Below are 115343 nucleotides of genomic sequence, written 5' to 3'. Positions count from 1 at the left end.
AGTGGCTGGAGACCAGCAGCACCCCGTCGACGTGGCCGGCGGTGATGTACCGCGTGATGCGCCGCCGTTCGTCCTCGGTGCCGGCCAGCATCAGCAGCAGCGGGATGTCGTGCTGGGCCAGCGCCTGGGTGCAGCCGCGCAGGAGCACGTTGAAGTTGGGGTCCTCGAAGAACCGTTCCTGGGGCTCCGTCAGCAGGAAACCGACCGAGTCCGACCGCCCGGTGATCAGCGAGCGGGCGTGCCGGTTGACCACGTAACCCGTCTTGCGGATGGCGGCGTTGACCGCCTCCTGCGCCGAAGGGCTCACGTAGTGGCCGCCGTTGAGGACGCGCGAGACGGTGCCGCGCGAGACACCCGCCTCGCGCGCCACGTCGTGGATCGTCGGCGGCTTGCGCCGACCCCCCGTGTTGCTCATGGTCATGACTTTACGGCTCCGGAGAGCAGGTCGAGGCTCCAGAACCGCTGGATCACCAGGAACAGCGCGACCAGGGGGAACACCGCGAGGAACGCCCCCGTGATCACCAGCGTGTACAGGGCCGGCGTGTTGGCGCCCTGCTCCAGCAGCGTGTACAGGCCGAGCGTGATCGGGAACTTCTCGTCGTCGCTGAGCATGATGAACGGCAGCAGGAAGTTGTTCCAGATGGCCACGAACTGGAAGAGGAAGACCGTCACCAGGCCGGGCAGCATCATCGGCAGCGCGATCCGGGTGTAGATCCGCCACTCGCTCGCGCCGTCCATTCGCCCGGCCTCCACCACGTCGGAGGGGACCGCTGCGGCGGCGTAGATCCGCGAGAGGTAGACGCCGTACGGCGACAGGATCTGCGGGAGCAGCACCGACAGATAGGAGTCGGTGAGGTCGGCCTGCGCCAGCAGCAGGTACTGCGGGACGGCGAGGATGACCGGTGGCATCAGCACGCCCGCGAGCAGCACGTTGAACAGGGTCTCGCGCCCGCGGAAGCGGTAGACCGCCAGCGCGTAGCCGCTGAACGACGACACGATCGTCGACAGCAGGGCGCCGACGACGGCGTAGAGGGCGGAGTTGCCCATCCATTGCCAGTACACGCCGTCGCGGTACGCGCTGAGGTCCGACAGGTTCTCCGTGAACCCGGTGCCCGGCAGGAAGGTGAACGTGGAGAACAGCTCGCTGCCGGACTTGGTGGACGCGATGACCACCCAGGCCACCGGCAGCAGGCAGTACAGGGCGCCGATCAGCAGCGTCACCGTCGGGATCAGCGCGATCCGGCGGCGCAGCGGGGGGCTCTGGGCGGTGCCGGGGGTGGTCCCGGCGGCCGGGGCGGACTTGCGGACGGCAAGAGAACTCATCGGGCTGCCTCCTGCTTGTTGCGGCGGTTCGCGGCCCGCAGGAAGCCGAAGGACAGCACCAGGGTGGCGAGCGCGATGATCGTGGCCTGCGCCGCGGCGGCGTGGATGTCGCCCCTGCCGAAGGCGTCCTGGTACACCTTCATCAGCGGACTCCAGGTCGTCGAGACGGAGTTGGTGAGCGGTTTGAGGGTGGTCGGCTCGTTGAACACCTGGAGCGTCGCGATGATCGAGAAGAAGAAGGTCAGCACCAGCGAGGGCGCCACCATCGGGATCTTGATCTTCAGCGCGATCTGCAGCGGGGTGGCACCGTCCAGCTCGGCCGCCTCGTACACCTCGGTCGGGATGGCCTGGAGCGAGGTGTAGATGACGATCATGTTGAAGCCGGTGCCGCCCCACACCGCGATGTTCGACAGGGCGAGATAGAGAGGACCGCCGTCCAGCAGGTCCGGCTGCGGCAGACCCAGCCGGTCGAGCACGAAGTAGAACGGGCTGACGTCCGGCAGGTACAGGAAGCCCCACAGCAGCGCCGCGACGACGCCGGGGATGGCGTACGGCAGGAAGATCGCGAGCCGGGTGAAGGGGGCGAGCCTGACCTTGTCGGAGTCGAGCATCAGCGCGAAGACCAGGGCGAGGCCGAGCATCACCGGGACGACGATGCAGCCGTAGCCGAGGACGCGCAGCGCACCGTCGAGCAGCTCACTGTCGGTGAGGGCGTCGGTGTAGTTCTCCAGGCCGGCCCAGACCTCCGTGCGGGCGCCGGAGCCCAGGCCGAGGCCGGACACCTGCACCTTGCGGAAGCTGAGCCACACCGCGTAGCCGATGGGCAGCGCGAAGAACAGCGCGAAGAGGATCGTGGCGGGGAGGAGGAAGGCATACGGGGCCCCCTTGACCCCGTACGACTTCCGGCGTGCCGTGCTGGTCACTCCGCGACCTCGAAGCCCTGCTTCTTCATGTCGGCGACCGTGTCGTCCTGCATCGTCTTCAGGGCGGCGGTGAAGTCCGACTTGTTCTTCGCGGCGGCGCCGAAGGCGTCCTTGAAGGTGGTGTAGGCGACGTTGACGTTCGGGCCCCACGCGGAGGGCGCGGTGGTGCCGGCGATCTCGGCGGCCTTGGTGTAGAAGTCGGGCTGGTTGGAGAAGTACTCCGGCGGGTTGGTGAAGGCGCCGCTGAGCTGGGCGGACGTGGAGGCCGGGTAGATGCCGCTCTCCTTGGCCAGTGCGTTGAGCGCCTCGCCGTCGGTGTTCAGCCAGGCGGCGAACTTGGCGGCGGCGGCCTTGTTCCTGGAGTCCGTCGTCACGGCCGTGGACGAGCCGCCCCAGCTGCCGGTGACGTTCTCGCTCTCGGACCACTGGGGGAGCGGGGCCATGGCCCACTTGCCCTTGGTGTCGGGCGCGGCCGTGCTCAGCGTGCCCGGCGCCCACACGGCGCTGACCCAGGCGATCTGCTTGCCGGTGTTGAGCGCCTTGTTCCAGGCCGGCGTGTACATCGGCTGGTTGTCGATGGCGCCCTCCTCGACGAGGCCGCCCCAGAACTCGGCGACCTTGCGCGTCGCCTCGTCGTCGATGCCGACCTTCCACTGGTCGCCCTCGGTCGTCCACCACTTGGCGCCGGCCTGCTGGGCGAGGCCCGCGAAGAGGCCGGAGTCGTTGGCGGAGAAGGTGGTGAGGTCGGTGCCGGGCGACGCCTTCTTCAGCTTGCGCGCGGTCTCGGCGAAGTCCTCCCAGGTCGCGGGGACCTCGAGGTCGTACTTCTCGAAGAGGTCCTCGCGGTAGTAGAACATCATCGGCCCGATGTCCTGCGGCACCGCGTAGACCGCGTCCGTGCCGAGCGTGGTCTGCTGCCAGACGCCCTCGGCGAACTTGCTCTTCGCGTCGCCGACCTCGCCCGAGATGTCGGCGAGCGCGTCGTTGCTGACCAGGGTCGGCAGCGCCTGGTACTCGGCCTGCACCAGGTCGGGGGCCTTGCCGGCCTTGTGCGCGGTGAGGATCTTGGTGACCAGCGTGTCGCCGGACGCCTGCTTCTTCACCGTGACGGTGATCTGCTCCTTCTTGCCCGGCCCCTTGTTCCACAGGTCGACGACCTTGTCCATGCCGGGCGCCCAGCTCCAGTAGGTGAGCGAGACCGGCCCGGACTGGGACTCGTCGCCCTCGTCGGACGAGCCGCAGGCGGCGAGGGCGGTCGCGCCGAGGGTGACGGCGACCGAGACGGCCACGAGGCTACGGCGCTTCGTGTGTGGCATGGAACTCTCCCCTGACCAGGGTCCCCGCCTGCTGCGAGGACCTGCCATGCTTCTGTGAGCGTTCACAGTAGAGAAACATCCCGGACACTTGTCAATGGTTGTTGCTGTGCGGTTATGTTGGGCTCGCACCGCCGAAGACGTGTGTGCACGTTCCCAAATGATCGATACCCGGGAGACACCCATGCCGGACACCACCCCCAGGGGCCTCACCAGGCTCGCCTTCGGTGGGGACTACAACCCCGAGCAATGGCCGGAAAACGTCTGGCACGAGGACGTCCGGCTGATGCGCGAGGCCGGCGTCTCGATGGTGAGTGTCGGGATCTTCTCCTGGGCCCTGCTGGAACCGGCGGCGGGGGAGTACGACTTCGGCTGGCTCGACCGCGTCCTGGACCTGCTGCACGAGGGCGGCATCCGTGTCGACCTGGGCACCCCCACGGTCGTGCCGCCCGTGTGGTTCTACCGGGCGCACCCCGAGGCGCTGCCCGTGCGCGAGGACGGCACCCGCTACGAGTTCGGCTCGCGCGGCGCCATCTGCCACAGCAACGCCGACTACCGCGCCGCCGCCGCGAACATCACCACGCGGCTCGCCGAGCGCTACGGCGACCACCCGGCGCTGGCGATGTGGCACGTCCACAACGAATACGGCGTGCCCGTCTCCGCCTGCTACTGCGACTCCTGCGCGGCCCACTTCCGCCGCTGGCTGGAGACGACGTACGGCACGGTCGACGCCGTCAACGAGGCCTGGGGCACCGCCTTCTGGGGCCAGCGCTACACGGACCTGGAGCAGATCAACCCGCCCCGCGCGACCCCGACGGTCGGCAACCCCGGGCAGGCACTGGACTACAAGCGCTTCGCCGACGCCACCATCCGCGAGAACTTCCGCATGGAGCGGGACATCCTGCACCGGCTGTCACCGGGCGTGCCGGTCACCACCAACTTCATGACCGCGCTCAGCCAGTGCGACTCCCTGGACTACTGGGCCTGGGGCCGCGAGGTCGACCTGGTCACCAACGACCACTACCTGATCACCGACGGCCGCCGCACCCACGTCAACCTGGCGATGGCCGCCGACCTCACCCGCTCCGTCGCGGGCGGCGCTCCCTGGCTGCTGCTGGAGCACTCCACCTCCGGCGTCAACTGGCAGCCCCGCAACCCCGCCAAGGCCCCCGGCCAGATGGCCCGCAACTCGCTGGCGCACGTCGCCCGCGGTTCCGAGGGCGCGATGTTCTTCCAGTGGCGCCAGTCCCGGCGCGGCGCCGAGAAGTTCCACTCGGCGATGGTCCCGCACGGCGGCACCGGGACCCGGGTGTGGCGCGAGGTGGTCGAACTCGGCAAAGCCCTCGACGCGCTCGGCGAGATCCGCGGCACCCGCACGGTCGCCGACGCGGCCGTCCTGTGGGACTGGCAGTCCTGGTGGGCGCAGAACCTCGACTGGCGCCCCAGCGAGGACCACGACGCCCGCGAACGCGCCGACGCCTTCTACGAGGCCCTCTACGACCGCCACCTCACGGTCGACTTCGCCCACCCGGAGGCCGACCTGTCGGCCTACCCCCTCGTCGTCGTGCCCGCCCTCTACCTGATGACGGAAGCGGCCGGCCGCAATCTCACCCGGTACGCGGAGGGCGGCGGCACCCTGGTGGTGTCGTACTTCTCCGGCATCGTCGACGAACACGACGCCGTGCACGACGGCGCCTACCCGGGGCCGCTGCGGGAGGCGCTGGGACTGACCGTGGAGGAGTTCTCGCCGCTGCTGCGGGACGAGACGGTCCTGGTCACCGGCCCCGACGGGGTGGCGCTGGAGGCCGACGTGTGGACGGAGTTCGTCGTGCCGCGCGGCGCCGAGACCGTGTGGACGTACGCCGACGGGCTGACCGCCGGCCGCCCCGCCGTCACCCGGCACCGCCTCGGCGAGGGCACGGCCTGGTACGTCTCCACCCGCCTCGGGCGCACCGGCCTCGACGCGCTCCTCGGCCGGGCCGCCGAGGACGCCGGCCTCGCGCCGCGCCAGGACCTGCCCCGCGACGTCGAAGTGGTGCGCCGCACGGGCGATTCGGGCACCTTCCTGTTCGCCCTCAACCACACCGCCTCCGACGTCAAGGTGCCGCTGGACACGCCCGGCACCGAGCTGCTGACCGGAGAGCGGGCCGCGGGCCGCCTCGCGCTGCCCGCCGGAGCCGTACGGGTCGTCCGACTCGACGGCTGAGCCGACTCCCCTCCGCCCGCGCGTGCCACGAGAGCCGCGGGCGGAGGGGCCCGCCCCTCGCCGCCATGGACGGGGCGACTCTCATCCCCATCACGTCGAAGGGACGACGGACGATGAAGTTCCATCCCAGACGCACCCTCATGGCCCTGCTGCCGCCGCTGGCCGCCGGGCTCGCCCTCGCCACCCTGCCCGCCCAGAGCGCTCAGGCCGCGAGCACGCTCACCAACGGCGGGTTCGAGGCCGACGGCGCGGGCGCCGCCGCGCCGAGCGGCTGGTCGGAGTACGGCTCGACCGCCGCGTCCTTCGCGGAGTCCGGCGGCCGCAGCGGGGGCTACCGGCTGAGCCACTGGGCGTCCACCGCCTACAAGGTGGAGACGTACCAGTATCTGTCGGGGCTCACCAACGGCAACTACAGGCTGACCGCGTGGGTCCGCTCCGGCGGCGGCCAGAAGTCGGCCTACATAGCCCTGAAGAACTGCGGTGGCGCCGAGCAGCGCACCGACATCCCGGTCTCGTCCAGTGGGTGGATCAGGATCGTCGTGCCGGTCAATGTGACCACCAACCAGTGCACCATCAGCGTCAACAGTGACGCGAACGCCGGCAACTGGATCAATGTGGACGACCTGACCTTCGCATCGGGCACGTCCGGCACCACGATCAAGGGCGCCGACGTCTCCTCCCTGCCCAAGAGCGAGGCCAAGGGCGGCGTCTACAAGACCGCCTCGGGCACCACCGGCGACGCCCTGGCCATCCTGAAGTCGTCCGGCATGAACTACGCGCGCCTGAAGGTCTGGGTGAACCCCGCCGACGGCTACAACAACAAGGCGCGCGTGCTCGCCATGGCCAAGCGGGTCAAGGCGCAGGGCATGAAGCTGCTGGTGGACTTCCACTACTCGGACACCTGGGCCGACCCCGGCGCCCAGTCGAAGCCGGCCGCCTGGGCGGGCCACACCTACACCCAGCTCAAGGCGGACGTCTACAACCACACCTACGACGTCCTGAACGCCCTCAAGGCGCAGGGCACCACCGCCGACATGGTCCAGGTCGGCAACGAGATCAACGGCGGCATGCTGTGGAACGAGGGCTCCACCAGCAACTGGGCACAGCTCGCCGGACTGCTCAACAGCGGCTATGACGCGGTCAAGGCGGTCAACACGTCGACGCCGGTCGCGCTGCACCTCGCCAAGGGCGGCGACCTGACCGGCACCCGCTGGTGGTTCGACAGCGCGGTGGCCAACGGCGTGAAGTTCGACGCGATCGGACTGTCGTACTACGGCTACTGGCACGGCACCCTGTACGACTTCCAGACCACGCTGGACGACGCCGCGGCCCGCTACGGCAAGCCGGTCTTCGTCGCCGAGACGGCCTACCCCTTCCGGCTCGACAGCGAGGACGCCCACGAGAACATCATCGACCTGGCCGAGGAACTGGTCCCCGGCTACGCGGCCTCCACGGCCGGGCAGACGCAGTGGATGAAGGACATCGCGAGCATCGTGGAGGCCGTCCCGAACGGCCGCGGTCTCGGCGTCTTCTACTGGGAGGCCACCTGGACCGCCCGCACCGGCAACGGCTGGGACCCCACCGATCCCGCCTCCGGCAACGGCTGGGAGAACCAGGCGCTGTTCGGCTACGACGACCGGGTCCTGCCCGCGACGGCGTGGTTCAGCCACCGCTGACCCACTGAGCCGCACCGGCGGACACCGGCCCGGCCGCGGGAGCACGCACCCCGCGGCCGGGCCGGCGCCGCGTTCCCGGGCCCTCGCCCGCCGCGCCCCGCGCCGGGAGGCCGTACTAGCCTGGGCACGGCCGCGATCATCCCCCGGCGGCAGGGGCCCAGTAGGAGACGTACGACCATGACAGCCCGGCCCGTTCCCACGAACAGGCCCGCGCGGCACCCCGCACGGCGTCCGGCGTGGCGCGACCGGGCGCCGGTCCTCGCGGTGGTCTCCGCCGGCGGCGGAATCGGGGCCGCCGCCCGGTACGCCGCCGGCCTGTGCTGGCCCACGCCCGAGGGCGGGTTCCCCTGGGCGACCTTCTGCGTCAACGCCGCCGGATGCGCGGCGATCGGCGTGCTGCTGGTCGCCGTCACCGAACGGGGCACGGCCCACCCGCTGGTCCGGCCGTTCCTCGGCACCGGAGTGCTCGGCGGGTTCACCACCTTCTCCACCTACGCCGTCGACGTCCAGCAGCTGTTCGACACGGGCCGCACGGGCACCGCCCTCCTCTGCCTCGCCGGGACCCCGCTCGCGGCGCTGGCGGCGGTGTGGCTCGCGGCGACGGCGGCCCGCCGCGCACCGACCCGGAGGAAGACATGACCCGACCGGCCGGCCCCGCCCTGCGCCTGACCGTCCTCGTGGCCGAGAGCGACACCTGGCACCACCGCCCCGTCCACACCGAGATCGTGCACCGCGCCCACGCGGCCGGTCTCGCGGGCGCCTCCGTCTTCCGGGGCGTCGAGGGCTTCGGGGCGTCCTCCCGCATCCACACCTCCCGGCTGCTCTCGCTCAGCGAGGACCTGCCGGCGGCCGTCGTCATCGTCGACGCCGAAGAACGCGTCCGCGCCTTCCTGCCCCAGCTCGACGGGCTGATCGGCGGCGGGCTGGTCACCCTTGAACCCTGCGAGGTCGTCCAGTACCGGGCCCGGGGCGAGGGGAGGGGCGGCGGACGATGAACTGGTTGCTGGTCGTCGCCGGCGCCATGGTCGGCGCCCCGCTGCGCTATCTCACCGACCGCGCGGTGCAGTCCCGGCACGACTCCGTCTTCCCCTGGGGCACCTTCGCCGTCAACGTCGCCGGCAGCCTGATCCTCGGCCTCCTGACCGGCGCCGCGGCGGCCGGCGCGGCCGACTCCCGCCTCATACTGCTGCTCGGCACCGGACTGTGCGGGGCGCTCACCACGTACTCGACCTTCTCCTACGAGACCTTGCGGCTGGCCGAAACCGGGGCCGGGGGGTACGCCGCGCTCAATGTCGCCGGCAGCGTGGCGGCGGCGCTCGCGGCCGCTTTCGCCGGGATGGCGGTGGCGCGGGCGGTGTGGGGCTGAAGGCGGGGCAGGGCCCGGGGGAAAGCGGTCCGGGTCTGGGCGGCAGCTGACCGGCAGCGCCCGATGTCGCCACCACTCAGTCACGCAGCACCGCTCCGGGGTGGGAGCACCGCTCCGGGGTGGGAGCACCGGTCACGGGGGTGAGAGCACCGTTCCGCCGCTCTTGGGCGGGAGCACTGCTCCGTAGAGGGAACGCTGCTCCAGGCGAGAGCGCCGCTCCGGGGCGAGAGTGCCGCTCCGGGGCGAGAGTGCCGCTCCGGCCGAGAGCGCCGCTTCGGGGCGAGAGTGCCGCTCCGGGCCGAGAGTGCCGCTCCGGGACGAGACCGCCGCTCCGGGCCGAGAGCGCCGCTCCCGGACAGAGCCGGGCCCGACCCCGGGGGAAGACGGTCCGGGGGCAGGGCCGTTCCCGTGCGGGCGGCTCCTGCCGCGCCGTGTCCCGGCTGAAGCGTCCGCGGGGGACGTTCACGCGAGTGGCGGCAGCGTGCGAACGGCCCGGAGCCGATGCACGACCCGCCCGAGACGCACGACCGCCGCTTGACACGCGCACGGCCCGCGCCCGACCATCGCTCCCGTGAACCTGTCAGACAGCCAGACAGGTGGACTGCCCGCACCACGCCGCGTCGGCGCGATGGAAGCGGTGCTCACCCACCTCCGCAGCGCCATCGAGCGCGGCGAGTACGCCATCGGCGACAAACTGCCCTCCGAGGCGGAGCTGTGCCGCACCCTCGAGGTGTCCCGGCCCGTGCTGCGCGAGGCGCTGCGCGCGCTCGGCGCCCTGGGGCTGACGGTCGCCAGGACCGGCAAGGGCACCTTCGTCGTCGCCGACCGCGTCGACGACCCCACGTTCGGCGACTACGCCGCCAGCCACCTGCTGGAGGTGCGCCGCCACGTCGAGATCCCCGTCGCCGGATACGCCGCCGTGCGCCGCACGCCGGAGAACCTCGACCACCTCGCCCGTCTGCTGGAGCGGATGGAACGGGAGACCGACACCATCGCGTGGGTCGCGATGGACACCCTCTTCCACCTCGCCGTCGCCGAGGCCGCGCAGAACCCGGTCTTCCGCCGCGTCATCGAGGAGATCCGCGACGCCCTCGCCCGCCAGTCCGCGTTCCTCAACGAACTCGGCGGGCGCCGCGAGCAGTCCAACCGCGAGCACCGTGCCATCGTCGAGGCGCTCGCCGACGGCAGCGAGCAGGACGCCGTCGCGGCCATGGCCCACCACCTCGACCGGGTCGAGACGACCCTCACCGACATCGTGCGCTCCGCATCCCCCGCGCCCGCCACCCGTCCCGAACCCGCCACCCGTCCCGAACCCGCCACCCGTCCCGAACCCGCCACCCGTCCCGCCCCCACCCCTCCCGAATGAACCAGGCAGCCATGCACAGCAACTCCGTCGCCGCGGCGCCCCCCGTCCGCGAGCCCCGGCACGTCCCCGTCGCCCACGTGATACGCGGCGGCATGGTCGAGGGCGTGCACCACGGGTCCGTCGTCGTCCTCGGACCCGGCGGCGGCACCGCCTTCCGGCTGGGGGACGCCGACGCCGCCTTCTACCCGCGCTCGGCGGTCAAGCCGCTCCAGGCCGTCGCCATGGTCCGCGCCGGACTCCCGCTCGACGGCGCCCTGCTGTCGCTCGCCGCCGCCAGCCACTCCGGCGAGGACCGCCACCTCGATGCCGCCCGCCGCATCCTCCGCCTCGCCGGACTCACCGAGGACGCCCTCGGCAACGTCGCGGACCTGCCCCTCGGCCCGGCCGTCCGCGACGCCTGGCTGCGCGCGGGCCGAGCCCCTTCCCGCCTCGCCCAGAACTGCTCCGGCAAGCACGCCGCCATGCTGCACACCTGCGTGGTCAACGGCTGGCCCCTCAACGGCTACCTCGACCCCGCCCATCCCCTCCAGCAGGCGATCGCCGCGGCCGTCGAGGACCTCACCGGGCAGCACGTCGCCCGGGTGAGCATCGACGGCTGCGGCGCGCCCCTGTTCGCGATCTCCCTCACCGGCCTCGCCCGCGCCGCCGCCCGGATCGTCACCGCCGCGCCCGGCACCCCCGAGGCCCGGGTCGCCGACGCCGTGCGCGAGCACCCGGAGATGGCCTCCGGCGCCGGCCGGGACGTGGCCGAACTGATGCGGGCCGTCCCCGGGCTGCTCGCCAAGGACGGCTACGAGGGCGTCCAGGTCGCCGCCCTGCCCGACGGCCGCGCCGTCGCCGTGAAGATCGCCGACGGCGCCACCCGCGCCCGGATCCCGGTCGTCGCCGCCGCACTGGCCCGGGCCGGCGTCGACCCGGAGCGGCTCGCCCCGTTCACGGGCGAGCCGCTGCTCGGCGGCGGCCGGCCCGTCGGCGCCGTCCGCGCGGCGCCCGCGCTGGGGACGCCGCCCGTCTCCGCGTGCGCCTGAACACGGCGCGGCGCCGGGCAGGCCGCGGGGACCGGCGGCCCACCTGCGCAGGAGGAGCGCCGCTCACGCGCCGGTAACACGTCGGCCCCCGGCCGGAAGGGCACCCGTCGTTTTCCGGCCACCCGGCGTTGCCACGCTGACCGAGTGTTGGCCATGGCTTCTTCCGTCGATCTCCGCCGCTGCCAGATCCTGGGACTGGCCGGCACCGCATGCCTCGCGCTGGGCGGCGAGACGGCCGGAGCCCTCCCGGTGCGGGAACTGCTCTCCCCGTCCTCGGCAGGCGCGGCCCTCGGCCTGGTCGGCGTCTACTTCGGCGTCGTCCTGCTGATCGCCGCCTGGGCGCTGCTCGGCCCGCTGCTCCGCGGCCCCCAACCGCCCACCCCGCGCGCCCTGCTGCTGGTCCTGGCCACCTGGGCCGCCCCGCTGCTGCTCGCCCCGCCGCTGTTCAGCCGGGACGTCTACAGCTATCTCGCGCAGGGCGCCATGGTCGAGGCCCGGATGGACGTCTACGCCCACGGGCCGTCCACCCTCGGCGGCCCGCTCGCCGACGAGGTCGCCCCCGTCTGGCAGCACACCGCCGCCCCGTACGGCCCCGTGTTCCTGGCCGCCGCCTCCGCCCTGTCCGGGCTGACCAGCGGCGAACTCCCGGCCGGCCTGATGGGGATGCGGCTGCTGGCGCTGGCGGGCGTCGCCCTGATGGCGGCGGCCCTGCCGCGGCTGGCCCGGCACTGCGGCGCCGACCCGGCCGCCGCGCTGTGGCTCGGCGCGCTGAACCCGCTGGTCCTGCTGCACCTGGTGGCCGGCGCCCACAACGACGCCATGATGCTGGGCCTGCTCGGCGTCGGCCTGGTCGCGGCGCTCGGCGGCAGGCCGGTCCTGGGCGCCGTACTGATCACGCTCGCCGCCCTGGTCAAGGCGCCCGCCGTGCTCGGGCTCGCCGCGATCGTCGTCCTGCGCATGCGCGGCGGCCACCGCCCCGCCCGGGCGATCGCGGTGACCGCCCTCGCCTCGGCCGCCACCACCGTCGCCGCGACGGCCGCCGCCGGCACCGGCTATGGCTGGATCGCCGCCCTCAACACCCCCGTCTCGCCGCACAACTGGGCGCTCACCAGCCTCCTCGGCCGCGCCACCGGCGCCCTCCTGGAACGCCTCGGCAGCGACCTCGCGCCGCTGGCCGTGCCGGTGTGGCATCTGATCGGCCTGGCGGTCACCGCAGGCCTGCTGCTGCTCATCTGGCTGCGGCTGCGTCCCCGCCCGGTCTACGCCCTCGGCCTGAGCCTCGCGGCGGTGGCGGCGTTCGGTCCCGCGATACGGCCCTGGTACGCGCTGTGGGGGCTGTTCCTGATCGCCGCGGCGGCTCCGGACACCTCGGTGCGGCACCGGGTGGCGGCCGTCACGGGCGTGCTCGCGCTCGCCGTACTGCCGCACGGCGGCCCGGCCGACCTCGGGCAGCTGCTCCTCGCGGTCTGCGGCGGCGCGCTCGGCGTGGTCGTCCTGTGGCAGGCCCACCAGGCGACGCAGGCCCCGGCCCTCGGGCGGGCGGCATGAGAGCGCCCGCCACCGACCGGGGACGGCTGCTGGTCGTCGTGTGCGCGGTGGTCGCCGTGACGGTGTTCACCGCGACCGTGCCGCTCCTGCGCGACTGGTTCGACCTGCGTGTCTACCACGGCACCGTGCACACCTGGATCCACGACGGCGGACGCATCTACGACTACCGGGTGCCCGGCACCGTGTACGGCTTCACCTATCCGCCGTTCGCCGCCGTCGCCATGCTGCCCATGGCGCTCGTCGGGATGACCGCGGCCGTCGTGATGTCGCTGCTGCTGAACCTGACGGCGCTCGCCGTCTCGCTGCGGGTCCTCACCGGGCGGGCCTGGAAGCGCCACGGATGGTACGGCTGCGCCCTGGCCGCCTGCGCGCTCGCGCTGTACGAACCGCTGCGCGACACCTTCAGCTTCGGGCAGGTCAACGTCCTGCTGCTGGCCCTGGTCCTGGTCGACGCCTGGCTGCTGAGCACCGGACGCGGCCGGTGGGCGGGGATCGGCATCGGCCTGGCCGCCGCGATCAAGCTCACGCCCGCGCTCTTCATCGGCCTGCTGCTGCTCGCCGGCCGGCGGCGGGCCGCCGCGCTCGCCACCGGCGTCGCCGCCGGGGCGACGGGCCTGGCCGCGCTGATCGCGCCGGACGCCTCGCGCTTCTACTGGACGCACGCCATGTGGGACACCACCCGGGTGGGCCGGCTGGACTACGTCTCCAACCAGTCGCTGCAGGGCGTGCTGGCCCGGCTGGACGTGGAGGGCCACGCGGCGTGGGCGTCGGTCGCCCTGACGGTGCTGCTCGTGTGGGCGTGGCGGGCCCGCCGGGCCGTCGCGGCCGGGGACTGGTACGCCGCCTTCGCGCTGACCGGGCTGACGGCCTGCCTGGTCAGCCCGATCACGTGGGTGCACCACCTGGTGTGGCTGCTGCCCTCGTTCGTGCTGCTAATGCGGGCCGGGCAGCCGCGGGTGGCGGCGGCGCTGTACGCGGTGCTGTGCACCAGCGTGGTCTGGCTGTGGTTCGACGACGCCTCGGGCGTCGACGGGTTCCTCGGCGCGAACACCTACGCCTGGATCACGCTCGGCCTGCTGCTGTGGCTGCCGGCCGGTCAGACCGCCGCCCTGTCCCTCCGGAACCGGCGCACCAGCACGGCCGCGGCGACCGCGCCGAGGCAGGCGGCCGCGGCGATCGCGGCCGTCGCGACCACCGGCTCGTCCTCCGGGGCGGCCGCCGCGACGGCGGGCACCGGCTCGGGCGGCGGCTCGGGCCCGGGACGGGGGGCGCTGCGCAGACCGTCCAGCGAGCCCACCGGATCGACGAACCCGGTCGCGCCGAAGCCCCAGTCGAGCAGCGACCGCGCCTCCTCGTAGACGGCGAGACCGCCGGCCCGGCGCGGGTCGAGCACGGTGACGAGGAGGGTCCGCCCGCCCCGGCGGGCCGCGGCGACGAGGGTGTGGCCGGCGCGGCTCGTGTAACCGTTCTTGACGCCGATCAGGCCGGGGTAGCGGGGCAGGCCGGCGCTGCCGGTCAGCAGCCGGTTGGTGTTGCGGATGCCGAAGGTCGTCCCGCCCGGGCCGGGGAAGCCGGCCTCGACGGTGGCGCAGTAGTGCGCGAAGTCGGGGTTGCGCAGCCCCGCGCGGCCGAAGACGGCCAGGTCGTACGCCGAGGAGACCTGTCCCGGCGCGTCGTAGCCGTCGGGGGAGACGACCCGGGTGTCGTGGGCGCCCAGGGCGCGGGCCTTGGCCTGCATCCGGGCGGCCGTGGCGCGCCAGCCGCCGTTCAGCCCGGCCAGGACGCGCACGGCGTCGTTGCCGGAGCTGAGGAACACCCCGCGCCACAGATCGGAGACCCGGTAGGTGCCGCCCTCGGCGACGCCGACGAGGCTGCTGCCCGGGCCGATGCCGGCCAGGTCGCTGCCGGTGACGCGGTGCTGGACGCCGGCGGGCAGGGTCGGCAGCAGCGTGAGGGCGAACAGCGTCTTGAGGGTGCTCGCGGGCGGCAGTCTGCGGTGCGCGTCGCGCGCGGCGAGCACCTCGCCGCTGTCGGCGTCGGCGACCAGCCAGGCTCGCGCGGTGACGTTCGGCACCACGGGGGCCCCGGGCCGGGGCCGCACCTGTGTGCCGGCGCGGTACAGCAGCGCGGGGCGCGGCGCCATCATCCGGGAGCCGCCCGGCGCGCCGGGGTCCGCACCGGCGTGGGTGGCCGCCGCGGCGGGCGCGAGGGCGAGGGCGCCCGTCAGGCAGAGGCCGCATCCCGCCATGGCCACCCGGGAAGAGAATCCGATCGTCATACGGATCACGCTAGGAAGGGGTGGCATCCGCGCCCCGCTGCCCGGGCCGAGGACCGGGCGCGTGCACCCGGATGCCGTACCGGGATCGGCGTGTCGCCGTCAGGCCGTGGGCAGCGTCGGCTGGACGCGGCGCAGGAAGGCCGCGTTGTCGGGGGTCTCGCGCAGGCGCTGGAGCAGCGTCTCCAGGGTCGACTCGCCGTCGCGGCCGTGCAGCGCGCGGCGCAGACCGCGCACGGCGGCCGACTCGGCCGGGGTGAGCAGCAGCTCCTCGCGGCGGGTGCCGGAGCCGGTCAGGTCGACGGCGGGGAAGACCCGGCGGGAGGCGAGTTCGCGGCTGAGCCGCAGCTCCATGTTGCCGGTGCCCTTGAGCTCCTCGAAGAAGAACTCGTCGGCGCGGGAGCCGGTCTCGACCAGGGCGGTGGCGAGGATGGTCAGCGAGCCGCCCTCCTCGGCCAGGCGCGCGGCGCCGAAGAACCGCTTCGGACCGGTCAGCGCCGCAGCGTCGACGCCGCCGCTGAGGGTACGGCCGCCGGACGCGGCGGCGTTGTTGTGCGCGCGGCACAGCCGGGTGAGGGAGTCGAAGAGGATCACGACGTCCTCCCCGGCCTCCACCAGCCGCTTGGCGCGCTCGATCACGAGGTCGGCGAGGGCGATGTGCTGCTTGGGCGTGCGGTCGAAGGTCGAGGCGTACACCTCGCCGCGCACCGAGCGCCGCATGTCGGTGACCTCCTCGGGCCGTTCGTCGAGGAGCACCACCATCAGCCGGCACTCGGGGTGGTTGCCGGCGACGGCCGCGGCGATCTGCTGGAGCAGGACGGTCTTGCCGGTCTTGGGCGGGGCCACGACGAGTCCTCGCTGCCCCTTGCCCACGGGGGCGAAGAGGTCGGTGACGCGGCCGGCGAGGCCCGCGGCGGGGTGTTCGAGGCGCAGCCGCTCACGCGGGTGCAGCGGGGTGAGGTCGCGGAAGTGGCGACGGCCGCGCAGCTCGTGGTGCGGGCGGCCGTTGACGTGCCCGACCTCGGTCAGGGCGTCGTCGCGCCCGGTGCGCAGGCCTTCGACGAGGTCGCCGGCGCGCAGGCCGTGGCGGCGGATCAGCGCCGCCGGGAGCTGGGGGTCCTCGGCCGTGGGGATCAGGTCCGCCGCCCGCAGCCGGCCCTTGCCGGCGGCGTCGATCTCGAGGAGGCCGCCGACGGCCCGGGCGGCGGGCGTCTGCTGGACGGGAGGGCGTTCGAGTGTGGTGGTCACGAGGGTCGGTCCTTTCGAGGACGGAGGGCGCGAGAGACGCGAAGTGCGGGATGCGATGGGGGAGCGGCCGCGAGAGCGGGAGGCTGCGCACCGCGCGTACGGTGCGGTGCACGTCCGTACGGCTTGCCTCCGGGGCGGCGTGGAGAGGCACCGGGCGCGCGGAGCGCCTGTGCGGGGAAGCCACTGCACCGGCCGGAAACGCGGACGGTGGGGCTGGGGGGAGAGAATGGCACCGGCGCCTTTGACGTGGCGTACACAAGTGCTGCCTGCACGCTAGCACACGTCCGCCGACCGCCGCTGTGATGTGCGCCTCTCGCCTGCCGGGCCCCGCGTCCGCGGCCTGATCCGAGCGGGAGGCCCTAAGCTGACGCCGGTGTTCAGCCCCGAGGGTCCCAGTGTCCGTGAACTCGCCGTGCAGGCGCTGTCGTCCGTGCAGCGCGGCTACGACCTGCTCGCGCCGAAGTTCGACCACACGCCCTTCCGTACGCCCGACACGGTGCTCGACGCCGTCGCCGCGGCGCTCGGCCGGACCGGCCCGTTCGACTCCGGCCTCGACCTGTGCTGCGGCACGGGGGCGGGGCTGGACGTGCTGGCGCGGGTGTGCCGGCGCCGGGTCACGGGCGTCGACTTCAGCGAGGGCATGCTGGCCGTCGCCCGGGAGCGTGCGCCGTCGGCCGGGGGACCGGAGGTCTCCTGGGTGCGGGCGGACGCCCGTGCGCTGCCCTTCTCCGCCTCGTTCGATCTGGTCGTCAGTTTCGGGGCGTTCGGGCACTTCCTGCCGCGCGAGCTGCCGGGACTGTTCGCCGGCGTGCGCGCCGTGCTCCGTCCGGGCGGCTGCTTCGCCTTCCCGGTGGCCGCACCGCCCCGCACGTTCTCGCGCGGGTACTGGACGCTGTTGGGCTTCGACGCGGTGATGCGGGTGCGCAACGCCGTGTGGCGCCCCCCGTTCGTCATGTACTACCGGGCCCTCCGGTTCGACGTCATGGTGCGGGAGTTGGAGCGCGCCGGGTTCGACGTGCGGCTGCACGCGCTGCCCGAGTCCGGACGGCGGCCCGACGGCAGCCCGCGGGCGCGGATGGTGGAGGCGCGCCGCCGGCCGGAGCCGGGCGGCGCGGTCAGTGCGGGGCGGGCATTGTGAACTCGTAGACCAGCGCGTCCCGCTGGGCGTCCACCACCAGGTCGGTGATCTCCAGCGGGCGGTCGTACTGGTCGTGCACCAGGCGGGTGACCCGCACGGCCCCGGCGCAGGGCAGCGGAGTGATGGCGTCGCGGTGGCGCAGGGTCAGGCCCGCCGCGCGCATCCAGTCGTAGGCGCGGTGCAGTTGGGCCGAGGCGGTGCCGCCGGCGCGGTCGCGGTAGCGGCCCAGCTCCTCCACCTCGGCGAGGGCCACCGCCGAGAACGAGGTCACCGCCCTGCGGCGCCCGCGGCCGTCGGCGGCGGACGACTCGTAACGGTGCATCAGCGTCGCTCTGCGCGGGGCCAGTCGCAGGGCCTGGGCGTGCTCCGGCGGAGGCGTCTCCCAGGTGACGGTGGCCCGGTCGACGGCCCGCTGCTCTTCGCCGGTCCGCGCGCCGACCGGGAAGGCGAGCGACGCCGGGCGTTCGAGCGGCGGCCCGGACAGCACGGCGTGGGTGCCGCGCCGGTCGGTGGTCAGCAGGCCGTCGCGGCGCAGCACCTGGAGCGCCTGCCGGACTGTCGTCCGGCTGACCCCGAAGTGCTCCGCCAACTGCCGTTCGCCAGGGAGGCGTTCACCGGGCGGGATGGTGCCGTCCCGCAGGTCGCCCAGCAGTTGCCGGGCGATCCGCCAGTAGACGGGTGAGCGGGGGGACGGGGTGGTGCGGGCCATGCCGGGCCCTCCTGTGGTGACGTGCCGTAGCCGTGCGGGCTCATTGCGCCACTAGACCTATCATTGGTCTAAACCACTGCGGAAGCCGGGTCCGGCGGTTCGGCCGAAACAGCGCGGTCCCGCCGGTCGTCACAGGGCGCTGTAGACGGCCTCCACCAGCGCCATTTTGCGGGGGTCGTCGGCGATGTGCGGGCCCATGCGGTTCATCGTGTACCCCAGCGACACCCCCGCCTCCGGGTCGGCGAGCCCGCAGGAGCCGCCGAACCCGTCGTGGCCGAAAGCTCGCGGATTGGGCCCGTAGGAGCCGTGCGGCCCGCTCAGCCACAGGCCGAGCCCGATCTCGGTCTCGTGCGCGAGTCCGGCGCCCAGCACCAGGTCGCGGCAGCTGCCCTGCCCCTCGCGCACCCGCTCGGCCGCCTCCGGGGACAGGATCCGGCGCCCGTCGTGCGTGCCGCGACCCGCGAAGACGCCGTACAGCGCGGCCACGGCCCGTGCCGTGCCGTGGCCGTTGGCGGCCGGTATCTCGGCGGCCCGCCACCGCGCCGTGTTGGCCTCCGCGGCGCCCACCGGGGGGTTGGCCAGTGCGGCGAGCGCGACGGGCGGCAACTGCCCGTAGGCCGCCGCCCGTTCGTCGCTTGCCGGTGAGCGCCGGTGCTCCAGCTCCGCGGCCCGGCCCGCATCCTTCTCCGGCAGGCCGATGGTGAAGTCGACGCCGAGCGGCCCGGTCACCTCCCGCGCCAGGAACGCGCCCGGCAGCAGCCCGGAGATCCGCCGCACCACCTCGCCGACCAGGTGACCGTAGGTGAGCGCGTGGTACCCCGACCGCGTCCCCGGCTCCCACCAGGGCTCCGTCGCCGCCAGCCGGGCCGTCGTGGTCTCCCAGTCGCACAGGTCGGCGAACGAGTGCGGTTCCCGCAGCCCGGCCAGCCCGGCGCGGTGCGACAGCAGATGCCGTACGAGCACCCTCTCCTTGCCGGCCGCCGCGAACTCGGGCCAGTACGCCGCCACCGGCGCGTCGAGGTCGAGCAGCCCCCGGTCGGCCAGGATGTGCGCGCACAGCGCCGTCGGCCCCTTCGACGTCGACCACACGTTGACCGGCGTGTCGCGTTCCCAGGCACGGGTGCGCCCCCGGTCGGCCCAGCCGCCCCACAGGTCGGCCACCGTCACCCCGTCGACCGTGACGGCGACCGCCGCGCCCAGCTCGTCCCGCTCGCGGAAGTTCTGCTCGAACGCCTCGCGCACCGCAGCGAAACGGCTGTCGCAGTGGCCCTCGATGACCGGTTCGCGCTCGGACACGGCCCCTCCCTCGTCTCTCGTCCGCCGTCCGTCGGCCGCACCGGTCCGCCGTGGCGCGCACCGGGCGCACCGAACGTACCGACTGGTCGGACTGGAGGGAAGTGGGCGGACGCCCCGGGACCGGCCGGCCGGGGGCGCCCCGCGGGATCCGCGGCGGTCAGATGTACGACCGCAGCCAGCGCATCCGCGCGGCCTCCTGGAAGGGGCCACCGCCCTCGTGGTCGTTGAACTCGTACACCTCGATCGCCTTCTCCTCGTGCGCCCAGGCGTTGAAGGCGGCGAAGACCGTGGACGGCGGGCAGGTCTGGTCCTCCAGCGCCGCCGAGAACAGGGCGGGCGCCCGGCCGCGCGCGGCGAAGTGCACGCCATCGAAGTACGACAGGGTGCGCTGCACCTCCGCGGTGCGGCCCCGGTGCGTCTTGAGGTAGAGGCCGACCTCCCGGTACGGGTGGCGGTCGGTCGTCGTCGTCGCGCGCGGGAAGTCGCACAGGAACGGCACGTCCGGCAGGACGGCGGTCAGGTCGGGGACGAGCCCGCCGACCGCGATCGAGATGCCGCCGCCCTGGCTCGCGCCGAGCGCCACCGTGCGAGACGCGTCGGCCAGGGGGTGCGAGCGGGCCGCCTCCACCGCGCGCACCGCGTCCGTGAACACCCGCCGGTAGTAGTAGTTCTCGGGCGCGTCGATGCCGCGCGTCATGAAACCGGGGTAGGAGGGGGCGCCGCCGACCGGGTCGGGGGTGCCGCCACCGCCGCCCCAGGCGCTGCCCTGGCCGCGGGTGTCCATCATGAAGTGAGCCCGGCCCGTCGACGCCCACAGCAGGTGTTCGTGCGGCAGCCCGCGCCCGCCGCCATAGCCGACGAACTCCACGACGAGCGGCAGCGGTTCCTCGGCCCCGGCGGGCAGCCGCAGCCAGCCCTTCACCGGGTGGCCGCCGTAACCGGCGAACGTCACGTCGAAGACCCGCACCGTGGACAGGCCCGTGTCGACGGGTTCGAACCGGGCGTCCAGGTCGAACGAGCGGGCCTCCTGGAGCGTCTTGGACCAGAAGGCGTCGAAGTCCTCGGGCTCCGTGGAGTCGCTGCGGTACTCGCGCAGTTCGTCGAGCGGGAGATCGAACAGGGCCATGGGTGACCGCCTTGTTGCGCAGGAGAGCTGGTAATGATCACACCGTACGTGTCCGCCGTGATCGATCGCCAGAGCCGACCACCTGGTGAGCGGACCGGCGGCTCAGACCCTGCGCGACCAGCCCGGCTCGACGCGGGCCCAGTCCCGATCCCACCCCCGCAGGCGACGCCGGTCCGCCGCCCGGCGCACGGCGGCGTGGACGAGCAGGACGACGAGGACCGTTCCCCCCGTCGTGGCGAGGGCCAGGCACAGGGTGTGCCGCCAGACCGCCGCCGCGTCCGCGGGCGGCGGCACCGCGCGGCCCGCGCGTCGAACCACACGTCGGCCCGGTCGCCCGCGCGGGTGCCCGCCGGGACCCGCGCCTCGCCCGTCCGGGCGCCACCGCCGGGCTCCGTCCAGCGCACGGTCGCCCGGTAGGCGTACCCCGGGCCGCCGTGCGACAGCGGCAGCGTCTCGGGTGCGCAGCCGGTCACCTCGGCGGTGACCCGCTGCCGCTCCGCCCGCTGGGCCGCCGCATGTGCCCGGGCGTCGCCGTACGCCCACCGGCCGACCGCCGCCCCGGCCCACGGGGCGCAGAGGAACAGCACAACGGCCACGGCCAGGACCGTCCACGCCTCGACGACGTCCGACCGGCGGCGCAGGGGGTTGGGCCGCCGACGCCGGCCGGGCGCCAGGGTCCGCATCCGCCGCCTCCTCGCCGCGCGTACGAGTGCCACACGACCTCGTACCCCGTCGAGGAGGCTTCCTGCACGGGCGCGGAAGGCGCTTCGGGGGTGTTCAGCCGAAGCGTTCGACGCGGATGCGGTCCACCGGCTGGCCGGCCGCGACCAGCAGCCGGGAGGCGTGCTCGGCGAACGCGTCGGACCCGCACACGTACGCCTCCCACCCGCCGGCCGGCGGCTCGGCCAGCAGCGGCGCGAGGTGCGAGGCCGCCAGCCTCCCCACCGGCACGCCCGGCGGGGCCGAGCGCGTGAACACGGGTGTGGTCTCCGCGCCGTACTCGCGCGCGAAGATCAGGTCCTGTGGGCTGCGCGCGGACACCAGCAGCCGCAGCGGCACGGACAGGGCGCGCGCCCGGTGGTGCCGGACCATCGACATCAGCGGTACGACGCCGGAGCCGCCGCCGATCAGCAGTGCGGGCCGGTCGCCGGGCCAGGCGAAGAAGCCGCTCACCGGGCCGCGCACCTCCAGGCGGTCGCCGGGCCGGGCCAGGGTGTGGAACCAGCCGGAGACCTCGCCGCCCTCGACGTGGTCCAGGGTCAGCTCGACGTGCCCGGAGTCGTCGGGCGCGGACGCGAGGGAGTAGTGGCGCTGGGCGGTGTAGCCGTCCTCGGCGGTCAGCCGCAGCAGCAGGTGCTGACCGGGCACATGCCCCGCCCAGCCGGGCACGGCGAGCCGGAACGTGGCCACGCGCGGGGTCTCGCGGCGGATCTCCGTGAGGGTGGCGGGCTGCCAGACGTTCGCCGTGGCGTTGCTCACCGCGATGCGGCCGGGCACCGCGAACCGGGTCGGCGGCGTGAAGGCCGCTGTCGTGTCAGTCACCGGAGTACCGCTCCTCCTCCCAGGGGTTGCCGCGCGCGTGGTAGCCGTTCTGCTCCCAGAAGCCCGGCTCGTCGTGGTCGAGGACGCGCAGGCCCGCGATCCACTTGGCGCTCTTCCAGAAGTACAGGTGCGGCACCAGCAGCCGCGCCGGGCCGCCGTGCTCCGGGGCGAGCGGCCGGCCGTCGTACTCCCAGACGATCCAGGCCCGGCCGCCGGTGAGGTCGGCCAGCGGCAGGTTGGTGGTGTAGCCAGTGTGGGAGTAGGCGACGGCGTGGGTCGCCTCCGGGAGCGGGCGGACCCGGTCCAGGAAGGCGTCCAGGGACACGCCGCCGAAGCGGACGCCGAACTTCGACCAGCTCGTCACGCAGTGGATGGCCCCCTCGTACGCCGACGCGGGCAGCTCGTGCGCCTGCGCCCAGTCCCAGGTGCGCTCCTGTTCGACCAGGCCGTCGACGCGGAACGTCCAGTCGGCGGGCGCCAGCTCGGGAGTGACCTCGGCGGACAGGACGGGCCAGTCGTCGCCCGCGTCGTACTGCCCGGGCGGCAGCCCCGGGTCGTGGACGCGCGGGCGCCCGGTGAAGCCTCGGGTGACGTTCATGCGGGCGGTGCCTCCAGCGGTGGTTACTCCTTCAACCGTAACGGGCGGTGGGGCGACCGCCCGCGGCGGCGTCCCGCTGGGATAGGGTGGCCGCCGGCCGTGGTCGGTCCCGGCCGCAGGAACCGAGGAGGTGAGTCCCGTTACCGCTGTGTCAGGTCGGGTGCTCTCCCCTCGCGACGGCGCGGGTCGCCGGCAGTAGGCGACCGCGGGAGCGCCCTTCGGATTCCGGAAGGCCTTCGGCTGCATGTCCCTCACTTCGCCACCCTCTCCCCCCTCCACCTCGCCCTCCTGCCGTGCCTCGGTGGCCGCCGCACTGCGCGCCGCCGGCTGCGTCTTCGCCGACGACGAGGCCGAGCTGATCCTCTCCGCCGCCCGCACCCCGGACGAGGCCGCCGCCATGACGGCCCGCCGCGGCGCCGGGCTGCCGCTCGAACTCGTCATCGGCTGGGCCGAGTTCCGGGGGCTGAGGATCACCGTGGAGCCCGGCGTCTTCGTGCCCCGCCGCCGCACCGAGTTCCTCGTCGAGCAGGCCCTGGCCCTCGCCCCGGACGCCTCCGTCGTCGTCGACCTGTGCTGCGGCTCCGGAGCGGTGGGCGCCGCCCTGGCCGCCGCGCTCGGCCCCGTCGAACTCCACGCCGCCGACATCGACCCCGTCGCGGTCGAGTGCGCCCGCCGCAACATCGCCGGGCACGGAGGACGGGTGCACCGGGGCGACCTGTACGAGGCGCTCCCCGGCGAGCTGCGCGGGCGCGTCGGCATCCTCGCGGCGAACGTGCCCTACGTCCCCACGGCCGAGGTCGGCCTGCTGCCCGCCGAGGCCCGCGAGCACGAGCCGCTCACCGCCCTCGACGGCGGCGCCGACGGCCTCGACGTGCTCCGCCGCGTGGCCTCGGACGCCGCGGCCTGGCTCGCCCCCGGTGGCTGCCTCCTGACGGAGACCGGCGAACGGCAGGCCCCGGCGGTGCTGGACGCCTTCGCCCGGGCGGGGCTGACCCCGCGCCTGGCGGTCTCGGAGGAGCTGTACGCGCATGTGGTGAGCGGGCGGAAGGGGGCGGGCGGCTGAGCGGGAGGACAGCGAGGGATCACGGGCCGCTCGCAGTCCGCCGGAGGCGCGGGCGGACGCTGGACGGCCGGCGACCGACCGTGGGCCGGGCCGGGGCTGCCGGGCCCTCGGGGGGCGACACGGACGTGCTGCGCCCGGCCCCGGCCCTGCGAGCAGCGGGCGCGGGGCGTGGCGGCCCGGCCGGGCTGCCCGGGCCGTGCGCGGCCCGGGCAGGTGGAGCGCCGGCGCTCCACCTGCCGCATCCGTCCGGCTCCGGCCCGGGCCGCGCACCCGCGTGAGGAACCCACGGGACAACCGCCGCCGTCCGCTGCCGTCCGCCGATCGAGCCGCCGGACGCCCGCCCGGTGCACCGAGGGGGCCAGTGGGTCGAGTCCGTGGGCTAGGCCCCGCCGGACGGGCGGAACCCGGCTGCGGAGGAACCGGCGGGCGGCCCGGCTCCCCGGGTCGCCCGCCACCGTGCCTACCCCTCGGCCGTCCCGCCGCACGCGTACCGCGCGCGGGCGATCAGCAGGGCCACGTCGTCGTGGTTGTCCGGGTGGTGGAGCGTGCGCACCAGCAGGTCGCAGGTCTCGTCCAGGGGGCGGGCCGGGTCGTCGAGGAGAGCCAGCAGGGCCGCCAGGCGTTCGTCCAGGGAGTGGCGCCGGGTCTCCACCAGCCCGTCGGTGTACAGGACCAGCTCGTCGCCCGGCGCCAGGTCGAACACGGCGGTCGAGAAGGCCACGCCGCCCACGCCCAGCGGCGCCCCGCTCGGCAGGTCCAGCAGCTCGGAGCCCCGCCCCGGGCGCACGAGGACGGGCGGCAGATGGCCCGCGTTGGCGATCCGGATCTGCCGCAGCGCGGGGTCGTGGACGGCGTACAGACAGGTCGCGATGAAGTGGTCCAGGCCCTCGGTGATCCGGTCCAGATGGGTGAGGAGCAACGCCGGATCGAGGTCGAGCGAGGCGAGGGTGTTGGTCGCGGTGCGCAGCCGGCCCATCGTCGCCGCGGCGGTGATGCCGCTGCCCATGACGTCGCCGACGACCAGCGCGGTCTTGCCGCCGCCCAGCGGGATCACGTCGAACCAGTCGCCGCCGACCTCGGTGGCGGCGCCGGCGGGCTGGTAGCGGGAGGCGACCTCGAGGCCGCCGGTGACGGGCGGGTGGCTGGGCAGCAGGCTGCGCTGCAGGGTGAGGGCGGTGTCGCGGGCGTGCCGGTACCAGCGGGCGTTGTCGATCTGCACGGCCGCGCGGGACGCCAGTTCCCGGGCGAGCAGGACGTCGTCCTCGTCGAAGGGCAGCGGGTTGCCGGTGCGGGCCAGGTCCAGCGCGCCCAGCACCTCGCCGCGGGCGATGAGCGGGACGGCGAGATAGGAGTGGACGCCCGCGCGGGCGAGTTGCTCGGCGGCCTCGGGGGAGCGGGCGATGCGGGCCAGGTCCGCCGGCTCCACCCGCGCCACCAGGACCGGCCGGCCGGTGCGCACGCACTCGGTGACGAGCCGGTCGGGACCGTAGCGGGCCACCTGCCCCGGCGGGTCGGCCGCCTGCGCGGCGTTCGGCGCCCCGGGCGCCCGGACCGCCAGGGCGCGGATCACCGCGGGCTCCGTGGGGCCCAGGCTGCTGCGCCGGCCCGCCAGCACGGCGTCCAGCACGTCCACGGCGGCCATGTCGGCCAGTTCGGGCACGGCGACGTCGGCGAGTTCGCTCGCGGTGCGCTCCAGGTCCAGGGTGGTGCCGATGCGGGCCGAGGCGTCCGCGATCAGCGACAGCCGTCTGCGCGCGGTCTCCGCCTCGATGGCGGCCCGGTAGGGCCCGGTGACGTCCAGGATCGAGGCGGCCACCCCGAGCACCCTCCCGTGGGCGTCCTCCAGCCGGTACAGGGAGACCGACCAGGCGTGGTCGGTGCGCGGGTCGGCGGCGGTGCGTCCGACGACGGACAGGTCGAGCACCGGCTCCCCGGTCTCCAGCACCTCGCGGGCCCGTGCCTCCAGCGCCCCGGCCTCCACCATCGGCACCACCTCGCGCACCGAGCGCCCGATGTGCTCCTCGGCCGGGCGGCCGTTGATCCGCTCCAGCGCCGGGTTGACCGACACGTACCGCAGTTGCGTGTCCAGCACGGCCAGCCCCATCGGCGACTGCGCGATCATCCGGGTCGACAGCGCGACGTCCTGCTCCAGCCGGCGCACGGTCGACAGGTCGGCGGCGAGGCCCAGCGCGTAGACGTTGCCGCGGTCGTCCAGCAGCCGCATGTTGCGGAACTCCACCAGCCGCGTACTGCCGTCCTTGCGACGCACCGGGAACGCCCCGGCCCACTGCCGACCGGTGGCCATGACGTCGGCGAACAGCTCCCTGACGAGGCCGAGGTGCTCCTCGTGCACCATCACCCGGGCGGCGTAACGGCCCAGCGCCTCGTCCGCCGGGTAGCCGAACAGGTCCTCCGCCTGGGGGCTCCACAGCACGATGCGGCCCTTGGCGTCGAGCATCACCGAGGCCACGCCGAGCACGTCGAGCAGGCTGCTCGGCCGCACCGGCGCACGGCCCGGCCGGTCCTCGCCGGCCGGGGAAGGCCCCGCCTCGCCCATCGCACGCACCGCCTTCGCGCCCTCGCCGGTCCTCACGGCACGCCCGTCCCGTGCCCGCTCCCCGGCCGTACGGCGCTCCGCCTGCCGGCCGGCGCGCCGCAGCCGTCCACCTCCACCATCCCTCACCACGGCCGGACCCGTCGGCCGGAGCGGTCCCGGAAGCCCTCCGCGGGACGACGAGGGCGACGACGAGGGCGACGGAGGGGCGGCGGCAGAGCGAGTGCGGGGGTCCGTGCCTGCCGCGGCGACCGTGACGGCGCGGCGGCGACGCCGGGTCACCAGGCCGACAGCCCCCGTTCCTCTATTGGTCTGTACATGACTACGGGCTCGGGCCAGACTGTTCCGCCGAGCGCGTCACCTCACCCCCCACCGAGGAGCAGACACCCATGCCTCTGCGCACCCGGCCGCGTCCCCACACCCTGCTGACCGGCCTCGCCGCCTTCGCCCTCGCCGTCGCCGGCGTCCTGTCCGCCGCGCCCTCCGCCGCCGCGGCCGACGTCTGGACCGAGGTCGGCTCCGACCGCGCCGACCCGCTGACCGAGAGCCAGGGCCTGACGTCCGTGGAGGTCCCGGCCGGCAGCCCCAACCGCTACACCGGCATCGGCACCATCCCCTTCGGGGTGAGCACCCGCGGCTGGAACCACGTCGGCGACCCGGACGCCGCCCATTCGGGCCACTACATCGAGCCGTACCAGCGCGACTCGGGCACCACCAAGATGTTCCGGGTGCAGGCGCCGGGCGGCGCCTGGTCGGAGTACGTCCACTCGCTCGGCCCCGGCGAGGCGCTGAACAACTCCTGGGTCGCCATCACGCCCGGCGGCCAGTGGATGCTCGCCGGCGAGTACGGCACCATGAACCGGCTCCTGGTCTTCCCGACCCCCGGCGTCAACCCGGCGACCTCGCCCTCGGCGAACCTGCCGCAGGTCTCCACGGTCCGCCTCGACCACGACGTCCGCGACGTGCAGGGCTGCGACTTCACCTCGCCCACCCGGCTGCTGTGCTCCTCCGACGACCCGGCGGGCACGCTGTTCGGGATGACCAAGCCGCTGCTCCAGATCGACCTGTCCGCCGAGCCGAGCGGCGCCGGCGACGTCACCGGCCACGTCACCGCCCTGCGCCGGCTCCCGCTGCGCAGTGGCTGCTCCGGCGCCTTCGAGTCGGAGGGCGTCGACTACGACCGCCGTACCGGCACCCTGCGCGTGATCGTCCTGTCGCCGGGCTTCTGTCTCCTCACGGACAGCAAGACCTACCGGTTCACCCGCGGCTGACCCGCTGGGCGGCGTACCGCTCCTCTCGGGTCCGCTCGGTGCTGTACATCCCGGAATGTGGTGGTTTTCTGGGAGGTGCGGCGCGGTGTCCCGGGGGAACCCGCCGGGGTACCGCAAGCGCGGCATGAGAGGAGCAGCCAACGATGGACAGCGAGCGCACGCACGAGGGATCCGTCTCCGTGGAGCTGAGCGGATGCAGCAAGGAGGACGCCCGGATCGTCTTCGACGCCCTGTGCCGGCACTTCGACTCCGACCGGTGCTCCGACGACGTACCGCAGGAGTGGCACGACACCCGGCCGACGGTCTGGCTCGGCACCTTCGACGTCTCCGACGTCTCCGACGCCGGCGGGAGCGGCGGCTCACCCGCCCGGCTGAACGCCTCGGTCGAGGCCGAGGTGCAGGGCGGCTACTGGGCGATCGACCGGTTCCGCACCACGCTGGACTCCCTGTTCAGGGTGGAGGACCTCAGCACGGCCTCCGGCGACCAGGAGCGCGAACTGCACGTACGGCTGGAGAGCCGCTGACGCCGGCGCCGGGCGGCCCCTTGTGCAACTAGTTGCATAAACCGTGCGCGGTCCTCTACAACTACGGGGACGACACCGCGCACGGAGGGGCCATGAGCCGTTACCCGCATTTGCTGAGCCCGCTCGACCTGGGCTTCACCACCCTGCCCAACCGCGTCCTGATGGGCTCCATGCACGTCGGCCTGGAGGAGGCCGACGGCGGCTTCGCGCGCATGGCCGCGTTCTACGCCGCCCGCGCGCGCGGGGGAGTGGGCCTGATCGTCACCGGCGGCATCGCCCCCAACGACGAGGGACGCCCCTACGAGGGCGGCGCCAGGCTCACCACCGAGGCGGAGGCCGAGCGGCACCGCGGCGTCACCGAGGCCGTGCACCGCGAGGGCGGCCGGATCGCGATGCAGATTCTGCACTTCGGGCGTTACGCCTACCACCGCGACCTGGTCGCCCCCAGCCCCCTCCAGGCGCCGATCAGCCCCCATGTGCCGCGCGAGCTGACCGACGCCGAGGTCGAGCGGACCGTCGACGACTACGTCCGCGCCGCCCGCCTGGCCCGCTCCGCCGGCTACGACGGCGTCGAGATCATGGGCTCCGAGGGCTACCTGATCAACGAGTTCGTCGCCGCGCGGACCAACCACCGCACCGACCGCTGGGGCGGCTCCTACGAGAACCGCACGCGCTTCCCGGTCGAGATCGTCCGGCGGGTGCGCGAGGCGGTCGGCGAGGACTTCATCCTCATCTACCGGCTGTCCATGCTGGACCTCGTCCCGGGCGGCTCGACCCTGCCCGAGGTGATCGCCCTCGCCAAGGCCGTCGAGGCCGCCGGGGCGACCATCATCAACACCGGCATCGGCTGGCACGAGGCCCGTATCCCGACCATCGCCACCTCCGTCCCGCGCGGCGCCTACACCTGGGTCACCAAGCGGCTGATGGGCGAGGTCTCGGTGCCGCTGGTGGCCACCAACCGCATCAACACCCCCGACCTCGCGGAGGAACTGCTCGCCGCCGGGCACGCGGACATGGTCTCCATGGCCCGCCCGATGCTCGCCGATCCCGACTTCGTCGCCAAGGCCGCGGCCGGGCGCCCCGAGGCCATCAACACCTGCATCGGCTGCAACCAGGCCTGCCTCGACCACACCTTCAGCGGGCAGATCACCTCCTGCCTGGTCAACCCGCGCGCCTGCCACGAGACCGAGCTGGTGCTGTCCCCGACCCGGCGGCGCAGGCACGTCGCGGTCGTCGGCGCGGGCCCCGCCGGCCTCGCGTGCGCCGTCTCCGCCGCCGAGCGCGGCCACGCGGTGACCCTGTTCGACGCGGCCGACGAGATCGGCGGCCAGCTCAACGTCGCCCGCAAGGTTCCCGGCAAGCAGGAGTTCGACGAGACCCTGCGCTACTTCCGCCACCGGCTCGACGCGCACGGCGTCGACGTACGCCTCGGCACGCGCGTCACCGCGGCGGACGTGACCGGCTTCGACGAGGTCGTCGTCGCCACCGGCGTCACCCCCCGCACTCCCGACATCCCCGGCGTCGACCATCCGAGCGTGCTGGGCTACCTCGACGTCCTGCGCGACGGCGCGCCCGTCGGCGACCGCGTCGCGATCCTCGGCGCCGGCGGCATCGGATTCGACGTCGCCGAGTACCTCACCGACGGCGGCGACCGGGCGCACCTCGACCCGGCGACGTACTTCCGCCAGTGGGGCGTCGACATGGACTACCGTGCGCCCGGCGGCCTCACCGACCCCGAGCGGCCCGCGCCGCCGCGCACCGTCCACCTGCTCCAGCGCAAGGCCACCAAGGTCGGCGCGGGCCTCGGCAGGACCACCGGCTGGATCCACCGCGCCGAGCTGAAGCACCGCGGCGTCGCCATGGTCCCGGGCGTGCGCTACGACCGCATCGACGACGCCGGGCTCCATGTCACCGTCGACGGCGAGAGCACGGTCCTGGAGGTCGACACCGTCGTGCTGTGCACCGGCCAGGAGCCGCGCCGGGACCTGTACGACGAGCTGCTCGCCGCCGGGCGCAGCGTGCACCTGATCGGCGGCGCCGACGTGGCCGCCGAGCTGGACGCCAAGCGGGCGATCAAGCAGGGCACGGAACTGGCGGCGGCCCTGTAGGGGGCCGCGGCGCGTCCCTAGGATGGCCGCATGTCACTCCCGCACGCGATCCTCACCGCCCTGCTCGAGAAGCCGTCGTCGGGGCTGGAGCTGACCCGCCGCTTCGACAAGTCGATCGGCTACTTCTGGTCGGCGACGCATCAGCAGATCTATCGCGAGCTGGGAAGACTGGAGGCCGACGGCCTGATCCGCGCCCTGCCCGCGGCGCAGCCGGCCCGCGGGCAGAAGAAGAGCTACGAGGTCCTGCCCGCGGGCCGCGCCGAACTGGCCCGCTGGACCGCCGAGTCCCAGGACCCCAGGCCTCAGCGCGACCCCTTGCTGCTGCGGCTGCGGGCCGCGGCGGTCGTCGGCACCGACGGCCTGGAGGCCGACCTGCGCCGCCATCTCGACCTGCACCGCCGTCAGCTGACGACCTACCAGGAGATCGAGCGGCGCGACTTCCCGCCCGGCAAGGACGGCCCCGAGGACCGGCTGCGTCACCTCGTCCTGCGGGCGGGCATCGACCTGGAAACCTTCTGGACGCGGTGGCTCACCCACGCGGTGCAGGAATTCGCCGACCTGCCCGGGCCGAAACCGGCCGACGGGGCCGGACCGAAGCCGGGCGACCACGCCGGCGAAGCCGCGGGGCCCGCCGCACGGTCGTAGGGCTCACAGGCGGTACGGCTTCGAGCGGCGGCGCAGGAACCAGGCCGCCGCGAGGATGCCGGAGCCGGCCAGCACGCCGCCCGCCACCAGCGTGACGGTGCCGTAGTCCTCGGTGGCGCCGCCGACGCCGCCCATCACCCCGCGGGAGGGCGAGGCCGTGGCGGTCGGGGTCCGGGTGGCGGGCGCGGAGGAGACGATGACGGACTGGGTGCCCGCCGTGGTGTTGTTGGAGCACTGGACGATGACCGTGTAGGTGCCGGGGCCGACGCTCGACCAGGCGGCCGACTGGAGGCCGCTCGTGCCCGACAGCGCCACCTGACGGCCCTGTGCGAAGCTCGACTGGCCGCTGCTCAGCAGCGAGGCGGTGCCCCAGCTGCCCCCGATCTGCGTGCAGGCGCTGGTCGTCACCGACACCGTGGAGCCGCTGGTGCTCACCGAGATCCCGGAGACCGCGGAGGCCGGCGGGGAGGCCAGGACGAACGGCAGCGCGGCGGCGGCTGCGACGGGCAGCCCGGCGCGGCGGAATGACTGAAAATCAGGCATGGGACTGTCCTCCGGCGGCACGGTTGGCGGTACATCCCTTGCGCCGCCGAGGGTCGGGGAACGCCCGTGCTGCCTTCAGGGGCAGCCAATGTCCCCCCGTCCCGTCCCGCACCCGGACCGCAGCCGTGCGGGTGACGGATTGCCCCCTTCGGGGGAAGCGCCCGCCCGGCTACGGTCGTTCGCCGGCACCCGTCGTCACGGTGCGCTCCGGAGTGAAGCCGCCCCAGGTCCCGTCCGGCAGCTTGGCCCGGACACGCACCCGGTGGCGCACCCCGTCCTCGCGTCCCACGTAGAAGCTGTGCTCCGCCCGCCCGCGCGGCGGCGTCCCGCCCCATACCAGCGAGGTGGCCGCAGCCCCGTCGAGCTGGATCTGGTACTCGGTGATCACCCCGTCCGTGCGGGGCGGCGTCCAGGACAGTTCGAGGTAGTACGCCCCGTCGGCGCGGCGGACCCCCGCGCGGAACCCCGTCGGAGCGGTGTCCCGCCCGTCCCCCGCGCCCGGCGGGGTGGTCAGCCGGACGGCCGTGCTGGCCGGTGACACGTTGTCCGCGGCGTCCCGCGCGCGGACGGTGAACGCGTAGCGCGTGCCCGGCCGCAGCCCTGTGACGACCGCCGCGGTCTGCCCGCCGCCCACGCTGTGCACCTTCGTCGCGCCCTGGTAGACGTCGTACGACGCCACGCCCCGGTCGTCCGTCGAGGCGGTCCAGGACAGCTGTGCGGCACGGCTGCCGGCCGCCCGCCCCCGCGCTCCGCCCGGCCGGGAGGGCGGCGAGACGTCCGCCGCGACCGCCGCCGGCGTCGTGGCGCGCACCGCGCGGCTGCTCGGCCCGAGCCGGCCGTCGGCGTCGCGGGCGCGGACCGTGAAGACGTACGCGGTGGCGGGCTTCAGCCGGGTCACGTCGACCATGTGCTCGTCGCCGGGCACCTCCTTCACCTTCTCGCGGCCCCGGTACACCTCGTAGCGGTCGACCTCCGGGCCGAGCGCGTTCCACATGACGTGGACCGTGGTGGCGCTGCCCGCCTGGGCGGTGACCCCCGTGGGCGCACCCGGCGGCGCGGGCTCGGCGCCGTCGGCCCGCCCGCCCCAGCCGCAGGACGTGAGCAGCACGAGCGCACCGCAGACGAGGGCGGCGGTGGCGGGCGGCGGGAGAGGGACGGGGGCGCGTCGCACGGCTCGGCCTCCACGGGGACGGGCGGACACGGACGGGGGGCGGAAGGAGCGGAATGGGCGGCCTCCGCATTGGTCCGGACCAATATGGCCACACTGTCACGCTCACATCAAGAGGGCGGATGTGCGGAACCTGCCGCACCGTTACGTATGCTGAAGACCTCACGGCCGAACTCACCGTCGGATACGGGGAGTTCGTGCCGATGGCGCGGACCGCTGTCGTCGCTGATCCCGCGCCGGCCCGGGTGGCCGGGAGGACGGAGCCGCCGCAGGCCCGTCTCCCGGTCACTGGCGGACGCCCGCGAACATGCACCATCCGGCCCTGCCCCGCCGCCGCGATGATCGGCACATCATCGGTTTGACTGGGTTCCCGTCCGTGACGCCCAGGAGAGAGTGCCTCATCGTGCGTGTCCCCTCCCTCACGCTGGCCGCGGCGAGCGCCGCCTTGCTCGCCCCGGCGACGCCGCCTCCCGCCCCCGTCCCGGCCGCCCCGCCCGAGGCGGCCGCCCGTGCCGCCGGGCACGAACGGCCGCATCTCCCCCGTGAACACCTCGTCCGCGCCGCCGACGTCGGGCGCGGTGATCGCTCGGGGCGGGACGGCGAACCTCCGAAGAAACGTTCCGTCACCGCTGCGGACCTCCTCGCCCGGGTCCGTGACTGCGACCCCGTCTCGAACGGCCTCTATCGCACCGACGCCGGCCGGCCCGCCACCGTTCCCGTCTGCGGGACCCCGGAGGCCGTCCACTGGAAGGCCGACATGGACATCGACTGCGACGGCAGGCCCGGTCCCCGCTGCAACAGCCGCACGGACCCGTACTTCTCCGCCGGCACGTCCTCCGCGCAGTCCGACGGCCGCCCGCTCGACGCCGAGACCCTGCCCTTCGTCGTCGTGCCCGCGCCGAGCGGCGTCTGGAACCACCGCGACGACGCCGTGCGCGGCGGCTCGGTCGCCGCGCTCGTCTACCGCGACCGGGTGCGCTACGCCGTCGTCGGCGACACCGGCCCGGCCGACGTCATCGGCGAGGCCTCCTACGCCGCCGCCGAGGCACTCGGCATCCCCGCCGACCCGCACGCCGGCGGCACGGATTCCGGCGTCACCTACATCGTTTTCAAGGACTCCGAGGCCGATCCGATCGAGAGCCGGGAGGCCGCGGAGACGCAGGGGGAGCGGCTGGCGCGCGCGTTCGTCGACGGCGGCCGTCCCGCTCCCCCCGAGACTCAGACCTTCCGGTAGGCGTACGCCTCCCCGGCTGCCGCCGCCACCGCGTCCAGGTCGGCGCCCGCCGCGGCCGTGACCACCGCGGCGACGGCGCCCTCCACGAAGGGGGCGTCCACCAGCCGGGTCCCCGCCGGGAGTTCGTCGCCCTCCGCGAGCAGCGCCTTCACCGTCAGGACGGCGCTGCCGAGGTCGGTGAGGACGGCGACGCCCGCGCCGCGGTCGACGGACGCGGCCGCCGCGGAGATCAGCTCCGCGCTCGTGCCGAGCCCTCCGTCCCCGGTGCCGCCCGCCGCCGCCACGGGCACCGCCGCGCCGCCGCCCGCGAGCGCCTTCGCCAGGTCGGCGACCGACGCGGCGACCTGCGCGCTGTGCGACACCAGCACGATCCCGACCATCGTCCCGTCACTCATCGTCCGCCTCCTCGTCACCGGCGCTCCCGCCCGCAGCCTCGGCGCCCGTGCTCCCGCCCGCAGCCTCGGCGAGCCCCGCGATCAGCAGGGCCGCCGACGTCGCGCCGGGGTCCTGGTGGCCCATGCTGCGTTCCCCGAGATAGCTCGCCCGTCCCTTGCGGGCCTGCAACGGCGTCGTCGCCAGCGCGCCCCGCTCGGCCGCCGCCCGCGCCGCGTCGAACGACTCACCGAGCGCGTCCACCGCCGGCGCCAGCGCGTCGATCATCGTCTTGTCGCCCGGCGCCGCCCCGCCGAGCTGCATCACCGCGTCCACGCCCGCCCGCAGCGCCTCGGCGAACTGCTCCGCCCCGACCTCGGGGGCGTCCCCGAGGGCCTTGCCGGTCCGGCGAAGCAGCGTCCCGTACAGCGGGCCCGACGCGCCGCCCACGGTCGAGATCAGCAGCCGCCCGGCCAGCGTCAGCACCGCACCGGGCGTGCCGGGCGGCTCCTTCTCCAGGGCGGCGCGCACCGCGGCGAACCCGCGCCGCAGATTGCTGCCGTGGTCGGCGTCGCCGATGGGCGAGTCGAGGGCGGTGAGCCGCTCCGCCTCACGCTCCACGGACGCGGCGGTCGCCGTCATCCAGCGGCGGAAGAAGTCGGCGTCGAGCACAGGAACTCCTCGCGTGGTAGGTACTCGTGAACCCATGACCGGGGCGACCTCACATGCCCCGGCGCAGGGCCGGCGTGCGCACCGGCGCGTCCCACAGCCGCAGCAGCTCCTCGTCGACCTGGCACAGGGTGACCGAGGCGCCCGACATGTCGAGGGAGGTGACGTAGTTGCCGACGAGGGTGCGGGCGACGGCGACCCGGCGCTCGGCCAGCACCCGCTGCACCTCGGCGTTGAAGCCGTACAGCTCCAGCAGGGGCGTCGCACCCATGCCGTTGACCAGGACCAGGACGGGGCTGCGGGGATTGAGGTCCTCCAGGACCGCGTCCACCGCGAAGTCGGCGATCTCCCGCGAGGTCATCATCGCCCGCCGCTCCCGGCCCGGCTCGCCGTGGATGCCGACGCCCAACTCCAGCTCGCCCGGCGGCAGATCGAAGGTCGGGCTGCCCTTGGCGGGCGTGGAGCAGGCGTCCAGCGCCACGCCGAAGCTGCGCGCATTGGCGTTCACCTGGCGGGCGACGGCCTCCACCCTTTCCAGCGGCTGCCCCTCCTCGGCCGCCGCCCCCGCGATCTTCTCCACGAACAGGGTCGCCCCCGTGCCGCGCCGGCCCGCCGTGTAGAGACTGTCGTCCACCGCGACGTCGTCGTCCACCAGGACCTTGGCGACCCGGATGCCCTCGTCCTCGGCGAGTTCGGCCGCCATGTCGAAGTTGAGGACGTCGCCGGTGTAGTTCTTCACCACGAAGAGCACCCCGGCCCCGCTGTCCACGGCCGCCGCGGCACGCACCATCTGGTCGGGCACGGGCGAGGTGAACACCTCACCCGGACAGGCCGCCGACAGCATCCCGGGGCCCACGAACCCGCCGTGCAACGGCTCGTGTCCCGAGCCCCCACCGGAAACCAGCGCCACCTTCCCGGCGACGGGCGCGTCCCGCCGTACGATCACCCGGTTCTCCACGTCCACGGTCAGCTCGGGATGGGCGGCCGCCATCCCCCGCAGCGCGTCGGCGACCACGGTCTCCGGGACGTTGATCAGCATCTTCACTGGTTTCTCCTAGAGGACTCGGCAGGCAAGCGGTCCACCTGCGCGTCATAACGGCTCAGAGTGACTGTGGGCAGTTTTTCATCTCGGGAGCCCGCAACTGCGGCTGACGACGATGCGCAGCCGAACGCGGACTCGAGGTCGCCGTGATCTTCGCGTCCATGCTCGCCCACTGCGGGGAACCGCGCGCCGTGCCCGTCGTCGACGCCGAGGTGCCCGCGCCGCCGGCGCCGATCCCCGCGCCGGCCGAGAACCCGGCGCCGCGGGGGGTGCCGGCCCACTGCGGGCGGCCCTTCGGTCAAGTGCGGTCCGACGGCGGGGCGGTGCCGACGAGCGCGGTGGCCGCCGGGCAGCCGTACCCCGCGGTCTGATGTCCGGGCTTGACCTCAACCGCGGTCGAGGTCCGACGGTGGTGTCTGAACCGAACGATCACGATCGACGGAGGACGCATGACCCGACGTACCGACACCCATCCCGACCTCGGCCGGCCGGACGTCCGGGCGCCCTTCTTCAGTACCTGGCGTGTCGCCGGTCCCTCGCGGCAGCGGCAGGCCGTCGAGGCCATCGCCCGGGCCTGGGAGCGCCGCCCCTGGCCCGCCCGCGACCTGCGGGGCTACCACGTCTACACCGGCCACGACGGCAGCACCCTGCTGCACCACTCGCAGTGGGCGAGCGAGGAGGCGTACGAGGCGTTCGCGAAGACCCAACGGCAGGAGCGCGTCGACGAGATCGACACGGCCGTGCCCGGCATCGAACGGCTGCGCCTGGGGCGGTACCGCCACTACCGCAGCACCCCCCGTCGGGACACCGCCCCGCCGGTCCCGGGGTGCGTCGTCGTCGTGGACGTCGAGTTCGACGGACCCGACCCCGAGCGGCAGCGCGCCTGGGTGGACGCGGTCTTCGAAGCCCTGGCGAGCGAGCCCGAGCCCGCCCCCGGGGGCATCTCCGCCCACTTCCACCTCGGCACCGACGGCACGCGCGTCCTCAACTACGCCGAGTGGGAGAGCGCCCAGACCCACATCGACGCCCTCGCCGCACCGGGGGACGGCATCGGCTCGGCCACGGCGCAGTGGGCGCGGGTGCGAAACTGGCCCGGTCTGATGAGCAGTTCGGTGGCCCGCTACGACCACGCGCTCGGCCTCGTGCCCGACTGATCCCCGGGCCGGCGCGGACGCGTGCGCGGCGCGGACACGCCCGCCCGCCTCAACGCGGCCCCGCCGACCGGCGTACGCGCGGCGGGGCCGCCGCCAAGTCGCCGAACCGTCCCGGTCGCATCCTCATGGCGATATCCGGACACGCGGCGGAGCACGAGGATGTGCCCGGCGGGACAGGGGCGGTTGCCGCCGGGGCCGGATGCCGGCCGGGCCGGGGTGCGTACGCCGCCGCCTACCGCGCGGCGCCGGCCGGCCCGGCGGACGTCACTTCTGAGCCATCAGCAGGTACTCGTGCGACCGGTTGGTGCGCATCGGGTCGTCGTCGTCCTTGACGGGCCAGTCGTAGAGGTGGACCCGCTCGTCGCCCAGGGTCAGATGACGGCCCAGCACCCGTGCCGCGTCCCAGGCCAGCGGCACGAACCGGTCCGCGATCCGCCGGTTCTGCACGGCGACGACCGCGTAGGCTCCCGGCCGAATCACCCCGGCGATGGCCGCGAAGCACTCGTCGAGCGCCTCCAGATAGACGTCGTAGTCGCGCAGCGCGTACATCTGGCCCGGGTCGGGCGACGCGAGGTCCAGGTTCGTGCCGAAGTACGGCAGATCGCACAGGACCAGGTCCACCGTGCCCGGGTCGAGCGGCGGCCTGCGGGCGTCGCCGCAGAGCATGCGCTGCTCCGGATACCGGGCGACGCGCTGCCGCGCCTCCTCCGCCCGGGCGGGGTTGATCTCGATGCCGACGCCGCGCCGGCCCTCGGCCGCGCAGGCCACCAGCGTGGTGCCCCAGCCCGCGAACGGGTCGAAGACCAGGTCGCCGGGCTTCGTCAGCTCCGTGATCAGCGGCCGCAACTGGCTGACGAGACCGCTCTGTCCCGCGGCCCCCTCCTGGGCGAACTCCGGGTCCTCGTCGCCGAGCACCCGCCAACTGGACATCCCCATCAGGGTCACGCAACCTTTCTGGTGGAACTGGTGGTGGAGCCGGCCGGCCCGGCGTCGGGCAGCACGGTGTGCACGGCGGCCGGCGGCAGGCTCTTCTCCAGCCGCAGCACACCCAGCGCGGAGCCCGCCGTGGCCGCCGCGAGCAGCAGCCACATCCCGGTCGCCGACAACGACAGCAGGGCCGTGAGCACGGTGGGCGCGAGCGCGATCGGCACCGCCCACGACAGCTGGTAGACCGCCAGGTGACGGCCGCGGGTCTCCTCCGGCGCGGCCTGCGCGACCAGCGCGGAGGCCGTCGCGCCGTGCAGCAGCTCGCCCGCGGTGAAGGCGGCGGTCGCCGCGAACACGCCCGCGATCAGCGCCGCCCCGGTCGACAGCCCGCTCAGCACGGCGAAGACGACGAACGACAGCGCGAAGACGACCGCCCCGAGCGCCACCGCGCGCGTCCTGCGGTACCCGACCAGCATCCGGGTCACCGGGATCTGCAGCAGCGCGATGCCGACCGTGTTCACCGCGTACAGGACGCCCACCAGCGAGACGGGCGCGTCCAGTTCGCGGGTCAGGTACACCGGCAGGGCCACGGACAGCACCATGTAGGCGAACGCCGTCGGAATGTTCAGCAGCGTCAGGCCGAGGAACGGGCGGTTGCGCGCCACCATCCGGTAGCCGCCCCTGCGGGAGACCCGGGGGCCGGCCGTCCCCGCCGACGCCCCGGCGGGAATGGTGCCCAGCAGCGCGGCCGACAGCAGATAGCCGGCGGCGGCCCCGAGCACCACGAAGTAGAAGCCGGACTCGTCCAGCGCCAGTGCGGCGCCCGCGAGGAGACCGCCCACGCCCATGCCGGCGTTGCGCAGACTGCGCTGCAGGGCGAGCAGCTTGTCCCGGTCGGTCCCCTGGACGATGTCCGCCACGAACGACTGGATCGCCGGCGGATACGAGGTGTCGCCGAGGGCGACCGGCAGCATCACCGCGAACATGACCGCGCCGTTGTCGACCAGGGGATAGGCGCAGAACGCCGCGGCGCGCAGCAGGTAGCCGCCGACCAGCACCGCGCGGGCGCCGAAGCGGTCGATGAGCACGCCGGCGACCGGGTTGCTCACCAGACCGATCACCGAGGCGGCCGTCACGATGGCGCCGACCTGGGTCAGCGGCAGCCCGGTGACGTGGTGGAAGTACAGCAGCGACAGCGGCAGGTACATGCCGCTGCCGGTCGCGTCGACGACCATGCCGAGCATGTACTTGGCACGGACGGACGACAGCTTGCCCTTCACGGCGTCTCCCTGGTGCTCTCGGCCCCGGCACGGTCCTGCGGCAGCGGCACGATCTTCGTCTCGGCGATGATCCGGTCGCCGAGGGCGCGCAGTCGGCGCTCGCACTCGACACGGGTCGGGGCCGAGCCCACCGCCGCGGTGAGGAAGTCGGCGGAGCCCGCGGCCGGGGCGATCACCTGCCCCTCCTCGGCGAACAGCCAGAAGCCCTTCACCCACTCCTCGTCCGGGACGGCGGGCAGCGAGCGCACCAGTCCGGGCCGCTTCATCGTGAGCACCTGACCGGACATGCAGCGAGGCCGCAGCGGCGCCCCGTCGCCCGGCACGCCCTCGATCGCGGGCAGCGGGAGACCGGCCTCGGCCCGGGTCACGTGCACGGCGAGCCGGATGCCGAAGAGGGTCTCGAACACCTCCCGGATCTTTGCGCCGCCCGACCGGCCCGCGATCTCGCACAGCACGAGCCGGTCGTCGGGCGTGTGGAAGACCTCGGCGTGGAAGGCGTGGGTGCGCAGCCGGGAGCCCTCGGGTTTGAGTGCGGCCAGGGTCCGCTCGATCAGCGCCAGCAGCCGCGGGGTGAGCGGGTCGTCCACGTCCAGGGTCAGATCGACCCGCGGACCGGGGTCGGCCCCGAACGAGGCCAGGTCGTACTGGTACTGCGACGGCCAGGCGGCGACCGTACGGCCGTCCACCACCAGGCCGTCGACATGGCACATCCGCCCGGGCACGTACGCCTCGACCAGCAGGTCGTCGCGCGAGCCGTCGCCGTAGGCCTCGGCGAGGCACGCCTGAAGCTCGTCGCGGTCGGCGAGGATGCGCAGTCCGACGGAGTTGTAGCCCGACCGGTGCTTGAGCACGACCGGGAACCCGTGCCGTTCGGCGAAGTCGCGGGCCTGCGCGGCGGTGCCCGCCACGGTGTGCGGGGCGACCTCGATGCCTGCCTGCCCGGCCAGCCGCTTCATCAGCGCCTTGTCGCGGAACGGGGCGACGTCGGCGCTCCACGCCCCGTCGAGGCCGAGCCGCTCGCGCAGTTCGGCCGCCAGGGCGACGTCCGCCTCGTGGTGGGCGACGACATGGGTGACGCCGTGCTCCTCGGCGAGGGCGAGCGCGCGCTCCGGCACCGCCTCGTCGTCGAGGGTGTCGAAGAGTTCGAGGCGGGTGAAGCCGTGCCCGGCGCCGTCCGGCGGTTCCTCGCCGGCCAGCCGGATCTTGTCGCGGGCGGCGAGGACGACGACGTCGCCGCGGTAGGGCTCGCCCCCGTCGAGGCCGGGCACGTCGCCGTCCAGCCACGCCCGGTACGGGAACGGGCCGAAGGGGTTGCGGTGCAGGATCAGAACGCTCATGCCTCGATCACCGTCCGGTCGCTCACCGGGGCGGCCTCGGCCAGGCCCGGCCGGCCGTCCGCGTCCTTCACCCGCACCTTCACCACGCCGCCGATGAGTTCGGCGCCGCGCCGGACGGCCGCGGCGGTGTCCTCGCCGGTCACGGCGACCAGGCCCAGCCGGTCCCAGTTGTCCCGCAGCGGACGCACCGTCTCGCCGGGCCTGGCGCCGACGCGCACCGCGAGCACGTCGGGCAGCGCCTCCGCCTCGGCCACGCCCTCCACCGACTCCACGATGTCGCCGGGCCGGCCCACCAGCGACCGCACGGCCGCCGCGCCGCGCGGCTCGGGCCGCTCCGGCAGCTCCTCGGCCAGCCCGAACGGCGCGGCGAGGGCGAGCGTGACGGTGTCGATGCCGTAGACGCTGTGCACCAGGTCGGTGATGCCGTCGCCGGCGATCCGGTTGTGGCTCTCGATGACGCGGGGGCCGCGCGAGCCGATCCGTATCTCGGTGTGGCAGACGCCGTCGCGGATGCCGAGCCGCTCCAGGAACCCGACGACGGCCTCGCGGACCTGGGCGTCGACCGCCGGGGAGATCCGGGCGGGCACCGCGTGCCCCAGTTCGGCGAAGTGCGCGGGGTCGGTGAACTTCTCGGTGATCGCGACGACGACGTGGCGCCCCGCCGAGCTGAACGACTCCACGCTGTACTCGGGGCCGTCGAGGTACTCCTCCATCAGGAAGTCCTGCAGCAGCATCAGCGTGGAGACCCGGTCCGTCCTGGTCCCCGACAGCCGCTGGACCGCCTCCCACACCCGGTCGGCGTCGCCGGGCCCCTCCAGGCGGTGCACGCCGATGCTGGCGGTGGCGTCGGTCGGCTTCACGATGAAGGGGTAGCCGCACTCCTGCCCGAAGGCGTCCAGGTCCCGGCGCTCGCGCAGCGGCCGGGCGCGTACCGCGTCGGGGTCCAGGGCGGCCAGGTGCTCGCGCATCACCACCTTGTCGCGGAAGCGCCGGGTCACCTCGTAACCGGTGCCGCCGAGTCGGAACAGGTCGTTGACGCGGGCCGCGTTCTCCAGGCCCGGCTCGGTGATCGAGGTCGCGGCGGCGAACCCGGGGGAGTCCCACAGGCGCCGGACGATCGGCTCCACGAGGTCCCAGCGCGTGTAGTCCACGACCTCCACGAGGTCGGCGAGGCGCTCCTGCTCGGCGCTGACCTTGGTGGGATGCTGCAGCAGCAGGACGTGCAGCCCCAACCGCTTCGCCTTGGCGACGGTTTCGTCGGTGGCGCCGACGAGCAGCAGCGAACGCTCAGGATTCATGGGTCCGTTCCGATCCGTTTCCGGCCTCCGGGGACTCCGGGGCCTCGGGAGTTTCCCGGACCTCCGGCCACCAGCTGAGGTAGCGCTCGCCGGAGTCGGGGAAGACGGTGACCACCGTGGCGCCGGCCAGGTCGTGCCGGCGGGCCAGCTCCACACAGCCGTACGCGGCGGCGCCCGCGGAGATGCCGACCAGCAGCCCGGTGGAGGCGGCGATGGCGCGGGTGGTGGCCGCGGCGTCCTCGTCGTCCACGACGATCACCTCGTCGACGGCCGCCACGTCGGTGACCGGGCTGGTGAACCCGCCGTTGAGGCCGGGGATGCGGTGCGGTCCCGGCTCACCGCCCGACAGCAGGGGCGAGCCCGCGGGCTCCACCGCCACGACCCGCAGCCGCGGGTTCCGCTCCCGGAGACAGTGCGCGATGCCGGTCAGGGTGCCGCCGGTGCCGACGCCGCACACCAGGTAATCGACGCGGCCCCCGGTGTCCCGCCAGATCTCCGGGCCCGTCGTCTCGTAGTGGGCGCGCGGGTTGGCCGCGTTCAGGTGCTGGCCCGCGTACCAGGAACCGGGGGTGTCGGCGTGCAGCTTCTCGGCGCGCTCCACGCAGCCGGCGAAACCGAGGGTGTGGTCGGTGAACTCGACCTCGGCGCCCAGCATCCGCAGCGTCAGCACACGCTCCATGGAGGCGTTGTCCGGCAGCACGATCCGGCACGCGTAGCCCCGCGCGGCGGCCAGGCCGGCCAGTGCGATGCCGGTGTTGCCCGAGGTGGACTCGATCACCGTGCCGCCGGGCCGCAGCTCGCCCGACTCCTCGGCGGCGCGCAGCATGTAGAGGGCGGCCCGGTCCTTGATGCTGGACAGCGGGTTGGCCGCCTCCAGCTTGGCCAGCACCCGCGCGTCGGCGGGCAGCCCGGCCAGGCTCAGCCGCAGCATCGGGGTGTTGCCCACGAGTTCGTCGAGCGAGCCGACGACACGGCCGGCGGATGATGGGGTCACGGGGCCCTCCGGATCGGGTTCTGCACAGCCGTGAATCTGGCACCCTCCGGAGGCGAAGGCCACGCCGCCCATGGTTCGGGTCACCGCACTGCATCGATTGCGGGGGTCTGCAACACCGCCGGAAACCGACCGCGTCCGTACCGTCGGACGGACGCCCCGGAAGGCGGACCCGACCGGGTGCGGGCCGGTCACGCGAGGGGCCCGGCGCACCCGCGGTCCCCGCCCGATCATAAGGAAGCTCTCATGCCGCACGTCACCATTCAGCACTTCCCGAAGAACCTCACCCCCGAGCAGCGGTCCCGCCTGGTGGAGCGGGTGACCGCCGCCGTCGAGGAGGCGTTCGAGGTCGAGGAGCGGGTGATCTCCATCGCTCTGGCGCCCGTTGCGCCCGAGGACTGGGACGAGCAGGTGTACCAGCCGGAAATCGCCGCCCGCCGAGAGGAGTTGGCGAAGGCGCCGGGCTACTGACCGAGCGTCCCCGGGCACGGCCGGGATATCCGGCCCCGCCCCCACGGGCGAGCGCCGCGGGCACGGCCGGGGTGCGTCACGGTGAACGCCGGGCGGCGCGGCCGGCCGCGAGCGCGGCGGCGGTCCCGCCGGCACGGCGGGCGCCGGGCCGGCTCCCCGGGGTCCGGCCCGCCCGGCCCGGTGGTCAGCGCCGCGTGAGGTGGGTGCGGATCAGGGAGACGACCGTGGCGGCGTGGGCGTTGAGATAGAAGTGGCCGCCGGGGAACTCGTGCAGGGAGAACCGGTCCGTGGTGTGATCCGACCAGGCCGCGGCCTCGTCCCGGGTGACCTCCGGGTCGTGGTCGCCGGTGAGGACGGTGATCGGGCAGGACAGCGGAGGCCCGGGGCGGTGCCGGTACGTCTCCGCCGCCTTGTAGTCGCTGCGGATCGCGGGCAGCACCATGCGCAGCAGCTCCTCGTCCTCCAGCGCCCTCGGGTCCGTGCCGCTGAGCTGCCTGATGGTGTCGATCAGGCTGTCGTCGTCGCCGAGGTGCACCCGCCCGTCACGGTGCCGTGACGGGGCCCGGCGCCCGGAGGCGAACAGCTCCACCGGGCCCGTGCCGGCCGCCTCCAGCCGCAGCGCCACCTCGTACGCCAGCGTGGCGCCCAGGCTGTGGCCGAACAGCGCCAGCGGGCGGTCGGTCCAGGGGCCGAGCGCGGTGGTCGCCCGCTCGGCGAGCTCCCCGACGTCGTCGAGGCACGGCTCGGTGCGCCGGTCCTGGCGGCCCGGGTACTGGATCGCCAGCACGTCGACCGCGGGCGACAGCGCCCGGGACACCGGGAAGTAGTAACTGGCCGAACCGCCGGCGTGCGGAAAACAGACCAGGCGCGTCCCGGCCGTGTCGGCGGGATGGAACCGCCGTACCCAACTGTCCGTCGCCGTCGACACGTTCGTCATGGCACTCATGAAAGCCGCTACAGGCGCGCGGCGACCCCGGGAGCGGCCCCAGAAGCGCGTCCCCGCACCCCTACAGGGCCCGTCCGGGGGCGTGCGGGCCGCAGCGCACACAGGGCCCGGGGGCCGTGCGAGCCCGTCCGTCCCAGGGCGTCCGGGACGTCGGGGGACGATTCCCCACCCCTATGGACGCCGTGATCCCAGGGGTGGGCCCCGGACGGGAGAACAGCCGGGTCCGTAGGGGTGCCGCCGGGTTTTTCGCCGCCCGTAGCGTGCGATTCCAGCCGTGGGCGGCTTCCCCGCAGCAGCGACGCCGAACTTGGAGTGTGCAGATGGCCCGGTCCGGAGGCTTCGACCCCGACGTCCCTGACACGCAGCGGGCACACGGAGCGGGCGCGGAGCCGGGGCCGGCGCCCTTCGTCCCGCGGCTCGCGGGACTGCCGGCCCCCGAACAGGAGCGGCTGCTGCTGGAGTTGGTGTGCGAGCACACCGTCCAGGTGGTCCGCAAGGTCCGGCCGTCGGAGCCGGCCGCGCTCACCGACCCCCGGCGCCCCTTCCGCGAGTGCGGCCTGGACTCCCTCGGCCTCGTCGAACTCCACGCCCGCCTCGGCGCCGTCACCGGGCTGGCCCTGCCCGTCACCGTCGCCTTCGACCACCCCAGCCCCGAACGGCTGGCCGCGTTCCTGCGCGCCGAACTCCTCGGGTCGGGCGCGGAGCACACGGCGGACGACGACGCGCGGCCGGACCGGGCGGCGGACGACGACGATCCCGTGGCCGTCGTCGGATTCGGCGGGCGCTACCCGGGAGGGGTCTCCTCCGCCCGGGAGCTGTGGGACGTCGTGTCCCAAGGGCGCAGCACCGTCGGCCCGTTCCCCACCGACCGCGACTGGGACCTCGACGCCCTCCTCGGGGCGGACCCGGACGCGGCCGGCGCCGTCACCACCCGCATCGGCGGCTTCCTCGACGACGTCGGCGGGTTCGACGCCGACTTTTTCGGCATCGGCCCGCGCGAGGCCCTGGCGATGGACCCCCAGCAGCGGCTCCTGCTGGAGACCGCCTGGGAGGCGCTGGAGGACTCCGGCATCGACCCCCGCTCGCTGCGCGGCAGCCGCACCGGCGTGTTCGTGGCGGCCGGCGCCACCGAGTACGGCGTACGGATGCACGAGGCGCCGCAGAACCTGGCCGGCTACCTCGTCACCGGCGGCGCGCTGAGCGTCGCCTCCGGCCGCGTCGCCTACACCCTGGGCCTGGAGGGCCCCGCGCTCACCATCGACACCGCCTGCTCCGGCTCGCTCGTGTCCCTGCACCTCGCCGCCCAGTCGCTGCGCCGCGGCGAGTGCGCGCTGGCCCTCGCCGGCGGCGTCACCGTGCTGGGCAGCCCCGGCCTGTTCATGGAGTTCGGCCGGCAGCAGGGACTGGCCCCCGACGGCGTCGTCAAGGCGTTCGCCGCGGCGGCCGACGGCACCGGCTTCGCGGAGGGCGCCGGCCTGCTGGTCCTGGAGCGGCTCTCCGACGCCCGGCGCAACGGCCACCCGGTGCTGGCGCTGCTGCGCGGCTCCGCGATCAACCAGGATGGCGCCAGCAACGGCCTCACCGCTCCCAGCGGCACCGCACAGCAGCGGGTCATCCGCCAGGCGCTGGCCGCCGCCGGGCTGACCCCCGACCAGGTCGACGCCGTCGAGGCGCACGGCACCGGCACCACCCTCGGCGACCCCGTCGAGGCCCAGGCCCTCATCGCCGCCTACGGACGCGGCCGCTCGCCCGAACGGCCGCTGTGGCTGGGCTCGGTCAAGACCAACATCGGCCACACCCAGGCCGCGGCCGGTGTGGCCGGCGTCATCAAGATGATCGGCGCCATGCGGCACGGCGTCCTGCCCAGGACGCTGCACGTGGACGCGCCCTCGCCCAACGTCGACTGGTCGTCCGGCGCCGTCCGGCTGCTGACCGAGGAAGTCCCCTGGGAGACGGACGGCCGTCCCCGCCGCGCGGGCGTCTCCGGCTTCGGCATCAGCGGCACCAACGCCCACCTCATCCTGGAGGAGCCCCCGAGCGAGGACGTCACCGCGCAGGCCGCGGCGCCCGCGGGAGCGGCGCAGTCCCCGGCCCTGCTGATGGTCTCCGGCCGCGGCGAGGCCGGTTTGCGCGCCCAGGCCGAACGGCTCGCGTCCCACCTGGAGTCAGCCGCCGGCACACCCGACCTCGCCGACCTCGCCCACGCCCTCGGCACCACCCGCGCCGCCCTCGAACACCGCGCCCTCGTCCTCGCCGACGACCACGCCGGCCTCCTCACCGCCCTGCGCGCCGTCGCCGAGGGCCGCACCGCCCCCGGCGTCCACACCGGGGAGGCCACCGCGGGCCGGCTCGCGTTCCTGTTCACCGGCCAGGGCAGCCAGCGACCGGCCATGGGACGCGAACTCCACGACCGCTTCCCGGTGTTCGCCGCCGCACTGGAGGAGGCCATCGGCCATCTCGACCTCCAGCTGGACGTGTCCCTGTGGGACGTCCTGTTCGCCGAGGAGGGCTCCGCCGACGCCTGCCTGCTCGACACGACGATGTACGCGCAGGCCGCGCTGTTCGCCGTGGAGACGGCCCTGTTCCGGCTGCTGGAGTCCTGGGGCGTGCGCCCCGACTTCCTCGCCGGCCACTCCGTCGGCGAACTGGCCGCCGCGCACGCCGCCGGGGTGCTGGGCCTCGCCGACGCGGCGACGCTGGTGGGCGCCCGCGGCCGGCTGATGCAGGAGCTGCCGGCCGACGGCGCCATGGTCGCCGTCCGGGCCACCGAGGCGGAGGTACGGCCACTGCTCGGCGACCTGGTCGACATCGCCGCCGTCAACGGCCCCGCGTCCCTGGTCGTCTCCGGCGCGACGGAGCCCGCCCTCGCACTCGCCGCGCACTTCGCCGACCGGGGCCGCAGGACCCGCAGGCTGCGCGTGAGCCACGCCTTCCACTCGCCGCTCATGGAGCCGATGCTCGCCGCCTTCCACCGCGTCGCCCGCATCCTCGACTACTCCCCGCCCCGGATCCCCGTCGTCTCGAACGTGACCGGACGCCTCGCCACCACCGAGGAACTGTGCTCCCCGGAGTACTGGGTGCGGCACGTCCGCCACGCGGTGCGGTTCGCCGACGGCGTCGACCGGCTGGCCGGGCACGGCGTGCGCACCTTCCTCGAACTGGGCCCCGACCCGGTCCTCAGCGCCATGGGCCGCGACTGCCTCGAAGACCGCGCCCCCGACGCGGTGTTCGCGCCGCTGCTGCGGACCGGCCGCCCGGAGGCGCACGAGGCGCTGTCCGCGCTCGCCACCGCCGCCGCACGCGGCGCCACCCCCGACTGGGCGGCGCTCCACCCCGGCCGCGCGGGACGCCGCGTCCCGCTGCCCACGTACGCCTTCCGGCGCCGCCGCTACTGGATCAACGCGCCGCGCCCCTCCGGCGACCCGTCCGGCCTCGGCCAGCTCGCCGCCGGCCACCCCCTGCTCGGCGCGGTGGTGGGCCTCGCCGGCTCCGACACGACCCTGCTCACCGGCAGGGTGTCCCTGGCCACGCATCCCTGGCTGGCCGACCACGTGATCTTGGGCGCCGCCCTGCTGCCCGGCACCGCGTTCGTCGAACTGGCGGTCCGCGCGGGCGACCAGACCGGCTGCCCCCGGCTGGAGGAACTGACCCTGGAGACGCCGCTGGCGCTGCCGCCGACGGGCGGCGTCGCCCTCCAGGTGGCGGTCGGCCCCGCGGACGGCTCGGGCCGCCGCACCGTCGAGTTCCACGCCCGCCCCGAGGACGACGCCCCGGCCGAGGACGCCTGGGTACGGCACGCTGCGGGCGTCCTCGCCCCCGGCGACACGCCGTCACCGGACGCGCGGGAGGCCCTCGCCGCGCTGGCCGCGCAATGGCCGCCCGCGGGCGCCGAACCCGTCGACACGAGCGGCCTGTACGACGACCTGGCGGACGAGGGCTACGGCTACGGGCCCGCCTTCCGCGGCGTGCGGGCGGTGTGGCGGCGCGGCGGGGAGGTCTTCGCCGAGGTCGCGCTCCCCGAAGGGGCGGCCGGTGCCGACGCGCCCGGCTTCGGCCTGCACCCGGCGCTGCTGGACGCGGCCCTGCACGCCTCCGACCTCGCCGGGCAGCGGTCCGGGGAGCGCGAGCCCAGGGTGCCGTTCTCCTGGAACGGGTTCACGCTGCACTCCGCGGGCGCCGCCTCCGTCCGGGTGCGCCTGGTCACCCCGGACCGCGACGTGATCTCGCTCGCCGTCGCCGACGCCACCGGCGCGCCGGTGGCGTCGGTGGACTCGCTCACGGTACGGCCCGTGCCGCGGGCGGGGACGGGGAGCGGTGCGTTGTTCCGGGTGCGGTGGCAGCCGCTCGCCGCCGCCGGGGCGGAGGGGCCGGTGGCCGCAGCGGCCGAGCCGCCCGGCCCGGGGCCGGCGGTGGCCTCGGCAGGGCCGGCGGGCCCGGCGGAACCGGAGGCCCCGGTGAGCGGGGGCCCGGACCTGGACTTCCACCGCGTCACGGAGGGGGCGGGCGCCGACGTGCCCGCCGCCGTCCGCGCGGTCGCCGGCGAGGCGCTCGCCGTGGTGCAGGCCCGGCTCGCCGACGAGCAGCAGGCCGCCTCGCGCCTCGTCGTGGTCACCCGGGGCGCGGTGGCCGTCCGGGAGGGCGAGCGGGCCGATCCGGTCCAGGCGCCGGTGTGGGGCCTCGTACGGTCGGCGCAGGCCGAGCACCCGGGCCGCCTCCTGCTGCTGGACCTCGACGGGACCGCAGCGTCGGACGCCGCGCTCGCCTCCGCGACCGCCACGGCCCTCGCCGCGGGCGAGACCGAACTCGCCCTGCGCGACGGGGAGATCCACGTGCCCCGGCTGGCGCCGGCCCCGCGTGCCCGGCAGGAGCCGGCCTCGCCGTGGAACCCCGACGGAACCGTGCTGATCACCGGCGGCACCGGAGGCCTCGGCGCCGGCCTGGCCCGCCACCTGGTCGCCGAACACGGCGTACGGCACCTCCTGCTGGCCGGCCGACGGGGCGCCAACGCCCCCGGCGCACCCGAACTCGTCGCGGAACTCGCCGACCTGGGCGCGCGGGCGACGGTGACGGCCTGCGACGTCGCCGACCGCGCCCAGCTCGCGGCCCTGCTCGCCGCGGTCCCCGCCGCGCACCCGCTCACCGCCGTGGTGCACGCCGCCGGGGTGATCGACGACGGCCTGGTGGGCTCGCTGACCCCGGACCGCCTGGACCGGGTCATGCGGCCCAAGGTGGACGCGGCATGGGCCCTGCACGAACTCACCCTGGACCAGGACCTGTCCGCGTTCGTCCTGTACTCCTCGGCCGCGACCCTCCTCGACGGCGCGGGCCAGGCCAACTACGCGGCGGCCAACGCGTTCCTGGACGCGCTCGCCACCCAGCGCGCCGCCGACGGCCGGCCGGTGACCTCGCTGGCCTGGGGCCTGTGGGCCGGGGGCGGCGGCATGGGGGAGCGGCTGGACGACACCGCCCTGCAGCGCATCCGACGCCTGGGCCTGGTGCCGCTGACCTTCAAGGAGAACCTGCGGCTGCTCGACGAGGCGCTGGCCGGCGACGAGCCGGCGGTGCTGCCCCTGCGGGTCGACCGCCGGGCTCTGCTCGGCCGTCCCGACGGAGTGCCCGCCCTCCTGCGGGACCTGGCGGGCGGGCCCGCGCGGCGCACGGCGGCGACCGGCCGCGCGCGGGCCGGCGCGGGACCGGACGCGGCGCCGATGACGCGGCGGCTGGCCGCGCTCGACGAGGCACAGCGGTCCGAGGTCCTGCTGAACCTGGTCCGCGCCGAGGCCGCCGCGGTCCTCGGCCACGACGGCGCCGAACGGGTCGGCCCCGCCCGGGCGTTCAGCGACATCGGCTTCGACTCACTGGCCGCCGTCGAACTGCGCAACCGGCTCTCCGCCGCCACCGGGCTGCGCCTGAGCGCCACCCTCACCTTCGACTACCCGACCTCGACCGCGCTCGCGGGCCACCTGGCGGACAAGCTGTTCGCCGGAGCCGCCCCCGCCCCGGCCGACGAGACCGCCGCTTCCGCGACGGCCCTGCGGCCGGCCGACGACGACCCCATCGCCATCGTCGGCATGGCCTGCCGCTACCCCGGGGACGTCGCCTCACCGGAGGACCTGTGGCGGCTGGTGACCGAGGGCGCCGACGTCATCTCCGGGTTCCCCACCGACCGCGGCTGGGCCGACGACCTGTACGACCCGGAACCCGGCAAACCCGGACGCACCTACTCCACCGACGGCGGATTCCTCCACGACGCCGCACAGTTCGACCCCGGCTTCTTCGGCATCAGCCCCCGCGAGGCCCACGCCATGGACCCGCAGCAGCGCCTGCTGCTGGAGGTCGCCTGGGAGACGCTGGAGCGGGCCGGGATCGACCCGGCCTCGCTGCGGGGCAGCCGTACCGGAGTCTTCGCCGGGGTCATGTACCACGACTGGGGGCTGCGGCTGGGCCCCCTGCCCGAGGACCTCGCCGCTTACCACGGCAGCGGCAGCCTGGCCGGCATGGCCTCCGGCCGCATTGCCTACACGCTCGGCCTGGAGGGCCCCGCGATCACCGTCGACACCGCCTGCTCGTCGTCCCTGGTGGCGATGCACTGGGCGAGCCAGGCCCTGCGCCGCGGCGAGTGCACGCTCGCACTGGCGGGCGGCGCGACGGTGATGTCCACGCCGGACACCTTCCTCGACATGAGCAGGCAGCGGGGTCTGGCCGCCGACGGCCGCTGCAAGTCCTTCGGGGCGGGCGCGGACGGCACCGGCTGGAGCGAGGGCGTCGGTCTCGTGCTGCTGGAGCGGCTGTCCGACGCCCGGCGCAACGGGCACCGGGTACTGGCGGTACTGCGCGGCTCCGCCGTCAACTCCGACGGCGCGTCCAACGGGCTGACCGCCCCCAACGGCCCCGCACAGCAGCGCGTCATCCGCCGGGCGCTGGCCGACGCGGGGCTCACCCCGGCGGACGTCGACGCGGTCGAGGGCCACGGCACCGGCACCCGGCTCGGCGACCCCATCGAGGCGCAGGCCCTGCTGGAGACCTACGGCCAGGAACGCCCCGCCGACGGCGAACCGCTGCTGCTGGGCTCGGTCAAGTCCAACATGGGCCACACCCAGGCGGCCTCGGGCACGGCCGGCGTGATCAAGATGGTGCAGGCCATGCGGCACGGCCTGCTGCCCGCCACCCTGCACGCCGAGCAGCCCTCCGACCAGGTGGACTGGTCCGCCGGCGCGGTACGGCTGCTCACCGGGGCGACGCCCTGGCCGGACCGCGGGCGTCCGCGCCGCGCCGGCGTCTCCTCCTTCGGCATCAGCGGCACCAACGCCCACGTGATCATCGAACAGGCGCCGGCCGAGACCCCGCACCGTCCTCGCCCGCAGGAGCCCGCCGACAGGGCCCTGCCCTGGGTGCTGTCCGCCCGGACCCCGCAGGCGCTGCGGGCCCAGGCCGCCCGGCTCGCCGCCTTCGCCCGCACCCTGCGCGACGACCAGGTCGCCGACGCCGCCCGCGCGCTGGCCACCACCCGGACCGCCATGGAGCACCGCGCGGTCGTCGTCGCCGCCGACCGAGACGAGTTCGCCCGCGCCCTCGACGGCCCGCTCCCCGCGGGGCAGGTCCGCGACGGCAGGACCGCCTTCCTGTTCACCGGGCAGGGCGCCCAGCGCCTCGGCATGGGCCGCGCCCTGCACGCCGCCTTCCCGCACTTCGCGGACGCCTTCGACGCCGTGGCCGCGGAAGTGGACGCGCACCTGGACCGGCCGCTGCGCGAGGTGATGTGGGGCACGGACCCGGCCGCCCTCGACCGCACCGAGTACGCCCAGCCCGCCCTGTTCGCGCTGGAGGTCGCCCTGTTCCGGCTGGCGGAGTCCTGGGGCCTGCGCCCCGACGTGCTCGTCGGCCACTCCGTCGGGGAGATCGCCGCCGCCCACGTCGCCGGGGTGCTGTCCCTGCCCGACGCCGCCCGGCTGGTCGCCGCGCGCGGCCTGCTGATGCGGGAACTGCCCGCCGGCGGCGCCATGGTCGCCGTACGCGCGAGCGAGGACGAGGTGCTGCCGCTGCTGTCCGGCCGGGTCGGCCTCGCCGCCGTCAACGGGCCCCGGTCCGTCGTCCTGTCCGGCGCCGAGGACGCCGTCGCCGAGGCGGCGGACCGGCTGGCGGCGCGGGGACGCACGACCACCCGGCTCACCGTCTCGCACGCCTTCCACTCCCCGCTGATGGAACCGATGCTCGCCGCGTTCCGCGCCGTCGCCGAGCAACTGACCTACGCACCCCCGCGCCTGCCGATCGTCTCCACGGTGACCGGCGCCCCGGCCGAGGACGGCGACCTCGTCACCCCGGAGTACTGGGTGCGGCATGTCCGCGCGACGGTCCGCTTCGCCGACGCGCTGCGGGCCGCCGAGCGCGCCGGGGCCGTCGCCTTCGCCGAGATCGGCCCCGACGCCGTGCTCACCGCGCTCGCCCGGGAGTGCCTCGACACCGGCCGGGCCGGCGTGTGCGTGCCGCTGCTGCGCCGCGACCGCGACGAGGAGCGCGAGGTCCTCGCCGGCGCCGGCGCCCTGTGGGCCAAAGGCGCGTCCGTGGCCTGGGACGCGGTCCTCGGCGACCGCGGGCACGGCCACGTCGACCTGCCGACGTACGCCTTCCAGCGGCAGCGCTACTGGCTGCGCGCGGCGGCCGGAGCGGGCGACGTCGGCTCCGCGGGACTGGACCCCGTCGACCACCCGATCCTCGGCGCCGCCGCCCTTTCCCCGGAGAACGGCAGCGTCGTGCTGACCGGCCGCCTCTCCCCGACCGGCCAGCCCTGGACCGCCGACCACGCCGTCCTCGGCTCCGTCCTGCTGCCCGGCACCGCCTTCGTCGAGCTGGCCGTGCGCGCCGGCGACGAGACCGGCTGCGACCGGCTCGAGGAACTCACCCTGGAAGCGCCGCTGGTCCTGCCCGAACGGGGCGGCGTCGCGCTGCGCGTCGTGGCCGGCCCCCCGGACGGGACCGGCCGCCGCACTCTGCACATCCACTCCCGCCGCGACGGCGCCCCGGCCGACGCCTGGACCCGCCACGCAGCCGGTTTCCTCACCCCCCGAACCGCCGCCGCACCCGAAACCCCCGCCCCGACCGCGGACCTCACCCGGTGGCCCCCCGCCGGGGCAACCCCCGTCGACCTGACCGACGCCTACGACCGGCTGCGCGAACGCGGCTACCACTACGGTCCCGCCTTCCGGGGCATGCGGGCCGCCTGGCGACGCGGCGACGAACTCTTCGCCGAGGTCGCCCTCCCCGACGACCCGGCGGCCGGCGCCGTACGCGGCGAGGCCGCCCGCTACGGCCTGCACCCGGCGCTGCTCGACACCGCCATGCACGCCGACGTCCTGGTCGACCGGGACGAGGGCGGCTCGGGGGCGCTGCTGCCGTTCGCCTGGAGCGGCGTCACACTGCACTCCACCGGCGCCGCCGCCCTGCGGGTGTGGGTGCGCAGGATCCGGGGCGCCGAGGAGTCGGCGATGATCGTCGCCGACGAGACCGGACAGCCGGTCATGACCGTGGAGTCGCTGATCTCCCGACCGGTCTCCGCACGCCGGCTCGACGCGGCCCGCGGCACGGTCGCCGACGCGCTGCTCCACGTCGAGTGGACCCCGCTCGCCCCCGCACCCGCCGCACGCGGACGCCACGCCTTCCTGGACGCCGACCACGCCGGTACGGCGGCCCCGGCGGACGCCCTCGCGGCGCTCGCCGACGGCACGGACCCGCTGCCCGATGTCGTCCTCGCACTGTGCCCCCGGCCCGCCGCGCCCGACACTCCCGGCGCGGTGCGGCAGACGACCGCCCACGTCCTGGCGCTCGTGCAGGCGTGGCTCGCGGACGAGCGGCTCGCCACCACCGTGCTGGCCGTCGTCACCCAGGGCGCGGTCGCGGCCGTCGGCGACGCCGACCTCACCGACCTCGCCCAGGCGCCCGTATGGGGACTGGTCCGCGCTGCCCAGGCCGAGAACCCCGGTCGGCTCCTCCTGATCGACACCGACGGCACGGAGGAGTCCCGGCGCCGGCTGCCCGCCGCCGCACTGCTCGGCGAACCCGAACTCGCCGTCCGTGCGGGCCGGTTCCTGGTCCCCGGGCTCGCCCGGACCGCCGTACCCGACGCCGGCGCCCCCTGGGACGCCGACGGCACCGTCCTGATCACCGGCGGCACCAGCGGTCTCGGCGCGCTCACCGCCCGCCACCTCGTCACCGAGCACGGCGTGCGCAGCCTGCTGCTGACCAGCAGACGCGGCATGGACGCCCCCGCCGCCCGGGAGCTGACCGCCGAACTGCGCGACCTCGGCGCCCACGTCACGGTGGCCGCCTGCGACGCCGCCGACCGCGACGCACTGGCCGCCGCCCTGGGCGCCGTCCCCGCCGACCGGCCGCTGACCGGTGTCGTGCACGCCGCCGGCGTCGTGGACCCCGGCCTGATCGGCGACCTGACGCCCGAGCGGCTGGACACCGTCCTGCGCCCCAAACTCGATGCCGCCTGGCACCTGCACGAGCTGACGAAGGAACAGAGCCTCACCGCGTTCGTCCTGTTCTCCTCCGCCGGCGGCCTCGTCATGCCGGCCGGACAGGCCAACTACGCCGCCGCCAACGTCTTCCTCGACGCCCTCGCCCACCATCGCAGGGCCGCCGGACTGCCCGCCACCGCCCTCGCCTTCGGCCTGTGGGCCGTCGCCACCGGCCTCGGCGGCGACCTCACCGACGCCGACCTCGACCGCACCGCCCGCCTCGGCCTGCCCGCCCTGCCCGCCACCGAGGGCCTCGCCCTCCTCGACGCCGCCCTGCGCACCCCCCACGCCCAGCTCGCCCCGCTCAAGACCGACCCCGCCGCCCTCCGCGCACGCGGCGACGACACCCCGCCCCTGCTGCGGGCCCTCGCCGCCCGCACCACCGCCCGCCGCACCGCGCGTACCACTGCCGCCCCCGCGACCGGCGACCTCGCCCGCGGCCTCGCCGCACTGACCCCGGCCGCGCGGGAACGCGCCCTCCTCGACCTGGTCGCGACCCACGTCGCCACCGTCCTCGGCCACACCGGCGCCGCGGCCGTCGGCCCCGACCGCGCCTTCAAGGAACTCGGCTTCGACTCCCTCGCCGCCGTCGAACTGCGCAACGCCCTCACCACCGCCACCGGCCTGCGACTCCCGGCGACCCTGGTCTTCGACCACCCCACCACCCGCTCCGTCGCCGCCCTCCTCGCCGACCGGCTCCGCACGGACCCGGAACCGGAAGCCGCGCCGGGGCCGGAACCGGCCGCCGTCGCCGTCCCGGACGACGAACCCGTGGCGATCATCGGCATCGCCTGCCGCTTCCCCGGCGGCGTCCGCGGCCCCGAGGACCTGTGGGACCTCGTCGCCGACGGCCGCGACGCCGTGGCCGGCTTCCCCGCCGACCGCGGCTGGGACACCGAGGGCGTCTACGACCCCGAGCCCGGACTGCCCGGCCGCACCTACACCCGCGCGGGCGGATTCCTCTACGACGCCGCCGACTTCGACCCCGACTTCTTCGGCATCTCACCGCGCGAGGCGGTGGCCATGGACCCGCAGCAGCGCCTGCTGCTGGAGGCGTCCTGGGAGGCCTTCGAACGCGCCGGCATCGACCCGGCGAGCATGCGCGGCACCCAGACCGGCGTCTACGCCGGCGTCATGTACCACGACTACGGCACCCGTCTGCAGGAGATCCCCGACGACGTCGCCGGCTACCTCGGCAACGGCACCGCGGCCAGCGTCCTCACCGGCCGCGTCGCCTACACCCTCGGCCTCGAAGGCCCCGCCGTGAGCGTCGACACCGCCTGCTCCTCCTCCCTGGTCGCCCTCCACATGGCCTGCCAGGCCATCCGGCGCGGCGAGGTCGGCATGGCCCTGGCCGGCGGCGTGACCGTGATGTCCACTCCGGAGATCTTCATCGAGTTCAGCCAGCAGCGCGGCCTGTCCGCCGACGGCCGCTGCAAGGCCTTCTCCGCCGCGGCCGACGGCACCGGATGGTCCGAGGGCCTCGGCGTCCTCCTCCTCGAACGGCTGTCCGACGCCCGGCGCAACGGGCACGAGGTGCTCGCCGTCGTCCGCGGCTCCGCCGTCAACCAGGACGGCGCCAGCAACGGGCTCACCGCGCCCAACGGCCCCTCGCAGCAGCGGGTCATCCAACGCGCCCTCGCCGCCGCCGGGCTCGCCGCCGCCGACGTCGACCTGATCGAGGGCCACGGCACCGGCACCCGGCTCGGCGACCCCATCGAGGCACAGGCCCTGCTCGCCACCTACGGCCAGGACCGCCCGCAGGACGACCCGGTGTGGCTGGGCTCCATCAAGTCGAACATCGGCCACGCCCAGGCCGCCGCCGGCGTCAGCGGCGTCATCAAGACGGTCATGGCCATCCGCAACGGGATCATGCCGCGCACCCTGCACGTCGACGCCCCCTCGCCCGAGGTCGACTGGACGGCCGGCGACGTACGACTGCTCACCGAGGCCCGCCCCTGGCCCGCCCGCACCCGCCCCCGCCGCGCCGCCGTCTCCTCCTTCGGCCTCAGCGGCACCAACGCCCACGTCATCGTGGAACAGGCCCCCGAAACGCCTGACGCACCCAACACGCGTGACGCACCCAACACACCTGACGGAGCTGACGGAGCCGTCGCACCTGTCGCACCTGTCGCGCCCGACACGCCCGACACGCCCGTCGCGCCCGTCGCGCCCGACACGCCCCTCGCGACCGTCGTGAGGGGAACGCCGGCCGCCGGCCCCGCACCGTCCGTGTCCGTACGGACGACGCCGCCGCGTGCCGTACCCCTGCTGCTGTCCGCCGCGGCCGAGGCCGCCCTGCCCGCCCAGGCGGAGCGCCTGCGCGCCCACCTCGCCGACCGCCCCGACCTGGACCTGCCCGACGTCGCCCGCTCCCTGGCGACCACTCGCACGGCACTGGACCACCGGGCCGCCGTCCTCGCCGCCGACCGCGACACCGCCCTGCACGCCCTCACCGCGCTGGCCGCCGGCGCACCGCACCCGGCCGTCCTGCGCGGCGCCCTCCACCCGGGCGGACGGACCGCGTACCTCTTCTCCGGCCAGGGCGCCCAGCGACCCGGCATGGCCCGCCGGCTCCACGAGACGTACCCCGTGTTCGCCGACGCCCTCGACGAGGTCTGCGCCCACCTCGACCCCAGGCTGGACCGCCCGCTGCGCGAGCTGATGTCCGCCCGGCCGGACTCGCCAGAGGCAGCCCTGCTGAACGAGACGCAGTACACCCAAAGCGCCCTGTTCGCCTTCGAAGTGGCCCTGTTCCGGCTCCTCGAGTCCTTCGGCGCGCGACCGGACGCCGTCATGGGCCACTCCGTCGGCGAACTGGCCGCCGCTCACGTCGCCGGCGTCCTGTCCCTGCCCGACGCCGCCGAACTCGTCGCCGTACGCGGCCGGTTGATGCAGGCCCTTCCCGCCGGCGGCGCCATGACCGCCGTCGAGGCCACCGAGGACGAGGTGCAGCCGCTGCTCACCGCGCGGACGGGCATCGCCGCCGTCAACGGACCGCGCGCGGTCGTCGTCTCCGGTCCTGCCGAGGAGGTGCGGGACATCGCCGGCACCCTGCGCGACCGGGGCCGCAGGACCAGCGAACTGCGCGTGTCGCACGCCTTCCACTCTCCCCTGATGGAGCCGATGCTCGCCGACTTCCGCAAGGTCGCCGAGAGCCTCGCCTACGTCGAACCGCGGCTCACGGTGGTCACCAACCTCACCGGCACGGTCGCCGCCCCGGGCCAACTGACGTCCCCGGACCACTGGGTCCGCCACGTCCGCGAGGCGGTGCGCTTCGCCGACGGCGTGCGCCGGCTGCGCGACGAGGGCGTCACGCGGTTCGTGGAGGTCGGCCCCGACAGCGTCCTCGCCGCGCTGACCGAGGCGACCCTGGACGCGTACGGCGGCGCGGACGGCGGTCGTCACAACGCGGGGGACGGGGGCGGGGACGGCCCTGTCGTGGTCGCCGTCCAGCGCCGGGACCGGGACGAGACCGAGACGCTCGCGACCGCGCTGGCCCGGCTGCACCTGTCGGGCGCGCGCCCGGACTGGGACGCGTACTTCGCCCCGCACGGCGCACGCCGCGTCCCCCTCCCCACGTACGCCTTCCAGCGCCGCAGGTACTGGCTCGACGCGCCCGCCGCCGCCCGCGACGCCGCCGGCCTCGGCCAGGTCGCCGCCGGGCACCCGCTGCTGAGCGCGGTGGTGGAGTCGCCCGAGACCGGCGCGCCCGTCCTGACCGGCCGTCTCGCCCTGGACACCCACCCCTGGCTGGCCGACCACGCAGTCCTCGGCGCCACCCTGCTGCCCGGCACGGCCTTCGTCGAGATGGCGCTGCGCGCCGGCCGCGAGACGGGCTGCACGCTGCTCGAGGAGCTGACCCAGGAAGCCCCGCTGGTGCTGCCCGACCGCGGCGGAGTCGCCGTACAGGTCGTCGTCGGCCCCGAGGGCGGAATCCCGGACGGCGGCGGCGACGGCGCGCGCACGCCCGGCAGGCGCGGCGTCGCCGTCTACTCCCGCCCCGACCACGCGCCCGGCGACCGGCCGTGGACCCGCCACGTCCGCGGCGTCCTCGCCCCCGCCGCCCCGGGCGGCGACGCGGACGCCTCGGCATGGCCCCCGGCCAACGCCCGCCCCGTGGACGTCGCCGACCTGTACGCCGACCTCGCCCGCCTGGGTTACGGCTACGGCCCCGTCTTCCAGGGACTCAGGGCCGCCTGGCGGCGCGACGGCGAACTGTTCGCCGAGATCGCCCTGCCCGAGAGCAACCACGCCGAGGCAGCCTCCTTCGGCCTCCACCCCGCCCTCCTGGACGCGGCCCTGCACGTGGAGCGCGTCCTCGACGAGGGCCGGGCCGAGGCCGACCGCACCGCACTGCCGTTCGCCTGGACCGGAGTGCGCCTGCACACCACCGGCGCGGCGACCCTGCGCGTACGGCTCACCAAGCCGGGCCCGGACGCGGTGGCGCTGCGCATCACCGACCCGACCGGCGCCCCCGTCGCCACGGTCGACGCGCTGGTCGTGCGGGAGGTCACGGCCGACCAGCTGGCGGCGGCCGGTGCGCCGTCGCACGAGGCGCTGTTCCGCGTCCACTGGGAGGAGCGGGCCGAGGGGGGCGAGCGGGCCGAGGGGGGCGCGACCTCGGAGCCGACACCGCCGCGGGAGGGCCTCGCCGTCGTCGGTCCGGTGCCGGCCGGCCTGGCCGAGAGCGGTTCCTGCCCGTCGTACGCCTCGCTCGCCGCCCTGCGAACGGCCCTGGACGCGGGCGCGTCGCTGCCGCACATCGTGCTGTTCAACGGCGTCGAGGACGCCCTGGGTGCGGAAGGCGGCGCCTCCGTACCGGACCGGGTGCGTGCGGCGACGCAGGAACTGCTCGCCGTGCTCGGCGACTGGCTGGCCGACGCACGCCTCACGGCGGTCCGGCTGGTGGTCCTCACCCGGAACGCGGTGGTCGTGGAGCGCCCGGGCGACTCCGTCGACCTCGCGCAGGCGCCCTTGTGGGGGGTGGTGCGGGCCGCGCAGGCGGAGCATCCGGGGCGGTTCGCGGTGATCGACCTCGACGCCGCCCCCGCGTCGGCCCGGGCACTGCGGGGCGCGCTTGCCTCGTCGGAACCCGAACTCGCCGTCCGGCGTGGAGTCGTACGGGTGCCACGGCTGCGGCCGGTGCCCGGCACGGGCGCACAGGCAGAGGCCGGGGCGCGGCCGGCGGTCGGGGCGGGCTCCGCGGCCGGCGCACGGTCTGTGGCCGGGACACAGTCGGCGGCCGGGCCGCAGCCCGCCGCCGGGACCGACGCCCGGTTCGGTGACGGCACGGTGCTGATCACGGGAGGAACCGGGCTGCTCGGCGCGCTCACCGCCCGGCACCTGGTCACCGACCACGGAGTACGGCACCTGGTGCTCGCCGGCCGTCGGGGCGCGGACGCCCCCGGAGCGAAGGAACTGGCCGCCGAACTGACCGAGTTGGGAGCACGGGTTCGTCTCGCGGCGGTCGACGCCGCCGACCGCGAGGCGCTGGCCGGCCTGCTGGCGTCGGTCCCCGCCGCCCACCCGCTCACCGGCGTCGTGCACGCCGCCGGGGTGATGGACAACGGCCTCGTCGGCTCGCTGACCCCCGAGCAAGTGGCCCGCGTCCTGCGGCCGAAGGCGGACGCCGCCTGGCATCTGCACGAGTTGACCAAAGACCTCGACCTGAGCGCGTTCGTCCTGTACTCGTCGGCCGGCGGGATGATCCTCGCCGCGGGGCAGGCCAACTACGCCGCCGCCAACGTCTTCCTCGACGCCCTGGCCGAACACCGGGCCGCCCAGGGCCTCCCGGCCCACTCCTTGGCCTGGGGCCTGTGGGAAGGCACCGTCGACGCGGGCGAGGAACTCGGCACGACCGACCTCGAACGCGTCAACCGCTCCGGCGTCGCCGAACTGTCCGCGGCAGAGGGCGTCGCCCTGCTCGACGACGCCCTGCGCACGCACCACCCCGTCCTGGCCCCGATCCGCCTGGACCGCGCAGCCCTCGCCCGCCGCGCCGACGAACTCCCCTTTCTGCTACGGGGATTGGCGCGCACGGTAGCCGCAGCGGGATCGGCACGGGAGGGTGCGCGCGCAGGCGACGGGCAAGCCGGTACGCCCACCCTGGAACGCACCCTCGCCGACCTCGGCGAGAGCGACCGCGACCGCTACCTCCTCCAGTTCGTCCAGGGCCACGCCGCCGCCGTCCTCGGCCACGGCGACCCCGCAGCGATCCCCCCGACGCGGGGCTTCACCGAACTGGGCCTCGACTCGCTGGGCGCGATCGAGCTGCGCAACCGGCTCCAGTCCGCGACCGGCCTGCGGCTCCCGGCGACGCTGATGTTCGACCACCCCAACTCCGAGGCGCTGGCCCGGCACCTGCGCACGGAACTCCTGCCGGCACAGGACGGGGACGCGGACGGGGACGCGGACGCGGATGCGGTCCGAACGGAGGGCGGGGGAAAGGCCGCGGGGCGGGACGAGGGATCGATCCGCCGCACGCTGGCATCCATCCCCATCGCCCGGCTCCGCGAGGCCGGACTGCTCGACACCCTCCTCGGCCTCGCCACCGCCCAGCAGGCGAACGGCGATCCGGGCGGCGCGCCCGCGACCGCCGCCGGGAGCAGCGCGGACACCGACGCGGGGAGCACCGCCGGCGACGGCGCCGGCGACAGCTCCGAGGACCGCAGCGAAGCCATCAAGAACATGGACATCGACGACCTGGTACGCGCGGCCATGGCGGCCGGCGACTCCGACTGACGGGAGGGCGACGTGAGCACATCGGTGGAGCAGGTCGTCGAAGCACTGCGCAAGTCCCTGCTGGAGAACGAACGGCTGCGCAAGGAGAACGGCAGCCTCACCGCCGCCGCCAACGAACCCATCGCCATCGTCGCCATGGGCTGCCGGTTCCCCGGCGGCGCAGCCACGCCCGAGGACCTGTGGCGGCTCGTCACCGACGGCGCCGACCTGGTGACCCCCTTCCCCGACGACCGCGGCTGGGACCCCGGCGTCTACGACCCGGAACCCGGCAAACCCGGCAAGAGCTACGCCCGCGAAGGCGGCTTCCTGCACGACGCCGCCGACTTCGACGCCGCGTTCTTCGGCATCTCCCCACGCGACGCCCTGGTCATGGACCCCCAGCAGCGCCTGCTCCTCGAAGTCTGCTGGGAGACCCTGGAACGCGCGGGGATCGACCCCACCACCCTGCGCGGCAGCCGCACCGGCGTCTATGCGGGCGTGATGTACCACGACTACGACGGCGGCAGCGCGGGAAGCTTCGTCTCCGGCCGCGTCGCCTACACCCTGGGCCTGGAGGGCCCCGCAGTCAGCGTCGACACCGCCTGCTCGTCCTCCCTGGTGTCCCTGCACCTCGCCGCGCAGGCCCTGCGATCCGGCGAGTGCTCCCTCGCCCTGGCCGGCGGGGTCACCGTGATGGCGACCCCCGAGATGCTCCTGTACTTCAGCGAACAGCGGGGCCTCGCCCCCGACGGCCGCTGCAAGTCCTTCGCCGGCGCCGCGGACGGCACCGGCTGGGCCGAGGGCGCCGGCATCCTGCTGCTGGAACGCCTGTCCGACGCCCGTCGCAACGGCCACCCCGTCCTCGCCGTGATCCGCGGCTCCGCCGTCAACCAGGACGGCGCCTCCAGCGGCATGACCGCCCCCAACGGACCGGCCCAGCAACGGGTCATCCAGCAGGCGCTCTCCGCGGCGGGCCTGACCGCCGCCGACGTCGACGTGGTCGAGGCCCACGGCACCGGCACGGTCCTCGGCGACCCGATCGAGGCCCAGGCCCTCCTCGCCACCTACGGCAAGGGCCGCCCGGCGGACCGGCCCCTGTGGCTCGGCTCCGTCAAGTCCAACATGGGCCACGCCCAGGCCGCCGCGGGAGTCGCCGGCGTCATCAAGATGGTGCTGGCCATGCGGCACGGACTGCTGCCGCGCACCCTGCACGTCGACCAACCCTCCCCGCGCGTCGACTGGACGACCGGCAACGTCCGCCTCCTCACCGAGAACCGCACCTGGGAACGCCCCTCCGCGGGAGCCCCCCGGCGGGCCGCCGTGTCCTCGTTCGGGCTGAGCGGCACCAACGCCCACGTGATCGTGGAGCAGGTCCCGTCGTCGGTGGACGAGGTGGAGAGGCCGGTGGCTGGGGTGGGGTTGCCGGTGGTGCCGTGGGTGGTGTCGGGTAAGTCGGCGGCTGCGTTGGCGGGGCAGGCGCAGAGACTGCTGCTGTCGGTGGGTGCTGGGTGTTCGGCGGTGGATGTGGCGTATTCGCTGGCCACGTCCCGGGCTGGGTTCGAGCATCGTGCGGTGGTGGTGGGGGACGGCTCCGATGTCGGGGTTCTGTGTGGTGGGCTGGCTGCGGTGGCGGCTGGTGTGCCGGGGCCGGGTGTGGTGTCGGGGGTGGTGCGTCGGGGTGGGCGGACGGCGTTCTTGTTCACGGGGCAGGGGGCGCAGCGGCTCGGTATGGGGCGGGAGTTGTATGCGGCTTATCCGGTGTTCGCGGCGGCGTTCGATGCGGTGGCGGGTGAGCTGGATGTGCTTCTCGACCGGCCTCTTCGCGAGGTGGTGTGGGGCGAGGACGAGGGGCTGTTGGAGCGGACCGGCTTCGCTCAGCCTGCGTTGTTTGCGTTTGAGGTGGCGTTGTTCCGGTTGTTGGAGTCGTGGGGGGTGCGGCCGGACTTCGTTGCGGGGCATTCCGTTGGCGAAATCGCTGCGGCGCATGTGGCGGGTGTGTTGTCGCTGGCGGATGCGGTGCGGTTGGTGGCTGCTCGGGGCCGGTTGATGGAGGCGTTGCCGGCGGGTGGGGCGATGGTGGCGGTGCAGGCGTCCGAGGACGAGGTACGGCTGCTGCTCACCGGCGATGTCGGCATTGCCGCGGTCAATGGCCCGCAGGCGGTGGTGGTCTCGGGTGCGGAGAGCGCGGTGTCGGAGGTCGCGGCTCGTTTTGAGGCCGAGGGGCGGAAGACGACCCGCCTGGCGGTGTCCCACGCGTTCCACTCGTCGCTGATGGAGCCGATGCTCGCGGAGTTCCGTGAGGTGGCGAGTCGGCTGACGTATGGGCAGCCGGGGATAGCGGTGCTCTCGACGGTGAGCGGTGCTCTCGCGGAGGAGATGGCGACTCCCGGGTACTGGGTGCGGCAGGTCCGGGAGGCGGTCCGCTTCGCCGACACCGTCCGCGTGCTGGAGGCCGAAGGCGTCACCCGTTTCCTGGAGCTGGGCCCGGACGGTGTGCTGGCAGGGATGGCTCGCCAGAGCGTGGACTCCGAGGACGCGGTCGTGGTGGCGTCGTCGCGTCGGAATCGTCCCGAGCCCGAGACGCTGGTCACTGCGCTGGCCCGGCTGCATGTCTCCGGTGCGGCGGTGGATTGGGACGCGTTCTTCGCCGGGACCGGCGCGCGGCGGGTCGATCTGCCGACGTACGCCTTCCAGCGGGAGCGCTACTGGCTCGACGTACCGCGTAACTCCGGAGACGTTGCGTCGGCAGGGCTGGTGCCGACGGGGCATCCGCTGCTCGCCGCCACGGTCACGCTGGCCGACTCGGACGGCATCGTGCTCACCGGACGCCTTTCGACACAGGTCCAGTCCTGGCTGGCCGATCACCGGGTGGGCGATGCGCTGCTGTTTCCCGGCAGCGGCTTCGTGGAGCTGGCCATGCGGGCGGGCGACCACGTGGGATGCGACGCGCTGGAAGAGCTGGCGCTCCACGCTCCGCTGGTGCTGCCCGAGTCCGGCGGCGTGCAGGTGCAGGCCGCGGTGGGTGCGGCGGACGGTTCCGGACGTCGCACGCTCTCGGTGCATTCGCGTGCCGAGGACCGGGCGGACGGGGCGTGGACGCTGCATGCGGAGGGTGTGCTGGCCCCGGCTGGTCCGGAGCCGGAGTTCGAGTTGTCCGCGTGGCCCCCGTTGGATGCGGTCGCGATCGATCTGGCGGGTGCTTACGAGGAATTGGCCCGGCTCGGATATGAGTACGGCCCGATGTTCCGAGGGCTGGGGGCGGCCTGGCGGCGCGGCGACGAGTTGTTCGCCGAGGTGGCGCTTCCGGACGCGTCCGCCGTCGAGGGGTTCGGCATTCATCCGGCGTTGCTGGATGCGGCGATGCATGTGGCTCTGGTCGGTGGTACCGAGGGTGGTGAGCCGGTGCTGCCGTTCGTGTGGAACGACGTGCGGTTGCATGCGGTGGGTGCGTCCGTGGTGCGGGTGCGGGTGACGCGGCCGACGTCGGAGAGCCTGTCGGTGCAGGTGGCTGACGCTTCCGGGCGACCGGTGGTGTCGGTCGGATCCGTTGTCGGGCGTGCGGTGTCGGCCGAGCAGCTTGGCACCGCGCATGACGAGTCGCTGTTCCGTGTGCGGTGGAGTCCGCTGTCGGGTGCTGCGATTGCCGGGACGGAGTGGACGACCTGGGAAGAGCTGCCCGCAGAGGGTCCTGTCACGGGGACCGTGGTGCTCATGTGCGCCGCGGTCGAGGGTGACGTGCCGGCGGCGGTGCGGGCGGGGACGTATCGGGTCCTGGACGTCGTACGGAAGTGGCAGGCCGACGAGCGGTTCGCCGGGGCGACGCTGGCGGTCGTGACGCATCGGGCCGTGGCCACCGAGGCCGGTGCGCCGGTGGATGTGACGCAGGCTCCGGTGTGGGGGCTCGTGCGCGCGGCACAGGCCGAGAACCCGGGGCGCTTCGTTCTGGTGGACACCGATGAATCGTCCGGCGGGGTGGGCGCTGCTCTCGCGGCGGGTGAGCCGGAAGTGGCGGTGCGGGAGGGCCGGGTGTTCGTGCCGCGGCTCGTGCGGCTGGAGGTGCCGGTTCGGGGGGACCGGGTGGTGTGGGATGCCGCGGGCACGGTGCTGGTCACGGGTGGTACCGGTGGTCTGGGTGCTCTGGTGGCGCGGCACTTGGTGGTGGAGCACGGTGTACGGCACCTGGTGCTGACCAGCCGCCGTGGCCTGGAGGCTCCCGGGGCTCAGGAGTTGCGGGCGGAGCTGGGTCGGCTGGGCGCCGAGGTCGCGGTCATCGCGTGCGATGTGGCGGACCGTGCGGCGCTCGAGGACGTTCTGGCCTGGATACCCGACGAGCGTCCGCTGCGGGGTGTCGTGCATGCGGCCGGTGTGCTCGATGACGGGTTGGTGGGGTCGTTGACGCCGGAGCGCGTGGACGCCGTGCTCGCGGCGAAGGCGGACGCGGCCTGGTATCTGCACGAGTTGACGCGGGACCTCGACCTCACGGCGTTCGTGCTGTTCTCGTCGGTCGCGGGGACGCTCGGTTCGACCGGACAGGCCAACTACGCGGCCGCCAACGCCTTCCTGGACGCGCTCGCCCTGCAGCGCCGGGCGGAAGGGCCGCTGCCCGCGGCATCGATGGCGTTCGGGTTGTGGGACGTCGGCCTGGGTGGCGAGCTGGCGGCTGTCGATGTGGAGCGGATGCGACGGGCGGGGATGCCCGCGTTGTCCGTGGAGGAGGGGCTGGCGCTGTTCGACGCGAGTGTGGCGTCGGGCGAGGCTGCCGTGGTGGCGGTGCGGTGGGACCTGGGGGTGCTGGGCGGGTCGGATGCCGTGCCGCCGCTGCTGCGCGGGCTGGTGCGGGTGCCGGGTCGGCGGGTGGCGCGAGTGGCGGGGGGTGTGGACGGCTCGGCGTTGCGGGGCCGGCTGGCGGGTCTGGCGGGTGTGGATCGTCGGCGGGTGGTTGTGGAGTTGGTGCGGGGGCATGTGGCGGGTGTTCTCGGGCATGCGTCGGTGGATGCGGTGGCGCCGGACCGGGCGTTCGAGGAGTTGGGTTTCGATTCGCTGACCGCGGTGGAGTTGCGGAACGCGTTGAACGCGGCGGTCGGGCTTCGGTTGCCGGCGACGTTGGTGTTCGATCAGCCGACGGCTGAGGCGGTGGCCGATCACCTTCTGGCGCTCCTGGACGGCAGGGCCGAAGCCGACGCCGCTGCGGTGGCTCCCGTCCGGCGAGTTGGCAATGACGACGACCCCGTGGTCATCGTCGGCATGGCCTGCCGGTTCCCGGGGGGAGTGTCGACCCCGGAGGAGCTATGGCGGCTGGTCGCCGATGGCGTGGACGCCGTCACCGACCTTCCCGGGGACCGCGGTTGGGACCCGGGCATCTACGACCCGGAACCGGGCGCTCCGGGCAAGACCTACGCCCGTTCGGGCGGATTCCTGCACGAAGCCGCCGAGTTCGACGCGGACTTCTTCGGTATCTCCCCGCGTGAGGCGTTGGTGATGGATCCACAGCAGAGGCTGCTGCTGGAGACGTCCTGGGAGGCGTTCGAAAGGGCCGGGATCGACCCGGCGACACTCAAGGGCAGCTCCACCGGTGTCTATGCGGGCGTGATGTACCACGACTACGGCGGGGGCAGCGCCGGCAGCTTCGTCTCTGGCAGGGTCGCTTACACGCTCGGGCTGGAAGGGCCCGCGTTGACGGTGGACACGGCGTGTTCGTCGTCGTTGGTGTCGTTGCATTTGGCGGCGCAGGCGCTGCGGTCGGGGGAGTGCTCCCTGGCGCTCGCCGGCGGCGTGACGGTGATGGGGACGCCGGAGACGCTGGTGTACTTCAGCGAACAGCGCGGACTCGCCCCCGACGGGCGCTGCAAGTCCTTCTCCGATGCGGCAGACGGAGTCGCGTGGGGTGAGGGCGCCGGGGTCTTGCTGTTGGAGCGGTTGTCGGATGCGCGGCGGAATGGGCATCCGGTGCTGGCCGTGGTGTGTGGGTCGGCGGTGAATCAGGATGGTGCGTCGAATGGTCTGACGGCGCCGAACGGTCCGGCGCAGCGCCGGGTGATCCGGCAGGCGTTGGTGAATGCGGGCGTGTCGGCGGCGGATGTCGATGTGGTGGAAGCGCACGGTACCGGCACCCGGTTGGGAGACCCGATCGAGGCACAGGCCCTGCTCGCCACCTACGGCCAGGACCGGTCGCATGACGAGCCGTTGTGGCTGGGGTCGGTGAAGTCGAATCTGGGGCACACGCAGGCTGCTGCGGGTGTCGCGGGGGTCATCAAGATGGTGATGGCGATGCGGCACGGGGTATTGCCGCAGTCGCTTCATGCGGGCGAGCCCAGTGGGCAGGTGGACTGGTCCGAGGGCCGCGTCGAGCTGCTACGAGAGGCGGTGGTGTGGCCGGATCGGGGGCGGCCGCGTCGTGCGGGGGTGTCGTCGTTCGGGCTGAGCGGGACGAATGCGCATGTGATCGTGGAGCAGGTCCCGTCGTCGGTGGACGAGGTGGAGAGGCCGGTGGCTGGGGTGGGGTTGCCGGTGGTGCCGTGGGTGGTGTCGGGGCGGACGGCGGCTGCGTTGGCGGGGCAGGCGGAGAAGCTGCTGCCGGTGGCTGGTGGGTGCGATGTGCTGGATGTGGCGTATTCGCTGGCCACGTCCCGGGCTGGGTTCGAGCATCGTGCGGTGGTGGTGGGTGAGGGTGTTGAGGCTCTGCGGGACGGTCTGAGTGGTGTGGCGGCTGGTGTGCCGGGGCCGGGTGTGGTGTCGGGGGTGGTGCGTCGGGGTGGGCGGACGGCGTTCTTGTTCACGGGGCAGGGGGCGCAGCGGCTCGGTATGGGCCGGGAGTTGTATGCGGCTTATCCGGTGTTCGCGGCGGCGTTCGATGCGGTGGCGGGTGAGCTGGATGTGCTTCTCGATCGGCCGTTGCGGGATGTGGTGTGGGGCGAGGACGGAGGGCTGTTGGAGCGAACCGGCTTCGCTCAGCCTGCTCTGTTTGCGTTCGAGGTGGCGTTGTTCCGGTTGGTGGAGTCGTGGGGGGTGCGGCCGGACTTCGTTGCGGGGCATTCGGTCGGTGAGGTGGCTGCGGCGCATGTGGCGGGTGTGTTGTCGCTGGCGGATGCGGTGCGGTTGGTGGCTGCTCGGGGCCGGTTGATGGAGGCGTTGCCGGCGGGTGGGGCGATGGTGGCGGTGCAGGCGTCCGAGGACGAGGTACGGCCGCTGCTCACCGGCGATGCCGGCATTGCCGCGGTCAACGGCCCGCAGGCGGTGGTGGTTTCGGGGTCTGAGGACGCGGTCACCTTGGTCACCGCCGAACTGGAGGCCCGGGGCCGCAGGACGACCCGGCTTGCTGTCTCGCATGCGTTCCACTCGGTGTTGATGGAGCCGATGCTGGCCGAGTTCCGTGAGGTGGCCGACGGGCTTGCCTTCGGGCGGCCGGGGATAGCGGTGCTCTCGACGGTGAGCGGTGCTCTCGGCGAGGATCTGACCGATCCCGGTTACTGGGTGCGCCAGGTCCGGGAACCGGTCCGTTTCGCCGACACCGTCCGCGTCCTGGAGGCCGAAGGAGTCACGCAGTTCCTCGAACTCGGCCCCGACGGTGTGCTTACCGGAATGGCTCAGCAGTTGATCACGGAGGAGCACGCCCTGCTGGCGGCAGCCTCCCGTCGTAACCGCCCGGAACCCGAAACCCTTGTCACCGCACTCGCCCAGCTCCACGTCCACGGCGTGGACCTGGACTGGGAGGCATTCTTCACCGGCTCCGGTGCGCGGCGGATCGACCTGCCGACCTACGCCTTCCAGCGCCGCCGATACTGGATGAACGCGCCCACTACGGGCAGCGAAGCCGTCGAGGTCGGTTTGACGTCTGCTGGGCATCCGTTGCTGGGTGCGGTGGTGCCGTCGCCGGATTCGGACGGGGTGACGTTCACGGGTCGGTTGTCGCTGGGTTCGCACGGGTGGATTGCGGATCATGCGGTGCTGGGCCGTGTGTTGTTGCCGGGTGCGGGTTTCGTGGAGCTGGCGACGTGGGTGGGGGACCAGGTCGGTTGCGGGGTTGTGGAGGAGCTGGCGCTGCAGGCGCCGCTGGTGCTGTCCGGGTCGGGTGGTGTGCGGGTCCAGGTCGTGGTGGGTGCGGGGGACGGTTCGGGCCGTCGTACGGTCTCGGTGCATGCGCGTGCGGAGGAGCAGGCGGACGGGGCGTGGACGCTGCATGCGGAGGGTGTGCTGGCCCCGGCTGGTCCGGAGCCGGAGTTCGAGTTGTCCGCGTGGCCGCCGGCGGATGCGTCTGCGATTGATCTGGCGGGGGCGTATGGAGGGCTTGCCGGTGTCGGGTATGAGTACGGGCCGACGTTTCAGGGGCTGAAGTCCGCTTGGCGGCGTGGTCGGGAACTGTTCGCCGAGGTGGAGCTGCCGGGTGAGCCGGCGGGGTTCGGCATTCATCCGGCGTTGCTGGATGCGGCGATGCATGTGGCTCTGATCGGTGGTACCGAGGGTGGTGAGCCGGTGCTGCCGTTCGTGTGGAACGACGTGCGGTTGCACGCGGTGGGTGCGTCGGCGGTGCGGGTGCGGGTGACGAGGCCGACGTCGGAGAGCCTCACACTTGAGGTGGCCGATGCTTCCGGCCGGCCGGTGATGTCGGTCGGGTCGGTCGTCGGACGCCCGGTGTCGGCGGAGCAACTGGGCACCCCGCGTGATGAGTCGCTGTTCCATGTCGAGTGGAGCCCTGTGGCTGCCACAGCTGTGACCGACGGGCAGTGGACGGCCTGGGAGGACCTGGAAACGGACGGGTCGGTGTCGGGTGTGGTGGTCTTCGACTGCGCCACGATCGATGACGGTGTTCCGGCGGCGGTGCGGGCGCACACGCACCGTGTGCTGGACGTCGTACAGGATTGGCTGGCCGGGGAGCGGTTCGCGGAGGCGACGCTCGCCGTCGTCACGCACGGGGCCGTGGCCACCGAGGCCGGTGCGCCGGTGGATGTGACGCAGGCTCCGGTGTGGGGCCTCGTGCGCGCGGCACAGGCCGAGAACCCGGGGCGCTTCGTTCTGGTGGACACCGATGAATCGTCCGGCGGGGTGGGCGCTGCTCTCGCGGCGGGCGAGCCGGAAGTGGCGGTGCGGGAGGGCCGGGTGTTCGTGCCGCGGCTCGTGCGGCTGAAGGTGCCGGTTCGGGGGGACCGGGTGGTGTGGGATGCCGCGGGCACGGTGCTGGTCACGGGTGGTACCGGTGGTCTGGGTGCGCTGGTGGCGCGGCACTTGGTGGTGGAGCACGGTGTACGGCACCTGGTGCTGACCAGCCGCCGTGGCCTGGAGGCTCCTCAAGCTGTCGATTTGCAAGCAGAGTTGGAGGAGTTGGGCGCCGAAGTCGTGATCGCCGCCTGTGACGTCGCCGACCGGGAGTCGCTCGCGAGGCTGTTGGGCGCCGTTTCGGACGAGCGTCCGCTGCGGGGTGTCGTGCATGCGGCCGGTGTGCTCGATGACGGGTTGGTGGGGTCGTTGACGCGGGAGCGCGTGGACGCCGTGCTCGCGGCGAAGGCGGACGCGGCCTGGTATCTGCACGAGTTGACGCGGGGCCTCGACCTCACGGCGTTCGTGCTGTTCTCGTCTCTGGCCGGGACCCTCGGTTCGGCGGGGCAGGCCAACTACTCGGCGGCCAACGCGTTTCTCGACACGCTCGCCCGGCGCCGAAGGGCGGACGGCCTCCCTGCGGTGTCCCTCGCGTTCGGGTTATGGGACGTCGGCTTGGGCGGAGGCATGACCGCCGCCGGCGCGGAGCGGATGCGACGGGCGGGGATGCCCGCGTTGTCCGTGGAGGAGGGGCTGGCGCTGTTCGACGCGGGCGTGGCGTCGGGCGAGGCTGCCGTGGTGGCGGTGCGGCTGGACGTGGCAGTGCTGCGGGAGGCCGAGGCGGTTCCTGCGTCATTGCGTGGGCTGGTGCGGGTGCCGGGTCGGCGGGTGGCGCGGGTGGCGGGGGGTGTGGACGGCTCGGCGTTGCGGGGCCGGCTGGCGGGTCTGGCGGGTGTGGATCGTCGGCGGGTGGTTGTGGAGTTGGTGCGGGGGCATGTGGCGGGTGTTCTCGGGCATGCGTCGGTGGATGCGGTGGCGCCGGACCGGGCGTTCGAGGAGTTGGGTTTCGATTCGCTGACCGCGGTGGAGTTGCGGAACGCGTTGAACGCGGCGGCCGGGCTTCGGTTGCCGGCGACGTTGGTGTTCGATCAGCCGACGGCTGAGGCGGTGGCCGATCACCTTCTGGCGCTCCTGGACGGCAGGGCCGAAGCCGACGCCGCTGCGGTGGCTCCCGTCCGGCGAGCTGGCAATGACGGCGACCCCGTGGTCATCGTCGGCATGGCCTGCCGCTATCCCGGTGGGGTCACCACCCCCGAGGATCTGTGGCGACTCGTGGCCGACGGTGTCGACGCGATCTCGGACCTTCCGGCCGACCGTGGGTGGGACGAGAACGTCTACGACCCGGAGATCGGCAAACCCGGCAAGACCTACACCCGAGCCGGCGGATTCCTGCACGATGCCGCCGAGTTCGACGCGGACTTCTTCGGCATTTCGCCGCGTGAGGCGTTGGTGATGGATCCACAGCAGAGGCTGCTGCTGGAGACGTCCTGGGAGGCGTTCGAAAGGGCCGGGATCGACCCGGCGACGCTGAAGGGCAGTTCGACCGGTGTCTTCGCCGGCGTGATGTATCACGACTACGGAGGCGGGGGCAGCGCCGGCAGCTTCGTGTCCGGCAGGGTCGCTTACACGCTCGGGCTGGAAGGGCCCGCGTTGACGGTGGACACGGCGTGTTCGTCGTCGTTGGTGTCGTTGCATTTGGCGGCGCAGGCGCTGCGGTCGGGGGAGTGCTCCCTGGCGCTCGCCGGCGGCGTGACGGTGATGGGGACGCCGGAGACGCTGGTGTACTTCAGCGAACAGCGCGGACTCGCCCCCGACGGTCGGTGTCGTTCCTTTGCTGCGGGTGCTGGGGGTACGGGGTGGGGTGAGGGTGCTGGGGTTTTGTTGTTGGAGCGGTTGTCGGATGCGCGGCGGAACGGGCATCCGGTGCTGGCGGTGGTGTGTGGGTCGGCGGTGAATCAGGATGGTGCGTCGAATGGTCTGACGGCGCCGAATGGTCCGGCGCAGCGGCGGGTGATCCGGCAGGCGTTGGTGAATGCCGGGTTGCGTGGTGCGGATGTGGATGTGGTGGAGGCGCACGGTACGGGCACGGTGTTGGGTGATCCGATCGAGGCGCAGGCGTTGCTGGCGACGTATGGGCAGGACCGGCCGGTGGGTGAGCCGTTGTGGCTGGGGTCGGTGAAGTCGAATCTGGGTCATACGCAGGCTGCTGCGGGTGTTGCGGGGGTCATCAAGATGGTGATGGCGATGCGGCATGGGGTGTTGCCGCGGTCGCTGCATGTGGATGAGCCCAGTTCGCGGGTGGACTGGTCCGAGGGCGATGTGGTGTTGCTGGGGGAGGCGGTGGTGTGGCCGGATCGGGGGCGGCCGCGTCGTGCGGGGGTGTCGTCGTTCGGGCTGAGCGGGACGAATGCGCATGTGATCGTGGAGCAGGCTCCGGAGGTTGAGGGGGCGGAGTCCCGGGCGTCGGCTGGGGTGGGGTTGCCGGTGGTGCCGTGGGTGGTGTCGGGTAAGTCGGCGGCTGCGTTGGCGGGGCAGGCGCAGAGACTGCTGCTGTCGGTGGGTGCTGGGTGTTCGGCGGTGGATGTGGCGTATTCGCTGGCCACGTCCCGGGCTGGGTTCGAGCATCGTGCGGTGGTGGTGGGGGACGGCTCCGATGTCGGGGTTCTGTGTGGTGGGCTGGCTGCGGTGGCGGCTGGTGTGCCGGGGCCGGGTGTGGTGTCGGGGGAGGTGCGTCGGGGTGGGCGGACGGCGTTCCTGTTCACGGGGCAGGGGGCGCAGCGGCTCGGTATGGGGCGGGAGTTGTATGCGGCTTATCCGGTGTTCGCGGCGGTGTTCGATGCGGTTGTCGGTGAGTTGGATGCGCTTCTCGACCGGCCTCTTCGCGAGGTGGTGTGGGGCGAGGACGAGGGGCTGTTGGAGCGGACCGGCTTCGCTCAGCCTGCGTTGTTTGCGTTTGAGGTGGCGTTGTTCCGGTTGGTGGAGTCGTGGGGGGTGCGGCCGGACTTCGTTGCGGGGCATTCGGTCGGTGAGGTGGCTGCGGCGCATGTGGCGGGTGTGTTGTCGCTGGCGGATGCGGCGCGGTTGGTGGCTGCTCGGGGCCGGTTGATGGAGGCGTTGCCGGCGGGTGGGGCGATGGTGGCGGTGCAGGCGTCCGAGGACGAGGTACGGCCGCTGCTCACCGGCGATGTCGGCATAGCCGCGGTCAATGGCCCGCAGGCTGTGGTGGTTTCCGGGACGGAAGAGGCCGTCATGGCCGTCGTGGATGTGCTGGAGGCCCAGGACCGTAGGACCACGCGGTTGGCGGTGTCCCACGCGTTCCACTCGGTGTTGATGGAGCCGATGCTCGCGGAGTTCCGTGAGGTCGCGAGTCGGCTGACGTATGCGCAGCCGCGGATAGCGGTGCTCTCGACGGTGAGCGGTGTTCTCGGCGAGGACCTGACCGATCCCGGCTACTGGGTGCGCCAGGTCCGGGAACCGGTCCGTTTCGCCGACACCGTCCGCGTCCTGGAGGCCGAAGGAGTCACGCAGTTCCTCGAACTCGGCCCCGACGGTGTGCTTACCGGGATGGCTCAGCAGTCGATCACGGAGGAGCACGCCCTGCTGGCGGCAGCCTCCCGTCGTAACCGCCCGGAACCCGAAACCCTTGTCACCGCACTCGCCCAGCTCCACGTCCACGGCGTGGACCTGGACTGGGAGGCGTTCTTCACCGGGACCGGTGCGCGGCGGGTGGACCTGCCGACCTACGCGTTCCAGCGCCGCCGCTACTGGGTTCCGCCCGTGACACCCCACACCGACGCCACCGCCGCCGGCCAGACGGCTCTGGACCACCCGGTCCTGGCCGCCGCGGTCCCCGCCCCGGACGGACAGACCGTCACCTTCACCGCCCGCCTGTCCGCCACCACCCACCCCTGGATCACCGACCACGACGTCCTGGGCACCGTCCTGCTCCCCGGCACCGCCTTCGTCGAACTCGCCGTCACCGCAGGCAGCCACCTTGGCTGCCCCGCCCTGGAAGAACTCGCTCTCCAAACCCCCCTCACCCTCCCCGCCACCGGCGGCATCCAGGTACACGTCCTGGTCGGCGCCCCCGACACCTCCGGACGGCGCGGCGTCACCATCCACTCCCGCCCCGAAACCCACGAGCAGGACGCCTGGACCCTCCACGCACAAGGCACCCTCACCCCACCCACCCCCCACACCACCCCCCAAACCACCCCCGACCCCGCCCCCTGGCCCCCCACCGGCGCCACCCCCCTCGACCTCACCCACGCCTACGACCGCCTCGCCGGCCTCGGCTACCACTACGGCCCCGCCTTCCAAGGCCTAACCTCCGCCTGGCAACACGGCCACGACCTCTACGCCAACATCACCCTCCCCGACCACACCCACCCCGACGCCACCCGCTTCACCCTCCACCCCGCCCTCCTCGACGCCGCCCTCCACCCCGCCCTCCTCGGCATCTCGGATGAAGACGGCACCGGCCGGCCCATGCTCCCGTTCGCTTGGGAAGGCGTCGAACTCCACACCCCCGGCGTCTCCGAGGTGCGAGTGCACATCACCCGCGCGCCGCACGGCGACGGCATCGCCCTGCGCATCACCGACCGGAACGGCTTGCCGGTGCTGTCCGTGAAAACTTTGGTGTCACGCCCGGTGACGGCGGAACAACTGGGCCACGGCACCGGCGACTCACTGTTCGTCATCGAATGGAGTGCCCTGCGGCCCAGCGGCGAGACAACGCCCACGCCCCCGGAGCTGACGGCCTGGGAGCAACTGCCGGCCGAAGGACCGGTAACGGGCGTGGTCGTGCTCCACCCCACTCAGCCCGCCGAGCCCGCCGAGCCCGCCGAGAGGACCGGAATCGACGAGACTGCCGGCCTCCGTCACCACGCCGACATCCCCACCACCGTCCGCAGAACCACAGAACACGTCCTCACCGCCCTCCAGACCTGGCTGGCCGACGAACGCTTCGCGGACGCCACCCTCGCGGTCGTCACCCACCACGCGGTCGCCACCACCGAGGGAGCCTCCGTGGACGTCACCCAGGCGCCGTTGTGGGGCCTGGTCCGGGCCGCGCAGGCCGAGAACCCGGGCCGCTTCCGCCTCGTCGACACCGACGAGGCGACCGTACCTCCCACCGCCCTGGCACTCGGCGAGCCGGAGATGGCCGTACGAGGCGGCCGAGCATTCATCCCCAGGCTCACGCCCCTCGACGCCCCACCGAAGACGGAACCCCCTGCCGACACCGCCGGTCCCGCCTCCGCCGCCCCCCACCCCCCCTGCACGCCTTGGCCCTCCGACGGCACCGTCCTGATCACCGGCGGCACCGGAGGCCTCGGCGCCCTCCTCGCTCGCCACCTCGTCACCGAGCACGGCGTCCGCCACCTCCTCCTCACCAGCCGCCGCGGTCCCGAGGCCCCGGGCGCCGCCGCCCTGCGCTCCGAACTGACCGGGGCCGGTGCCGACGTCACCGTCGCAGCCTGCGATGCCGCCGACCGGGAGGCGCTCGCCGCCCTGCTGGCCGGCATTCCGGACGACCGTCCGTTGCGCGCCGTCGTGCACGCGGCCGGCGTGGCCGACAACGGCCTGATCGGCGCGCTCACCCCCGAGCGACTGGACGCCGTCCTCGCGCCGAAGGCGGACGCGGCCTGGCACCTGCACGAGCTGACCGCGGACCTGGACCTGACCGCGTTCGTGATGCTGTCGTCGGCCGGTGGACTGGTGATGGCGGCCGGGCAGGGCAACTACGCGGCGGCGAACGTCTTTCTGGACGCGCTCGCCCATCACCGCCGCGCCGCAGGGCTCCCCGCGACGGCCCTGGCCTACGGACTGTGGGGCGTGAGCAGCGGGCTCGCCGCCGAACTGGGCGAGGCCGACCTGGAACGGATGCGGCGTTCCGGCACCCCGCCGCTCTCGGCCGAAGAGGGCCTGCGCCTGTTCGACGCGTCCCTCACAGCAAGCACGCCGACCACCCCGACGACCCCAACCACCACTCCCACCACCCCAACCACTCACACAACCCGAACCACTCCTACAACCGAAACCACTCCCACGCCCGCACCCCCAGCCGCCCCCGTCCCCCTGCGCATCGACCGAGCCGCCCTGCGCAACCGCCCGGACGAAGTCCCCGCCCTCCTGCGAGGGCTGGTGCCCGAGAGCCGTCACCGAAAGGCGGCGCCCGGTACGGCAGGACCCACCTCCGACGCGGGCGACGCACTGCGGCAGCGGCTCGCCGTCCTGGACGACGACCAGCGTGCCCGCGCCGTGCTGGACGCGGTCCGCGGGCATGTCGCCGGCGTCCTGGGCCACGCGTCCGGTGAGGACGTCGAACCCCACCGCCCCTTCGGGGAACTGGGCTTCGACTCGCTCTCGGCCGTCGAACTGCGCAACGGGCTCAATCGGGCCACCGGTCTTCGGCTGCCCGCGACCCTGGTGTTCGACTACCCGTCCGCCGCAGCCGTCGCCGACCACATCCACGAACTCCTGCGGCCGGTCCTCGACGGGACGCGTTCCGGCTCGCGGAACGCATACGCGAACGCCCTGTCCGCCGTCGACGCCGAACTCACCCGACTGGAGACGCTGTTCGCGCAAGTGGAACACGATGAAACCGGTGAAAAGGAACGCGACCGGATAGCGGCCCGATTGCGGGCGATCGCCTCCAAATGGGCCGACGGCCACCCGGCGTCGGACTCCGCCTCCGCCATCGCATCCGGCCCCGTCACGGCCTCCGCCTCCGCCTCCGTATCCGCCTCCACGGACAGGACCGGAGCGGACGACGACGGAACGGATTTGAGCGACGTCACGGCGGACGAGCTGTTCGACATCCTCGACGGCGAGCTGGAGACCCCTGCCCAGTGACCCGGACGCGGTGAGGGGGACGCCTGACCTGGGCGTCCCCGCACCCCAGCAGCCGGTCTAGGGGTGACTGGGGTGCGGTTAAGGGTCGGCCCAGGTTGGCCCCCACAAAGGTGGTCCGTAGCCTCGAGCCGGCGCGGAAGTCCTTGACGAAGGGCCCGCCGACGACGGAAACCGAGCCCGGGGCAATCGACCGGGGGAAACCGATCGGGGAAACCCAGACCGGGAAACCGATCGGGGAAACCGAGACCGGGGGAAACCCAGACCGGGGAAGACCGAGAAATCCGAACACCGAGAAAACCGGCACCGAGAAAACCGGCATCGAGAAGACCGTCGCCGAGAAGTCCCGTCCCAGGGCCTCGGAGATCCGTGAACCGTGAGGAGTGGACCTCGGTGAGCAATGAGCAGAGGCTTCTCGAATACCTCAAACGCGCCACCGCCGATTTGCGCGACGCGCGGAAGCGGCTCGCCGAGAACGAGCGGCAGGCGAATGAGCCGATCGCCGTCGTCGCCATGGCCTGCCGTTACCCGGGCGGCGTCGATTCGCCGGAGGGCCTGTGGGACCTCGTGACGGACGGCGTGGACGCGATCTCGGCCTTCCCGTCCGACCGAGGCTGGGCCGAGGACGTGTACGACCCGGAGCCGGGCCGGCCCGGGAGGACGTACGCGCGTGAGGGCGGTTTCCTGTACGACGCCGGCGACTTCGACAGCGACTTCTTCGGCATCAGCCCGCGTGAATCGCTCGGGATGGACCCCCAGCAGAGGCTGCTGCTGGAGGTGTCCTGGGAGGTGTTCGAGCGGGCCGGGATCGACCCGGTGTCGCTGAGGGGCAGTTCGACGGGTGTCTTCGCCGGGGTGATGTATCACGACTACGCCCTGGGGCGGTCCGCCGCGAGTTCCAGCGGCGGCAGTCTCGTCTCCGGCCGGGTCGCGTACAGCCTGGGGTTCGAGGGGCCGGCCGTCACCGTGGACACGGCATGCTCGTCGTCGCTGGTGGCACTGCACTGGGCCGGACAGGCGCTGCGCCGCCGGGACTGCGACCTCGCCCTGGCGGGCGGCGTGACGGTGATGTCCACGCCCGACATGTTCGTCTACTTCAGCGAGCAGCGGGGCCTCGCCTCGGACGGCCGGTCGAAGTCGTTCTCCGCGTCCGCCGACGGGGTCGCCTGCTCCGAGGGTGCGGGTGTGCTGCTGCTGGAGAGGCTGTCCGACGCCCGTCGCAACGGGCACCCGGTCCTCGCGGTGATCCGCGGCTCCGCCGTCAACCAGGACGGCGCCTCCCACGGCCTCACCGCCCCCAACGGCCCCTCACAGCAGCGGGTCATCCGGCAGGCGCTGGCGAACGCGGGCCTGTCCGCGGCCGACGTGGACGCCGTCGACGGACACGGCACCGGCACGCGGCTCGGCGACCCCATCGAGGCACAGGCGCTGCTCGCCACGTACGGTCAGGACCGGCCGGAGGACGAGCCGTTGTGGCTCGGCTCGGTGAAGTCCAACATCGGGCACACGCAGGCGGCGGCGGGCACGGCGGGCATCATCAAGATGGTCGAGGCCATGCGGCACGGCCGGCTGCCGAAGTCCCTGCACCTCGACCGGCCTTCCCCGCATGTGGAGTGGTCTCAGGGCAACGTCCGGCTGCTCACCGAGGAGGTCGACTGGCCGGACCGGGGACGTCCGCGCCGGGCCGGTGTCTCCTCGTTCGGCATGAGCGGCACGAACGCCCACGTCATCATCGAGCAGGTCCCGCGGCCCGAGGCATCCCTGGAGCCCGCCGAGCCAAAGGAACTCAACGAGTACGAGCACGAGTGCGACAAGGCCGGCACGAGGACGGGCGTACGGCTGCCCGTCCTCGCCTGGGTGCTGTCGGGACGGACGCCGGACGCGCCGGCCGGACAGGCGCGCAAGCTGCTGGCCGCCACCGGACCGGACCCCCGTGACCCCGTGTCCGTCAACGCGGCGCCTGCGAACCCGGCGTCCGCGAACCCCGCCTCCACCGACCGCACCTCCGCCCACCCCACCGCCGCCGCCCCCACCCACACCTCCACGGATCCGGCCTCCGCGCTGGACATCGCCTACTCCCTGGCGACCTCACGAGCCCGGTTCGAGCACCGGGCGGCCGTCGTCGGCCGGGACCGGGAGGAACTCACCCGCGGACTCGCGGCGCTGGCGGCCGGCGAGCCGCACCCGGCCGTCGTGCAGGGCACGGCACGTTCCACGGGACGGACGGCGTTCTTGTTCACCGGGCAGGGAGCGCAGCGGCTGGGCATGGGACGGGAACTCCACGCCGGCTATCCGGTGTTCGCGGCCGCGTTCGACGCCGTGACCGCCGAGCTGGACGCCCGGCTCGACCGCCCCCTGCGCGAGGTGATGTGGGGCGAGGACGAGGGGCTGCTCCACCGGACCGCGTACACGCAGCCCGCGCTCTTCGCCTACGAGGTGGCGTTGTACCGGCTGGTGGAGTCCTGGGGCGTCCGCCCCGATCATCTGGCCGGTCACTCCGTCGGCGAGATCGCCGCCGCCCATGTCGCCGGCGTGCTGTCCCTGTCCGACGCCGCCGAACTCGTCGTGGCGCGCGGCAGGTTGATGCAGGCCCTGCCCGCGGGCGGCGCGATGGCGGCCGTGGAGGCCGCCGAGGACGAGGTGCGTCCGCTCCTCGACGACCGGGTGAGCATCGCGGCCGTCAACGCCCCGCGGGCGGTCGTCGTTTCGGGCGACGAGGACGCGGTAGCGGCGATCGCGGCCCGCTTCGGGGCCGAGGGACGCAGGACGAGCCGCCTGGCCGTCTCCCACGCCTTCCACTCGGCCCTGATGGACCCGATGCTCGCCGCCTTCCGCGAGGTCGCGCGGCGGCTGTCGTACGACAAACCGCGCGTCCCGGTCGTGTCCACGGTGACCGGCGTCCGCGCCGAGGAGCTGACGGACCCGGAATACTGGGTGCGGCAGGTCCGCGAGGCCGTCCGGTTCGCGGACGCCGTCGGCCACCTCGACGCACAGGGCGTCACCCGTTACCTGGAACTGGGCCCGGACGCCGTGCTGACCGCGATGGCACGGCACACCGCCGAGTCCGAGCACGCCGTGTTCGCCGCCGCCGGACGCCGCGACCGGGCCGAGCCGGACACGCTGGTCGCCGCCGTCGCCCGGCTGCACACCAGCGGGGCGGCCGTGGACTGGGAGGCGTTCCACGCCGGCGCCGGGGCCCGCCGGGTCGACCTGCCCACGTACGCCTTCCAGCGCCGGCGGTACTGGCTGGCCCCGCCCGCCGCAGACCAGGGCGTCGTGGACGCGGGCCTGGACACCGTCGTCCACCCGGTCCTGCGTGCTCGCGTGTCGCAGCCCGAGGGCGCCGAGCTGCTGCTCACGGGACGACTGTCCGCCGAGCGGCTGTCCTGGCTCGGGGATCACGAACTGCTCGGCAGCACGGTGTTCCCGGGGGCGGGTCTGGTGGAGCTGGCGCTCGCGGCCGGTGACCGGGCCGGCTGTCCGATGCTGCTCGAACTGTCGGCCGGGGCGCCACTCGTCCTCCCCGGCCGGGGCGGGCTCGTCCTGCGGGTGCGTGTGGGCGCTCCGGACGACGGCGGGCGGCGGAAGCTGACCGTCCACTCGCGCCCCGACGACCCCGGCCAGCCGTGGACCCGCAACGCGACCGGCATGCTCGCCGCCGCGTCGGCCGCGCCCACCACGTCGGCCGCCGCCACGGCCTCCACGGCCTCCACGGCCTCCACGGCCTCCACGGCCTCCACGGCCTCCACCACCTCTGCCGCCCCGACCGCCCCCGCCGAACGGCCCGCACCCGCGCCCGCGCCCGCACCCGCACACAACCCCGCACCCACGCCCACCTCCGCATCCGTATCCCTGAACGCCTGGCCACCCCCCGGCGCGGAGCCCCTCGACGTCGACGCCGTCTACGACCGCCTGCTCGCCCGGGGGCACGTCTACGGCCCCGCCTTCCAGGGCGTCACGGCGGCCTGGCGGCGCGGCGGTGAGCTCTTCGCCGAGGTCGCCCGCCCGGCCGACGCGTTCCACGCCGACGCGCTGGAGGAGACGGAGGGGACCGACGCCGGGGATCCGTTCGTCCTGCACCCGGCCCTCCTCGACGCCGCCCTGCACCTCGCCCTGGTCTACCGGCCCGACGACGAGCCGCCGCTGCCCCTGCTCCCGGCCTCCTGGACGGGCGTGCGCGCCCATGCCTCCGGCGTCTCGGCAGGGCGGGTGCGGATCGCGTCGGCGGAGGACGGCGGGGTGACGGTGACGCTGGCCGACGAGGACGGCGTCCCGGTGTTCTCCGCCGACACGGTCGGCTGGCGGACCGTCTCCGCCGACGACCTCGCCGCGCACCGTCCCGACGGCCCGCCGCCGTCCCCCTCGGCGACTGCGCCGCCCCGCCCGGCCGTGCGCCGCGGCGCGGACCTGCGGCGACGTCTTACGGGACTCGACGCGGCCGAACGCGCCCGGACCCTGCTGGACGCGGTACGGGCACACGTCGCCACCGTCCTCGGCCACTCCTCCCCGGACGCCGTCGAACCCGACCGGGCGTTCGGGGAACTGGGCTTCGACTCGCTGGCCGCCGTCGAGCTGCGCAAGCGGCTCAGCGCGGCGACCGGGCTGAACCTGCCCGCCACGCTCGTCTACGACCATCCGACGGCCCGCGGCGTCGCCGAGCACCTCCACGGCGCGCTCGACCCCGCGGGCGGCGACCCGGTACGGCCCGTCCTCGCCGACGTCGACCGGCTGGACGCGGCCCTCACGGCACTCCCGGCGCTCGGTCCCACCGACGACGGGCACGCCGCGATCACCGCCCGCCTGGAGGCCCTGCTGCGCAAGTGGCGCGACGCGCACGGCAGTTCCCCGACCGGCGGCGCCGGCGACCGCGATCTGTCGGCGGCCGGCGACGACGAGCTGTTCGACCTGCTCGACAGCGAACTCGGCACTCCCTGACGCCCGTTCCCCGCCGGCTCCCTCCCCGCGAACAGTTCGAGATTGGCTGAGTGTGATGAGCAACGACGACAAGCTCCGGGACTATCTCAAACGCGCCGCCGCCGACCTTCAGCAGACCAAGCGGCGGCTGCGCGAACTGGAGGACCGGCAGCACGAGCCGGTCGCGATCGTCGCGATGAGCTGCCGCTACCCCGGCGGCATCGGCTCGCCGGAGGAACTGTGGGACCTGGTCGCGGCGGGCCGGGACGCCATCTCCTGCTTCCCGGCCGACCGCGGCTGGGACGTCGACGCCCTGTACGACCCCGAGCCGGCGGTCACCGGAAAGACGTACTGCCGGGAAGGCGGGTTCCTGCACGACGCGGGCGACTTCGACGCCGGCTTCTTCCGGGTCAGCCCGCGGGAGGCCCGCGCGACCGACCCGCAGCAACGGCTGCTGCTGGAGACCTCCTGGGAGGCGCTGGAGCGTGCGGGGATCGACCCGACCTCGCTCAAGGGCAGCCGTACCGGCGTCTTCACCGGCGTCGTCTACCACGACTACGCGGTGGGCGGCGGAACCGGCGGCATGGCCAGCGTCGCCTCCGGCCGGGTCGCCTACGTGCTGGGCCTGGAGGGGCCCGCCATCACCGTGGACACCGCCTGCTCGTCGTCCCTGGTCGCCCTGCACTGGGCCGTGCGGTCGCTGCGCGCGGGCGAGTGCTCGATGGCGCTGGCCGGCGGGGCCACCGTCATGGCGCACCCGTCGTCGTTCGTCGGCTTCAGCCAGGAACGCGGCCTCGCCCCCGACGGGCGCTGCAAGTCCTTCGCCGCCGCGGCCGACGGCACCACCTGGTCCGAGGGCGTCGGCATGCTGCTGGTCGAACGGCTCTCCGACGCCCGCCGCAACGGGCACCCGGTCCTCGCCGTGATCCGCGGCTCCGCGGTCAACTCCGACGGTGCGTCCAACGGCCTCACCGCGCCCAACGGGCCCTCCCAGCAGCGGGTGATCCGGCAGGCGCTGGCCGAGGCCCAGCTGTCCGCCGCCGACGTCGACGCGGTCGAGGCGCACGGCACCGGCACCGTCCTCGGCGACCCGATCGAGGCGCAGGCCCTCCTCGCCACCTACGGCAGGGACCGGCCCGCGGACCGACCGCTGTGGCTCGGCTCGTTCAAGTCGAACATCGGCCACGCGCAGGCCGCGGCCGGCGTGGGCGGCGTCATCAAGATGGTGCAGGCCATGCGGCACGGCGTACTCCCGCGCACCCTCCACGTGGACGAGCCGACGCCGAAGGTCGACTGGTCGTCCGGCGGCGTCCGGCTCCTCACCGAGCAGATCGCCTGGCCGGAGGGCGCAGCCCCGCGCCGCGCCGGAGTCTCCTCCTTCGGCATGAGCGGCACCAACGCCCACGTCATCGTCGAACAGGCGCCGGAGGAGCCCGACGCCCGTACCGAGCAGCCCGCGACGCCCACGGCCGGCGCCGTACCCCTCGTGATCAGCGCCCGGACGGGGGACGCCCTTGCCGCGCAGGCCGCCCGCCTCGTCGCGCACCTCGACACCCACCCCGGACAGGGCCTGACCGACCTCGGCCTCTCGTTGGCGACCACCCGGGCCGCGATGGAACACCGCGCCGTGATCGTGGCCGGCGACCGGGACGCATTCGCCCGGGAGCTACGGGCCCTGGCCGACGGCAGGCCCACCGCGAGCACCGCCCTCGCGAGCGCCCGCCCCGACGCGCCGACCGCCTTCCTCTTCACCGGACAGGGCGCGCAACGCCTCGGAGCGGGCCGCGAACTCCACGCCGCCCACCCGGTGTTCGCCGCCGCCTTCGACGAGACGGCCGCCGCTCTGGACCGGCACCTGGAGCTTCCCCTCACGGACGTGCTGTGGGGCGAGGATCCCCGGGCGCTGGAGCGCACCGCCTACGCCCAGCCCGCCCTGTTCGCCGTCGAGGCGGCCCTGTTCCGGCTCCTGGAGTCCTGGGGCCTGCGGCCCGACTTCCTGGCCGGGCACTCCGTCGGCGAACTGACCGCCGCCCACGTCGCCGGCGTGCTGTCCCTGCCCGACGCCGCCGAACTCGTCGCCGTCCGCGGCCGGTTGATGCAGGCGCTGCCCGCCGGCGGCGCCATGACGGCCGTGCAGGCGAGTGAGGACGAGGTACTGCCCCTGCTCGCGGGCGAGGTGGGCATCGCGGCCGTCAACGGCCCCGCAGCGGTCGTGATCTCGGGCGCCGAGGACGCGGTCTCCCGGATCGCCGCGGTCTTCGAGGCGCAGGGACGCCGCACCAGGCGGCTCGCCGTCTCCCACGCCTTCCACTCGCCCCTGATGGACCCGATGCTCGCCGACTTCCGCCGGGTCGCCGAGCGGATCACCTACGGCGAACCCCGCATCCCGGTCGTCTCCGCCCTCACCGGCGAACCCGCCACCGGTGACGACCTGCGCTCGGCCGACTACTGGGTGCGCCACGCCCGGGAGACCGTCCGCTTCCAGGACGCCGTGCGCGCCCTGGAGGCCAAGGGCGTCACCACCTTCCTCGAACTCGGCCCCGACGCCGCGCTCACCCCCATGGGCGCCGACTGCCTGACCGCCGACGAGGACGCCCCGGACCGCGCGGCCTTCGCGCCGGTGCTGCGCCGCGACCGGGGCGAGGACCGGGCGGCCGTCGGCGCCCTCGCCCTCGCCCACGCCCGCGGCGCCACGGTCGACTGGCCCGCCTTCTTCGCCGGGCGCGAGGCCCGCCGGGTGGACCTGCCGACGTACGCCTTCCAGCACCGCCGCTACTGGACCGACGGCAGCAGCCCCGACGACGGCGGCGCCGGTCCGGACGGCGCCCCCGCCCCGCACCCGTCCGGCACGCCCGAGGACGCCCTCTTCTGGGACGCCGTCGAACGCGAGGACGCCACCGCTCTCGCCGAACGGCTCGGCCTCGACCCGACTGCCCTCGCCCCCGTGCTGCCCGCGATGTCCGCCTGGCGGCACCGTCGGCGCGAGGAGTCCGAGGCCGACGCGGTCCGCTACGAGGTGACCTGGACGCCGGTCACCGACCGGCCCCCAGTCCCGCTCACCGGTACCTGGCTCGTCGCGGCAGCGCCCGGCGCCCCGGCCGAGGCGCTCACCGCCGCCCTCGCCGCGCGCGGCGCCCGCACCGTCCACGTCGACGCGGCCGGCGCCGACCGCGCCACCCTCGCCGACCTGCTGCGCGCACACACGCCCGCCGGCGCCGAGGACACCCCTGCCGGTGTCGTCTCCCTCCTCGCCCTCGACGACCGCCCCCACCCCGAACACCCCGCTCTCTCGCGCGGGTTCGCCGACACCGTCGCCCTCGCCCAGGCGCTCGGCGACATCGGCTGGAACGGGCGGTTGTGGTGCGTCACCACCGGCGCCGTCTCCGTCTCCGTCGGGACGGGACCCGGCGCCGGCACGGGACCCGATGCCGACGAGCCGGCCCACCCCGCGCAAACCGCCGTATGGGGCCTCGGCGCCGGACTCTCCCTGGAGAGCCCGCAGACCTGGGGCGGCCTCGTCGACATCCCCGCCGGCGACGCCAGCGACACCACCCTGCGCCGCCTGTGCGACGCCCTGTCCGGCGCCACCGGCGAGGACCAACTGGCCGTCCGCCCGCACGGCGTCCTCGCCCGCCGCATGGTCCACGCCGCCGGCCACGCGGCCCCCGAGCCCGCATGGCGCCCGCGCGGCACGATCCTGATCACCGGCGGCACCGGCGGCCTCGGCGCCCACGTCGCCCGCATGCTCGCCCGGCACGGAGCACCGCACCTCGTCCTCGCCGGCCGCCGCGGACCGCAGGCTCCGGGCTCCGCCGAACTCGCGGCCGAGCTGCGCCGATCGGGCGCCGAGGTCACCGTCGAGGCCTGCGACATGGCCGACGGCGCCTCCGTGCACACCCTCCTGACCGCCCTGCGCGCCGACCCCGACCGGCCCCTCACCGCCGTCTTCCACGCCGCCGGCGTCGCCCAGCGCATGGCGCTCCTCGGCGAACTGACCCTCGCCGAGATCGCCGACATCGCCACGGCCAAGGCCCTCGGCGCACGACACCTCGACGAACAGCTCGGCGACACCCCACTCGACGCCTTCGTGCTCTTCTCCTCCGGCGCCGCCCTGTGGGGCAGCGCCGGCCAGTCCGCCTACGCCGCCGCCAACGCGTTCCTCGACGGACTCGCCGACCGCCGCCGCGCCCGCGGACTCACCGCCACCTCGATCGCCTGGGGTTCCTGGCAGGGCGGCATGGTCGACGCCGAACTCGCCGCCATGATGCGCCGCATCGGCGCCCCCGCCATGGACCCCGCCCTCGCGGTCGCCGCGCTGCGCCGCGTCCTCGCCCTGCGCGCAGCACGCCCCGTGATCGCCGCGTTCGACTGGCCCCGCTTCGCCCCGACCTACACCCTCGCCCGCCCCCGCCCCCTGCTCGACGCCCTCCCCGAGGTCCGCGCCGCCCTCGAAGGCGACGACACCGGCGACACCTCGGAAGGCGCGGCGCTCGTGGCACGGCTCGCCGTCCTGCCCGAGGCCGAACAGCGCCGGACCCTGCTGGAGTTGGTGCGCTCGCACGTCGCCGCGCTCCTCGAGTACGAAGACCCCGCCGACGTCGCACCCGCCCGTGCCTTCGACGACCTCGGCTTCGACTCGGTCGCCGCCGTCAACCTGCGCACCCGGCTCAGCACCGCCACCGGCCGCAAACTCCCCACCGGCGTGATCTTCGACCACTCGACCCCGGCAGCGCTCGCCGAACACCTGCGCACCGAACTCCTCTCCGGCGGCGGCACGGGAGCCCTCGGCGTCCTCGCCGACCTCGACCGCTTCGAGGAGGCCGTCTCGGCGCTGACGGCCGAGGAGATCGAGGGCAACCGGATCATGGCGCGCCTGCAGAGCCTGGTGACGCGCCTCACCGACACCCTCGCCGCGTCCGGCAGCGGCGAAGACGTCGGCGACCAGCTCGAAACGGCCTCCGCCGACGAGCTCTTCGACTTCATCGACAAGGAACTCGGCCTCGCCTGATCGAGTGCGCGAACGGCTCCGACGAACCAAAGGACTCGGTGGACCTCACGATGGCGAACGACGACAAGCTCCTCGACTACCTCAAGCGTGTCACCGCCGACCTGCACCAGACCCGGCGCCGGCTCCAGGAGGTCGAGGGCCAGGAGCAGGAGCCCATCGCCATTGTGGCCATGAGCTGCCGCTACCCCGGCGGGATCGCGTCCCCCGAGGACTTGTGGGAGTTGGTGGCCGAAGGGCGCGACGCCATCACCGAGTTCCCCGCCGACCGCGGCTGGGACCTCGACCGGCTCGGCGGCGGGACCGACGGCGAGCACCTCGGCACGAGCTACGTCCACGAAGGCGGCTTCGTTCACGACGCCGGGGACTTCGACGCCGGCTTCTTCGGCATCAGCCCCAACGAGGCACTCGTCACCGACCCGCAGCAGCGGCTGATGCTGGAGGCGTCCTGGGAGGCCTTCGAACGCGCGGGCATCGACCCCGAGTCCCTGCGCGGCGGCCCCGTCGGCGTCTTCGCCGGATCCGGCATCCAGGACTACGAGCACCTCCTCGGCTCCGTCCCCGAGATCGCCGAAACGTACATGACCACCGGCAACGCGGCAGCGGTCATCTCCGGCCGCATCTCCTACACCCTCGGTCTGGAAGGCCCCGCGGTCACCGTCGACACCGCCTGCTCCTCGTCGCTGGTCGCCCTCCATCTCGCCGTACAGGCCCTGCGGCAGAAGGAGTGCACCCTGGCACTCGCCGGCGGCGTCATGGTGATGTCCACCCCTTCCCCCTTCATCGCCTTCAGCAAGCAGCGGGGCCTCGCCCCCGACGGCCGCTGCAAGTCCTTCGCCGAAGCCGCCGACGGCACCGGTTGGTCGGAGGGCGTCGGCGTCCTGCTGCTCGAACGGCTCTCCGACGCCAAGCGCAACCAGCACCCCGTGCTCGCCCTCGTCCGTGGCAGCGCGTTCAACCAGGACGGCGCCTCCAACGGCCTCACCGCCCCCAACGGCCGCGCCCAGCAACGCGTCATCCGCCAGGCCCTGGCCAACGCCCGGGTGCCCGCCGCCCAGATCGACGCCGTCGAGGGCCACGGCACCGGAACCACCCTCGGCGACCCGATCGAGGCCCAGGCCGTCCTGGCCGCCTACGGACAGGACCGCCCCCAGGACCGGCCCCTGTGGCTCGGCTCGATCAAGTCGAACATCGGCCATGCCCAGGCCGCCGCCGGCGTGGGCGGTGTCATCAAGATGGTGATGGCGATGCGGCACGGACTGCTGCCGCGCACCCTCCACGTCGACGAGCCGTCCACCCATGTCGACTGGACGGCCGGCCACGTGCGCCTCCTCACCGAGGCCACACCCTGGCCCGAGACCGACCACCCGCGCCGCGCCGGCGTCTCTTCGTTCGGCCTGAGCGGAACCAACGTCCACGTCATCGTGGAACAGGCGCCGGCCGACGCCACGGAAGCCTCGGAACCCGTCGCCGGCCGACCGGCCCCCGTTGCGCAGGCCACCCGAGCGCCGCTGCCCTGGCTCGTCTCGGGACGCGGCGCGCAGGCCCTGCGCGCCCAGGCGGCACGCCTTCACGACCACCTCACGACCGACGCCGCCACCCCCCTGGACATCGCCCACTCCCTCGCCACCTCCCGCGCGGCGCTCGAACACCGGGCGGTCGTGCTCACCGACACCCGCGACACTGGCCTCGCAGCCCTCAGCGCCCTCGCCGCCGACGAAGCCCGCCCCGGCGTCGTCCGGGGCGTGACCAACACCGGCTCGACCGCCTTCCTGTTCACGGGGCAGGGGGCGCAGCGGCTCGGTATGGGGCGGGAGTTGTATGCGGCTTATCCGGTGTTCGCGGCGGCGTTCGATGCGGTGGCGGGTGAGCTGGATGTGCTTCTCGACCGGCCGTTGCGGGATGTGGTGTGGGGCGAGGACGAGGGGCTGCTGAACGGGACGGGGTGTGCTCAGCCTGCTCTGTTTGCGTTTGAGGTGGCGTTGTTCCGGTTGGTGGAGTCGTGGGGGGTGCGGCCGGACTTCGTTGCGGGGCATTCCGTTGGCGAAATCGCTGCGGCGCATGTGGCGGGTGTGTTGTCGCTGGCGGATGCGGTGCGGTTGGTGGCTGCTCGGGGCCGGTTGATGGAGGCGTTGCCGGCGGGTGGGGCGATGGTGGCGGTGCAGGCGTCCGAGGACGAGGTACGGCCGCTGCTCACCGGCGATGCCAGCATTGCAGCGGTCAACGGCCCGCAGGCGGTGGTGGTTTCGGGGTCTGAGGATGCGGTCACCTTGGTCACCGCCGAACTGGAGGCCCGGGGCCGCAGGACGACCCGGCTTGCTGTCTCGCATGCGTTCCACTCGGTGTTGATGGAGCCGATGCTGGCCGAGTTCCGCGAGGTGGCCGACGGGCTTGCCTTCGGGCAGCCGGGGATAGCGGTGCTCTCGACGGTGAGCGGTGCTCTCGGCGAGGACCTGACCGATCCCGGCTACTGGGTGCGCCAGGTCCGGGAACCGGTCCGCTTCGCCGACACCGTCCGCGTCCTGGAGGCCGAAGGAGTCACCCGTTTCCTGGAAGTGGGCCCCGACGGCGTGCTGACCGGCATGGCCCGGCAGTCGGTCACCGACGACCGCACGGTCCTGACGGCGGCCTCGCGCCGTAACCGGCCGGAACCGGAGACGCTCGTCACCGCACTGGCCCAGCTGCACGTGACCGGCGTCAAGGTCGACTGGGAGGCGTACTTCGCCGGCACCGGCGCACGGCGCGTGGACCTGCCGACGTACGCCTTCCAGCGGGAGCGTTACTGGGTCGACGCCCCGCAGAACCTGCTCGGCGGCGGCCTCGGCGACGTGACCGCCGCAGGGCTCGCCGAGGCCGGGCATCCCCTGCTCGGCGCCGCCGTGATGCTCGCGGACTCCGACGGCGCGGTGCTCACCGGCCGGCTCTCCTCGGCCGTCCAGCCGTGGCTGGCGGACCACGTGGTCGGCGATTCGGTCCTGTTCCCCGGCACGGCCTTCGTCGAACTGGCGATCCGCGCGGGCGACCAGGTCGGCTGCGGCACCCTCGACGAACTGACCCTCCGGGCCCCGCTGACGCTCCCCCGGCGAGGCGGAGTGCAGATCCAGGTCGTGGTCGGCGCTCCCGACGCCTCGGGGCGGCGTGGCGTCACCGTCCACTCCCGTGCCGAGGACCAGCCGGACATCCCATGGACCCGGCACGCCGAAGGCGTACTGAGCCCCAGTCCCACGGCCCTCCCCGCCGGCCTCGCCCCCTGGCCGCCGACGGACGCCGTTCCCGTCGACACCGACCGCCTGTACGACGACTTCGCGGCCTCCGGGCTGCACTACGGGCCCGTCTTCCGCAGCCTGACGGCGGCATGGAGGTCCGGCGACGAGGTGTTCGCCGAGGTCGCCCTGCCCCCGTCGGAGGCGAGGAACGCCGACCGCTACGGCATCCACCCCGGGCTGCTCGACGCGGCTCTCCACGGGGCCCTGTTCACCGGCATGTTCGACGACGCGGGCGGTGCGGTGCTGCCGTTCGCCTGGTCGGGTGTGCGGCTGCACGCGGCCGGCGCGAGCAGCGTGCGCGTGCGCCTGGCGCCCACCGGTCGGAACGGCATCGCCCTGACCGTCGCCGACGGGGCCGGACAGCCGGTGCTGTCGGTGGACTCCCTCGTTCTGCGTCCCGCGGCCCAGCAGCAACTCGGCGCAGCGCACGCAGGGTTCCACGACTCGTTGTACTCCCTGAAGTGGACGCCCGTGCCCGCCCCGGCCGAGGGCGGCGCACTGACCGTCGCGGAATGGGCCACGCTGCCCGAGGCCGACGCTGCGGTCCCGGACGTCGTCGTCCTGCCCTGCGCGCCGGGCGCCGACGCCGCGGCGGTGCACGCGGCCGTTCACCGCGCGCTGGCCGTGGTGCAGAACTGGCTCGCCGACGACCGGTACGCCACCTCCACGCTCGTCGTCGCGACCAGAGGGGCCGTGGGCCTCCCCGGCGAGGCGGTCACGGACCTCGCGGGAGCCGCCGTCTGGGGTCTGGTGCGCGCGGCCCAGCTCGAGAACCCGGGCAGGTTCGTGCTCACGGACCTGGAACCCTGGGATGCCGCAGGCGACTTGGCGGTGCCGGCGGACCCGGCGGGTGTCACGGCCGTCGTCGGGTCCGGCGAGCCGCAGACCGTGGTGCGCGGGGGAGTCGTGCACGGGGCCCGCCTTGCGCGTGTCCCGCGCACCGAGGACGCCGGGCAGGGCGACGGGGGCCGGTTCGGCGACGGCACCGTCCTGGTCACCGGGGCGACCGGTGCCCTGGGCCGGCTCGTCTCCCGGCACCTCGTCAGTGCCCAGGGCGTACGGAGCCTGCTGCTCGCCGGCAGACGGGGCGCGGAGGCTCCCGGTGCCGACGATCTGGTGGCCGAACTGACCGCGCTCGGCGCCCAGGTCACGCTCGCCGCCTGTGACGTCACCGACCGGGACGCCCTCGCCGCCCTGCTCGACGGGGTCCCGCTGACCGGCGTCGTCCACTTGGCCGGCGTCCTGGACGACGCCATGACCCCGGACCTGACGCCCGAGCGGCTCAGTTCCGTACTGCGGCCCAAGGCGGACGCCGCCCTGCACCTGCACGAGCTGACCGCGGACAGGGACCTGGCCGCGTTCGTGCTGTTCTCCTCCGCGACCGGCGTGCTCGGCGCACCCGGCCAGGGCAACTACGGCGCAGCCAACGCGTTCCTCGACGCCCTCGCCGTACACCGCCGCTCCGCGGGGCTGCCCGCGCAGTCCCTGGCATGGGGCCTGTGGGCGGCAGGCATGGCCGACACCCTCACCGAGGCCGACCGGCAGCGCATGAACCGCAGCGGAGTCGGAGCCCTCACCGACGAGCAGGGCCTCGCGCTGCTGAACAGCGCGACGACCGTCGACGCGGCCACCGTGCTGCCGATCGCGCTCGACCTCAAGACCCTGAGCGAGGCGGGTGACCAACTGCCTCCGGTCTTCCGGGGCCTGGTCCGCGCACGCACACGACGCACCGCCACCGCCGCCCCGGCCGGCGCGGCGACGGCCCTGCGACGCAGGCTCTCCGCACTGCCCACGGACGAACGCGCCGCCGCGGTCCTCGAACTGGTCCGTGCCCACGTGGCACTGACGCTCGGCTACGGCGGCCCCGAGGCGGTGGACGAGCAACGCGCCTTCAGCGAACTGGGCTTCGACTCGCTGAGCGCGGTCGAGTTCCGCAACGCGCTGAACGAGGCCGCCGACGTACGGCTGCCCGCCACCCTCGTCTTCGACCACCCCACACCGGCCGTGCTGGCGCGGCACCTGCTGGATGAACTCTTCGGCACCGACGCGCCGCAAACCCCCGAGTCAACCGCGCCGGTCGCTGTGAGCAGGGTCAACACCGACGATCCGATCGCGATCGTCGGCATGGCCTGCCGCTACCCCGGCGGCGTGTCCTCACCGGACGACCTGTGGCGCCTGGTCGCCGACGGTGTCGACGCGATCTCCGAGTTCCCGGTGAACCGCGGCTGGGACACCGACCGCCTGTACGACCCGTCCGGCGAGCGCCCGTACACCACCTACACGCGGCAGGGCGGCTTCCTGCACGAGGCCGGCGACTTCGACCCCGCGTTCTTCGGCATCAGCCCCAACGAGGCCGCCATCATGGACCCCCAGCAGCACCTGCTGCTGGAGACCGCCTGGGAGGCCATCGAGCGCGCGGGCATCGACCCGGCCACGCTCAAGGGCAGCCCCACCGGCGTGTTCGCCGGCGTGATGTACCACGACTACGCCAACAACAGCAGCACCGGGGCCATCGCCTCCGGCCGCGTCTCCTATGTCTTCGGTCTCGAAGGCCCGTCGGTGACGGTGGATACCGCGTGTTCGTCGTCGTTGGTGTCGTTGCATCTGGCGGCGCAGGCGCTGCGGTCGGGGGAGTGCTCCCTGGCCCTGGCCGGCGGCGTCGCGGTCATGGCGACGCCCGAAGTCTTCGTCGAGTTCAGCCGCCAGCGGGGCCTTGCCGCGGACGGTCGGTGTCGTTCCTTTGCTGCGGGTGCTGGGGGTACGGGGTGGGGTGAGGGTGCTGGGGTCTTGTTGTTGGAGCGGTTGTCGGATGCGCGGCGGAACGGGCATCCGGTGCTGGCGGTGGTGCGTGGGTCGGCGGTGAATCAGGATGGTGCGTCGAATGGTCTGACGGCGCCGAACGGTCCGGCGCAGCGCCGGGTGATCCGGCAGGCGTTGGTGAATGCGGGCGTGTCGGCGGCGGATGTCGATGTGGTGGAAGCGCACGGTACCGGCACCCGGTTGGGAGACCCGATCGAGGCACAGGCCCTGCTCGCCACCTACGGCCAGGACCGGTCGCATGACGAGCCGTTGTGGCTGGGGTCGGTGAAGTCGAATCTGGGGCACACGCAGGCTGCTGCGGGTGTCGCGGGGGTCATCAAGATGGTGATGGCGATGCGGCACGGGGTATTGCCGCAGTCGCTTCATGCGGGCGAGCCCAGTTTGCGGGTGGACTGGTCCGAGGGCCGCGTCGAGCTGCTACGAGAGGCGGTGGTGTGGCCGGATCGGGGGCGGCCGCGTCGTGCGGGGGTGTCGTCGTTCGGGCTGAGCGGGACGAATGCGCATGTGATCGTGGAGCAGGCTCCGGAGTCCGGCGAGGTGGAGAGGCCGGTGGCTGGAGTGGGGTTGCCGGTGGTGCCGTGGGTGATGTCGGGGCGGACGGCGGCTGCGTTGGCGGGGCAGGCGGAGAAGCTGCTGCCGGTGGCTGGTGGGTGCGATGTGCTGGATGTGGCGTATTCGCTGGCCACGTCCCGGGCTGGGTTCGAGCATCGTGCGGTGGTGGTGGGTGAGGGTGTTGAGGCTCTGCGGGACGGTCTGAGTGGTGTGGCGGCTGGTGTGCCGGGGCCGGGTGTGGTGTCGGGGGTGGTGCGTCGGGGTGGGCGGACGGCGTTCCTGTTCACGGGGCAGGGGGCGCAGCGGCTCGGTATGGGCCGGGAACTGTATGCGGCTTATCCGGTGTTCGCGGCGGCGTTCGACGCGGTTGTCGGTGAGTTGGATGCGCTTCTCGACCGGCCTCTTCGCGAGGTGGTGTGGGGCGAGGACGGAGGGCTGTTGGAGCGGACCGGCTTCGCTCAGCCTGCGTTGTTTGCGTTTGAGGTGGCGTTGTTCCGGTTGGTGGAGTCGTGGGGGGTGCGGCCGGACTTCGTTGCGGGGCATTCGGTCGGTGAGGTGGCTGCGGCGCATGTGGCGGGTGTGTTGTCGCTGGCGGATGCGGTGCGGTTGGTGGCTGCTCGGGGCCGGTTGATGGAGGCGTTGCCGGCGGGTGGGGCGATGGTGGCGGTGCAGGCGTCCGAGGACGAGGTACGGCCGCTGCTCACCGGCGATGCCGGCATTGCAGCGGTCAACGGCCCGCAGGCGGTGGTGGTCTCGGGTGCGGAGAGCGCGGTGTCGGAGGTCGCGGCTCGTTTTGAGGCCGAGGGGCGGAAGACGACCCGCCTGGCGGTGTCCCACGCGTTCCACTCGTCGCTGATGGAGCCGATGCTCGCGGAGTTCCGTGAGGTCGCGAGTCGGCTGACGTATGCGCAGCCGCGGATAGCGGTGCTCTCGACGGTGAGCGGTGCTCTCGGCGAGGATCTGACCGATCCCGGCTACTGGGTGCGCCAGGTCCGGGAACCGGTCCGTTTCGCCGACACCATCCGCGTCCTGGAGGCCGAAGGCGTGACGCAGTTTCTCGAACTCGGCCCCGACGGTGTCCTGGCCGGGATGGCCCGGCAGAGCGTCGAGTCCGAAGACGCGGTTGTCGTGGCGGCCTCGCGCCGCAACCGTCCGGAACCAGAAACCCTCGTGACGGCCCTGGCCCACCTGCACACCGCAGGCGTCGCAGTCGACTGGGAAGCGTTCTTCACCGGGTCCGGTGCCCGTCGGGTCGAGCTGCCCACCTACGCCTTCCAGCGCGAGCGCTACTGGGTCGACACCCAGCAGTACCTGGCGAACTCCTGGCTGGGCGGCGAAGTGGGCGGTGTCCCGTCGGCGGGTCTGGTGTCTGCTGGGCATCCGTTGCTGGGTGCGGTGGTGCCGTCGCCGGATTCGGACGGGGTGACGTTCACGGGTCGGTTGTCGCTGGGTTCGCACGGGTGGATTGCGGATCATGCGGTGCTGGGCCGTGTGTTGTTGCCGGGTGCGGGTTTCGTGGAGCTGGCGACGTGGGTGGGGGACCAGGTCGGTTGCGGGGTTGTGGAGGAGCTTGCGCTGCAGGCGCCGCTGGTGCTGTCCGGGTCGGGGGGTGTGCGGGTCCAGGTCGTGGTGGGTGCGGGGGACGGTTCGGGCCGTCGTACGGTCTCGGTGCATGCGCGTGCGGAGGAGCAGGCGGACGGGGTGTGGACGCTGCATGCGGAGGGTGTGCTGGCCCCGGCTGGTTCGGAGCCGGAGTTCGAGTTGTCCGCGTGGCCGCCGGCGGATGCGTCTGCGATTGATCTGGCGGGGGCGTATGGGGGGCTTGCCGGTGTCGGGTATGAGTACGGGCCGACGTTCCAGGGGCTGAAGTCCGCTTGGCGGCGTGGTGACGAACTGTTCGCCGAGGTGGCGCTTCCGGACGCGTCCGCCGTCGAGGGGTTCGGGATTCATCCGGCGTTGCTGGATGCGGCGATGCATGTGGCTCTGGTCGGTGGTACCGAGGGTGGTGAGCCGGTGCTGCCGTTCGTGTGGAACGACGTGCGGTTGCACGCGGTGGGTGCGTCGGCGGTGCGGGTGCGGGTGACGAGGCCGACGTCGGAGAGCCTCACACTTGAGGTGGCCGATGCTTCCGGCCGGCCGGTGATGTCGGTCGGGTCGGTCGTCGGACGCCCGGTGTCCGCGCAGCAGTTGAGCGCTCCGGGCAAGGACTCCCTGTTCCGCATCGCTTGGACCCCGTCGCCCCTCGACGCCCGGGCCGAGCCGGAGTGGACGGCCTGGGAGGACCTGCCCGCGGACGGCGAACCCGTCACCGGAACCGTGGTCCTGACCTGCGCCGCCATGGAGGGTGACGTCCCGGCGGTGGTGCGGGCGCACACGCACCGTGTGCTGGACGTCGTACAGGAATGGCTGGCCGGGGAGCGGTTCGCGGAGGCGACGCTCGCCGTCGTCACGCACGGGGCCGTGGCCACCGAGGACGGCGCGCCGGTGGACATCACGCAGGCCCCCGTGTGGGGCCTCGTGCGCGCCGCACAGGCCGAGAACCCCGGCCGTTTCCTGCTCGTCGACACCGACGAGCCGAACGGCCCTCTCGCGGCACTGGCCCTTGGCGAGCCCGAGTCGGCGGTGCGTGAGGGTCGGGTGTTCGTGCCGAGGCTCGCGCGCGTCGACGCGTCCGCCGCCCGGGCGCCCGAGTCGTGGGACCCCGAGGGCACCGTCCTGATCACCGGCGGAACCGGCGGTCTCGGCGCCCTTGTGGCCCGCCACCTGGTCGCCGACCACGGCGTACGACGCCTGCTGTTGACCAGCCGCCGCGGACCGGACGCCCCCGGGGCCGCCGAGTTGAGCGCGGAGCTGACCGGTCTGGGCGCGCAGGTCGCCGTCGCCGCCTGCGACGTGACCGACGGGGAAGCCCTGGCCGAGCTGCTGGCCGGCATCCCCGCACCCCACCCTCTGCGCGGTGTCGTGCACATCGCGGGGCTCATCGACAACGGCCTGGTCGGCACTCTGACCCCCGAGCGACTGGACGCCGTCCTCGCGCCGAAGGCCGACGCGGCGTGGCATCTCCACGACCTGACGCGGGACCTCGACCTGACCGCCTTCGTGATGTTCTCCTCGGCCGGCGGCCTGGTGCTCGCCGCCGGCCAGGCCAACTACGCGGCGGCCAACGTCTTCCTGGACGCGCTCGCCCAGCACCGCCGAGCCGAAGGGCTTCCGGCGACGGCCATGGCGTACGGCCTCTGGGGCGTGCACACCGGCATGACCCGGGAACCGGACCTGGCCGCGGAGCGCATGGAGGCTCAGGGCCTGCCGGCGCTGCCGCCCGAACAGGGACTCGCACTCTTCGACGCCGCGCTGCGCTCGGGCCGCCCCGCCCTGGTGCCGCTGCGCGTCGAACCGGCCGTGCTGCGCGGACGCGGCGAGGAGATCCCGGCCCTGCTGCGTGGACTCGTACGACTGCCGGGCAGCCGGCGCGCACGCGCCACGGCCGGCGGGGCGGCCGACGGACTGCAACAGCGGCTGGCCGGGCTGGACGCGGCCGAACGGGACCGGGTCCTGCTCGACCTCGTGCGCGGCCAGGTGGCCGCGGTGCTCGGGCATGCCTCGGCCGACGCCGTCGAACCCGACCGTGCATTCCAGGAGTTGGGCTTCGACTCGCTGGCCGCGGTGGAACTGCGCAACAAGCTGGGCGCGGCGACCGGACAACGACTTCCCGCCACCCTGGTCTTCGACTACCCGACGGCCCGCGCCGTGGCCGACCACCTCGGCGCCTCGCTGACCGGCGCGGCGGCCGCCGTCGCCGGCTCGGCCATAGTCCGGACGGTCGAGGCGGCCGGCCGCGACGACGATCCGGTGGCGGTCATCGGCATGGCCTGCCGCTACCCCGGGGGCGTGTCGTCGCCGGAGGAACTGTGGCGGCTGGTCGCCGAGGGCGTCGACGCGATCTCCGAGTTCCCGGGCGACCGCGGCTGGGACGACGACGTCTACGACCCGCAGCCGGGCACGCCCGGCAAGACGTACGCGCGCCGGGGCGGGTTCCTCGACGACGCCGCGGACTTCGACAGCGACTTCTTCGGCATCAGCCCCAACGACGCGCTGATGATGGACCCTCAGCAGCGGCTCCTGCTGGAGACGGCGTGGGAGGCCATCGAGCGGGCCGGGATCACTCCCGCCTCGCTGAAGGGCAGCTCCACCGGCGTGTTCGCCGGGTTGATGTACCACGACTACGGGCTGGGCGAGGCGGCGGCCAGTGCCGGTGGCAGCCTCGTGTCGGGACGCACGTCGTACGTGCTCGGCCTCGAAGGCCCTTCGGTGACGGTGGACACGGCGTGTTCGTCGTCGTTGGTGTCGCTGCATCTGGCGGCGCAGGCCCTGCGGTCGGGCGAGTGCTCGCTGGCGCTGGCCGGCGGCGTCGCGGTGATGGGCACGCCGGGCATGTTCGTGGAGTTCAGCAGGCAGCTCGGCCTGGCGCCCGACGGGCGGTCGAAGTCGTTCGCCGCGTCGGCCGACGGCGTCGCATGGTCCGAGGGTGCGGGCGTACTGCTGCTGGAGCGCCTGTCCGACGCCCGCCGCAACGGCCACCCCGTGCTCGCGGTCATCCGCGGCTCCGCCGTCAACCAGGACGGCGCCTCCAACGGGATGACAGCGCCCAACGGCCCCTCGCAGCAGCGGGTGATCCGCCAGGCGCTGGCCAACGCCCGCCTCGCCGCCGCCGACGTCGACCTCGTGGAGGCGCACGGTACGGGCACGCGGCTGGGCGACCCGATCGAGGCGCAGGCCCTGCTGGCGACGTACGGCCAGGACCGCCCGCAGGACGACCCGGTGTGGCTGGGCTCCATCAAGTCGAACATCGGCCACGCCCAGGCCGCCGCCGGTGTCGCCGGCGTCATCAAGATCGTCCAGGCGTTCCGGAACCGGACCATGCCGAGGACGCTCCACGTCGACGCGCCCTCCCCGCACGTCGACTGGTCGGAGGGCAATGCCCGGCTGCTCACCGAGGCCCGCGAGTGGGCGCCGAACGGCCACCCCCGCCGCGCCGCGGTCTCGGCCTTCGGCATCAGTGGCACGAACGCGCACGTCATCGTGGAGGAGGCACCACCGCACCAGGACGAGCCCGCCTCCGACCGACGACGGCCCGTACCCGCTCTGCCCTGGGTGCTCTCGGCCCGCAGCCGGGCCGCGCTGGCCGAGCAGGCACAGCGACTGCTCCCGTCGGCGACCGAACACGATGCCCTGGACCTCGCGTACTCGCTGGCCACGACCCGGACGGCGTTCGAGTACCGGGCGGCCCTCGTGGGCACGGACAGCGATGCTCTCCTGCGCGGCCTGACGGCGGTCGCGGAAGGCCGCAACGCCCCGGCGGTGATGACGGGGTACACCCGGCGGGCCGGTTCTACGGCGTTCTTGTTCACGGGGCAGGGGGCGCAGCGGCTCGGTATGGGCCGGGAGTTGTATGCGGCTTATCCGGTGTTCGCGGCGGCGTTCGATGCGGTGGCGGGCGAGTTGGATGTGCTTCTCGACCGGCCGTTGCGGGATGTGGTGTGGGGCGAGGACGGAGGGCTGTTGGAGCGGACCGGCTTCGCTCAGCCTGCTCTGTTTGCGTTTGAGGTGGCGTTGTTCCGGTTGGTGGAGTCGTGGGGGGTGCGGCCGGACTTCGTTGCGGGGCATTCGGTCGGTGAGGTGGCTGCGGCGCATGTGGCGGGTGTGTTGTCGCTGGCGGATGCGGTGCGGTTGGTGGCTGCTCGGGGCCGGTTGATGGAGGCGTTGCCGGCGGGTGGGGCGATGGTGGCGGTGCAGGCGTCCGAGGACGAGGTACGGCCGCTGCTCACCGGCTGTGTCGGCATTGCAGCGGTCAACGGCCCGCAGGCGGTGGTGGTTTCGGGGTCTGAGGACGCGGTCACCTTGGTCACCGCCGAACTGGAGGCCCGGGGCCGCAGGACGACCCGGCTTGCTGTCTCGCATGCGTTCCACTCGGTGTTGATGGAGCCGATGCTGGCCGAGTTCCGTGAGGTGGCCGACGGGCTTGCCTTCGGGCGGCCGGGGATAGCGGTGCTCTCGACGGTGAGCGGTGCTCTCGGCGAGGATCTGACCGATCCCGGTTACTGGGTGCGCCAGGTCCGGGAACCGGTCCGTTTCGCCGACACCGTCCGCGTCCTGGAGGCCGAAGGCGTCACGCAGTTCCTCGAACTCGGCCCCGACGGTGTGCTTAGCGGGATGGCCCGGCAGAGCGTCGAGTCCGAAGACGCGGTTGTCGTGGCGGCCTCACGCCGCAACCGTCCGGAACCAGAAACCCTCGTGACGGCCCTGGCCCACCTGCACACCGCAGGCGCCGCAGTCGACTGGGAAGCGTTCTTCACCGGGACCGGTGCGCGGCGGATCGACCTGCCGACCTACGCCTTCCAGCGCCGCCGCTACTGGGTTCCGCCCGTGACACCCCACACCGACGCCACCGCCGCCGGCCAGACGGCTCTGGACCACCCGGTCCTGGCCGCCGCGGTCCCCGCCCCGGACGGACAGACCGTCACCTTCACCGCCCGCCTGTCCGCCACCACCCACCCCTGGATCACCGACCACGACGTCCTGGGCACCGTCCTGCTCCCCGGCACCGCCTTCGTCGAACTCGCCGTCACCGCAGGCAGCCACCTCGGCTGCCCCGCCCTGGAAGAACTCGCCCTCCAAACCCCCCTCACCCTCCCCGCCACCGGCGGCATCCAGGTACAGGTCCTGGTCGGCGCCCCCGACACCTCCGGACGGCGCGGCGTCACCATCCACTCCCGCCCCGAAACCCACGAGCAGGACGCCTGGACCCTCCACGCACAAGGCACCCTCACCCCACCCACCCCCCACACCACCCCCGCCCCCGCCCCCGACCCCTGGCCCCCCACCGGCGCCACCCCCCTCGACCTCACCCACGCCTACGACCGCCTCGCCGGCCTCGGCTACCACTACGGCCCCGCCTTCCAAGGCCTCACCTCCGCCTGGCAACACGGCCACGACCTCTACGCCAACATCACCCTCCCCGACCACACCCACCCCGACGCCACCCGCTTCACCCTCCACCCCGCCCTCCTCGACGCCGCCCTCCACCCCGCCCTCCTCGACGGCGGCGACCGGACAGCCCTGCCCTTCGTCTGGAACCAGGTCCGCCTCTACGCCACCGGAGCGACGACGGTCCGCGTCCGGCTCACCCGGCCCACCCCCGAGAGCCTCAGCCTGGAGGCCACGGACGCCATGGGCCGACCGGTCGTCTCGGTGGGCTCGGTGGTCAGCCGCCCGGCGTCGGAGCAGCAACTCGCCCTCGCACGGGCCGACTTCCACGAGAATCTCTTCACCTTCGAGTGGCTGCCCGCACCGAGCCCGGCGGCCCCGGCCGCACCCCGCACCCGCACCGCGACCGACTGGGACACGTTGGACCCCCGGGCTCCGGTCCCGGACGTCGTCGTCCTCACGACCGAACCGGGCACGACGGCCGAAGCGGTGCACACTCGGGTCAACAGCGTGCTCGGCGTTCTCCAGACCTGGCTCACCGAGGAGCGCTTCAGCGATTCGACCCTGTTGATCGTCACGCACGGCGCGGTGGCCGTGCTGCCCGGCGAGGACGTGACGGACCTGGCCGGCGCCGCCGTTTGGGGGCTGGTGCGGGCGGCCCAGATGGAGCACCCCGGCCGGTTCGTCATGGCAGACCTGGACGGACCCGTCACCGAGGCCCGCCTCGCGACGGTACTCGGCACCGGCGAGCCCCAGGCGGCCCTCCGGGACGACACACCCCACACCCCCCGTCTGACCCGCACCCCCCTGACTCCCACCCGCACCAGCCCCGGCGCCACCGCCGCCCCCACCACGAACACCACTCCAGCCACTCCCACCACCTCCACTCCCACCGCCCCCGCCACCACCCCCTTCTCCACCGGCACCATCCTGCTGACCGGCGCCACCGGCGCCCTCGGCCGTCTCCTCGCCCGGCATCTGATCACCGAGCACGGCGCACGCCACCTGCTCCTGGCCGGCCGGCGAGGCCCCGCCGCCCCCGCCGCGGCGCAGCTGTCCGACGAACTCACCGCCCTCGGCGCCGGCGTCACCCTCGCGGCCTGCGACGCGTCCGACCGCGACGCACTCGCCGGGCTGCTGGCCGGCATTCCCGCCGACCGCCCGCTGACCGCGGTGATCCACCTGGCCGGCGTCCTGGACGACGGCCTCCTCGGCACCCTCACCCCGGAGCGGATGTCCGGCGTCCTGCGCCCCAAGGTGGACGCCGCGCTGAACCTGCACGAGTTGACCGCGGACCTCGACCTCGCCGCCTTCGTGCTGTTCTCCTCCGGCACGGGCGTCGTCGGCGGCGCGGGCCAGGCCAACTACGCCGCGGCCAACGCCTTCCTCGACGCCCTCGCCGCCCACCGGCGGGCGAAGGGCCTGCCGGGACAGTCGCTGGCCTGGGGACTGTGGACGGCGGGTATGGCCGACGGGCTCGGCGACGCCGACCTCCGGCGCATGAGCCGTAACGGCGTCGGCGCGCTCGACGCCGACCGTGGCCTGGCCCTGTTCGACGCCGCCACGGCGACGGACGCGGCCCTGCTGGTGCCGATGGTGCTCGATTCGAAGGTCCTGGCCGAGGCGGGCGAGGCACTGCCGCACGTCTTCCGGGCACTCGTACGCCCGCTCACACGTCGGACAGCCACCGCCCCAGCCCGTCCGGCGGGACACGCCGATAACGGAGCCGTGAGCGGAGCCGGGACCGGAACCGCAATCGGAGCCGGACTCGGAGCCGAAAGGCAGGCACTGGAAAGCCGGCTGACGGGTCTCGCCGTCGAGGAGCGCGAGGCCCTGCTGCTGGACCTGGTCCGCGGGTACGCCGCCGGCGTGCTGGGCCACGCCTCGGGCGACACCATCGAACCGGACCGGGCCTTCAGCGAGTTGGGCTTCGACTCGCTCACCGCGGTGGAGTTCCGCAACGCCCTCGGCCGGGCCGCCGGCGTCCGGCTGCCCGCCACCCTGGTCTTCGACCACCCGACCCCTGCCGTGCTGGCGCGGCATCTGCTCGACGAGCTCTCGGAACGTGACGAGCGGCGACAGCCCGGCGCGGCGCGGACCGGCGCCGCCGATCCGGCGGATCGGGACGATCCGATCGCGATCGTCGCCATGGCCTGCCGTTACCCGGGCGGGGTGGCCACACCGGAGGACCTGTGGCGGCTGGTGGCGGAGCAGGCCGACGCCGTCTCCGGTTTCCCCCTCGACCGCGGCTGGGACGAGAACGTCTACGACCCGGAGGTCGGCAAGCCCGGCAGGACGTACACCCGGTCCGGCGGTTTCCTGCACGACGCCGCCGAGTTCGACGCCGGCTTCTTCGGCATCTCGCCGCGTGAGGCGCTCGGCATGGACCCGCAGCAGCGGCTCCTGCTGGAGACCTCCTGGGAGGCCCTGGAGCGGGCCGGGATCGACCCGGCGACGCTGAAGGGCAGTTCGACCGGCGTGTACGCCGGCGTGATGTACCACGACTACGGTGGCGACAACGCGGGCAGCGTCGTCTCCGGCCGCGTCGCCTACACCCTGGGCCTTCAGGGTCCGGCGATGACCGTGGACACGGCCTGCTCCTCCTCCCTGGTGTCCCTGCACCTCGCGGCGCAGGCACTGCGCTCGGGCGAGTGCTCCCTGGCGCTCGCCGGCGGTGTGACCGTCATGGCCACCCCGCAGACGCTGATCTACTTCAGCGAACAGCGGGGCCTCGCCCCCGACGGGCGCTGCAAGTCCTTCGCCGGGGCCGCGGACGGCACCGGATGGGCGGAAGGCGCGGGCGTGCTGCTGCTGGAGCGCCTCTCCGACGCCCGGCGCCACGGTCACCCCGTCCTCGCGGTGATCCGCGGCTCGGCGGTCAACTCCGACGGCGCGTCCAACGGGTTCACCGCCCCCAACGGGCCGGCCCAGCAGCGCGTGATCCGGCAGGCCCTCGCCAACGCGGGCCTGTCCGCCGCCGAGGTGGACGCCGTGGAGGCGCACGGTACGGGCACGCGGCTCGGCGACCCGATCGAGGCACAGGCACTGCTCGCGACGTACGGCCGGGAGAGGCCGGAGGACCGGCCGCTGTGGCTCGGCTCGATCAAGTCCAACATCGGGCACACGCAGGCGGCCGCCGGTGCGGCGGGCATCATCAAAATGGTGATGGCCATGCGGCACGGCACGCTGCCGCCGACCCTGCACATCGACGAGCCGAGCCCGCACGTCGACTGGACCGAGGGCAACATCGCCCTGCTCACCGAGGCGCGCCCGTGGCCGGCCGGGACCGGCCCCCGACGCGCCGCGGTCTCCTCCTTCGGGCTGAGCGGCACCAACGCCCACGTCATCATCGAGGCCGCCCCGGCGGCCGACGCCCCGGCTGTCGAACCGGCCGGTGAAGCGCCGCAGCAGACGGCGCCCCTGCCGGTGCTCCCTTGGATACTGTCCGCCCGCACCCCCGCCGCGCTCGCCGCCCAGGCCCGCAAACTCCTCCGGTTCACCACCGATCACACCCAGCACACCGAAGACGCCGAGGAGGCCGAGCCCACCGGACCCGGCAGCCGCGCCGACCACAGCGCGCCGCCCACCCCCCTGAACCTGGCCTACTCGCTGGCCACTTCGCGTGTCGCCCTCCCGCACCGGGCCGCGATCACCGGCACCGGACCGGAAGACCTGCGCCGCGGACTGACCGCCCTCGCCGAGGGCGCGTCCGACCCGGGCGTCATCCTCGGTGCGGCCCGCCGCGCCGGCCGCACCGCCTTCCTCTTCCCGGGACAGGGGGCGCAACGGGTCGGCATGGGACGGGAGTTGTACGAGGCGTTCCCGGTGTTCGCGGAGGCCTTCGACGCCGTGGTCGGGGAGCTGGACGCCCATCTGGGGCAGCCGCTGCGGGACGTGATGTGGGGAGAGGACCAGGAGGCGCTGAACCGGACGGGGTTCGCGCAGCCCGCGCTGTTCGCCCACGGAGTGGCGTTGTTCCGGCTGGTGGAGTCGTGGGGGGTGCGGCCTGACCTCCTGGCCGGTCATTCGGTCGGCGAGCTCGCCGCCGCCCACGTCGCCGGCGTGCTGTCCCTGCCCGACGCCGCCGAACTCGTCGCGGCCCGCGCCCGGTCGATGCAGGCGCTGCCCGCCGGCGGCGCCATGGTGGCGGTGCAGGCGACCGAGGACGAGATACGGCCTTGGCTCACCGACCGGGTCGGCATCGCCGCGGTCAACGGGCCGCGGGCGGTGGTGATCTCCGGGCCGGAGGACGACGTCGTCGAACTGGCGGCGCGCTTCGAGGCCGAGGGGCGCCTGACGTCCTGGCTGCGGGTGTCGCACGCCTTCCACTCACCGCTCATGGAACCGATGCTGGCCGGCTTCCGGGAGACGGCGGCCAGGCTGTCGTACGAGCGACCGCGCACACCCGTCGTGTCCACGGTGACCGGCGGGATCGCCGAGGAGCTGACCGACCCCGAGTACTGGGTGCGGCAGGTGCGCGAGCCGGTGCGGTTCGCCGACGCGGTGCGGTGCCTGGAGGAGCAAGGAGCCGTCCGATTCCTGGAGTTGGGGCCCGACCGGGCGGCCGTGGCGCTCGCCGGCCAGTCGGTCGCCGACGAGCGGGCGGTGCTGGTCGCGGCGGCCCGCCGTGGCCACCCCGAGCCCGCGACGCTGGTCGCCGCCCTGGCCCGGCTGCACACGTCCGGCGCGGCGGTGGACTGGCGGGCGTTCTTCGCCGGCTCGGGCGCCCGCCGCACGGACCTGCCGACGTACGCCTTCCAGCGGGATCGGTACTGGGTCGAGTCGGAGCGGACGGCGTCCGACGCCTCCTCCGTCGGCCAGCTCGCGCTGGACCACCCCCTGCTCGCGGCGGCGGTCCCCGAGCCCGACTCGGGCGCCGTCACCTTCACCGCCCGGCTGTCGCTGTCCGGGCAGACCTGGATCGCCGACCACCAGGTGCTGGGCAGCGTCCTGCTGCCGGGCACGGGCTTCGTGGAACTGGCGGTCCGCGCCGGCGACCACGTCGGCTGCGACACGCTGGACGAGCTCACGCTCCAGGCGCCGCTGACGCTCACCGAGGACGGCGGCGTCTGCCTGCAGACCGTCCTCGGGGCACCGGACGACCACGGCCGACGACGCGTGCGCGTCCACTCCCGCGCCGAGGGCGAGCCCGGCGCCCCGTGGACCTGCCACGCGGACGGAACGCTGTCCACGGGCGCCCCGGCACCCGCGGACGGCCTCGCGCACTGGCCCCCGGCGGACGCCGCCGAACTCGACACGGGCGGCGTCTACGACGTGATGCGCGAGCACGGCTTCGGCTACGGGCCGGTCTTCCAGGGGCTCACGTCGGCCTGGCGACGCGGCGAGGAGCTGTTCGCCGAGGTGACCCTGCCCGAGCGGGCGCACACCGACGCGGCACGGTACGGGATCCACCCCGCTCTCCTCGACGCCGCCCTGCACGCCCTGGGGCTCGGCGGCCCCGTCACGGACGCCAACGAGGCGGCGCAAACCCTCGTGCCGTTCTCCTGGAACGGCGTCACCCTGCACGCGGCCGGCGCGACCTCGCTGCGCGTACGGCTCTCTCCCGCCGAGGGACGGAAGGACGCCGTACGCCTGGACCTCGCCGACTCCGGCGGCGCCCCGGTCGCCTCGGTGGCCGCGCTGGTGCTGCGCCCGGTGACCACGGAACAACTCGGGGGAGCGGCAAGCGGCTACGGCGACTCCCTGCTGGGCGTCGAATGGCGCCCGGCAGCGGAAACCGGGCGGACCGCGACGGTGGCGCCGAGCTGGGCAGTGATCGGCGACGCGGCACAACTCCCCCCGGGCATCACGCGGTTCACCGATCTGGACGCCCTGGCCGAGTCCGGTGGGACCGTGCCCGAGGCGGTGGTCCTCCTGGTGCCCGCCGCCGACGGGGAGCACGTTCCCGACGGGGTCCGCGCGGCGGTCCGGTCCGTACTCGAGCCGGTGCGGGCGTGGGCGGCCGACGAGCGGTTCGCCGCGTCGCGGCTGGTCGTGGCGACGCGGGGCGCGGTGGCCACGGCCGACGGCGACCCGGTCGACGTGCGGCAGGCCCCGGTGTGGGGACTGGTGCGCGCGGCTCGGGCGGAGAACCCGGGCCGGTTCGCGCTCGTGGACCTGGAGGGCCCGGAAGGCCTGGAGGGCTCGGAGGGCTCGGAGGGCCCGGAGGACCCGCGAGGCCGGGAGGAGCGCGCGGCCGGCGCCCGGCCGGGCCCCTGGTCCGGCCTCGCGGCGGCACTCGCGTCCGGTGAGCCCGAGGCGGCCGTCCGGGACGGGCGAGTGCTCGTGCCCCGGCTGGCGCGGGTGCCGGTCGCGGACGACCGGGCCCCCGTGTGGGACCCCGACGGCACAGTGCTGATCACCGGCGGCACCGGAGGGCTCGGCGCGCTGCTGGCCCGGCATCTGGTGGCCGAGCACGGGGTCCGGCAACTGCTGCTCACCAGCCGTCGTGGCCCGCAGGCGCCCGGCGCCGCCGAGCTGACGGCCGAGCTGGCGCGGCTCGGCGCCCGGGCGGTCGTGGCCGCCTGCGACGTGGCGGACCGGGACGCCCTGGCACGGCTGCTGGCGGACATCCCCGCGGAGCATCCGCTGCGCGCGGTGGTGCACGCGGCCGGCGTGGCCGACAACGGGCTGGTCGGCGCGCTCACCCTCGAACGCTTCGACGGGGTGCTGGCGCCGAAGGCGGACGCGGCCTGGCATCTGCACGAGCTGACCCGGGACCTGGACCTGTCGGCGTTCGTGCTGCTGTCCTCCGCCGGCGGTCTGGTCATGGCCGCCGGACAGGGCAGTTACGCGGCGGCCAACGTGTTCCTCGACGGGCTGGCCCAGCGCCGCCGGGCCGAAGGGCTCCCGGCGACCGCGCTGGCGTACGGGCTGTGGGACGTGGACACGGGCCTCAGCCAGTGGCTGACCGAGGCCGACCGGCAGCGCATGCGCCGCTCGGGCACACCGGCGATGCCCCTGGCGGAGGCGCTGTGGCTCTTCGACGCGGCCCCGGCAACGGGGCGGGCCGCACTGGCGCCCCTGCGGGTGGACACGGCCGCCCTGCGCACCAGGACCGACGAGGTCCCGGCCCTGCTGCGCGGACTGGCTCCCACGGCCCGCCGACGGGCCGCGGCGGCCGGGCCCGTGCCGGACGGCGGCGCACTGCGCGACCGGCTCACCGGGCTCGGCGACGACGAGGCCGCCCGGCTGGTCCTGGACACCGTGCTCGGCTGCGCCGCCCAGGTGCTCGGGCACGCCGACGCGTCCGCCGTCGACCCCGAGAGCGGCTTCCTGGAAGCCGGCTTCGACTCGCTGACCGCGGTGGAGCTGCGCAACCTGCTCAACACCGCGACCGGGCTGAACCTCTCGGCCATGGCGGTCCTCGACAGCAAGAACCCGGCCGAACTCGCCCAGCGCCTGCACGCCCGTCTCACCGCCCCGGCGGGCACCGCGGATCCCGTGGGACGGACTCCCGGCCGACCCGGCGCCTCACCGGTCGCCGGACGGCGCGAGGAGACCCTGTACGACCTGTTCCTCGGCGCGATCCTGAGAGGCAACGCACGGCAGGGCATGGCGATGCTCCAGGCCGTCGCCGCCCTGCGGCCCACCTTCGGGAGCACCGCCGATCTGCCCGCCCTGCCGGCTCCGGTGGCCTTCCCGGCCCGCCCGCAGCCCGCGGACGGGCCCGAGCGGCCCCGGCTGATCTGCCTGAGCACGCCGACCGTGGCCGGCGGAGTGCACCAGCACGCCCGCCTCGCGGCCCGCCTCTCCCTGCCCGTCGTCGCGCTGCCCACCCCGGGCTTCGGCCGGGACGAGAGCCTGCCCGCCACCTGGGACGCGGCCGTGCGCGTACTGACCGACAGCGTGCTGGCGGCGGCCGGCGGACAGCCGTTCGTCCTGTACGGCTTCTCATCCGGAGGCCTGCTCGCCCACGCGACCGTCGCCCGCCTCGAACGGGAGCACGACGTTCGGCCGGTGGCGCTCATCATGGCCGACACCTATCGGGTGGGCCACGGCATCAACGAGGCGATCTTCGACCGGATGGCGTACGCGGTCGAGGAACGAGCGGCCGTCCTCGGTGAGTTCAGCAGTGCGGAACTCACCGCCATGGGCCGCTACGCCGAACTCCTGCCGCAGTTCCGGCAGGAGAGCATCGACACCCCGCTGCTGTTCGTCCAGGCGGGCGACCCCTTCGCGACGGACGCGGAAACCACGTCGGGAAGGGAACCCACGACGGGACCGGAACCCGCCACGACCCCGGAACCCGCCACGACCCGGGAACCCTTGTCGGACCGAGAATCCGCCGCGGACGCGAAGTCCACGGCACCGCCCGCGCCCCGGGCGACGGACTGGCAGGCGACCTGGGACGCCGCCGACGCCGTGCGCACGGTGCCCGGCACCCACTTCACCATCGCCGAACAGGACGCCCCGACCACCGCGCAGGCCATCGACGAGTGGCTGGCGCGACTGTCGCGGGCCGCGACCGGGCGGCGGGACGCATGAGGCGGACACAGCCACCGAGCAAGAGAGAGGGAGGGATTCCGGTGACCCCGAACAGAGCGGCCGCCGACGCCGAGCGCGGCGCGGCCCAGCGGATCCATGAATTCATGCTGGCCGAGGCCCGGTTCGCCCCCGACCGGCCGGCGATCCTCGACGACGCCACGGACGGCGCCCCGGTCCTGCTGACCTACCGCCGACTCGAACAGCGGACGCAGGACTACGCCCTCGCCCTGGACAAGCTCGGCCTCGACATTGGCGACCGGGTCGTCCTGGAGACGGACAACTCGGCGTCGGCCGTGGCCATGCTGCTGGCCTGCTCCTCACTGGGGCTGACCTTCATCCCGGTCGGCCCCGAGGTGCCGGCGCCGCGCCTGGCGTCGATCATCGAGGCCGCGGAGCCCGCACTGCACCTCCAGACCCGCGAAGGACGCCGCGACGGCATCCCGGAGCAGGTGGGCACCGCACGGTTCGGCCCGGACGGGGTGATCGTGGAGCGCCCGCCGCTGCCCCGCACCCGGCGCCGGCGCGAGGCGGTCGGCACCGACGCGGCGTACATCATCTTCACCTCCGGCACCACGGGCCGTCCCAAGGGCGTGGTGATGAGTCACCGCGGCGTCCTCTCCTTCTACCGGGGCATGCTCCAGCACGGCATCGTCGGCCCCGAGGACCGGGTGGCCACGACCTCGCCGCTGCAGTTCGACTTCTCGCTGCTGGACATCGGCCTCGCCCTCGGCAGCGGCGCCACCCTGCTCCCCGTGCCGCGCGAACTGCTCAACTGGCCGCGCCGACTGCTGCGGTTCCTCCGGGAAACCGGCGCCACCCAGGTCAACGGGGTGCCGTCCATCTGGCGTTCGGCGCTGCGGCACGAGAGCGAGGGGATCGGCGCGCTCGCCGACCAGGTGCGCGGGGTGCTGTTCTCCGGCGAGGCGTTCCCTCTTCCGGAGCTGCGCCGGCTGCAGTCGCTGCTGCCCCGGGCACGCGTCGTCAACTGCTTCGGGCCGACCGAGACCATGGCGTTCTCCCTGACCGACGTGCCGAACCCGCTCCCGCCCGACCAGGACCGGCTCTCCATCGGATACGCCTACCCCGGCGCCGAGATGCTGCTGATCGACGAGGACGGCAGTCCGGTCGACGCGGCCGGCGTGACGGGGGAGATCCATCTGCGCGGGCCGTCGCTGTTCACCGGCTACTGGGACGACCCGGAGGCGACCCGGCGGGCCCTGGTGCCCGACCCGCTCGACCCGCGCTCCGGGCAGGTGGTGTACCGCTCGCGGGACCTCGCCCAGTACGGCGAGAACGGCGAGCTGTACTTCGTCGGCCGGGCCGACCTCCAGGTCAAGATCCGCGGGAACCGGGTCGAACTCGGCGAGATCGAACGCCGCCTGCTGGAGTACCCCGGCGTCGCCGCCGCGGCCGCAGTGGCGCTGCCGAAGGAGGGGGACAGCCCCGAACTGGGCGCCTTCGTCGTGCCGGAACCCGGCGCGGACGCCCTCGACGGCAAGGCGCTCGGCGCGTTCTGCAAGCAGACGCTGCCCGCGTACATGGTCCCCCGGCAAGTGGAGTCGATCGGCGCCCTCCCGGTCACCGCCAACGGCAAGACCGACCGCCGGGCACTGACGGAGTGGGCGAGGGCCCGAACCCCGTAGGACCACGGTCACCGGCGAACGGCGAACGGCGAACGCCGAACGACTGGACGACCGGCGACCGGTGACAGACGACCAGCGACCGGCGACAGACGGCGACCGCCGACCCCGGGCGGCCGTCGGCCGCCGATCCCCGGCCCACGCCGACCGCCGGGCGCGCCCCAAGCTCCCCCCGCACCCCCGCTCCGGACCCCGCGTAAGGGTCCGGCTGGGGTTGCCTGGGGGGTACCGGGTACGGCGCCGTCACTACCGTCGGTCTCGCAATCAGCATGCTCCGGTCGACAGCAGACGGAGTCCTCGACGCACTCCACCGAGAGGAATGTCCGCATGTCCCTGCTGGCAGCCAATCTCCTCGAGACTCCGCGATTCCGTGCCCACGGGCCACGCCAGTGCGACGAGATCGCGGACCGCTACGGTCTGCCGGCCGAGGTCCGGGAAGCCGTGCGGCTGGTGTCGAAGGTCCTGCCCTTCCGCGTCAACGACTACGTCCTGCAGCACCTCGTCGACTGGGACCGCGTCCCCGACGACCCGATGTTCCGGCTCGTCTTCCCGCAGACGGGCATGCTCCCCGCCGAGGACGAGCGCCACCTCGCCGAACTGTCCGCGACCCCGGACACCAAGGCCGAACTCGCCGCGCTGGTCCAGCGGATCAGGGCCCGCCTCAATCCGCACCCCTCCGGGCAGAAGGAACTGAACGTCCCCACCCGGGACGGCGCCCAACTGCCCGGGATGCAGCACAAGTACCGCGAGACCGTGCTCTACTTCCCCGGCCAGGGCCAGACCTGCCACGCCTACTGCACCTACTGCTTCCGCTGGGCGCAGTTCGTCGGCGACGCCGAACTGCGCTTCGCCGCGCCCGACCCGCGGCTGCTCGTCGAGTACCTCGGCGAACGGCCCGAGGTCACCGACGTCCTGGTCACCGGCGGCGACCCGATGGTGATGTCGACCGAGCGGCTGCGCGGGCACCTGGAACCGCTGCTCGCCGTGGACACCGTGCGGACGATCCGGATCGGCACCAAGTCGCTGGCCTACTGGCCCCAGCGGTTCGTCACCGACCAGGACGCCGACGACGTGCTGCGGCTGTTCGAGCAGGTGGTCGCGTCCGGCCGCAACCTCGCCGTGATGGCGCACTTCAGTCACCCGCGGGAACTCGGCACGGACGTCGTCCGCCGGGCCCTGGCCCGGATCCGCGCCACCGGCGCCCTCGTCTACGGCCAGGCGCCGCTGATCGCCAGGATCAACGACGACGCCGAGACGTGGAGCGAGATGTGGCGGGCCGAACTCGCCGCCGGAGTGGTCCCGTACTACATGTTCGTCGAGCGGGACACCGGCCCCTACGACTACTTCAAGGTTCCCCTCGCCCGGGCCGCCCGGATCTTCCAGGACGCCTACCGCACCCTGCCCGGCCTCGCCCGCACCGTGCGCGGACCGGTCATGTCGGCCACCCCGGGCAAGGTCGTCGTCGACGGCGTCGAGGAGACCCCGCACGGACGCTACTTCCAGCTGCGGATGCTCCAGGCCCGCGACCCGGAGCTGGTCGGCCGCCCCTTCCGGGCGCACTACAGCGACAGCGCGGCCTGGCTCGACGAGCTGAAGTTCGACGAGAACGCCCCGGACGACCTCACCGCGGCCCACACCGGACTGGTCTGACCGAGCACCCCCCGAGGCCGGCTCCGATCCGGCCGTCGATCACGCTGAGAGGAGCCGGCCATGGCCGACGCCAAGGTCTCCCCCAATCTGGCGCTCAACCACATCGTGGACCAGCGCAGGGCGGAGGGCGAGTCCATCGTGCACCTCGGCTTCGGCGAGGCCCGGCTGCCCCCCTTCCGGCCGCTGACCGAGCGGCTCGCCCAGGGTGCGGGGCGCAACGCCTACGGCCCCGTCGCCGGCGGGCTCCCCGTGCGCGCGGCCGTCGCAAGCTACTTCGGCCGCCGCGGCCTGCCGACCGACCCCGACCAGGTGGTGGTCGCGCCGGGCAGCAAGCCGCTGCTGATGGCCCTGCAGCTCACCGCTCCCGGCGACCTGCTGCTGCCCCGGCCGGCCTGGAACACGTACGCCCCGCAGGCGCGGCTGGCGGGCAAGCGGGCCTTCGGCGTGCCGATCCCCGACGAATGCGGCGGAGTGCCCGAGCCCGGTGCGCTGCGCGAGACCGTCGCCGCCGCCCGCACCCTCGGGCACGACCCGCGCATCGTGGTGCTCACCCTGCCCGACAACCCCACCGGGACCCTCGCCCCGCCCGACCTGGTGCGCGCGGTGTGCGCGGTCGCGGAGGAGGAGGACCTGCTCGTCGTCTCCGACGAGATCTACCGCGACATCGTCCACGACCCCGCGCTGCCCGTGCTCAGCCCGGCCGAGGTGGCGCCCCGGCGGACGGTGGTGACGACGGGGCTGAGCAAGAGCCTCGCGCTGGGCGGCTGGCGCATCGGCGCGGCCCGCTTCCCCGAGGGCCCCTGGGGGACCCGGCTGCGGGAGGGCGTGGTCTCGGTGGCCAGCGAGGTCTGGTCCACCCTGGCGGGACCCATGCAGGCCGTCGCGGAGTACGCGTTCGCCGAGCCGCCCGAGGTGCGCGAGCGGCTCGCCGCGAGCGCCCGGCTGCACGGGGCGGTGGCCCGCGCGGTGCACGGCATCATGCTCTCGGCCGGGGCCAGGTGCCGCCCGCCGACGGGCGGGTTCTACGTCTACCCGGACTTTGAACCCGTGCGGCCCGTGCTCGCCGAGCACGGCGTGTGCGACTCGGCGTCGCTGTTCCAGTACCTGTTCGACACCTACGGCATCGCCGTCCTGGCCGGGCACCACCTGGGCGACTCCCCGCAGGCCCTGCGCTTCAAGGCCGCCACGAGCATGCTCTACGGCGACACGCAGGAGGAGCAGCAGCAGGCCCTGGACTCGGCCGACCCGGTGCGGCTGCCCCACGTCCGGAGCGTGCTCCAGCGGCTCGAGAAGAGTTTCACCGCATTGTGTTCGTAAACCGTCCGGCCATTGCATCGATCAGGTATCACGGATTTCCGCGGGGCGTGGCGGGGCCAGTCGTGGAGAGGGCGTTCGGAATGCCCGGAGAGCGGTGGCGCCGATTCGCCGCTCATTCGCTTCTCCGGGCCCTTCGCCCGAATTCCTTTCAGGTGGGCAGCTCCCTCATCCGGTCCAGGGTGTGGCGCAGCCTCCCCGGGCTCGCGAAGTTCTCCAGGCTCAGCGCGTCGTCCCTGAATCGCACGTCAAAGGTGCTCTCCAGGGCGGCGAGCAGCTCCACGACACCCATGGAGTCCAGGCCGAGGTCGCGCAGGGGGGCGTCCTCGGCAAGGGGTTCGTCGGCGGGCAGAAAAGGCAGGAAACGGCGCAGGAGAGCCTCGAACATCTCGTTCCGGCCGGAAGTGCCGCCGATGTTTTCGGTGATGATTTCTTCAGACATGCGGAAATGATGAAGCCGGTGTCCGGACATTGTCAACGGCGGGTATTTCCGGCCGAACGAACGGAAGGGAAACGGGATGGACGGGCCGGCGGACGTCGCGCTGCACGCTCGCTTTCTGCGCGGACTGGCCGCCTCGCCCCACGGCGTGGCGGTCCGCGTGGGTGAGGAGACGGTGACCTACGAACAGGCGCACACGACGGCGCTGTCGTGGGCGGGCGCGCTGCTCGCCGCGCCCGGCGGACCCCCCGCCGCGGTGGGTGTGCTCGCCGGGCGCGGGGTGCGGGCGTACGTCGGCATCCTGGCGTGCGTCTACGCCGGCGTGCCGGTGGCGCCGCTGCTGACCGACTTCCCGGCCGAGCGGACCGGGCGGATGCTGGAGGCCGCCGACGTGTCCGCGCTGATCGTGGACGAGGAAGGCGCCGCGCTCCTGCCCGGCCTGGCCCAACTGCCCGTCGGGAAGCGGGACCTGGCCGTACTCGCCCCGGAACCGCCGGCCGGGACGGCCGTACTCGGCGCGATGCGCGAATCACGGACGGCCGTGCCCGCCGCGGAACCGGTGACCGGCCTGCCGGCCGGCTTCCACCGGCTGGAGCCGAAGCCGCACGAGGCCCTGGCCGGGCCGCGGCCCGTGCCGGCCGACCGGGTCGCCTATGTGCTGTTCACCTCGGGATCCACCGGCCGCCCCAAGGGCGTGCGGCTCACCCACGGCAACCTCGCCCACTACTTCGGCCTCATGGACGCCTGGTACGACTTCACCGCCGCGGACGTCTTCTCCCAGGCCGCCAACCTCAACTGGGACTCGGCCGTCT

Annotated in this window: 51 protein-coding genes and 3 pseudogenes (2 of these 54 only partly in view); 28 read left to right on the top strand and 26 right to left on the bottom strand. The window is 74.1% G+C overall.

Features of this window, described 5'->3' with window-relative positions:
• The 4 genes in view from ACZ6KF_RS10120 to ACZ6KF_RS10105 are tightly spaced (each overlapping or abutting the next) and all read right to left on the bottom strand, a layout consistent with a single transcriptional unit that may run on beyond the window.
• A protein-coding gene (locus ACZ6KF_RS10120) for a LacI family DNA-binding transcriptional regulator (RefSeq protein WP_356635092.1) crosses the window boundary here: on the bottom strand, window positions 1-421 show its 5' portion. It extends 611 nt beyond the left edge of the window; the window shows 421 of its 1032 coding nt (coding positions 1-421); the start codon lies at window positions 419-421; its stop codon lies beyond the left edge, outside the window.
• Complete coding sequence (locus tag ACZ6KF_RS10115) at window positions 418-1323, bottom strand: carbohydrate ABC transporter permease (protein WP_469238019.1); 906 nt, start codon at window positions 1321-1323, stop codon at window positions 418-420. Before ACZ6KF_RS10115 ends, ACZ6KF_RS10120 begins: the two co-directional genes overlap by 4 nt.
• A complete protein-coding gene (locus tag ACZ6KF_RS10110) occupies window positions 1320-2246 on the bottom strand; it encodes a carbohydrate ABC transporter permease (protein WP_356635088.1) in 927 nt (308 codons plus the stop codon). Before ACZ6KF_RS10110 ends, ACZ6KF_RS10115 begins: the two co-directional genes overlap by 4 nt.
• A complete protein-coding gene (locus ACZ6KF_RS10105; RefSeq protein ID WP_356635086.1) occupies window positions 2243-3562 on the bottom strand; it encodes an ABC transporter substrate-binding protein in 1320 nt (439 codons plus the stop codon). The genes ACZ6KF_RS10110 and ACZ6KF_RS10105 overlap by 4 nt, the downstream gene beginning before the upstream one ends.
• Before the next feature lie 181 nt (window positions 3563-3743).
• Between ACZ6KF_RS10105 and ACZ6KF_RS10100 the strand changes: the two genes are divergently transcribed.
• From ACZ6KF_RS10100 to ACZ6KF_RS10060, 9 genes are all read left to right on the top strand, one after another.
• Window positions 3744-5765, top strand: coding sequence for a beta-galactosidase (locus ACZ6KF_RS10100; RefSeq protein ID WP_469238016.1), 2022 nt, complete (start codon window positions 3744-3746; stop codon window positions 5763-5765).
• A 113-nt stretch (window positions 5766-5878) separates the two neighbouring features.
• The gene (locus ACZ6KF_RS10095) at window positions 5879-7441 is read left to right on the top strand and encodes a glycoside hydrolase family 53 protein (RefSeq protein ID WP_469238014.1); all 1563 of its coding nucleotides are present in this window, start codon (window positions 5879-5881) and stop codon (window positions 7439-7441) included.
• A gap of 177 nt (window positions 7442-7618) precedes the next feature.
• Window positions 7619-8080 carry a fluoride efflux transporter CrcB gene (gene crcB, locus ACZ6KF_RS10090; protein WP_469238012.1) on the top strand — a complete coding sequence of 154 codons (462 nt, stop codon included), beginning with the start codon at window positions 7619-7621 and terminating at the stop codon, window positions 8078-8080.
• A complete protein-coding gene (locus ACZ6KF_RS10085; protein WP_356635078.1) occupies window positions 8077-8436 on the top strand; it encodes a DUF190 domain-containing protein in 360 nt (119 codons plus the stop codon). The genes crcB (ACZ6KF_RS10090) and ACZ6KF_RS10085 overlap by 4 nt, the downstream gene beginning before the upstream one ends.
• A complete protein-coding gene (gene crcB / locus ACZ6KF_RS10080) occupies window positions 8433-8807 on the top strand; it encodes a fluoride efflux transporter CrcB (RefSeq protein WP_469159364.1) in 375 nt (124 codons plus the stop codon). The genes ACZ6KF_RS10085 and crcB (ACZ6KF_RS10080) overlap by 4 nt, the downstream gene beginning before the upstream one ends.
• A gap of 571 nt (window positions 8808-9378) precedes the next feature.
• On the top strand, window positions 9379-10173 hold the full coding sequence (locus ACZ6KF_RS10075) for a FadR/GntR family transcriptional regulator (RefSeq protein ID WP_469238010.1): 795 nt from the start codon (window positions 9379-9381) through the stop codon (window positions 10171-10173).
• 11 nt (window positions 10174-10184) lie between these two features.
• A complete protein-coding gene (locus ACZ6KF_RS10070; RefSeq protein WP_356635072.1) occupies window positions 10185-11201 on the top strand; it encodes an asparaginase in 1017 nt (338 codons plus the stop codon).
• 153 nt (window positions 11202-11354) lie between these two features.
• The gene (mptB, locus tag ACZ6KF_RS10065; protein WP_469238007.1) at window positions 11355-12749 is read left to right on the top strand and encodes a polyprenol phosphomannose-dependent alpha 1,6 mannosyltransferase MptB; all 1395 of its coding nucleotides are present in this window, start codon (window positions 11355-11357) and stop codon (window positions 12747-12749) included.
• Window positions 12746-14107: a glycosyltransferase 87 family protein gene (locus ACZ6KF_RS10060; protein ID WP_469238005.1), complete on the top strand. Its 1362-nt coding sequence runs from the start codon at window positions 12746-12748 to the stop codon at window positions 14105-14107. Before mptB ends, ACZ6KF_RS10060 begins: the two co-directional genes overlap by 4 nt.
• An 86-nt stretch (window positions 14108-14193) precedes the next feature.
• On the opposite strand, the pseudogene ACZ6KF_RS10055 reads toward ACZ6KF_RS10060, so the two are convergent.
• Together ACZ6KF_RS10055 and rho are read right to left on the bottom strand one after the other, a co-directional pair.
• Window positions 14194-14892, bottom strand: a pseudogene (locus ACZ6KF_RS10055) (D-alanyl-D-alanine carboxypeptidase family protein); the annotation flags it as partial.
• A gap of 234 nt (window positions 14893-15126) precedes the next feature.
• Window positions 15127-16272 (bottom strand): transcription termination factor Rho, encoded by a 1146-nt coding sequence (gene rho, locus ACZ6KF_RS10050; RefSeq protein WP_469238003.1) that lies wholly within the window; start codon window positions 16270-16272, stop codon window positions 15127-15129.
• Window positions 16273-16645: 373 nt separating this feature from the next.
• Between rho and ACZ6KF_RS10045 the strand changes: the two genes are divergently transcribed.
• Complete coding sequence (locus tag ACZ6KF_RS10045; RefSeq protein ID WP_469159360.1) at window positions 16646-17410, top strand: class I SAM-dependent methyltransferase; 765 nt, start codon at window positions 16646-16648, stop codon at window positions 17408-17410.
• Here ACZ6KF_RS10045 and ACZ6KF_RS10040 read toward each other — a convergent pair.
• The 7 genes and pseudogenes from ACZ6KF_RS10040 to ACZ6KF_RS10010 form a co-directional block, all read right to left on the bottom strand.
• Window positions 17388-18119 (bottom strand): GntR family transcriptional regulator, encoded by a 732-nt coding sequence (locus ACZ6KF_RS10040; protein ID WP_469159359.1) that lies wholly within the window; start codon window positions 18117-18119, stop codon window positions 17388-17390. The genes ACZ6KF_RS10045 and ACZ6KF_RS10040 overlap by 23 nt on opposite strands.
• 129 nt (window positions 18120-18248) lie before the next feature.
• Complete coding sequence (locus ACZ6KF_RS10035) at window positions 18249-19415, bottom strand: serine hydrolase domain-containing protein (protein WP_469238001.1); 1167 nt, start codon at window positions 19413-19415, stop codon at window positions 18249-18251.
• Between the two features lie 157 nt (window positions 19416-19572).
• Window positions 19573-20541: an acetylxylan esterase gene (locus ACZ6KF_RS10030; RefSeq protein ID WP_356635058.1), complete on the bottom strand. Its 969-nt coding sequence runs from the start codon at window positions 20539-20541 to the stop codon at window positions 19573-19575.
• Between the two features lie 102 nt (window positions 20542-20643).
• Window positions 20644-20859, bottom strand: a complete 216-nt coding sequence (locus tag ACZ6KF_RS10025; protein WP_469238156.1) for a hypothetical protein — start codon at window positions 20857-20859, stop codon at window positions 20644-20646.
• An 11-nt stretch (window positions 20860-20870) separates the two neighbouring features.
• Window positions 20871-21224: pseudogene (locus tag ACZ6KF_RS10020) on the bottom strand (Rv1733c family protein); the annotation flags it as partial.
• Between the two features lie 94 nt (window positions 21225-21318).
• A complete protein-coding gene (locus tag ACZ6KF_RS10015) occupies window positions 21319-22083 on the bottom strand; it encodes a ferredoxin reductase (protein ID WP_356635054.1) in 765 nt (254 codons plus the stop codon).
• Window positions 22076-22681: a sulfite oxidase-like oxidoreductase gene (locus tag ACZ6KF_RS10010; RefSeq protein WP_469237999.1), complete on the bottom strand. Its 606-nt coding sequence runs from the start codon at window positions 22679-22681 to the stop codon at window positions 22076-22078. Before ACZ6KF_RS10010 ends, ACZ6KF_RS10015 begins: the two co-directional genes overlap by 8 nt.
• 244 nt (window positions 22682-22925) lie before the next feature.
• Here ACZ6KF_RS10010 and ACZ6KF_RS10005 point away from each other — a divergent pair, with 244 nt between their 5' ends.
• Window positions 22926-23744: a putative protein N(5)-glutamine methyltransferase gene (locus tag ACZ6KF_RS10005; protein ID WP_469237997.1), complete on the top strand. Its 819-nt coding sequence runs from the start codon at window positions 22926-22928 to the stop codon at window positions 23742-23744.
• 460 nt (window positions 23745-24204) lie between these two features.
• Here ACZ6KF_RS10005 and ACZ6KF_RS10000 read toward each other — a convergent pair whose 3' ends face one another.
• Window positions 24205-26301, bottom strand: a complete 2097-nt coding sequence (locus ACZ6KF_RS10000) for a SpoIIE family protein phosphatase (RefSeq protein ID WP_469179002.1) — start codon at window positions 26299-26301, stop codon at window positions 24205-24207.
• Between the two features lie 386 nt (window positions 26302-26687).
• Between ACZ6KF_RS10000 and ACZ6KF_RS09995 the strand changes: the two genes are divergently transcribed.
• From ACZ6KF_RS09995 to ACZ6KF_RS09980, 4 genes are all read left to right on the top strand, one after another.
• Complete coding sequence (locus ACZ6KF_RS09995; RefSeq protein ID WP_356636368.1) at window positions 26688-27569, top strand: hypothetical protein; 882 nt, start codon at window positions 26688-26690, stop codon at window positions 27567-27569.
• Window positions 27570-27712: 143 nt separating this feature from the next.
• Window positions 27713-28093, top strand: coding sequence for a hypothetical protein (locus tag ACZ6KF_RS09990; protein WP_356636366.1), 381 nt, complete (start codon window positions 27713-27715; stop codon window positions 28091-28093).
• A 92-nt stretch (window positions 28094-28185) separates the two neighbouring features.
• On the top strand, window positions 28186-30201 hold the full coding sequence (locus ACZ6KF_RS09985) for an FAD-dependent oxidoreductase (protein WP_469237995.1): 2016 nt from the start codon (window positions 28186-28188) through the stop codon (window positions 30199-30201).
• A gap of 30 nt (window positions 30202-30231) precedes the next feature.
• Entirely contained in the window at window positions 30232-30846 is a 615-nt protein-coding gene (locus ACZ6KF_RS09980) for a PadR family transcriptional regulator (protein WP_356636362.1), read from the top strand.
• A gap of 3 nt (window positions 30847-30849) precedes the next feature.
• Here ACZ6KF_RS09980 and ACZ6KF_RS09975 read toward each other — a convergent pair whose 3' ends face one another.
• Complete coding sequence (locus tag ACZ6KF_RS09975) at window positions 30850-31389, bottom strand: hypothetical protein (protein ID WP_469237993.1); 540 nt, start codon at window positions 31387-31389, stop codon at window positions 30850-30852.
• 169 nt (window positions 31390-31558) lie between these two features.
• Window positions 31559-32560 (bottom strand): fibronectin type III domain-containing protein, encoded by a 1002-nt coding sequence (locus ACZ6KF_RS09970; protein WP_356636358.1) that lies wholly within the window; start codon window positions 32558-32560, stop codon window positions 31559-31561.
• A gap of 400 nt (window positions 32561-32960) precedes the next feature.
• Between ACZ6KF_RS09970 and ACZ6KF_RS09965 the strand changes: the two genes are divergently transcribed.
• Window positions 32961-33791: a glycoside hydrolase family 75 protein gene (locus ACZ6KF_RS09965; RefSeq protein WP_469237991.1), complete on the top strand. Its 831-nt coding sequence runs from the start codon at window positions 32961-32963 to the stop codon at window positions 33789-33791.
• On the opposite strand, the gene ACZ6KF_RS09960 is transcribed toward ACZ6KF_RS09965, so the two are convergent.
• The 3 genes from ACZ6KF_RS09960 to dhaK are packed head-to-tail and all read right to left on the bottom strand — an operon-like array spanning window position 33776 to window position 35877.
• A complete protein-coding gene (locus ACZ6KF_RS09960) occupies window positions 33776-34186 on the bottom strand; it encodes a PTS sugar transporter subunit IIA domain-containing protein (RefSeq protein WP_356636354.1) in 411 nt (136 codons plus the stop codon). The genes ACZ6KF_RS09965 and ACZ6KF_RS09960 overlap by 16 nt on opposite strands.
• Window positions 34179-34835, bottom strand: a complete 657-nt coding sequence (gene dhaL / locus ACZ6KF_RS09955; RefSeq protein ID WP_469237989.1) for a dihydroxyacetone kinase subunit DhaL — start codon at window positions 34833-34835, stop codon at window positions 34179-34181. Before dhaL ends, ACZ6KF_RS09960 begins: the two co-directional genes overlap by 8 nt.
• Window positions 34836-34884: 49 nt before the next feature.
• Window positions 34885-35877 carry a dihydroxyacetone kinase subunit DhaK gene (gene dhaK, locus ACZ6KF_RS09950; protein ID WP_356636350.1) on the bottom strand — a complete coding sequence of 331 codons (993 nt, stop codon included), beginning with the start codon at window positions 35875-35877 and terminating at the stop codon, window positions 34885-34887.
• 143 nt (window positions 35878-36020) lie between these two features.
• On the opposite strand from dhaK, the gene ACZ6KF_RS09945 reads away from it, so the two are divergent.
• Both ACZ6KF_RS09945 and ACZ6KF_RS09940 read left to right on the top strand, forming a co-directional pair.
• Window positions 36021-36245: a hypothetical protein gene (locus ACZ6KF_RS09945; RefSeq protein ID WP_469237987.1), complete on the top strand. Its 225-nt coding sequence runs from the start codon at window positions 36021-36023 to the stop codon at window positions 36243-36245.
• A gap of 78 nt (window positions 36246-36323) precedes the next feature.
• Window positions 36324-37028, top strand: coding sequence for an antibiotic biosynthesis monooxygenase (locus ACZ6KF_RS09940; RefSeq protein ID WP_469159349.1), 705 nt, complete (start codon window positions 36324-36326; stop codon window positions 37026-37028).
• 264 nt (window positions 37029-37292) lie between these two features.
• Here ACZ6KF_RS09940 and ACZ6KF_RS09935 read toward each other — a convergent pair whose 3' ends face one another.
• From ACZ6KF_RS09935 to ACZ6KF_RS09915, 5 genes are read right to left on the bottom strand one after another with little or no spacing between them, the layout of a single operon-like run.
• A complete protein-coding gene (locus ACZ6KF_RS09935) occupies window positions 37293-37964 on the bottom strand; it encodes a TRM11 family SAM-dependent methyltransferase (RefSeq protein WP_469237985.1) in 672 nt (223 codons plus the stop codon).
• Between the two features lie 5 nt (window positions 37965-37969).
• Window positions 37970-39235: an MFS transporter gene (locus tag ACZ6KF_RS09930; protein WP_356636344.1), complete on the bottom strand. Its 1266-nt coding sequence runs from the start codon at window positions 39233-39235 to the stop codon at window positions 37970-37972.
• Window positions 39232-40572, bottom strand: a complete 1341-nt coding sequence (locus ACZ6KF_RS09925; RefSeq protein WP_469237983.1) for an ATP-grasp domain-containing protein — start codon at window positions 40570-40572, stop codon at window positions 39232-39234. The genes ACZ6KF_RS09930 and ACZ6KF_RS09925 overlap by 4 nt, the downstream gene beginning before the upstream one ends.
• Window positions 40569-41870 carry an ATP-grasp domain-containing protein gene (locus ACZ6KF_RS09920; RefSeq protein WP_469159346.1) on the bottom strand — a complete coding sequence of 434 codons (1302 nt, stop codon included), beginning with the start codon at window positions 41868-41870 and terminating at the stop codon, window positions 40569-40571. The genes ACZ6KF_RS09925 and ACZ6KF_RS09920 overlap by 4 nt, the downstream gene beginning before the upstream one ends.
• Window positions 41860-42864 (bottom strand): PLP-dependent cysteine synthase family protein, encoded by a 1005-nt coding sequence (locus tag ACZ6KF_RS09915; RefSeq protein WP_356636338.1) that lies wholly within the window; start codon window positions 42862-42864, stop codon window positions 41860-41862. Before ACZ6KF_RS09915 ends, ACZ6KF_RS09920 begins: the two co-directional genes overlap by 11 nt.
• A gap of 243 nt (window positions 42865-43107) precedes the next feature.
• Here ACZ6KF_RS09915 and ACZ6KF_RS09910 point away from each other — a divergent pair, with 243 nt between their 5' ends.
• Complete coding sequence (locus tag ACZ6KF_RS09910; RefSeq protein WP_356636336.1) at window positions 43108-43332, top strand: tautomerase family protein; 225 nt, start codon at window positions 43108-43110, stop codon at window positions 43330-43332.
• A gap of 184 nt (window positions 43333-43516) precedes the next feature.
• Here ACZ6KF_RS09910 and ACZ6KF_RS09905 read toward each other — a convergent pair whose 3' ends face one another.
• On the bottom strand, window positions 43517-44269 hold the full coding sequence (locus ACZ6KF_RS09905; protein ID WP_469159345.1) for a thioesterase II family protein: 753 nt from the start codon (window positions 44267-44269) through the stop codon (window positions 43517-43519).
• Window positions 44270-44598: 329 nt separating this feature from the next.
• Between ACZ6KF_RS09905 and ACZ6KF_RS09900 the strand changes: the two genes are divergently transcribed.
• The 8 genes and pseudogenes from ACZ6KF_RS09900 to ACZ6KF_RS09865 all read left to right on the top strand — a co-directional run bounded on the left by ACZ6KF_RS09900 (window position 44599) and on the right by ACZ6KF_RS09865 (window position 114095).
• Window positions 44599-61539 (top strand): type I polyketide synthase, encoded by a 16941-nt coding sequence (locus tag ACZ6KF_RS09900; protein ID WP_469237981.1) that lies wholly within the window; start codon window positions 44599-44601, stop codon window positions 61537-61539.
• 12 nt (window positions 61540-61551) lie between these two features.
• The gene (locus tag ACZ6KF_RS09895; protein ID WP_469237979.1) at window positions 61552-77463 is read left to right on the top strand and encodes an SDR family NAD(P)-dependent oxidoreductase; all 15912 of its coding nucleotides are present in this window, start codon (window positions 61552-61554) and stop codon (window positions 77461-77463) included.
• 390 nt (window positions 77464-77853) lie between these two features.
• A pseudogene (locus tag ACZ6KF_RS09890) lies at window positions 77854-82242 on the top strand (type I polyketide synthase); the annotation flags it as partial.
• A 205-nt stretch (window positions 82243-82447) separates the two neighbouring features.
• Complete coding sequence (locus ACZ6KF_RS09885; RefSeq protein WP_469237977.1) at window positions 82448-87382, top strand: type I polyketide synthase; 4935 nt, start codon at window positions 82448-82450, stop codon at window positions 87380-87382.
• A 50-nt stretch (window positions 87383-87432) separates the two neighbouring features.
• On the top strand, window positions 87433-109488 hold the full coding sequence (locus ACZ6KF_RS09880) for an SDR family NAD(P)-dependent oxidoreductase (RefSeq protein ID WP_469237975.1): 22056 nt from the start codon (window positions 87433-87435) through the stop codon (window positions 109486-109488).
• 41 nt (window positions 109489-109529) lie between these two features.
• The gene (locus tag ACZ6KF_RS09875) at window positions 109530-111131 is read left to right on the top strand and encodes an amino acid adenylation domain-containing protein (RefSeq protein WP_469160002.1); all 1602 of its coding nucleotides are present in this window, start codon (window positions 109530-109532) and stop codon (window positions 111129-111131) included.
• Window positions 111132-111455: 324 nt separating this feature from the next.
• On the top strand, window positions 111456-112778 hold the full coding sequence (locus ACZ6KF_RS09870; protein WP_356633303.1) for a KamA family radical SAM protein: 1323 nt from the start codon (window positions 111456-111458) through the stop codon (window positions 112776-112778).
• 60 nt (window positions 112779-112838) lie between these two features.
• Window positions 112839-114095 carry a pyridoxal phosphate-dependent aminotransferase gene (locus ACZ6KF_RS09865; protein ID WP_469237973.1) on the top strand — a complete coding sequence of 419 codons (1257 nt, stop codon included), beginning with the start codon at window positions 112839-112841 and terminating at the stop codon, window positions 114093-114095.
• Between the two features lie 148 nt (window positions 114096-114243).
• On the opposite strand, the gene ACZ6KF_RS09860 is transcribed toward ACZ6KF_RS09865, so the two are convergent.
• Window positions 114244-114534 carry an acyl carrier protein gene (locus ACZ6KF_RS09860; protein WP_469237971.1) on the bottom strand — a complete coding sequence of 97 codons (291 nt, stop codon included), beginning with the start codon at window positions 114532-114534 and terminating at the stop codon, window positions 114244-114246.
• A gap of 76 nt (window positions 114535-114610) precedes the next feature.
• On the opposite strand from ACZ6KF_RS09860, the gene ACZ6KF_RS09855 reads away from it, so the two are divergent.
• Window positions 114611-115343 carry the beginning of an AMP-binding protein gene (locus ACZ6KF_RS09855; protein WP_469237969.1) on the top strand. 938 nt of this gene lie beyond the right edge of the window, so the window shows 733 of its 1671 coding nt (coding positions 1-733); the start codon lies at window positions 114611-114613; its stop codon lies off the right edge, out of view.

The sequence above is a fragment of the Streptomyces sp. NPDC046379 genome (genome assembly GCF_055587785.1).
This window is presented reverse-complemented; position numbering and strand designations above follow the sequence as displayed.

Excerpts from the sequence above, each read along its gene's own strand:
- ACZ6KF_RS09935 (WP_469237985.1), bottom strand. The coding sequence starts at position 37,964 with ATGGGGATGTCCAGTTGGCGGGTGCTCGGCGACGAGGACCCGGAGTTC.
- ACZ6KF_RS09980 (WP_356636362.1), top strand. The coding sequence starts at position 30,232 with ATGTCACTCCCGCACGCGATCCTCACCGCCCTGCTCGAGAAGCCGTCG.
- crcB (WP_469159364.1), top strand. The coding sequence starts at position 8,433 with ATGAACTGGTTGCTGGTCGTCGCCGGCGCCATGGTCGGCGCCCCGCTG.
- ACZ6KF_RS09905 (WP_469159345.1), bottom strand. The coding sequence starts at position 44,269 with ATGACGAACGTGTCGACGGCGACGGACAGTTGGGTACGGCGGTTCCAT.
- ACZ6KF_RS10040 (WP_469159359.1), bottom strand. The coding sequence starts at position 18,119 with ATGGCCCGCACCACCCCGTCCCCCCGCTCACCCGTCTACTGGCGGATC.
- mptB (WP_469238007.1), top strand. The coding sequence starts at position 11,355 with ATGGCTTCTTCCGTCGATCTCCGCCGCTGCCAGATCCTGGGACTGGCC.
- ACZ6KF_RS09860 (WP_469237971.1), bottom strand. The coding sequence starts at position 114,534 with ATGTCTGAAGAAATCATCACCGAAAACATCGGCGGCACTTCCGGCCGG.
- ACZ6KF_RS09925 (WP_469237983.1), bottom strand. The coding sequence starts at position 40,572 with ATGAGCGTTCTGATCCTGCACCGCAACCCCTTCGGCCCGTTCCCGTAC.
- ACZ6KF_RS09910 (WP_356636336.1), top strand. The coding sequence starts at position 43,108 with ATGCCGCACGTCACCATTCAGCACTTCCCGAAGAACCTCACCCCCGAG.
- ACZ6KF_RS10105 (WP_356635086.1), bottom strand. The coding sequence starts at position 3,562 with ATGCCACACACGAAGCGCCGTAGCCTCGTGGCCGTCTCGGTCGCCGTC.
- ACZ6KF_RS09960 (WP_356636354.1), bottom strand. The coding sequence starts at position 34,186 with ATGAGTGACGGGACGATGGTCGGGATCGTGCTGGTGTCGCACAGCGCG.
- ACZ6KF_RS10085 (WP_356635078.1), top strand. The coding sequence starts at position 8,077 with ATGACCCGACCGGCCGGCCCCGCCCTGCGCCTGACCGTCCTCGTGGCC.
- ACZ6KF_RS10100 (WP_469238016.1), top strand. The coding sequence starts at position 3,744 with ATGCCGGACACCACCCCCAGGGGCCTCACCAGGCTCGCCTTCGGTGGG.
- ACZ6KF_RS10095 (WP_469238014.1), top strand. The coding sequence starts at position 5,879 with ATGAAGTTCCATCCCAGACGCACCCTCATGGCCCTGCTGCCGCCGCTG.
- ACZ6KF_RS09865 (WP_469237973.1), top strand. The coding sequence starts at position 112,839 with ATGGCCGACGCCAAGGTCTCCCCCAATCTGGCGCTCAACCACATCGTG.
- ACZ6KF_RS09985 (WP_469237995.1), top strand. The coding sequence starts at position 28,186 with ATGAGCCGTTACCCGCATTTGCTGAGCCCGCTCGACCTGGGCTTCACC.
- ACZ6KF_RS10115 (WP_469238019.1), bottom strand. The coding sequence starts at position 1,323 with ATGAGTTCTCTTGCCGTCCGCAAGTCCGCCCCGGCCGCCGGGACCACC.
- ACZ6KF_RS10005 (WP_469237997.1), top strand. The coding sequence starts at position 22,926 with ATGTCCCTCACTTCGCCACCCTCTCCCCCCTCCACCTCGCCCTCCTGC.
- ACZ6KF_RS09920 (WP_469159346.1), bottom strand. The coding sequence starts at position 41,870 with ATGAATCCTGAGCGTTCGCTGCTGCTCGTCGGCGCCACCGACGAAACC.
- ACZ6KF_RS09880 (WP_469237975.1), top strand. The coding sequence starts at position 87,433 with ATGGCGAACGACGACAAGCTCCTCGACTACCTCAAGCGTGTCACCGCC.
- ACZ6KF_RS10000 (WP_469179002.1), bottom strand. The coding sequence starts at position 26,301 with ATGGGCGAGGCGGGGCCTTCCCCGGCCGGCGAGGACCGGCCGGGCCGT.
- ACZ6KF_RS10010 (WP_469237999.1), bottom strand. The coding sequence starts at position 22,681 with ATGAACGTCACCCGAGGCTTCACCGGGCGCCCGCGCGTCCACGACCCG.
- ACZ6KF_RS09995 (WP_356636368.1), top strand. The coding sequence starts at position 26,688 with ATGCCTCTGCGCACCCGGCCGCGTCCCCACACCCTGCTGACCGGCCTC.
- ACZ6KF_RS09940 (WP_469159349.1), top strand. The coding sequence starts at position 36,324 with ATGACCCGACGTACCGACACCCATCCCGACCTCGGCCGGCCGGACGTC.
- ACZ6KF_RS10030 (WP_356635058.1), bottom strand. The coding sequence starts at position 20,541 with ATGGCCCTGTTCGATCTCCCGCTCGACGAACTGCGCGAGTACCGCAGC.
- ACZ6KF_RS09975 (WP_469237993.1), bottom strand. The coding sequence starts at position 31,389 with ATGCCTGATTTTCAGTCATTCCGCCGCGCCGGGCTGCCCGTCGCAGCC.
- ACZ6KF_RS10060 (WP_469238005.1), top strand. The coding sequence starts at position 12,746 with ATGAGAGCGCCCGCCACCGACCGGGGACGGCTGCTGGTCGTCGTGTGC.
- ACZ6KF_RS09870 (WP_356633303.1), top strand. The coding sequence starts at position 111,456 with ATGTCCCTGCTGGCAGCCAATCTCCTCGAGACTCCGCGATTCCGTGCC.
- ACZ6KF_RS09900 (WP_469237981.1), top strand. The coding sequence starts at position 44,599 with ATGGCCCGGTCCGGAGGCTTCGACCCCGACGTCCCTGACACGCAGCGG.
- ACZ6KF_RS09990 (WP_356636366.1), top strand. The coding sequence starts at position 27,713 with ATGGACAGCGAGCGCACGCACGAGGGATCCGTCTCCGTGGAGCTGAGC.
- ACZ6KF_RS10070 (WP_356635072.1), top strand. The coding sequence starts at position 10,185 with ATGCACAGCAACTCCGTCGCCGCGGCGCCCCCCGTCCGCGAGCCCCGG.
- crcB (WP_469238012.1), top strand. The coding sequence starts at position 7,619 with ATGACAGCCCGGCCCGTTCCCACGAACAGGCCCGCGCGGCACCCCGCA.